Raw genomic sequence first — 114,965 nt, forward strand, 5'->3', positions numbered from 1 at the left:
AATTCGTAGAAACCCCGAATGACGGCAGCCGCCAATGCGCGCACACTTCGCCATACGTTGCAGAGCGCCACGGGTGCCGTGGTGTGCTTTGCGCCTTACTTCGCAGGAGCCGCTGTCATGAGTCTTGCCTCCGTCCTGGTCCTCAACGGACCGAATCTCAATCTGCTCGGCACGCGCGAGCCGGCCGTGTACGGCTCGGAAACGCTCGACGACGTCGCGAAACTGTGCCGCGACGCGGGCGAACGCCTCGGCCTCTCGATCGAGTTCTGCCAGTCGAACGCGGAGCACCAGCTGATCGACTGGCTGCATGCGGCGCGCACCAAGGTCGACGGCATCGTGATCAATCCGGCGGCTTACACGCACACCTCGGTCGCGATCGCCGACGCGCTCACCGCGATCGAGAAGCCGGTCGTCGAGGTGCACATTTCGAATGTGCATCGCCGCGAAGCGTTCCGGCATCACTCGTACGTGTCGGCCGTGGCGGACGCGATCATCGTCGGTTGCGGCACGCAGGGCTATGTCTTCGCGTTGGAGCGCATGGCGACCATTCTCAAGAATAGGGCGGCAAAATGAACGCACAAGCAAACACACAAGCGAACGCGCAGGCCGGCTCACAGGCCACCGCCCATTCGTATCTGGTCGGTCTGATCGGCTCGGGCATCGGCGGGTCGCTGACTCCCGCGATGCACGAAGAAGAGGGCAGCAAGCTCGGGCTGCACTATGTGTACCGCCGCATCGATCTGGAGGCTTTGAAGCTCGACGTCGCCGCGCTGCCGGACCTGCTGCAGGCCGCCGAACGCATGGGCTTCAACGGCCTGAACATCACGTACCCGTGCAAGCAGGCGGTCATTCCGTTGCTCGACGAACTGTCCGACGACGCGCGCGCGCTCGGCGCGGTCAACACCGTGCTGTTCAAGGACGGCAAGCGCATCGGCCACAACACCGACTGGTCCGGTTTCGCACGCGCGTTCCAGCGCGGCCTGCCGGATGTATCGCTGGAGCGCGTGGTGCAACTCGGCGCGGGCGGCGCGGGCGCGGCGGTCGCGCATGCGGCGCTGCAAATGGGCGCGAAATCGCTCACGCTGTTCGACGTGGACGCCGCGCGCGCCGCGTCGCTCGCCGACGAATTGCAAAAGCGTTTCCCGTCCAGCAAGGTCAGCGGCGGCAGCTCGCTTGCGGAGTCGCTCGCGGCCGCCAATGGCCTGATTCACGCGACCCCCACCGGCATGGCGAAACTGCCCGGTTTGCCGTTGCCGGCCGAATTGCTGCATCGCGATCTTTGGGTCGCCGACATCGTGTACTTTCCGATTCGCACCGCGCTTCTGCAGGCGGCCGAAGCGCTCGGTTGCCGCACGCTGAGCGGCGGCGGCATGGCGGTCTATCAGGCGGTCGACGCGATGCGCATCTTCACCGGCCTCGAGCCGGACGCCGAGCGCGTGTACACCCATTTCCAGTCGTTGTTGCAACGCCCATAGAAACTCGCCAACCGGTAACGTATGACCGGTACACAACCAGATCGAGGAGACTAGCCCGACATGCCGCAGCCGATTCAAACCAGTCCCGCCGACGTCCCCCTTCAACAGGACGCCACGGTGAGCACGACACGCCGCTCGAAAGCCCGTTATCAGATTCTCGCGCTGCTCGCCGTAGGGACGATGATCAATTATCTGGACCGCACGGTGCTCGGCATCGCGGCCCCGCAACTGACCAAGGAGCTCGGCATCAACGCCGCGCTGATGGGTCTGCTGTTCTCCGTCTTTTCATGGAGCTACGTGGCCGCGCAGATTCCGGGCGGCCTGTTTCTCGACCGCTTCGGCAGCAAGCTGACCTACTTCCTGTCGATGACGTTCTGGTCCCTGTGCACGCTCGCGCAAGGGCTGGTGCATGGCGTGGGCGGCCTGTTCGCGTTCCGCCTCGGGCTCGGCGTATCGGAAGCGCCTTGCTTTCCGACCAACAGCCGCGTGGTGGCCACGTGGTTCCCGCAGAGCGAACGCGCCATGGCGACCGGCACGTACACGGTCGGCGAATATATCGGCCTCGCGTTTTTCAGCCCGTTCCTGTTCATGCTGATGGGCGCGTTCGGCTGGCGCTCGCTGTTCTATGTGGTGGGCGGCGCGGGCATCGTGTTTGGCGTGATCTGGTGGATGTTCTATCGCGAGCCGCGCGATCATCCGTCCGCGAATCAGGAGGAGCTGGACTATATCGAAGCCGGCGGTGGTCTCACGCATCGCAAGCAAGCCGCCGACGCGACGCACGCACGGGCGAAGACCGGCTTCGAATGGCGCACCATCGGACGCCTGCTCAAGCATCGTCAACTGACCGGCATCTGCCTCGGCCAGTTCGCGGGCAATTCGACGCTGGTGTTCTTCCTCACCTGGTTTCCGACGTATCTCGCCACCGAGCGCCATATGGCGTGGCTGAAGATCGGCTTCTTCGCGATCATGCCGTTCATCGCGGCGTCGATCGGCGTCATGTTCGGCGGCTTCTTCTCCGACTGGCTGCTGCGCCGCGGCAAGTCGCCGAACGTGGCGCGCAAGCTGCCCATCATCGCCGGCCTGCTGCTCGCGTCGACCATCATTCTCGCGAACTATGTCGAAAGCAACGTGGTGGTGATCGCGATCCTGTCGGTGGCGTTCTTCGCGCAGGGAATGGCCGCGCTGGGCTGGACGCTGGTATCGGACATCGCGCCCGACGGCCTGCTCGGCGTGACCGGCGGCATCTTCAACTTCGCCGCGAACCTGGCCGGCATCGTGACGCCGCTGGTTGTGGGCTTCATCGTCGCGGCAACCGGCTCGTTCGTCGGCGCGCTGGTGTTCATCGGCGCGATCGCACTGATCGGCGCGCTGTCGTACATCTTCATCGTCGGCGATATCAAGCGGATCGTGCTGGTGGATTGAGCGGTCTTTAGCGGCCAAAAGAAAACGGGACGTGGCGCAAGCCACGTCCCGTTTTCCATTGCGCAGCCCGCATCGGCGCGGGCGCGCTTCAATCGTCCTTGCGCACGAAACGCAGCACCGCATCGACGATCATCGCGCGATGCCGCGCGCGCAGGCGCGGATGCGAAGGATCGCGGCCGAACGCCGTGCCGAACGTATGGCGATTGCCGACACGGTGAAAGCACAGCGAGCTGATCAGCAGGTGCAGGTCGATCGGGTCGATGTCGCTGCGGAACTGCCCCGCCGCGATACCGCGCGCCAGCAGATCTTCGATGGTGTGAATGACGGTGACATTGCGGCCTTTGAACGACTTGACCTGCTCGACGTACTTCGCGCCGTGAATGTTTTCGATCGTCACGAGGCGCACGAAGTCGCGCTGCCGGTCGTGATAGTCGAACGTGAATTCGACCAGCGCGCGCATGCCTTCGACCGGATCGAGTTCGCTGACGTGCAGATCCTGTTCGAGCGCGCGAATGTCGCCATACACCTTTTCCAGCACGGCCTGGTACAACCCTTCCTTGCTGCCGAAGTAGTAGTACAGCATGCGCTTGGTGGTGTTCGTGCGTTCCGCGATGGCGTCGACGCGTGCACCCGTCAGTCCCATCGCGGAGAACTCCTGCGTGGCGACGTCGAGGATGTTGCGCTTCGTCTGTTCGGGGTCGTACTTGCGCCGGGCGTCTCCACGCGGCGTGTCGGACGGGATGCCGTTGGTATCAGGCTCGGCGGCCTTGCTTCCCTTTTTCATTGTGTATTCGAGCGGCAGTGACGGCGCATTCTAGCATGGCGAAATTGGGCTCCGGCGCGGGTTTCGGGCCTCACTGGCGGCCGCTTGCGATGTCTCATACGACAGGGCGCGCACGGCGGCGGCGTGCGGCGAGTGCATCGCGCGTCTGCATCGCAGTGTAGGTCAGTTGCGCGGCCGCGAGACCGAGCGCACCGTAGGCGGGCGTAAGACCAAAGGCCGCGAACGCATCGGGCACCGGGCGCTCGCCGGAGATGGCGGCCGCCAGCAGTTCGCCGGACACCGTGGTCGGCGCCATGCCGTGTCCGCCGAAGCCCACCGCGTACCAGACGCCGTCGGCGCTGCGGCCGATTTGCGGCATCTTGTGCCGCGCGTAGCTCATCAGGCCGCCCCACGCATGCTCGATACGCACGCCATGCAACTGCGGATAGACCTTCACCGGATCGCGCCGCAACAGGCGGGCGATCGTGTCGGGGGCGCGGTCGCGCACTGAGATCCGGCCGCCCCACAGAATGCGCGAGTCGGGCAACGGCCTGTAATAGTCGAAAGCGAAGCGGGTGTCGTAGACGGCGGCGCGCGTGTCGAGCGCGTCTTGCAGGCGCGCGCCGAGCGGCTCGGTCGCCATCACATAGGTGGCGATGGGCAGCACCGCGCGCTCGACGCGCGCGTAGACGTTGCGCGCATAGCCGCCGCCCGCCATCACCACATGGCGCGCTTCGAGCGCGCCTTGCGGCGTGTGCACGACGAAGCCCGCGCCCGCGCGCTGCAAGCGCACGACCGGCGAGCGCTCGTGGATCGTCACGCCTGCCTGAGCCGCGGCGGCGGCGACGCCGAGCACGTATTTGAGCGGATGAAAGTGAAACGCGTTGCGCTCGAACAGGCCGCCGTGATAGCGGCGAGACTTCAGTTGCCCGGCGAGCTGCGCGGTAGATACGGGTTCCCAGTCGACGCCGAACGAATCGCGCATCAGGCGCCGCTGCGCGTCGAGCCGGGCGGGGTCGTCGAACCAGTTCGCGAGGATCACGCCGGCATCGGTCGCGTCGCAGTCGATGCGGTAGCGAGAGATGCGCTCGCGCATCAAATCGACGGCGTCGGTGGTCAGCGTATAGAGTTCGCGCGCGGAGTTCGCGCGCGCGAACCGGGCCGAGGGTTTTCAGCAGGTCGGCGCAATCGAGGCTATAGCCGCCGAACACGAAGCCGCCGTTGCGCCCCGACGCGCCGAAGCCCACCTGCTGCGCTTCGAGCACGACGACGTCGGCGACGCCGCGCTCGGCGAGTCCCCAGGCGCTCGACAATCCGGCAAGACCGCCGCCGATGATGCAGACATCGGCGCTGCGTCGGCCGGCGAGCGGCGCATAGGCTGACGAGCGGCTGACAGTGGCTTCGTAATAGCTTTGCATACGGCTAGGGTAGCGGCAATCACGCGCTCGCGTCCAGCCAGACGCCGCGTGATGGTCGCGTCGAAAGGGGAGAAGTCATGGGCCAAGCCAAAGCAGACGCAAAATGAAAAGGCTGACATCGGTTCCCGGCGAATGCCAGCCTTGCCCGACAACGCACCATCCGGCTCACGACACCGGCAGCAGCTTACCGCTGAACACCACCGGACCGCTCGGCGCGTCGTGATTGGGCGAGCCGCCCGGCGCTTCGATCGACACCGCCAGCGCCGCGTAATTCTCCGGCTTCTGCTGACCGGCGGACACCTTGCCGCTGGCGTTGTCCGGCAGCATGCCGAGCGACACCGGATGCCCGCTCGCCGGAACACCCCACAATTCCATCGCACGGCCTGGCGGCAGATTGACCAGGCCGAGCGGATGCAGCGTCATCGTCGAGTGGGTTTCGTCCCATGCGATCAGCATGACCGGATGCGCGTCCTTGTCGTTCAGCACCGCAACGTGCGACACGGCCGCTTCCGGTTGCTGCGCGACGCTCGGCGCAGAGACTGGCGTGGTCGCGGACGGCAACAGCGCACGCACGGCGACCGCCACGGCGATGGCAGCCAGGGCCGTGACGCCGATCGCCCAGCCGCGCCAGAACGCGAGGTTGTCGAGCAGGCCGCGCGATGGACGCGCCGGCGTGTCCAGCACGCTGCGCGGCCGCGCGGCGGTGCGTGCAGCACTCAGGCCAAGACGCCGCTCGATGGCATCCCACACGGCTGCCGGCGGCATGTGCGGTGCGGCGAGTTCGGCTATCGGCGCGAGGCGCCGCTGCCATTGGTCGATCGCGCGGCGGATGGCCGAGTCCTTGTCGGCGTACTGTTGGAAGCGCCGCCGCGCGCCGCCGCGCAACGTGCCCAGCACGTACTCGGCGGCCAGCCGATCGACGAGTTGAGGATAGCGAGTCAGATTCATCACTCGCCTCCCAGACAGGTCTTCAGCTTGGCCAGGCCGCGCCTGATCCACGACTTGACGGTGCCGAGCGGCACCGTCAGCATGTCGGCGATCTCGCTATGACTCTGATCGCGCAGGTAGGCCAGCGCCACCGCCTGCCGCTGCGCCGGCTCCAGCTGCTGCATGCAGCCGGCCAGCAAACGCGCCTGCAGGCTGACCGCGGTGAGTGCCTCGGGATCGGGGTCGGCGGTCGCCACGAGATCGTCCAACGCATCGCTCCATTCCGTTTCCTGCGTGTCGAGGCGCCGCAGATGATCGAGAGCACGGTTGCGCACGATCGCCGACATCCACGTCATCGGCGCGGACAGCGCGCGCCGATAGTCGCCGGCAAAGCGCCAGATATTGACGAAACTCTCCTGCAAGACTTCTTCGGCCCACTCCTGCCTGTTCAATATACGGAGCGCGAGGCCAAACAGTTTCGGGGCGGCGAGATCATATAGCTCACGCAGTGCCGCGGCATCTTCCCCGGCAATGCGTTCGAGCAGCTCGGCGAGGGTCTCCGGCGTCAGTTCTCGGGGATGAGCGGTCATGGCGGGAAGTAGGTTGCGCTTGCGGGCCTATGTTACTCACTTCTTCCCGACCTCATGGGTGGTTTTTCGTGGCCACCATCCGTTCGACGATTCGGCGCGTATGGCGCAGCAGAGGCGCGCATCACATGGGTGATCCGGCGCGATCGCGCATGCGTCGATGTCTGCGCTCTTGCGCGAACGCAAACTGTTCGGCGCGGCGCAGCCGAGCGGCACGGACACGCGGTGCTTGTGCGGTGAGGGAGGTGCCATTGCGCGAGCCGGAATCGGCAGCGGGCAATGGAGCCCACGCGTGGCGCGAAGCATCAAGCGGGGCGGGTGCGTTTGAGGTTGTTCGCAGCAGCGCTCATTCCCGTAGAGATCCTGACGCGTGCCGACTGATCGGCAAGCGCGGTGACCGGAATCGGTTTGGCCGCGCGCGCTTCAAGCGCTGCGTTGCGCAGATAGGCGCGAGCGCGGGCGTCGGAAGGCGAGTTTCAGCGGCCCCAGCGCAGCACCAGCGGATCGAGCCGTCGTGCGACCTTCAGCAAGCCTTCGCGCGTGGCCGGATGCATCGCGGGCAACGGATGACGCACCGCGTCCGAGCGAATCACGCCGCCTTCCTTCATCAGCGCTTTGCACGATGCGAGGCCGCCCTGGCGGTTCTCGTAGTTGATCAGCGGCAGCCATTGCTGATAATGCGCGGCGGCCGCTTCCGTATCGCCTGCCGCATACGCGTCGATGATCAGACGGATGCCGTCCGCGTAACCGCCGCCCGTCATCGAGCCGGTCGCGCCCGCGTCGAGATCGGCCATCAGCGTGATGGCTTCTTCGCCGTCCCACGGACCCACCACCGCGTCGCCGCCCAGTTCGATCAGCTCGCGCAGCTTGTTCGCCGCTTGCGGCACTTCGATCTTGAAGTACGACACGTTCTCGATCTCGCGCGCCATGCGGGCAAGCAACGGAGCGGACAGCGCGGTTCCGCTGACCGGCGCGTCCTGGATCATGACCGGAATCTGGATTGCGTCGGACACCGTACGATAGAACTCGTAGATGCCGCGCTCGCCGACGCGGATCGTCGCGCCATGATACGGCGGCATGATCATCACCATCGCGGCGCCCGCAGCCTGCGCGCTACGGCTGCGTTCGGCGCACTGGTACGAGCTGAAGTGCGTGGTCGTGACGATCACCGGCACACGGCCCGCCACGTGTTCGAGCACGACGTGCATCAGCGTGTTGCGCTCGTCGTCGGAAAGGGCGAACTGCTCGGAGAAGTTCGCCAGAATGCACAGGCCGTTCGAACCCGCATCGATCATGAAGTCGATGCAGCGTTTCTGGCTTTCCAGATCGAGCCGGCCGGCTTCGTCGAAGATGGTCGGCGCGACGGGGAACACGCCGCGCAACGCGGCAGGATGGGATGCCAGGGTCATGGTGATGTCGTTGTCCGTGAGGGAATCGCGAAGCTGTTTGAATGTCTCCACCGCCGACTATACGACGGCGCCCACCGTAGGTATATTGAATTGTTTCCATCTTGTGATCGCTTTTGCGACTCACCACCCACGCATCTGCGCGCGCCAATGAAAGACACCCTGAACGTGCTGCTGTCGAAACTCCGCATGAGGCAACTGCAATTGCTGATTGCGCTCGATGACCTGAAGTCGCTGCACAAAGCCGCCGGCACGATGTCGATGACGCAATCGGCGGCCAGCAAGGCGTTGCAGGAACTCGAATCGATGTTCGACGCGCCGCTGTTCGAGCGCTCGAAGACTGGCATGATCCCCAATCAGCTCGGCCACTGCGTGATCCGCTACGCACGCCTCGTCGCCACGGATCTGACCGCGCTGTGCCAGGACGTCGCCGAGATTCGCTCGGGACGCGGCGGGCGGCTCGCGATCGGCGCGATCATGGGCGCGATTCCCGAGTGCGTGGTGCCGGCGCTGAACCGCTTGCATGCGGGGCAACCGAATCTGTCGATCGAAGTGGTGGAAGACACCAGCGCGCGCATGCTCCCGCAGCTCGACGACGGCCGGCTCGATCTGGTGATCGGGCGCGCGGCGGTGGCGGCCGATCCGTCGAAGTATCAATATCGCCCGCTTGGCGACGAGCCGTTGTCGGTGGTGGTGGGCTACGGTCATCCGCCGTTGCCGAAGAAGCAAGTGCAACTGCGCGATCTGGCGGGTTACCGTTGGGTGATGTATCCGTCGCATATGCCGCTGCACGCGCTGCTCGAACGGGAGATGGATCTGGCTGGTCTCGAGATGCCGGACAACCCGATCTCGACGGCCTCCACGTTCGTCACGGTCGCGCTGCTGCAAAGCAGCCCCGAACTGGTTTCGCTGTTGCCGAGCGCGATCGCCGCGATGTTCGTGCGGCAGAAGATGCTGCGCATCGTGCCGGTCACACTGAAGTCGCCTTCGCAGACCTTCGGCGTGGTGACGCGCAAAGGCGGCGTGCTGTCGCCGCCGGCCGCGCAGTTCATCGAGTTGTTGCGAGTGCAGGTGGCGCAGCAACCGCCCGCGCAAGTGCAAAAACGCACGCCGCCGCAAAAGCGCAAAACCGCCTGAATCGGCGGTTTTATCGATCCCTGAAAGACCCCAAATATCTCACGGTAGTTCGCGTTTTGCCATGTGTCGTGAAGAGGTGTTGTAGGCGCGACACTGTCGGCAATGCGAACCCATAATGGCTTCGCGTTCCGCGCTACACTCCTTCGAAGTGAGTCAAGTCCGGAAATTTGGCAACGCTCGGGGAGAGCCGCCATGAATAGGCCACTGCTTCGGTTTCCGCTTCGCGCGACCAGCACAACACCTGTCCGGAGGTGGCTCAAATGGGGGCTGGCGGCGGCATTGCTGATCGCGCTGGCGCTGGCGGCGCGCTTCGTCCAGGTCGAAATCGAAACATCACGGCTGCAGGCGCGCTACCTGTCCGAGCTGACCCGCGACGTGGGCTTTTCCGTCGACAGCGGTCCCAGTCATTCGATCCGTTTTCCCCAAGCCGACAAAGGCCCTTACGACAGCCGCCTCGGCTACGCATTGCTGCCTTCAATCCAGCAGCGTTTGCTGCAACGCGGCTTTGAAATCAGCTCACAGGCGCGCGATTCCGAGCGGATGTTGTCATTAGCCGATAACGGACTTTTTCTGCCTTACGGGGAAAAAGACACCGCCGGCCTGCAACTTTTCGACGGTACCGGCGCGCCGCTATTCAGCGCGCAGTATCCGGGCCGCGTGTATGACAGCTTCGACGCGATTCCGCCGCTGGTCGTGAACTCGCTGCTGTTCATCGAAGACCGCTATCTGCTCGATCCGAGCCAGCCGAACCGCAACCCGGCGATCGACTGGGGCCGCTTCAGCCGCGCTCTCGCCGACCAGGGCGCGCGCATCTTCAATCATCATCAGGCGACGCCAGGCGGCAGCACGCTCGCCACGCAGATCGAAAAATTCCGCCACTCCGCCGGCGGCCGCACGGCGACGCCGCCGGAGAAATTGCGGCAGATCGCCTCCGCTTCGGTGCGCGCGTATCTGAACGGGCCGCAGACGTTGAGCGCGCGTGAGCAGATCGTCGTGCGCTATCTGAACTCGGTGCCGCTCGCCGCGCAACCGGGGATCGGCGAGATCAACGGGATCGGCGACGGTCTCGCCGCATGGTACGGCCGCGATTTCGGCGACATCAACCGCGTGCTGAGAGCGCCCACGACCGAGCAGAACCTGGACGAGCAGGGCAAGGCGTTCCGCGAAGTGCTGTCGCTGATGATCGCGCAACGCGCGCCGTCGTATTTCCTGCATCACGGCTATGCCGAACTCGAACGGCTGACCGACAGTTATCTGCGGTTGCTGGCGGCCGGCGGCGTCGTTTCGATTCCGCTACGCGACGCGGCGCTGGCCGCGCATGTCGAACTGCAACGCGCGCCCGTCAGAACGCCGAGTACCGATTCGTTCGTGTCGCGCAAGGCCGTCACGTCGATGCGCTCGCATCTGCTGGCCGCGCTCGGCATTCCAAGTTTCTATGAACTCGACCGACTCGATCTGCAGGCCAAGGGCACGCTCAACAACGCGGTGCAGCAGGCCGTCAGCGAAAGGCTCGCCGCCGCCGGGACGCGCGACGGCGCGAAAGCCGCGGGCCTCGTCGGTTTCGAAATGCTGCGCCCTTCGGACGATCCGTCGAGAATCGCATATAGCTTCACGCTGTTCGAACGGCGCGACGGCGCGAACCTCGTGCGTGTGCAAACGGACAGCGTCAACCAGCCGTTCGACATCAATTCCGGCGCGCGCCTGAATCTCGGTTCGACTGCGAAACTGCGTACCGTGGTCACGTATTTGCAGATCGTGTCCGTTCTGCACCAGCGTTATGCATCGCTGAGCATAGCGGAGCTGAAAGCCGTGAAGCCCGACCCGAACGATCACTTGACGCACTGGGCGATCGACTATCTCTCGCACACCTCGGACCGCTCGCTGCAAGCGATGCTCGACGCGGCGGTGGAACGCAAATACTCGGCGAGCCCCGGCGAGACGTTCTACACGGGCGGCGGCGCGCAGACCTTCAACAATTTCGAGTCCGACGACAACAGCCGCATCCTGACCGTTCATCGCGCATTCCAGCATTCGGTGAATCTGGTGTTCGTGCGGTTGATGCGCGACATCGTCTACTACGAGATGGTGCAAACGACCGGACCATCGGCGCAATGGCTGGGCGATCCGGCGGTCCGCAAAATGTATCTGACGCGCTTCGCCGATCAGGAAAGCCGCGTGTACATGAAACGCTTCTACACGAAGTATCACGGCAAGGCGCCCGATCAGGCCTTGGCGCTCCTGCTGCTCGGCGTGCGCAAGTCGCCGCCCAAAGTGGCAACCGTGTTGCGCAGCGTCGCGCCGGACGAGTCGAATGCGTGGTTCAACGAGAAGATGCGCGCGGCGTTGAAGAACACGCCGGCCGCGTCGATGCTCGACGATGAAGACCTCGCGAACCTGTACGCCAAATATGCAATCGACCGCTTCAACCTGAACGACCGCGGCTACATCGCGAGCGTGCATCCGCTCGAACTGTGGACGCTCAACTATCTGCGCGCGCATCCGGCCACCACGCTCGACCAGATTCAGAACGCGAGCCGCGACGTGCGTCTGTCGACGTATTCGTGGCTCTTCAAGACGCGCTATCACGCGACGCAGGATCGCCGCATCAAACGCATGGTCGAATTGCGCGCGTACGACGCGATCGGCAAATCGTGGCAGGCGCTCGGCTATCCGTTCGCGACGCTCACGCCTTCGTATGCGGCGGCGATCGGCGCATCGGGCGACCGGCCCGCCGCGCTTGCGCAACTGATCGGCGTGATTGCCAACGGCGGCAACAAGGTGCCGACCGAAAGCCTCACGCAACTCGACTTCGCGAAGGACACGCCGTACGAAACGCACTTCCAGCGTGCGACGATCGCGCCGCAGCAGCAGTTGTCGCCGGAAATCGCGGGCGTGGTGAGAACGCTGCTGCGCGATGTCGTGACGGGCGGCACGGCGAGGCGGCTCGCGCAAGGCATGACGTTCCCGGACGGCCAGACGCTCGCGGTGTATGGCAAGACGGGCACCGGCGACCAGCGCTTCAATGTGTTCGCCAAAGGCGCCCGGCTGATCGAGTCGCGCAAGGTGAATCGCAGCGCCACCTTCGTATTCGCGATGGGCGATCGTTTCTACGGCACATTGACCGCGTGGGTGCATGAACCGTATGCGGCGCGCTACGAGTTCACGAGCGCGCTGTCGGTGCAGTTGCTGAAGTCGTTGGCGCCGGCCTTGCAGCCGCTGCTGGATAGTCCGGCTTCGAAGGCGAAGAAGGCGTCGGTCACGAAGGTCTCCGCGCAGTGAGCGCTTGAGCGGCGAGGTGCAACAAAACAGCGCGGACAATAGCTGCCCCGGCCGCGCTCAATACGGCGAGTCCGCTGCCGCCGGCTTCAGAAACAGCTCATGCACCGGCGCGAAATGCGCATAGAGCGGCAGAATTGCGCCGCCCATCGCGCGCGCATCGGCGCCGATCGCGCCTTCCAGCAATTGCGGACGCACCATCCCCTCCCATTCGAAGCGATCGAGCACGCGCTCGGTGCGTCGAATGATTTCGCGCAGCAGTTGCCGGTCGAGTTCGCCGTCGATCACGATCGCTTCGAGATCGAGCAACGCGGCCGCGTTGGTCAGTGCGTTGGCGATCGCGGGACACGCGCTATCGAGCCATTGCTCCGTAAGCCGCCACAACTCCGGCGACAGCGCGCGATGATCGTGCGCGGCGGCGGCCGGCGCGCCCGCATCGCTGAAGAGCTTTTCGAGCACGAAGCCCGATGCCGCGTGCAGCAGTTGCCGCGCGGGTTTGCGCGCGCTGCCGTCGCGCAGCGGAATCGAGCCGACGGCGCCCGCGTTGTCGTGCGGTCCGCCATGCAAGCGGCCGTCGATCACGAGGCCTCCGCCGATGAACGTGCCGACGAACAGATACAGGAAGTTGTGAATGCCGCGGCCCTGGCCCATTACGAGTTCGGCGGCGCAGGCGGCCGTGGTGTCCTTGGCGAACTCCACGGGCAGACCCGTCATCGTCGCGATGCGGGTGCGCAAGTCGATCTCGTGCCACGCTTCGAGCGCGTCGGGCGGCGCGCCGAGAAAGTCGCGCCAGCCGCCGAGCCATAGCGGCGCCGCGACGCCCACGCCGACCACCTTGCCGGCCCTCGCGCCGAGCGTCTGATTCACGCGCGCCAGCTTGGTTTCGAGCGCGGGGAACAGCGTGTGCGGATCGGGATACGCATACTCGAACACATCGCGGCACACCACACGGCCGGAGAAGTCCATCGCCAGCACGTCGAGACTGCGGCGTCCCACCTTGATGCCGATGGTGTACGCGCCGTCCGCGTGCAACGCGATCGGCACCGACGGCTGGCCGATCCTGCCGCGCACGCGCGCCTGCTTTTCGAGCAGGCCGTCGTCGATCAGGCGGTCGACGATCATCGACACCGTCTGCATCGACAGACGCGTGAGGCGGCCCACGTCGGCCTTCGGCAGCGGCCCGTGCAAGCGGATCGCCTGCAGCACGATGCGCTCGTTGAATTGCCGCATGCCGACCTGATTCGAGCCGACCGTGCGTTTGAGAGGGGAGCGGGCGCCGGTGGTGTCCATGGTCGCGTGCCCGCTCAGCAGGAAGCCCGCGTCATGCAATCGCCTTGACGTCAGCTTCCTTCGCGCCGGTCATGATCGCGACCGCTTCCGACATGTGCACGTCGCTCCTGTTGACGAGCGCCGCGCGCCGTCCGAGCCGTTGAATATGAATGCGGTCGGCAATCTCGAACACGTGCGGCATGTTATGGCTGATGAGGATCACCGGCAGCCCGCGATCGCGCACGCGCCGGATCAGTTCGAGCACCATGTTGCCTTCCTTCACACCGAGCGCGGCGGTGGGTTCGTCGAGAATCACCACGTGCCGGGCGAAGGCCGCGCTGCGCGCCACCGCGACGCCCTGCCGCTGGCCGCCCGAGAGCGTTTCGACCGCCTGGCGCATCGAGCGGATGCCGATCTGCAGGTCCTTCATATGCGCGGTCGCTTCTTCGAGCATGCGGCGCTTGTCGATCATCTTGAAGAGCGAGCCGCGCCAGCCGGGCTTGAGCAGTTCGCGGGCGAGGAACAGATTTTCGGCGATGCTCATTGCCGGCGCGACCGCGAGTTCCTGGTACACGGTCTCGATGCCTTGCGCGCGCGCATCCAGCGGACTGCGGAACTTGACCGGCTTGCCGTCGAGCAGGATCTCGCCTTCGTCCGGCACGGTCGCGCCGGACAGCGCCTTGATCAACGACGATTTGCCCGCGCCGTTGTCGCCGATCACTGCCATGATTTCTCCGGGCAGTACTTCGAAATCGCAACCGTCGAGGGCGGTCACGTTGCCATAGCGTTTGATGAGTCCACGGGCCTGCAGAACAGGCATCGTGGCGGAAGCGGTATTGAGTGTCGACATGACGGGCTCCGGTGTCGGCCAGAGTTAGTGCTTCAGCACTTACTCTGGCCCCATGCAAGACTATTGCGGTCGGCCAGACTTAGTGCTTCAGCACTTACTCTGGCCCCATGCAAGACTATTGCGGTCGGCCAGAGTTAGTGCTTTGGCACTGACACTGGCCCCATGCAAGATAATTGCTGTGAATGCTCAACCGCGACGATGGGAGAGTTTGTCCGCGGCTACCGCGAGAATCACCAGCATGCCGGTGATCAATACCTGGTAGACCGAAGAAACGCCGATCAGCGTCAAGCCGTTGCGGAACACGCCGACGATCAACGCGCCGAGCAGCGTGCCGACAATCGAGCCGCGTCCGCCGAACAGGCTCGTGCCGCCGAGCACGACCGCGGTAATGCTGTCGAGATTCTCGGTTTGACCCGCCTGCGGATCGCCCACCCCGGTGCGCGACACCGACAGCAGCGCGGCAATGCCATAGATCGCGCCGGCCAGCGAGTACACGGTGAGCAGGATCTTCTGCGACGACAGGCCCATCAATCGCGCGGCCTCGGCGTTGTTGCCGAGCGCGTACAGATGCCGGCCGGGCACCGTGTCGCGCAGCACGAACCAGGTGGCCAGATACATCAGCAAGGTCAGGACCGTGCCGTAGGTGACATCTGCGGGCCCGAGCTTGAACGTGTTGCCGAAGAACATGATCGCGTCCGGCAGGTTCGACACGCTCTCCGCATTCGAGTAGATCTGCGTGAGCGCGAACGCGATATTCAGCGTGCCCAGTGTGACGATGAACGCGGGCAGTTTGATCCGCGTGATCAGCACGCCGTTGAGCGCGCCAAACAGCGTGCTGGCGGCGATCCCGCACAGAATCGCGAGGATCGGCGGCACGCCTAGCGTGACCGCGAACTTGGTCATGATGATCGAGCCGAACGCCATCACCATCCCGCACGACAGGTCGATGCCGCCGGTCAGCACGATCAGCGTCTGGCCGATCGCGATGACCGCGACCACCATGGTCTGCTGCAGGATCAGCGAGAGGTTCTGGAACGACAGGAAGCGGCTGCTCTGCGAGATGAAGAAGCCGCACGCCAGCACCAGCGCGATCAGCGGCCCGACCTCGGCGAGCGACGGCAAACGGTCGGTGAAGGAGCGTGCATGGCCGGCGGGCGCGGAAGGTGTCGACATGATGGAAGTCCTCGTTACATGAGCGTGGCGGCGAGGCCACGCGGCAAATCAGATGGCGGCCCGTTGCGGCGGGCCGCTAGCAGTGCGCGTTACTTGTTGCCCCAGCAGTTGTCGAGGCCGTACTTCGTGTCCTTGCTGTCGATGCCGGACATCGGCTTGTCGGTGATCAGCGTCACGCCCGTGTCCTGATACCCGGAGACCTTCTTGCCGGTCTTCGCGTATTCGACGCCGGCGCTGACGCCGAGCGAGGCCATCTTCAGCGGATACTGCTGTGAGGTCGCGGCGATCGCGCCGGCCTTCACGTTGCGCACACCTTCGCAGCCGCCGTCGATCGACACGATCATCACGCTCTTGTCCTTGCCAGCCGCCTTCAGCGCGCGGTACGCGCCCGCCGCGGCCGGTTCGTTGATCGTGTAGACCACGTTGATGTCGGGCGACTTCTGCAGGCAGTTTTCCATCGCCGTCTGGCCCTTCGCCTGATCGCCGCGGGTGTCCTGGCTGCAGACCACCGACGGGTCGCCTTCCTTCACGCCGAAGCCTTCGAGGAAGCCGTTGTGACGCAGCACGCCGACCGACACGCCGGGCGCGAGGTCGAGCGTGGCGATCTTCGCGGGCTTGCCGTTCAGCGCGGCCTTCGCGTATTTGCCGATCAGCACGCCGGCTTTGAAGTTGTCGGTGGCGAAGAGGGCGTCGGTGGCGTCCTGCGGGTCGGTCGGCGTATCGAGCGCGACGACCATCACGCCGGCGGCGCGGGCTTTCCTGATGCTCGGCACGATTGCCTTGGTGTCGCTCGGCGTGATCAGAATCGCTTTCGCGCCTGCCGTCATCATGTTTTCGATCGCGGTGACCTGACTCGCGTTGTCGCCGTCGAACTTGCCGGCGGCGGTGATCAGCTTCGCGCCGTCTTTTGACGCGGCCGCCTCGGCGCCCTGTTTCATCTTCACGAAGAACGGGTTGGTGTCGGTCTTGGTGATGAGGCCGACGACCGGCTGATCGGCCGCCTGGCTCGCGCTCGCGCACCACACCGCCGATGCCGCGACGCACATCGACACGATTTTCCTGGCGACAGGATGCCTGTGGGAATTCAGATTCATGGGGATGCTCCTCCGGTTGTTCGCAACGACGTGGTGGTGGACTGCATGGCGCTTGCGGCGCGAACGCTGCGCGCTCGCAAGCTGGTTTCCGAGTGCTCCCGAAGCGACGGCGGCTAGCACCGCGGTTTTTCGCAACGGGCCGGTTAAATCACTTTGGTTGATTTAGTACAGCAGGTGGGGCGACCTGCGTCAAGGCAGCGTTTTGGACGGAAGTTGATGCGCGCACCCTGTGAAAAGGCCGCGAGCCTTACGTGGCGAGACTTGGGCGGGGTGGTGCGATGCAAGATGGAAGAGCCGGGGTTGGGGAAAGTCCTGGCTCGTATGGAAGGCTTTTGAAGGCTGAGCGATGCGGTTTCAACTGCGAATGACGTGCGTCGAGAGGGTATTCAGCGAATCCTGAAGTGCGGGGCTCACGCAGGCGGTGGCGGCAAAAAAGCATCTCTACCGTGTACGGATGTCGAGCGCTGGGAACTCAGCGGATTGCCGCAGGTTCTTGTGGGCTGGAGGGCTGTAGAAATCAGCTGCGCCCGAACGCTTCGTTACGTGCACGCCGCTGCTACGGCCGCGCACGCGGCACGCCGGTCGAAGCCCGCACGACGAGTTGGGGCGGCGACGAAATCCGCATCGGCACGCTGGCCGCGCCGCGACCCGCGTGGCCATACGACGACTCGATCAGCTCGCGCAAAAGCGACACCGCGAGTCCCGCGGCTTCGACCGTCGGCACCGCCACCGTCGTCAAGGCGGGCCGCGAATCGCGCGCTAGCTGAATGTCGGTGATACCGATCACCGAGAGGTCGCGAGGCACGTTCAGACCGAGATCGGCGGCTGCGTGCATCGCGCCGAGCGCAGGCAGGTCGTTGGTCGCGAAGATCGCGGTGAGCTTCGGATCGGCTTCGAGGAGCGCGCGCGCCGCGACGTAGCCGCCGTGGATCGTATCGGCTGCGTGCCGGACGCGGTTCTTCGGCACGCCCGCCGCGCGCAGCGCATCGACGAAACCTTCGTAGCGCGCCGCGTGAATGCCCGAAGCCTTGCTGCCGACAATCGCGCCGATCCGCCGATGCCCGAGTTCCAGCAGATGCGCGCCGGCCAACTCGCCCGCGCGGCGAAAATCGACGGCGACGCACGGCAGTCCCGGCGGCTCGTGCGGCCGCTCCCACATGCACAGCACCACCGGTGTGCCGCGCGCTTCGGTCGTGTGAAGGTCGGCGAAGTCGAGGTTCGCGTTCGTCACGAGCACGCCCTCCGAAAGCGTCCCGGCGATCTGGTCGAGATACGCGCGGCCGGTCAGCGGGTCTTCGTTCGTATTGCAGATGATCACGAAGTGGCCGCTCGTGCGCGCCGCGCGTTCGACGGCAAGCGCGAACTCCGGATAGAACGGATTGGCGATGCTCGACACCATCAGCGCCAAGGTCGGCGCGCGGCCCTCGGCGAGCGCGCGCGCGGCAAGATGCGGGCGATAGCCGAGCGCCTCGACGGCATCGAGCACGCGCTGCCGGGTCGTCGCGCCGACGCGGCCGCGATTGCGCAGCACGTTGGATACCGTCGCGGGGGTGACGCCCGCGTGACGCGCGACTTCGCTGAGTGTGGGCATGATGTTTTCAGTATTTGGGAGGGCTGCCCGACATTTGCGTCGCCGTCCAAGGCGCGGCACCATCTGTCGCACAGACAAACGACATCGGAGACAGGCAGGGCCCAACGATCGCTCATGCGATCGCTTTTTTCGGCCTTGCTGATTAAGCGCTTAATCTCCGGCTTCGAGCTGATTAAATCACGGAGTCGATGCAATGGCGAGCATTTCGTTAAGGGGCGTGCAGAAAGCGTATGGCGATGGCGCGCCGGTGATCCGCGACGTCGATCTGGAGATCGCGGAGAACGAGTTCTGCGTGTTTCTCGGGCCGTCCGGTTGCGGCAAGTCCACCTTGCTGCGCATGATCGCCGGCCTCGAAGACGTAAGCGACGGCGACCTGTTGATCGGCGGCCGCCTCGTCAACGACGTGCCCGCCGCGCAGCGCGGCGTGGCGATGGTGTTCCAGAGCTACGCGCTGTTTCCGCATATGACCGTGTTCGAGAACATGGCCTTCGGCCTGAAGCTCGCTAAAACCCCCAAGGACGAAATCGACCGCAAGGTGCGTGAAGCCGCGCGCATCCTGCAACTGGAGGCGCTGCTGGAGCGCCGCCCGAAGGCGTTGTCGGGCGGGCAGCGGCAGCGCGTCGCGATTGGCCGGGCGATCGTGCGCGAGCCGGGCGTGTTCCTGTTCGACGAACCGCTGTCCAATCTCGACGCCACGTTGCGCGGGCAGACCCGTGTGGAGATCGCGCGGCTGCACAGGCGGTTCGCCAAAGCGAGCGTGGTCTATGTGACGCACGACCAGATCGAGGCGATGACGCTCGCCGACAAGATCGTGCTGCTGCATGCGGGCAAGGACACTGAACGCTACGGCAGCATCGCGCAGATCGGCGCGCCGCTGGAGTTGTACCACCGCCCGAGGAGCCGATTCGTCGCCGGGTTCATCGGCTCGCCGCGGATGAATTTTATGCCGGGGAAAGTGGCGTCGATCGATGCACAAGGCGTGCTCGTCACGCTCGATCACACCGCCGAAAACGTGCGCGTACCGGTGAGCGGCGAGGGTCTGCAAGCCGCGCAGCCGGTCACGCTCGGCGTGCGTCCCGAACACCTTGAGTTCGTCGACGCCTCGTCCGACCAGCCCGAGGACGGCGTGCTCGTGCGCACCGTGTCGCTCGTCGAACAGCTCGGCGAACACAGCTATGTTCACCTCGATCAGCCCGGCGGCGCCGTGCTGATCGCCAAAGCGCCGGGCGATACGCGCCTCGCGCCCGGGGATCGCGCGAGCCTGCGCGTGCCCCGTCCCGCTTGCCATCTGTTTACCGAAGACGGCTTTGCCGCCGCTTCGCTCGAATCCGTCGAACACTACGCGTAAAGAAGATCAGGAGACGTTGGGATGCGCCTTGGAGTCTGCTATTACCCGGAACATTGGCCTGAGTCGATGTGGGAAGACGACGCTCGCCGGATGAAAGCACTCGGCATCGAACAGGTGCGAATCGCCGAATTCGCGTGGAGCCGCATCGAGCCCGCGCCTGGCGAATACGACTGGGGCTGGCTCGATCGCGCGATCGATGTGCTGGGCGCAGCCGGCCTGAAGGTCGTCATGTGCACGCCGACCGCGACGCCGCCCAAGTGGCTGATCGACCGTCATCCGGACATCCTGCCGATCGGCGCGGATGGACGCCCGCGCGCGTTCGGCTCGCGGCGGCATTACGACTTCTCGTCGCCGTCGTATTTCGAGGCGTCGCAACGCATCTGCACGGCGGTCGCCGAGCGCTACGGCCGGCATCCGGCGGTCGCATACTGGCAGACCGATAACGAATTCGGCTGCCATCACACGGTGCTCAGCTATTCGCCGGCGGCAGTGGCGCGCTTTCGCGAGTGGCTGAAGGCGCGCTATCGCACCATCGACGCATTGAACGACGCGTGGGGCACGGTGTTCTGGAGCATGGAGTACCGCAGCTTCGACGAGATCGACGCGCCGGTGGCGACCGTGACCGAAGCGCATCCTTCGCACCGTCTCGACTACCGGCGTTTCGCGTCCGACGAAGTGGCGCGCTACAACCGCATGCAGGTCGAGATCATTCGCGCGCATTCGCCGGGGCGGCCGGTTGCGCACAACTTCATGCAGCTGTTCACCGAGTTCGATCACTACAAGGTCGCGGCCGACCTCGATGTCGCGAGCTGGGACAGCTATCCGCTCGGCGCGCTCGAAGAGCAATGGTTCGCGCCGGACGTGAAGGCGCGCTGGCTGCGCAGCGGCCATCCCGACTTTGCGTCGTTCAATCACGATGTCTACCGTGGCATGTCGAAGCTGCCGTTCTGGGTGATGGAGCAGCAGCCCGGTCCGGTGAACTGGGCAATGTGGAATCCGGCGCCGCTGCCCGGCATGGTGCGCCTCTGGAGCTGGGAGGCGTTCGCGCACGGCGCGGGCTGCGTGTCGTACTTCCGCTGGCGGCAGGCGCCGTTCGCGCAGGAGCAGATGCATGCGGGGCTGAACACGCCCGACAACCGGCTCGATGTCGGCGGCAATGAGGCGGCCCAGGTGGCCGACGAGATTCGCACGGTGCTCGCGTCGAATGGCGACGCGAACGCTGCGATCCGTTCGAAGGTCGCGCTCGTCTACGACTACGAGGCGAAGTGGCTGTTCGAGATTCATCCCCAAGGGGCGGACTTTCACTATCCGCGTTTCGCGTTCGAGTACTACTCGGCGCTGCGCGCGCTCGGACTCGATGTCGATGTCGTGCCGGTGGACGCGCCGCTGGACGGCTACAGTCTGGTCGTCGTGCCGCCGTTGCCGGTCGTACCGGACGATTTCGCGGTGCGCCTCGCGCGCTCGGGTGCGCAGGTCGTGCTCGGTCCGCGCACCGGTTCGAAGACCCGCGACGTGCGCATTCCGACCAATCTGCCGCCCGGTGCGTTGGCCTCGGTGCTGCCGGCGCGCATCTGGCGCGTCGAATCGATGCGGCCGAACGTGACCGAAGGCGTGCGTCTCGCGGACAGCCAGCAGGCGAGCGTTGCCGACGGCCTCGCGCGTCATTGGCGCGATTTCATTGACAGCGATGCGGCGGCCTCGCTCGACGTGCGCGCGCGTTTCGCGGACGGCCACCCCGCGTATGTGCGCAGCGGCGCGTTCCATTACTTCGCGAGCCTGTTCGACGACGCGCTCACGGTGCGGCTATTCGAGCGGATCGCACGAGAGGCCGGCGTCACGACCCTGCAGTTGAGCGACAGCGTGCGCATCAGCCGGCGCGGCGCGCTGACCTACGCGTTCAACTACGGCGACGACACCCATACGCTCACCGATGTCGCCGACGATGCATTCGTGATAGGTTCACGCGCACTCGCACCACAGGGCGTGGCCGTGTACCGGTCGCGCTGACGCGCAGGCTCGCAGAGGATTCCACGCAGTAACGACAACGACGCAAAATCAAGGCATAAAGGAGACGGGCAACATGCAACTGAAACCACGCAAGATTCTGTTGGCATTCGCACTGGCTGCGGCGGCTGTGGGGACCTCGGCCGTGAGCACGGCGTCGCAGGCCGGCACGCTCGCGATCAACATTGCGTACAAGGGGGCAAACCAGCGCGCGGTCTGGCAGTCGGTGGTCGATGAGTTCAAGAAGGCGCATCCCGGGGTCGACGTGAAGGTGTCGTTCGTGGACGAGGAAGCGTACAAGGTGCAGTTGCCCGGCTGGCTCTCCACCGTCGCGCCGGATGTGGTCAACTGGCACGACGGCGAACGCATGGCGTATTACGCGCAGCGCGGCCTGTTCGAAGACCTGAGCGGCGACTGGGCGAAGAACGGCTGGAACGACATGTATGCGTCCACCAAGGAAGCGTCGTCGTATAAGGGCAAACAGTATGCCGCGCCGACCGTGTACTACTCGTGGGGCATGTTCTATCGCAAGGATCTGTTCGAGAAGGCCGGCATCAAGGGCGAGCCAAAAACGTGGGATGAGTTTCTCGACGCCGCCAGGAAGCTGAAGACAGCCGGCATTACGCCGATCGCCGTCGCGGGGCGTGATGCGTGGACGCTCGCCGGCTGGTTCGACTATCTCGATCTGCGGCTGAACGGCAACGCGTTCCATCAGAAGCTGATGGCGGGCGAGATTCCGTACACCGACCCGCGCGTGAAGAAGGTCTACACGACGTGGAAGCAATTGCTCGATGCCGGTTATTTCATCGACAACTCGCTGTCGTACGATCTGGACGCGGTGCAGCCGTTCCTGTTCCAGGGCAAGGCCGCGATGATGCTGATGGGCACGTTCATCACCGCTGGCTTTCCGCCCAACGTGAAACCGCAAATGGGCTACTTCCAGTTCCCGGTGATCGACTCGAAGGTGCCGACCGCGGAAGACGGGCCAGTCGAATCGCTGCACATTCCGTCGAAGGCGAAGAACAAGGCGGATGCGCATGCGTTCCTCGCGTTCGTCGAAACGCCCGAGATCGGCGCGCAGCTCGCGGCCGGGCTCGGCTCGCTGTCGGCGAACAGCAAGTCGCCCGAACCGGAAGAGCCGATCTCGAAGATCGGCTTCCAGATTCTGGCGAACACGAAGGGCGGCATCGCGCAGTTCTACGATCGCGATATGACCAAGGAAATGGCTGACGAAGGGATGAAGGGGATGCAGCAGTTCGTCTCCGATCCCACCAAGCTCGACGACGTGCTCGCGCAACTCGAGCAGACCCGTAAGCGCATCTACAAGAAGTGAGCGGTGGCGGCCGGGAGGCCGCTAGCCGTCGGATTGGATCGGCAACTATCTTGTATGGGGCCAGCGTAAGGCGCTAGGAGAATGATCGTGTCGCATTCCGTCAGCCGTCAAACTGTCGGCGGTCCTGTAGAACCTGGCGGCCCTGGCCTGCCCGCATCGGGCGGCGCGCTGCGCGGCGGGCCGCCGGCCGCGCAGCGCCGGCGCCCTCCCACGCCGACCGCGCGGCGGCAGCGGCGCGCGGCGTTCCTGTTTCTCGCGCCGGCCTGTGTGATGGTCGCGATCTACGTCGTGTGGCCGATCCTGTCGACCATCCGGCTGAGCTTTTTCAACTGGGACGGCATGACCGAGCCGTCGTTCATCGGTCTCGCGAATTACATCGAGCTGTTTCACACGCCGACCTTCTACACGGCGCTCAGGAACAACCTGATCTGGCTGGTGCTGGTCCTGCTCGCTCCGCCGATGGGGCTCGCGGTCGCGCTGTATCTGAACCAGGCGGTGGCGGGTATCCGCATCGTCAAGTCGCTGTTCTTCGCGCCGTTCGTGCTGTCGGGCGTGGTGGTCGGCCTGATCTTCTCGTGGTTCTACGACCCCACCTTCGGCCTGCTCGCGCTGATTCTCGGCCACGGCGTGCCGGTGCTCGGCGACCCGCGCTACGCGACGCTCGGGATCGTGTTCGCGGCGCTCTGGCCGCAAACCGCGTACTGCATGATCCTGTACCTCACCGGGTTGACGGCGCTGAACGGCGAGCAGATCGAGGCCGCGCGCATGGAAGGCGCGCACGGCTGGTCGATGTTGTGGCATGTGATCCTGCCGCAACTGCGCCCGACCACGTTCATGGCGATCGTCGTCACCATCATCGGCGCATTGCGCAGTTTCGATCTGATCTCGGTGATGACCGGCGGCGGCCCGTTCGAAAGTTCGACCGTGCTCGCGTACTACATGTACGACCAGGCGATCAAGTATTACCGCATCGGCTATTCGGCGGCGGTGGCGGTCGTGCTGTTCGGCATCATGCTGGTGTACATCGTTTATCACTTGCGGCGCATGCTGCGCACCGAGCAATAGAGGAACCGATCATGTTTCCGATTCCGATCGACAAATGGAAGCCGGCCGCGCGCCGCACGTACAAACTGACCTTGCCCATCGCGCTGCTGATCTGGCTGCTGCCGATGATCGCGGTGCTCGTCACGTCGGTGCGCTCGACGGAGGAACTGAGCGAGGGCAATTACTGGGGATGGCCGAAGCACTTCGCGATGTTCGACAACTATCGCGAGGCGTTGACCACGTCGCCGATGCTGCATTACTTCTGGAATAGCGTGCTGATCACGGTGCCTGCCGTGGTGGCTTCGATCGCTCTGGCGGCGATGGCCGGATTCGCGCTGGCGATCTACCGGTTTCGCGGCAATTCGACGTTGTTCGCGACGTTCGTCGCGGGAAATTTCGTGCCGGTGCAGGTGTTGATGATTCCGGTGCGTGATCTGTCGTTGCAACTCGGGTTGTTCAACACGGTAAGCGCGCTGATTCTGTTTCATGTGTCGTTTCAGACGGGTTTTTGTGCGCTGTTCTTGCGCAACTTCATCAAGCAGTTGCCGTTCGAACTGGTCGAGGCAGCGCGGATCGAAGGCGCGAACGAGTGGACGGTGTTCTTCAGGATCGTGCTGCCGTTGATTCGTCCGGCGCTCGCGGCGTTGGCCATTCTCGTGTTTACGTTCGTGTGGAACGACTATTTCTGGGCGCTCTGTCTGACGCAAGGCGACGATGCCGCGCCGATCACGGTGGGCGTCGCCGCGTTGAAAGGGCAGTGGACGACCGCGTGGAATCTCGTTTCGGCGGGGTCGATTCTGGCCGCGCTGCCCTCGGTTGCGATGTTCTTTGCAATGCAGAAGCATTTTGTCGCGGGCTTGACGTTTGGGGCGACGAAGGGGTGAGAGTGTAGGCGTTACTGGGTGCTTTGTTGTCTGTTGCCAGTTGCCAGTTGCCAGTTGCCAGTTGCCAGTTACCAGTTACCAGTTACCAGTTGCCAGGAGAAGGGTTGCCCGCGAAAGCGGGCTTTTTTCGATGCTCCTTTCTTCTGACTCATCGAACCCGACGAGGCGGCCAATGGTCGGGTGGGCCCCGTTCGGGTCGACGAAACTGTATCTGTCGTATCGGCGACCCACGGCGAAAATAGGCATAACATTTGGAAAGCCATTACCCAGCCGAGGAACGCCATGAATCGCCGCTACGTCACTGCCGATGTCTTCACGGACACGAAATTCAGCGGCAATCCGGTCGCCATCGTGCTCGATGCGCAAGGCTTGTCGGGCGCCCAGATGCAGGGCATCGCGTGCGAGTTCGGATACAGCGAAACGACGTTCGTACTGCCGCCGCGCAATCCCGCTCACACTGCATGGGTGAGAATCTTCACGCCGAGCCGCGAAATACCTTTCGCCGGACATCCGAACATCGGCACGGCATTCGTGCTCGCAGAAAACGCGGCATTGCGGCAGCAACCGTTGCCGGACCTGCTCGTCTTCGAGGAGATCGCGGGCCTCGTTCCGGTGAGGCAATTGAAACAGGGCGGCACCTTGGTCGGCGCCGAGCTCGTCGCGCCGGAGCCGTTGACGCGATTGTCGCAAGTTTCCGCAGGGCGGGTCGCGGCGTGTCTGTCGCTCACAGCCGACGATGTGCTCGTCAACACGCATGCACCTCAGGTTGCGTCGGTCGGCCTGCCGTTTCTCGTGGTTGAACTCGCTTCACGCGACGCGTTGCGGCGGTGTATGCCGAATCTCGGCGCGTACAAAGGTGTGCTGCCTATCGACGGCGCGGTGTCCATCTACGCTTATACGCGCGAGGTCGGCCCGGCCAGGTCCGCAACGATCTGCGATCTCGACGCGCGTATGTTCACGCCGCGCATGACCGAAGACCCCGCCACCGGCAGCGCGACCGCCGCGACGGCCGCCCTCATTGCCGAGGTTCGCGGGCTGTCGGAATTGTCGTTGTGCGTCGCGCAAGGCGTGGATATGGGACGCCCGAGCATCCTGTCCGTGAAGGTCGATACGCGCGATGATCGGGCCGAGGTTCGGGTCGGCGGAAAATGCGTCAGCGTGATGGAAGGCACCTTCGAACTCGCAGGCGAGCACTGACTGCCGTTCCGGTTGACCCTTCGACTTCGCGATGTGGGTTCCAGTCAGTTGCTTACCGAACGCTCGTTGAACTGTTGCATCGCGTCGCGCAGCGCGGCGTGCGCGTTATCGAGCGGCAGTCTGTGCTTGCTGGCGAGCTGCACGGCAGGCGACATCCACGGATGAGCGAACGCGACGACGGTTGCGCCTGCTTCATACGCCTCTTCCGCCGACGATGCGATCGCCGTGAAGCACGCGTCGAGATCACCACTCTGAAACAGCGCCCAGACCCGCGCGAGATGGATGGCTTCGACGGATGCGTTGTTTTCGCGCGTGCTCGGTGAACAGCTTGCGCGTGGGTTCGATCGCGGATTCAGCGGCACACAGCACGGCAATGACTCCGCCCGCTTTCGCTGACGCGGCGGCCAACGCGGTGTCCGCTCTCACGATCGGCGCGGGCGACAGCGGATTGGTGACGCCGCCCGCCATGTCGAAGCTGGACAGGGCGCAACTGTCGACCCCGTGGTGCCATAGTGGGTTGCGCGTGCGAGGGAACGCCGCTATGCGCGCAAAAAGTCCGCAACCCAATCACGCGAATGTCTATCCCACGGCGCAAGCACCCTTGCTCAGGTATGCAGGAGTCCGTTGCATTGCCCACGCCGGTTGCGCAAGTTCTGTCCAGCACACTACGCTCGCCCAATCACTCGATTACTCCGCCGCCGCCGTGCAAACCCCTATCGGATAAGATACGGCCCGCCATGCAATTTTTTAGAACGGAAGGAGTGTTTTTTAATGATTCAACCGAGCAGCGTGTTCAAGGAGAACCTCGCCCAGATGCCCGCCATCGACGGTATCGCGCGTATCGATCTGGTGGATGACAAGGGCGCCGTGGTCGCGAGCATCGAGAACAAGCCGGGCAAGCAGGGCTCGCTCACGGTATACAACTATCTGCGCGAAACATTCGGCTCGCTGGACGCCAACGCCGCTGAACACGGTCTCGCGTTGTTCGCCGAACACACGGCCGACGCGCGCAACCGTCCCGGTGCGCATCCGAACGTCGACCTTCTGCTCGCGATCGCGGCGGGCGGTGACGCATTGCGTATCGACGTGATCCCCGCTGCTTGAGGTGAGGCGTTTCGCGTCGGGTTCGCAGCCGTAATTTGCTGACGTCGAGCGCGCCGTCGTCCTCGGCGGAATTTCCCGCTTGAGGGCGGAGGAAACGCCCCCTCGCGCAGCGAACCCGCGCCTTGACGCAAGCGGCTCGCAATCCCCGGCGGCGCGCCTATTCTTCAGTAGAAAGCCACGTTTTCCGCAACGCCTCGGATTGACTTGAAAATCGGCTTCTGTTCGAGAGATTGAAAATCGCGGGTCCGGCGCAAACTGAAATCGTCCAATCCCGCCAAGAGCCTGCGATGTCTTCCCGCCACGACAAAGATCACCAGTTCGAAACCGGCTCGCCGGAAATCGGCACGTCCGACTGGAACCGCCCGTCGGCGGCCGCCGACTCCATGCACGAGCTGCAGTGCGCGTCGGAAATGGTGTTGCAACTCGCGACGCAGACCCACGCAGCGGTCGCGCGCAGCGACATGGCTGGCGCGCAAGTGGCGCGCGCGTCGCTTGAAAAGCAGCTGACGCAGACCACGCGGATGATCGACGAGCTTCTGTTCGGCGGCTCCGGCCAACCTACGACGCACTGAGCGGCCGCCTGGCCCGACCGTATCAATCGCAATCTCGACCTTCCGAATACCGACATGAGTGCCTTGACGATAATTCTCTGCATCTGGGCCATGGTCGCCCTGTGCGCGATCCTTTTTATCCGTGGCGCCAGTCCACGGGTCGAGCGTCCGGCGAAAGCGCCGCACAGCCGTCCGTCGCGCTATTCGATCGCGGAGTAACGGCTTCACGCACCGGCCGGGTCGCTAGCAATTGGGCGCGCCCGACAATCACCTGATGCATGCCGCCATCGTGCGAGTCGGCGGGGTAACATGAAGTGCGCCAGCGCTCACGCTGGCTTGCATTGACGATGCCTTCACCGGAGGTTTTCGCATGGACACTCATTCGATTCTCGGCATGATGCATGCCGAAGAGGCTTTGCTGGTCTCCATCGTGCGGTCGTTGCCTGCCGACATCAAACGCACCATCGCCAACGATTTTCACGAGCAGGTCGAACTCGCCGAAACGTCGCATCTGAACCCGACGACCGATCGCGACGCGAGCGCCGCGTTCAAGGCTCATATGAGGCGGCTGTCGAACATGCTGGCTTCGTTGTCTTGACGGAATGACGACGTCACGACGCATCGAGCGGTGATCAGAGCAACCGTCAAAAGAAATCGCCGGAAGCGGCATTGAATCGCGATTCGCGCGCGAGGAAAGGGCGCGTGAACGGCGGAGAAGAACCCGAGAAGCAGGCCGCCCAACACTGCGCATGGCCCCCGTCCCCGCACAAGCTCGTCGTCATCCACTCCATCAAGCGCATACGCGCTTATTAGGGGCAGCTTAAGTCTGACTTAAGAAAGCATCCCTAGGCTTGCCAGCAGCTTTTAAGCAGCGCCTTACACAGTGCCCGCAGGCGCTGATTCAATGAACCCACCGGTACGTGCGTGACGTTGGCGCATGTGACGGTCGACCGCTTAGCTCTAGTCAATGCCTCTCTCCGTAGCTCGCGTCCTGCCCGGGCGCGTCGGCAAAATCATTTTTCTGGGTGCGATCAGTTCCGTGTGTGCGGCTTACCTCGTGAGCCATGAGCGTGCTGCGCGTACCGACGAACCCGACGTCTCCCTGGTGAGCAAAGATTCCGCCCGGCGCGCCGCCGCTTCGCCGGCCACCGCGTCCCCGGCTGCCGACGTTGCGAGTGCCGCGTCGGGCACACCGGCGGCGAAGCCTCCCGCGTTCACCGTGAAGAAGGCTTCGATCGGGCGCAGCTTCGCTGCGGCCGCGCAAAGCATGGGCGTCGATGCGGGCACGACGTCGATGCTGGCCCGCGCACGGCGCGGCGATCTCAGCTTCTCGCGCGATCTGCGGCCCGGTGATCGCGTGAGCGCGGTATTCGACGAAAGCAGCGACAGCCAAGCCGCGCGTGAACCGCTGGCCGTTCGCGTGGTTCGCGGCGCGACCGCCCACGACGTGTTCCTGTACAAGGATCTCCAGGGTAAGCCCTTCTACTATTCGAAAGACGGCGCGAGTACCAACCCTTCGTTCGAACGCTATCCGTTGGACTTTACGCGGGTGTCCTCGGACTTCTCGTTACGCCGTTTCGATCCGGTGCTGCATCGTTGGCAAAGTCATGACGGCGTCGATCTTGCCGCGCCGATCGGCACGCCCGTGCACGCGACCGCGCGTGGCGTGGTCCGCTTCATCGGGCGGCAGACCGGCTACGGCAAGGTGATCGTGATTCAGAACCCGCCGCCGTATTCGACGACCTTCGCCCATCTGTCGCGTTTCGCGAAAGGGCTGCGCCGCGGCAGCCGTGTGAGCCGCGATCAGGTGATCGGTTATGTCGGCGAAACCGGCTGGGCGACCGGCCCGCACTTGCACTACGAAGTTCATGTGCACCACGTGCCGAATGATCCGCTGACGGTCGAGCTGCCACAGAAGACGCCGCTGCAGGCCGCCGAAATGCAGCAGTTCAAGGCTCGCGTGGCGCAGTTGTCGGCACTGTTGTGAACCGGCGCGTGCCATCGCCAGGCGCGCTATTCGCGGGCGCCTGAGCGGTTGCAGAACGCTAACTGCTTGCGATGACACAGTCCGTCGTCGCTTGCATGCGGGTTGTTCGAACGGCCTCGTCGCCTTCTCAGTTTTGCGACACATAGGACCGCGCCCGGCACTGCTGTTTCGATCAATCAGGCAGCGGTATATCTCACCGAAGCGTTCGGCGAAGCTTTGCCGGTCAACCCGTCTACGGGTTTTCCAGTGCCCGCGAGATGACTGGCCGCCGCTCGCACGGAAGCGCTGCCACGGAGCACGGCGGCGTCTCAACTACGATTCATCGAGTGCCGTTGAGTGGGCTGTAAACCGCGCGTTGAACCGAACGCCTTTGTCTGACGAGGCTTTGAGGCCTCATGGCATAGCTGTTGCAATATGAGAATCACAAGACAAAAACACGTTGCAGCCGGCAACGGACCAGCATAAGTAGTGAACAAATACGGCGGCAGCACTGTCCTTGCGGATAGCGTTCGGGGAGGTCGGCGCGTTCGCGAGGTGCGGCGGGGTCAACATAAAACGGATGTCGATAAAACGGCGACACGGGCCCTCGGTACTCAAGGTATCGACCGCCCCTGATCATGACGACGTGAAGCGGCGACCTCGCCACTTTTTTCCGAATCCATAGACGGGCCTGAGCGCTGCTTCGCCGGGTGTCCGTATGGACGAACCGCGTGCCACACGACGCTTGCGCGCGGCCCATCGGACTGCGAAGATCGCATTAACGCGCCCGATGCACTGCTAACGTAGAGTGTTCCGGCGCTTCCCGCGAGGTTGCCCGCAACCGTGCGCAGCGCAAGGCCGGCGGCTCTCGATGCACCGTATCCCCGGGGAATCCCATGTTTGCATCAAGCGCGTTTGCCGGCCTGCCGCACCACGCGAGTCTTTGGCTCCAGGCGTACGCGCTCGTGCTGGTGATGATGGCGGTGGGTGCGACGCTGGAGCGCCGCTGGCCGGCCGCATTGCTGCAATCGCGCTCGGCGCAGCGTCTGAACATGGCCTATGGCGCTTTGTATCTGGCACTGGTGGAAGCGGTGAAGCCGCTGACGGCCGCGGCCAGCGTCGCCATCGTGAACGCGCTCGGCGGCGGCATGGTCGTGCTGGTGTCGCGCGGATGGGGCGCGCTGGCGTCGTTCGTGATCGTGCTGCTCACCATCGACCTGCTCGAATACGCGTTTCACCGTCTGCAGCACACCTGGCCCGTGCTGTGGAAGCTGCATTCGCTGCACCATAGCGCGGTCGACTTCAATGTCACGGTGACGCTGCGGCATCACTGGTTCGAAGTTCTGATCAAAGGCTGTCTGCTTTATCCGCTGGTGGGCGTGCTGTTCAAGGTCGAGCCGTGGATCGTCGGGCTGACATCCTTCGTGTTCATGTTCGGCAACTACTTCGCGCATCTGAATCTGCGCGTGGACCTGGGCCGCTACGTCACGTGGGTCAACAATCCGCAATATCACCGCTTGCATCATTCGATCCGCGCCGAACATCTGAACCACAACTTCACGCAACTGCTGCCGCTGTGGGATCACCTGTTCGGCACGCTGTGGGTGCCGGCGAAGCACGAGTGGCCGGCAACGGGACTCGACGGTGGCGCACAGCCGCACTCGCTGCTCGACGCCGTCAGCTGGCCGCTGGACCTGCATGCAGGACGCGCGGCGGCGCTCGGTCGCGAGCCCGCGGCGCTGCTGGACAAAGAGACGAAATAAACACCGCTGGCCGCGAGCAGGCACCGGTTGAAGCCGCCGCGCGGCAAGCCGCGCCGCTCTATGCGAGCCGCGCGCTGCGCACTGCCTTGCCGCCGAGCACGCACACAATCGACGCAGCCATCACGAGCACACACAGCGCAACGCGCAAGCCGAGCAGGCCCGCGCCGAGACCGATCAACGGCGGCCCGACCAGGAACCCGGCATAGCCCGCGGTAGCCGCCATCGACACACCGATCGCCGGCGTGACAGTCGAGCGGCCCGCTGCGCTGAAAATCACCGGGACGATATTCGAGAGGCCGACGCCGACCATCGCAAAACCCACGCACGCGGTGAGCACCGTCGGCACGCTGAGCACCAGCGCGAGCCCGGCCATCGCGATCAGACCGCCGAGCGCGACGACCCGGCTCGAGCCGAAGCGGCGCACGGACACATCGCCGACGATGCGGCACGCGGCCATCGAGAACGCGAATGCCGAATAGCCGATCGCGGCGACACTGGCCTCCTGGTTCAACGTCGAGCGCAAGTACACCGCGCTCCAATCGGCCACCGCGCCTTCCACCAGCATGCAGAGGAACGCCAGCAGCGCGAGTTTCATCACGGCGCCGCTGGGCCACGCGAAGCCGCTCGACGCAGCGGCCGCGCGCGGGCCGAGATCGCGCAAGGCCAGCAACGCGGCGCAGACGATCAGGACTGCGATGAACGCGGCCGGCGCCAGCAGGCCGCCGCTCACGCCGACGCCGCTTTTGAGCAGCATCGCCCCGGTGGCCGCGCCGAGCAGTCCCCCTGCGCTCCAGGCCGCATGGAACGACGACATGATCGGCGCGCGCCACTGCGATTCGATGGTGCTGGCGTGACCGTTCATCGACACGTCCAGTGCGCCGTTCGCCGCGCCGAGCGCGAGCAGCACGATGCAAAGCGTGACAAGGTTGGGCGCGAACGCGGGCAGCGGCAGCGTGATGACGAACGCCGCGCCGAGCAGCGCGGTCGCGCGGCCGCTGCCGAAGCGCGGCGCGAGTTGCCCCGCGAGCGGCATCGCGACGATCGCGCCCAACGCAAAGGCGAACAGCGCGAGGCCGAGCGAGGTGTCGTTGAGCGCCAGTCTTTCCTTGATGCGCGGCACTTCGACTGCCCACGCGCCGATCCCGAAGCCATTCGCGAGAAAGACGCCGAGGGTCGCGATACGCTCCTTCAGCGGCTTGATGTGAGAAGTGGCAAGCGTGGTCATGAGCGCGCCACCATCACGTTGTCGCAGACCGCTTCGAGACTCGCGAGCCGCGCGGCCGGCACATCGGTTTCGACGAACAGATAGTCGACCGCCGATGCGGGCGCAACCGCAAAAGGCGCGGCGGTCATCAGCTTTTCCGAAGTCAGCGCGATGGCGATCTGACCGCTTGCTTTCACCATCGCCCGTTTGAGTTCGGCATCTTCTGCGTCGAATGCGGCGACCCCTTCGTCAGGGTCGAACGCACAGGCGCCGAGGAAGCACAGGTCGGCGCGGATGTGCTGGATTTGCAGCAGAGCGGTCGCGCCGAGCGAGCCCGACGCGCCCCGCGCGATGCGCCCGCCGATCAGAATCACGTCAAAGCCCGGCCGATTCAGCAAGCGGGTGCATGCGTCGGGCGCATTCGTCACGACGGTCAGGTCCGCGTTGTCCGGCAGCGCGGCCGCGATGGCGGCGTTGGTCGAACCGGCGTCCAGCAGAATCACCTGCTTTGGACGGACGATCGAAGCCGCGGCGGCGGCGAGGCACGCCTTGCGATCCACGGCCTCGCTCATGCGGACCGCGGCGGGCTTGTCGGCGGGCGAGAGCAGCAGGGCGCCGCCGTACACGCGCTTGCAGTGCCCCTGTTCGGCCAGATCGCGCAGATGGCGGCGCACCGTGTGCTCCGAGGTCTGGAGTTCGGCGGCCAGCGCGGCGGCCAGCACGCGCCCGTGCGTGCGCAGCCGCTCCAGAATCACCTGCTCGCGCTGCTCGGGCAGCAGTCCGTTCATCGCGTCTTCTCGGGTTCGCTGCATTTGGGCCCACCATGCCGTTGGCTGTTAATCGATCATAAACGAGCAAAATGTATCGTAAATGTGCAGAGAGTGCAATATGCGTTACAACGGTGCGAAATCGCCTGACAATTGCAGTCCCGCATCGCTGCGGCGCGCGGGTGCTGGGTGTGATGGGCGCGAGACTCATCAGGTGGCCGCCCCGCGACACCTTCGTGCCTACTTTGCGTATATGACGACTAGACGCTATTCAGCCGCCGCGGGGTCCGCCCACAAATCACCCGGTCCACGACCCATACCACGACGAGCGTGGCGCCCATCAACGGAAACACGATGCCGAGCAGAACGAGGCCGGTTTTCCAGCCGCGCATCGGCGGCACGGCGCGTTCGCGCGACGGTGCGCCGAGCGAGCGCTGCGGCCGCCGTTTCCACCACATCACACAGCCGGTCACGGCCATCGCGGCGAGGCCGAGCGAAATCGCCGCGCAGAGAATCTGGTTGGCCACGCCGAAATAGCGGCCCATATGCAACGACGTTCCGTACGACACCGCTTTCGACACCGCGCCGTAGTCGGCATAACGGATGTCCTTCAGCACCGCACCGCTGTATCGGTCGATGTATAGCGTGCGCTCATCTTTCGGATTGCCAGGAAAGTACGACACCGTGTAGACGTCGGTCGCCGAGCTTGGCAGCGCGATGCTGTAGTCGTCCGTCAAGCCAAGCGATGCAGCGATCGCGACGATGCGCCCGAGCGGCAGCGGTTGCGGCGCGTCGGCGCCGGCAGAGTCCGCGTTGGAAGAGGGCACGTGCGAATTGCCGACCGCCCACGGTGTGCGCGGAAGCGGCAGATCGTCCATTACCATGCCGGGCATCGAGTCCACTTGCGCCGAAGGGGCGCTATGTTCAGCGAGCGCGTGCTCGGCGGCGTTCGCGGCATGCGTCTGGACTGTCGAGTCTCGCTCGTCGTGCTTGGCTGGCCGCGCCGAGTGCAACGGCAAGCCTCCCCAGGCGCCCGGCGGCGCGCCGAGATTCGCGGCGCTCGCGAGCGCTTTGAACTGCTTGCCCCACGAACCCGACCAGGGCAGGCCCGTCAACACGAACGCGAGTGCGCCGAGCGCCAGCCAGATGCCCATCACCGCGTGCAGGTTCTTCCACAGCGCGCGCCCCTTCAGCGCGAAGCGCGGCAGTAGCGCGGCGCGTGCACTGGTTTTCTCGTGCGGCCACCAGAGTGCGATGCCGGTGGCGATCATCACCAGGGTCCAGCAGGCGGCCAGCTCCATCAGCAGTTCGCCCGGCTTGCCGAGCAGCAGCTTGCGGTGAAGCATCCGGTCCAGCTGCATGAAGCGGCGCTCGACGCTGAGCGTGCCCAGCACGTCGCCGTTGTACGGGTTCAGATAGACGCTCTGCTTTTCGCCGTCCGCGAGACGGAAGATGAATTCGGCGCTGCGTCGCGGGTCGTTCGTGATCGTCGCGGTTACCGCTGCGGAGCCAGGCGGCATCGCCGCGCGTGCTCTCGCAAGCAGCGCGTTGTCGGGCAGCCGGGGCGTAGCCTGCGATTCGACGACCAGGCGGTGACGATAAATCAGCGGTTCGATTTGCGGCTGGAAGCAATACAGCGTGCCGGTAATCGCGAGCACAACCAGAAACGGCATCACGAACAGGCCGGCGTAAAGGTGTCATCGCCAGAGCGTCCGATAGCCCGGGTTCGTCGTGCCGGTGGCAGAGCCGATGCGTTCAGCGGTGGTAGTGGACATGGAATCCTCGTCGGGCGGAAATGGGTCGGTCGGTTTGCGGGTGCGTGAATCACTCATGTCATGTACTCAGATGCGCAGCTTCGCTTCCACATAAAACGTGCGGCCCGGATACGGGTGATAGACGAAGTAGCGCGCGTCGAACAGGTTGTCGACGCCGATGCCTACTTCGCTGAGCTTCGTCGGCCTGAAGGTGAATTTCGCGTCCGCCACCGTGTACGAACTGGTGCCGCCGAATACATCCGGGTGGGTGTCGGTATTGGTGAGGGTGTTGTACTGCCGCCCCGAATAGCGCGCGGCAAGCGTGAGCGCCGAGCGTTCGTCGAAGTGATAGGTCGCCGCGACATCCGCGCGCCACAGCGGAATCCGATAAAAGTACTTGCCAACCGTGGCCGGGTTCTGCGCGTTGGCGATGATCTTCGACTGCGTGTAAGCCACGCTCGCCAGAAGGTCCAGTCCGCGCACCAGCACGTCCTGTCCCGAGTAGCTCGTTTCGACGCCGCGCGAGCGGACCTTGCCGATATTCTGGAAGTTCGTCACGTTGGGAATCACGGTCGTGTCGGTCTGGCTGAAGATCGTGTTCTTCACGTCGTCCTGAAACAGCGAGAAGCGGAACACGCCGTTCCAGTGCGCCCATTCCGCGCTCAGTTCTTTCGACAGATCGTCCTCGGGTTTCAGGTTCGGATTGTTGTTGACGATCGACGAGCCGTTGATTTGCCCCTGGAACAATTCGCTGACGGTCGGAAAGCGGTACGCGCGGCCGATGGAAGCGCGCAAGGTCAGATCGTCGCTCACGTCGAACGACAGCGAGGCCTTCGGCGAGAAGTGACGCTGGTTCGCATCGCTGAACGCAATGGTCCGGCCGGGCAGCGACTGCGATCCGCCATAGGCTTGCCAGTCTTCATAGCGCACACCGTAGACGAGCTTCCAGCGCGGCAGAAAACGCCATGCGTCCTGCGCGTACAGCGCCTGAGTCTGCGTCTTGCCGACGAACGCGTTGGCAAACGAGGCCGCGTCGCCATCGCGCCAGTTCAGCGTGTTGTAGCTCTGGTTGTCGAGAAAGTAGTTGTCGTAGTGATAGCCGAAGCTCAGTGCGTGATTCGCGAGACCGGCTTGCGTGCTTGCAGGCGTGTAGGTGCTGCGCAGATCGAGCGTTTTCCAGCCGGTGCCGTCGCCGAAGATGACCGTGCCCGGACCATTGCCCGGCGCGCCCGAATTGGCCGTGCGCGCCACGCTGTTGCCGATGTCGTAGTACGAGGCAATCGCTTCGCCGTTCCAGCCGGTGGCGTTGCGCGTTTTCAGTGACACGCCGTACAGCCAGTTCTCGCTGTGGCCGAGACTCGGCGCGAACGCGGCAGCGGGAATCGTGTACCGGTAGCCGCCTATCGACACCGTGCCGCTGTATACGGCGTTGCCGTTCGCATCGCGCAGGAAGCTGGATGTCTGGCTGTCGTAAGTCTGGTGCCAGTAGCCGAGCGTGAAGCCCGCTTGCAGCGTCGGCGTGAAGTCGTACTGCATCTTCAGCTTGAACTGGTCCTGCACCGTGTGCTCGATGCCTTCGCCGTTCACACCGAGTACGGCGGTCGGCATATTGGTCTGATTGTTGTAGAAATACGCGCCGGTCACGGGCGTGTCGCCGGGTTTCGCGGGCGTGGCCGATTGCGCGAGCGTGGCGAATTGCAGCGGCTGGCTGGTGTTCTCCAGATGGTTCACGCCGAGCAGATAGGAGAACTTGCCGACCCGGTCGCCGATCGACGCGCTCATCTCGCTGCCGTTGAAATTTGGGTTCACGCCGTACAGGCTGAAGTGCTGAGTGAACGCCTTGACGTCCGCGTTGGCTTCGAATTGCTTCGGCATGCGCGTGCTGATGAGCACCGTCGCGCCGAGCGAGTTGCCGGGATACAGCGCGGAAAACGGCCCATAGATCACGTCGACCTGTTCGATCTCGTCGGGATACACCATCGACCAGCGCGGCGCAAACGTAAAGCTGTTGCCGAGCAGGTTGGAAAACAGCAGGCCGTCCGCGTAGACCAGACCGCGCGCGCTTTGCGCGTTGCTGGTGCCGCGCACGGCGATGAGCGAATTCAGATCGCCGATGAAGCGCTTGCGCACCGCGAGGTTCGGCATGTACTTCAGCACGTCTTCGGTGTTGACGACGTTCCAGTTGCCGAACTGCTCGCGGGTAACGGTTTCGACGGAGGCAGGCAGGTTCGGATCGACGGCGCGCGGCGAGGCGCTCGCGCTTGCGGTGACGCTCACCGCAGGCAATGTGGCGTCGGTGGCCGAGTTGTCGGCGTGGGCGGGCGACGAGACGAAGGCCGGCACGAACGCCGGAATCAGCGCGGGCCAATACGCTGGAAAAAGCGGCTGGGCGGGCCGTCGAAACGGGACGCCGCCGCGAGCCTCACGGCGGACGCAAGAGGGCAGCCTCCGCAGGGCGAAGTCGAACATGAACGTTTCCTTGATGCATTGAACAGGCGATCGCGCGCCCCCTCGACGGGTGCGACGAATGCGCGATCAGGACCGGCAGCGATCAGGAAACGACAGGTGGGGCTCTGGGGCGTCCCGACGGGAACGCGCCGAGTGGCGTGAAGCGGGTAGAAAGCGCGGGCGGCGCGCTGCCGGCGAGCGCGAGAGCGGCAGGCGGCTCGACGGCCGCGATCGTCGGCATCGCGACGTGATGTTGGAGCAGATGACAGTAGCCGCACGCGCCGAATGCCTCGTCGTGGCTCAGATGCAGCGGCTGCGCAGCGGTGTGCGCGACGAGGCCCGCCTCGCTCGCGCCGGACGGGTGCAGTGCCGAACAGAGCGCGGCGATGGGCTCGTGCGCGCGGCCCGACAGCAGCATCTGACTCGCGAGCGGCGCGAACACGACGAGCCACATGGCGAACAGGCCAAGCCATGCGGTCATGCGGTTGCGGGATCGTAGAGTCATGATGGTCGGGATAAAGGCGGGGGCGATTCTAACATTGCCGCGCGATCTTTTCTCCCGTGATGCCGCTTATAGCGGCGGATTAGACGGCTAAAAGCCGCTCATTTCTCCGCGTTGGAACCACCTTGAATCCCTTAAGCTGCGTGGTGAAATGCCGATCGCACCGACGGCGCCGACCCTACTCGCCAGCACTCATGACGCCCACGCAGACGCTCGCCTCTCCGATCGCCGACCTCAACCAGCGGGCCGTCGCGTTATGTTCGGCCGGACAGTTCGCCGAAGCATTGTCGATGGTGACGCCGTGGCTCGACGACACCACGCTGCCGAACGACGCACGGGCCGACTCGTTGAACATCGCCGGCGCGTGTTGTTTCGCGCTGCGCGACATGACCGATGCCGAAAGCCACTGGCGCCACTGTCTGCGCGTCAAGCCCGACTATGCCGACGTGTACGGCAGCCTCGGCTCGCTATTCCAGTCGCTCGGGCGACTGTCCGCCGCGAAGGCGATGTATCGGCAACTGGTCTCGCTGCGGCCCGATCACGCCGCCGCGCATCACCATCTCGGCAACGTGCTCTACGGACTCGGCTACAAGGAAGAAGCGGAAACGTCGTATCGCCTGGCGGTGACGCTGCGCCCCGACTATGTCGAAGCGCACTACAACCACGGCATCCTGCTGTGCGATCTGCGCCGCCCGGATGAAGCCGAAGCCGCTTATCGCCGGGCGCTGCCCGGACTGCAAAACTACCCCGAGGTGCACAACAACCTCGGCAACGTGCTGGTGGCGCTCGGCCGCATCAAGGAGGCCGACGCGGCGTACCGCCAGGCGCTGACCCTGCGTCCGCAGTATCCCGAGGCGCTGAACAACCTCGGTGGTGTGCTAAGGGCGGTTCAGCGGCTGCCGGAAGCCGAACTGACCTTCCGCCTCGCGCTGACCGTACGGCCCGATTATGCGGAGGCCCATCTGAACCTCGGCGCAGTGCTGGTGGACCTCGCGCGTCTGCCTGAGGCCGAAGCGGCTTACCGCCAAGCGATCGCGTGCCGCCCCGACTACGCCGAGGCGCACTACAACGTCGGCATCGCGCTGTTCAGGCAGGAGCGTTTCGACGAGGCCGAGCAGGCCTATCGTGAAGCGATTCGCTGCCAGCCCGGTATCGCGCATGCGCATAACAACCTCGGATGCGTGCTCCGCGTGCTCGACCGTTTCCCCGAAGCGCTCGATGCGTTTCAACGCGCGCTCGACGTATGTCCCGGGATGGCCGAGGCGCATTCCAATCTCGGCAGCGCGTTCGCGCAACTCAGACGCGTGCCCGAGGCGGAAAGCGCATACCGCCGGGCGCTCGCACTACGCGCCGATTACGGCGACGCGCGCTTCGGTCTGGCCGGGCTGCTGCTCGGCATGGGCCGCTTCGAGGAGGGCTGGGCGCTGTACGAGTGCCGCTACGAACAGCCCGCGTTCGTCCATCACAGGACCCGCGCGATGCTCGGCTGTCCGCAGTGGCTGGGCGGTTCGCTCGCCGGCAAGTCGCTGCTGGTCTGGCAGGAAGACGGCCTGGGCGACATGCTTCAGTTCAGCCGCTACTTCGCAATGCTGAAAGCTCAAGGGGCCGCGCATATCGCCTTCGCGTGCGCGCCGGCGCTGCATCGGCTGATGGCCCAGGTGGACGGCGTCGATGCCGTGCTCGATCACACCGCCGCGCAGGCGCGCGCTGCGGACTATGACTGCTGGACGAGTCTGTTGAGCGCACCGCTGTATCTGCACACCACCATCGATACGATTCCGCGCGCCGTGCAGATCACGCTCGAGCCGGCGCTCGTCGAGCAATGGCGGCCGGCGTTGGACGCGCTGCGGTCCGGCCGCAAGATCGGTCTGGTGTGGAAGGGCAACGCGAACCACCATAACGATGCGAACCGCTCGATGGCTTCGCTGGCGACGCTCGCGCCGCTCTGGAGCGTACCGGGTCTGGGTTTCGTGAGTCTGCAAAAAGGCCAGGGCGAAGACGACGCGCGCCATCCGCCCGCCGCTCAACCCTTGCTCGATCTCGGCACGAAGGTGACGGATTTCGCGGACAGCGCCGCGATCATCGCGCAACTCGATCTGGTGATTTGCGTGGATACGTCGATCGCGCATCTGGCCGCGTCGCTCGGCAAGCCATGCTGGGTGATGCTGCCGGAACGAGATGTGGACTGGCGCTGGATGCACGAGCGCGACGATTCGCCGTGGTATCCGACGCTGCGCCTGTTTCGCCGCGCGCCGGGCGAGGGCTGGGCGGCGTCGGTCGAGCGGGTGAGGCAGGCGTGCGTCGAGCGGTTCGGCGCGGCTACGTTTCGCTCAACTGCAGAGGGTAAAGCCCCCACGGAGACAGCTCGAAGCGCTCCTTGAGCGGCTTGGCCGACAACTGCGGGATAGTGTCCGCATCGAAGATCGCCCATAAGAGCCCCACGCCGCCGAGCAGCAGCGGCTTGCCGTCCATCTGCGTGGCGACGATGAAGCGATACGCGCGCACCGTGTCGAGTGTGGTCGTCACCGCATAGCCGTCGACCGCGTGAAGCAGGACTTGCGTGCTGCCCGCGCCGGGCGCGCCGACGTAGTCGAGCACGTCGGTGAGCAACGGGCCGCTGAACGTGTGCTGGCGCGAGTCGTATTCGATGGTGGGCTTGATCGTCACAGCCTTCATGCCGGCCAGCAACGACAGATCGACGCCATATGCCTGCGAGAATTTCACCTGATGCTTCGCGAGCAACGGGTAATGCCTCCGTCTGTGTCGTGGCTACGCTTTATATATGGCAAGGATTCCATATCTTCTTTGCACGTGCCGTGTCATCTGCCCGTCGCGATGCCTGCGCTTCTTCGCAGGGTGATGTCGAAGTCGCGTGATCGACCCGTTCGCGCTAGGCCGACACGATCGACATGGAAAATCCATCCCATCCTTTGATGCCGACCGTTTGCACGGCAGTCGAGTCGAGCTGCGGATTCGTCGCAAGCAGCCTGAAATATTCATGCAAGCCGACGACGTCGGGATCGGTGCTGTGCTGATCCGCGATGCGGCCTGCGCGAATCACGTTGTCGCCCACGATCAGCGTGCCGGGCCGGCTGAGTTGCAGCGACAGGCGCAGATAGTCCGGATAGTTCTTCTTGTCGGCGTCGAGAAAAATCATGTCGAAAGGTTCGACGCCATCGGTCACGAACTTCGCGAGTGTTTGCGCGGCAGCGCCCATCACGATCGAGACGATGCCCGACAAACCTGCCCGCTCGACATTGGCCCGCGCCACCGCCGCGTTGTCCGGATTCATTTCGAGCGAGATCAGGCGGCCGCCGGTCGGCAGCGCGCGCGCCAGCCAGATCGTGCTATAGCCGCCCAGCGTGCCGACTTCGAGAATGCGCCGCGCGCCGCGCAGCTTCGCCAGCAGGTGCAGCAGCTTGCCCTGGTTAGGGGCCACGTTGATCGGCGGTAGACCGGCCGCGGCACTCGCGTCCAGCACTGCATCGAGCACGGCATCGGGCGCCAGCAGCCGGCTCGTCAGAAATTCGTCCATCGCGTCCCATTGTTTCTGAGTCATCGTCTCACCCTGCTTGTCGAATTGGAGGTGCTTGTATGTTTGTAGCAGAAAAGCGCAATGGGTACTGTTTCGCAGCGCATGTTCGCGATGCAGTATTTGGCCGATAAGCAAATGCGATGGCATGGCACGCTGCTTTAAGCGTTCCCAGAACTCGTCCAATACCTACAATAGTGCTTGGCACACAGCTAGAACGGTGGCTCGAAATGACACACGGCGCGACATTCCCCACGACCTTGCGGCGCTTTGACGGCGCAACCGGCATCTTCTCTTCGCTGCGGGAAGCGCGGCGATGAGCGGCCCGACTCGCATCGCCACGATCGCTTTCATCGGCTTCGGCGAGGCCGGCGGGATACTCGGCGCGGCGCTTGCCGCGAAAGGCGTGCAGGTGTCGATGTTCGATCTGCGGCGCGATGTTCTTCGTGACAAGGCGCTGGCTGCGGGCGTGCGTGTCGCCGACACATTGCAAAGCGCGCTCCACGGCGCGCAAGTCGTCGTCTCGGCGGTGACCGCGCAAGCCGATCTAGAGGTGGCGCAAGAGGTCGCTCGCTGCATCGAAGCGGAGCAGGTGGTCCTCGATATCAACTCGGTCTCGCCGCACACCAAGCAGCACGCGCAGGCGTGCATCGAAGGCGCGGGCGCGCGCTACGTCGAGGCCGCCGTGATGGCGCCCGTGCCGCCGTATGGTCTCGCGGTGCCGATGCTGCTGGGCGGCGCTGACGCCGCTCGCCTCGCGCCCATGCTCAACGTGTTGGGTTTCGATGCGCGAGCGGTGTCGGCGAAGGTCGGCGTGGCCTCGGCCGCGAAGATGTGCCGCAGCGTGATGATCAAGGGCATCGAAGCGTTGACCGTGGAATGTCTGCGCGCCGCGCGGCACTACGATGCGGAGTCGATCGTGCTGGCCTCGCTCGCGCAGACGTTCGGCAAAATGCGCGACGACGCGGACGTGCCCGGCTATCTGGTCAGCCGCGTCGCCGAACATGGGCGCCGGCGCGCGGCGGAAATGCGCGAGGTTTCGCAGACGCTGCAGGAGGCCGGTATCACGCCGTTCATGAGCGAGGCGTGCGCGCGTTTGCAGGACAGCATCGTGGATGCGATGCAGACGGGCGGTATCGACTACGGCACACTGCCCACGCCGTTCGACTGGCGCGCTTTCTTCGACGAGTTGCCGGACTAGCCGCGCTGGGCGCCGTCGCGCGCGGCGCTCAGGCCGCGCCGAGGGTGACGGTGCGCGTCACGTCGACCACCGACAGCCGGATCGCGTCGATCAGCGCGCGCGCGGCCGGCGACGGCGTGCCCGCCGCGCGCACGGTCAGGCCGATGTCGCGCCGCGTGTTGTGCAGTTGCACGTCGAGCACCACCAACTGCCCGGAGCGAACCTCGTGATGCAATTGCTGCGCCGACAGCGCGGCCAGCATGTCGGTGCCCAGCAACAGCCCGCGTATCACCGCGAGGTCGGCGGTCTCGACGGTGGGCAGCGGCGGCTTGACTTTCCTCCGCTTGAATTGCGCTTCGAACAGCCCGCGCGCTGGCGAGTGGCCGCGCGGCAGAATCCACCGCGCGTCGCGCAAGCCCATGATGGTGAGGCCCCGCTCGCGGGTCAGCGGATGATCGCGGCGCACCAGCACCACCATGTCTTCCGACATGAGGCGCTCGTTCTTCAGGCCGCTCGACGCGTCGTTGTCGCGCAGCGCGCCGAGAATGAAATCGATGTCGCCCGCGCGCAGGCCCGCCACCAGCGTCTCGTAGGCGCTTTCGTCAGTGACCACGCGCACGCCCGGATTCTCCGAGCTCATGCGCGCAATCGCTTTGGGCAGGATCAGCGTGCGCCCGAGCGGCAATGCGCCGACCGTCACGAGACCCTGAATCTTGCCGTGCAACGCGGCGATATCGTCCGGCACGTGCCGCAGTTCGTTCAATGCGCGGCGCACGTGCAGCAGAAACGTTTCGCCTTCAGTGGTGAGCAGAATCCCGCGCGGGCTGCGGTGAAAGAGGCTCAGGCCCGAGCCGCTTTCCAGCACGCGAATCGCGGTACTCACCGCGGGCTGGCTGATGCCGAAGGTCTTCGCCGCGCTCGGCATATGCCGGTGCCGCGCGAGTGCCACGAACAGTTGCAGTCGCCGCGTGTTCAGCAGATAGGCGGGCAATGAGCCTTCCGCTGCCGGCCGGCGGCGCGCCTGGCGCGCGGCGCACCACTGCGCAACCTCTTCCAGTTCCGCGAAAATCCGCTCGCAACGATGCAGCACCGCGCGCCCGACCGGCGTCGGCAGCATGCCCGACGGGCCGCGGTCGAACAGCGGCTCGCCGAGCGCCGACTCCAGCTCCTGCACCGACCGCGTGACCGCCGATTGCGCGCGAAACAGCGCGGCCGCGGCGCGCGTCGCGCTGCCCATCTCGGCGACGAGGCGGAACGCGCGCAGTTGCGCGAGGTTGAGCAAGTCCTTGCTGTTGAGGGACGACGGCGCCTTGAGAGGCGCGGCGTGAATGGCGAGAGCTGGGCTGTCGCTCGTCATGCGGCACCCGCGATCAGATGCAGCGACGGCAGCGACAGGTTCAGGCTTTCCTTCGAGATATGCGTGTGTTCCTTCATCAACGCTTCCACGCGCGCGCCTTCGCCTTTTTTCAGCGCATCCGCAATCGCGTGATGCTGGCGATGCGCGTACATCAGCATCATGAACTGGCGCTCGCGCGCGGCTTCGTCGAAGGCGATCGTGAAGGGCGACACGAACGGGATCTTGTCGTTCAGACTCAACGCGGCCGAGACCGCCACGTTCTGCGCGGCGTCGACGATCAGCGCGTGAAAGCGGCCGTTCATCTGCGCATAGCGCACGTCGTCGCCGGGCTGCAGTTGCCGCTGGTTGAAGAGGTCGTCGCCTTCGCGCAGGCAATCGTCGAGCGCCGCCGCCAGCGCCGCGCCCACGCCGTGTTCGGCGACCGAGCGCGCCGCGAGTCCTTCGAGCACGCCGCGCACGTCGATCGCGTTGAGCACGTCACGCACGCTGAAGCGGCGCACCACGTAGCCACGCCCCCCGGAGCGGTCCAGCAAGCCTTCCGAGGACAGCACGCTGAGCGCATAACGCAGCGGCGTGCGCGACACGCCGAGCCGCTGCGCGAGTTGCGCTTCCACGAGACGCTGGCTGGGCGATAGCTCGCCGGCCAGGATCTTCTCGCGCAAGGTCTGAACAATGGCCTGCTGGGTCGTCTCGTTCATCGTCGTGTACTCGTCCGAAGGTCCGAAGTATAGCCATGCGCGCAGCGCCGCACCACGCCTGCAAACGCTGCTTGCGACTTCTTTTCAAGGCCATCTGTTCTGTTTATCGCCAGCTGACGGCAACGGGGCGAGGCCACAGCTCGCCAAGGCGGTTCGGGATACCGACGGAGTCATACGCCACGCGGCTTGCAGCGCTGCGTCGCACCCCGCGCAGCGGCGTTGGGCATGGCTTCGGCCCATTACCTTACGGCCGGCTGCGGTTTACCCGTACTTCCTGTTCGACGGCACAATTCCTATCTTTGTATCCCAAGATGGTCGCGCTGGCGAGGTTGCTGGTCACGAATACCTATCCGATTGGCGTGCGGCACCAAGTAACGGAAGACTACGAATATGGCAAGGATCATTGGCGGCATCGGCACCTCGCATGTGCCCACTATCGGCATGGCGTACGACAAGGGCAAGCAGAACAATCCCGCGTGGGCGCCCCTTTTCAAAGGCTACGAGCCGGTTGCGAAATGGCTCGCGGACCGCAAGCCCGACGTGATGGTGATGTTCTACAACGATCACGCCAACAGCTTCTTCTTCGACTGCTATCCGACCTTCGCATTGGGCGTGTCGGCCAGCCATGAATTCGCGGATGAAGGCGCGGGCAAGCGCCCGTTGCCGGACATCGCCGGCCATCCCGATCTGGCGATTCACATCGCCGAGCAGATGGTCGCCGACGAGTTCGATCTGACGATCTTCCAGGACCGGGCGCTCGATCACGGCTGCAATTCGCCGCTCTTGCTGATGTTGCCGCACGACGGCGGCTGGCCGATGTCGCTGGTGCCGCTGGAAGTCAACGTGCTGCAGTATCCGCTGCCCACCGCGAACCGTTGCTACCGGCTCGGCCAGGCGCTGCGCCGCTCGATCGAATCGTTCGAGCAGGATCTGGACGTGGTGGTGGTCGGCACGGGTGGCCTTTCGCACCAGGTGCACGGCGAGCGCAGCGGCTTTAACAACACCGAGTGGGACATGGAGTTCCTCGACCTGATCGTCAACGACCCGCAGCGTCTCGCGGCGATGAAGCATGTGGACTACGTGCGCCTGGGCGGCGCGGAAAGCGTCGAGACGATCATGTGGCTCGCGATGCGCGGCGCACTCGGTCCGAAGGTCCGCGAACTGCATCGCAACTACTATCTCGCGACTAGCACCGCGATGGCCGTGACGATCTATGAAGACGAGGTGGCGCAATGAATCCGCAACTGATCGGCGTCGAAGAACTGACCGGCACGTATCCGTTCGACATTCGCCAGAGCATGAAGGCGATGCGCCTGAACCGCTTCTTCTGGCAGATGCGCGAAGCGCCGGCGCGCCAGTTGTGGCTGGAAGACCGCAGCGCCGCGTATGACGCGGCCGGGCTCACGCCGCAAGAGCGCACGCTGGTCGACAACACCGACTGGATCGGCCTGATTCGCTATGGCGTGTGCTTCTTCGTGCTCGAAAAATTCGCTCGCGTGGTGAAGATCACGAACCTCGGCATGTACGCCAGCATGCGCGGCGAAACGCTCGAAGCGTTCCTGAAGACACGCAGGGTGCCTGACGCCGTGTAAGCGCGCTCGACCCTGCCGGGCCGCCCGGCGGGTTTTCACTTCGATACCAACAAGACCCCGGATTCGATCGAAATCCGGGGCGGACCCGTATTTTTCCCAGAGACACGCATGACGTTTGCACACCCTCTGGCGCCGTTCATCGACGCGCGCGTAGCGCCGCGTTGCCGACGGCTCGTCTTTGCTTCGTGTTCTCCCATTCGCGCTTTCGAAGAAACGCGGCTGCCACGCAGCGCGCCGCCTTTCGAGGCCGGCCCGCTGGCTGAAGCCTGAATCCGCGCGCTGTAAAGTCACGCGAGTTCGTGTGGCCGCTTGCCGCGTGCGCCCTGTCGTAGGTGAAGTGGGTTTCGAGGAGAGCAGACATGAGCGGCAATTTCGGCATGAGCGGAACGGAACTCCGCAAGGGTATGAGATCGAGGGATTCCGAGTCGCCCGGCTGCAAGGCGACCTTGCGCGCGGGGGTGATCGGCGGACTGGTCGGTGCGGTGGCGATCTGGATTTACGAGGCGCTGGTGTGGGTCGGCGCGCAGCATCTGATGCCGCTCGCCGGCATTCCGCGCAACGCGACCGGTCTCGTGTTCGGCAAGCACGTGCAGGAGTCGCTCGGCATCGGGGCGTACGTCGTGGGGACCGGCATTCACTTCGTGTTCGCGGCGGAGTGGGGTGTGCTGTTCGCGGCAATCTGGCCTTACTTCCGCCGGCGCGGTTATGAGGCGACGCTGATCGCGTTGTTCTACGCGGTGATCGCGTGGATCGTCATGCACGTGGCGATCATGATCGCGTCGGACAACCACCCGAACTACTACGACCCGGCAGTGATTATCGGCGGGTTCATGTCGCACATCTTTTTCACCGTGCCGCTGGCTTTGACCGTCAAACGGCTGTTGCAGCCCGAGCGGTATTAACGCAAAGGGTTCGGCGCACCGGGGGGTGTAGCGCAGAAAAAAGTATTTCAACGAGACATAAAACCTGGAGATCCTAAGAATGATTAAAAGTATCAGACGAGTCGATGCGGTGTTGTTCGGCGCAGCGATGGCTGCCGCCCTGCCTGCTTTCGCTCAAAGCAGCGTCACGCTGTACGGCATCGTCGATAACGGGCTGTCCTACACCAACAACCAGGCGTCGCTCGGCGCGACCAGCGGCGGCAAATCGGCGACCAAGATGACCCCCGGCGTGTGGGCGGGCAGCCGCTTCGGCCTGAAGGGTGCGGAGGACCTGGGCGGCGGCACGAAGGCGATCTTCCAGCTCGAATCCGGCTTCAATTCGGCCACCGGCGCGCAGCAATACACCAATGCGATGTTCGGCCGCCAGGCCTGGGTCGGCGTGACCAACGCGAGCTACGGTACGTTGACGGCGGGCCGCCAGTAGGCGTCGTATTACCAGATGCTTTCGCCCTATAGCCCGACGACCTGGCTCACCGGCTATTACGGCGCGCACCCTGGCGATATCGACGGCCTCGATACGATTTACCGCTCGAACAACACGCTGGAGTACACGTCGCCGAAACTCTTCGGTCTGACGGTCAGCGGCTCGTATTCGCTGGGCGGCGTGCCGGGCAGCTTCAATCGCGGCTCGACGTGGACGACCGGCGCGCAGTATGCGCTGGGTCCGGTCGGCTTCGCGGTCGGCTTCTCGCGGATCAACAACTCGACCCTCGGCGGCGGCGCGTGGGGCGCGGATTCGACCACCACGAACGGCGGCGCGCAGATCGGCGTGTCCGCGCTGACCAACGGCTATCAGACCGCACAGGCGCAACAGCGCTTCGCGGTGGGCGGCGGCTAAACGTTCAACAGCGCATGGGACGTGACGGCGACGTATTCGAACGTGCAGTACATTCCGGGCACGGGTTCGAAGTTCCACGACACGGCGATCTTCAATACGGGCGGCCTCGTGCTGCACTGGAAGCCGGTCACGGCGTGGGATCTCGGCGCGGGCTACAGCTACACTCGTGCGACACGCGCGAACGGTATCGACGACAACGCGCAGTACCACCAGTTCAACCTCTCCGAGTACTACTCGCTGTCCAAGCGCACGGGGTTGTACGCGCTGCAGGCTTATCAGAAGGCGAATGGCAAGACGCTCGGCACCAATGGCGCGGGGCAGATCATCGACGCCACGGCGACGCTCGGCGACGGCTACAACACGACGCCGTCTTCTTCGGGCAGCCAGTTCGCGGTGGGTGTGGGGATCATTCACCGCTTCTGATTCGAGGTTCTTGTAGAGAGTGAAGCCGGGTTCCTTGAGCCGGGCTTTTTTGTCGGTGTCATTCGCATGGGTATCTGCTTCATCGCGGAGAGCACGGCTCAATCGATTCAAACCTATTACATCGGAGGTAATTGGCGAGCCTCTTCGGCGCGCCTAGTCTTCGGTTGTCGCGCAGTTCATTTCGAGCCGCGTTCACCATCGAGGACACATCATGTCGACATTCCAGATTTACGCTATCGACTCCGCGCCGGATCAATCCAAAGCGGTATTGCGGCAACTTCAGCAGACCTTCGGCTTTATCCCCAATATCGCGGGAGCGATGGCGGAATCGCCCGTTCTGATCGACGCTTTCCTGCGTCTGTTCCAAAAGGTCCATGCAGGCACTTTCACGGAAGCACAAATCCAGACCCTGCTGTTGACGAACGCAGTGACCAACGCGTGTTCATGGGCGGTGGCGTTTCACACGGCGTTGGCGCTGAACGAAAGGCTTGCACCCGCCGATGTCGACGCGATTCGCGCGGGTAGGGCTCCCGCGCAGCGCCAGCATGCGGCGCTTTCGACGCTGACGAAAATGTCGATCGAAAAGCGTGGCCATCTCGACGAGCGCGACGTGAACGCGTTTCTCGAAGCCGGTTTCCGGCGCGACCAGGTGTTCGAAGTGCTTGCCGTAGCAGCTGCGTCGACGATTACGAACTACGTCGGCAATATCGCGCAGCCGCCCTTGGAGGCGCGGTTCCAGGCGCATGCCTAGCGTGCCTGAGGCTTTTCTTTCCAACCCAGGATGGGTCGGCGGCAGGGAGTATGCTGACTCACCGAGTTCGGTGATCGTGCAAAGTCCGCTGATCACCAGACTCTGTGTTCCTGCCGACATGCGGAAAAGAAAATGATGAAGCCTGCCAATCCAGTCAAGAGAACGCCGCCGAACGACCTCGGCGCGCTGTTGCGTCACTGGCGAGATATGCGCGGCGTCAGCCAGTTGGACCTGTCGTTCAATGCCGGCGTCTCACAGCGTCATATCAGTTTTATCGAAAGCGGACGCAGCGTGCCGAGCCGTCAAATGTTGATGGATCTCGCGCAGACGCTCGACATCCCTCTGCGCGAACGCAATACGCTGCTGCTGGCCGCGGGCTATGCGCCGATGTACGCCGACGCCGCGTGGAATGCTCAGGAAATGCAGAGCGTCACGAAAGCGCTCGCGCGAATGTTGCGCCAACATGAGCCGTTCCCGGCACTGGTCATGGACCGCTACTGGAACGTGTTGATGACGAATGAGTCTGCGCCGAGGTTTTTCAATTGCTTCATCGATATGGCGGCGCGCAAGGGGCCGCCCAACATGCTGCATCTGATCTTCGATCCGGAGGGGATGCGGCCGTTCGTTGCCGATTGGCAAAGCGTTGCGGATAGTCTGATTCAGCGCGTTTATCGCGAGTCGGTGGGCCGTGTGATCGACGATACGACGCGCGAGTTGTTTGCGGCGTTACGCGCGTATCCCGAGGTGCCTGCGGATGCGCATTCCGCCCATTTGTTCAGCGCCGATGCGGGCGCGGCTGCGGCCATGCCGGTCATTCCGATCGGCTTCGTCAAGGATGGTCACGTGCTGAACTATTTCTCGATGGTCGCGACCGTGGGTACGCCGCAAAGCGTCGCGGCGCAGGAGTTGCGGATCGAATGCATGTTCCCTGCGGATGATGAAACAGAAGCGCTGCATGTGGAGATGCTTGAGGCGCTTTCGCAGCAGGATTGAACTGGCGCGTTGAGCCGCATCTGGAGGGCTGATGCCGCGGCGGCACCAGGCGCCGCGTGTTGTCCATTTTGACCGGTCACCGCTTTTCGTTCAGCGAAGTGCTGACGCAAACGCGTATCGACGAAGCGAGGGCGCTGCTCGCACACACGCCGATGCCGATCAGCGAGATCAGCGAACGCCTTCACCGTCAGGAATACGGGCTCGCGTGCCGGCTCGGAAATCACCGAGGTCTATGCCGCGCTGCCGGCCGGTCTGGGCGAGCCGCCCAAACGCCTCGTCGGTTGGCAAAAGGTCGCGCTGCAACCGGGGCAGTCTCAGCAAGTCAGCGTATCGATTGCGCCGAAGCTGCTGTCGACATGGGATGCCACCGCGCATGCGTGGAAGCTTAACAATGGTGCCTATCAGTTGATCGCTGGGGCGTCCTCTCGCGACCCGAACGCATTGAGCGCATCGGTCACGATTGGAGGGCATTGACCGCACCGTTGCGGCCGCCGTGGGTCGCTCGAGCGGCGTGAGCGGCTCGGCGATCTGAGTGGTTCAAGCCGGGCGCGCTGGCCGCAGACGCCTGGAAGCGCGGTACGGATGTCGACTGCCGTACCCCTTGCTCAACTCACGCCGCATACTTCCAATCCGGTAATGCGTCACGCCGCGCATATCCGTAGAAAAAATTATGCCCACTCCAAAAGAATGTGCTAGAAAATAACAATTGCACGGGGCACAGCCAATAGCCGCACGGGGCCAGCGAGCAAACGATCTTGGGCTTTCAAAATTCTTAATCGGCCGCGAGGTGGATCATGAGAATAAAAACGCTGTTAGGGTGCGGGGTGACGACGGTTGCGTCGATGCTCACGCTGCAATGTGGCCTCGCATGGGCCGATGGCCCCGAAGCCGCGTATGGCGCGGACGAAGCGCCGGCCGGGTCGCTCAGTCCGGACGAGTATCAGGTCAATGCCGACGGCATGAAAGAAGACCCGAAGGCGAAGATGTCGGACGTGGCGCGCGCGTATCGCAATGGCTATATCAATCGCGGTAAGGAAGATCAGGCGGGTTACGACGCGATGATCGACTCGCACAACCACGGCCAAAGCCACCCCACGAATACGCAGGTTGCCCGGGTGGATGTGCCGCCGTTGCCCGCCGGCGTCCCTGAAGACGACAACTCGAAGTACACGACCATCCCGCCGCAACCTCGCCAGTACGCGCAACGACAGGCAGCGCAGCCGCGTCAGGTACCGCAGCCGCCGCCGCAGCAGGTTCAGCAGGTGCAGTACCGGCAGGCTTATCAGGAACCGCAGTACGCGCCGCCCATGCCGATGCAGTACCAGCCGATGCCCGAGTATGCGCAGGCGCAGCCGCAGCCGATGTATGCCGAGAGTCAGCCGGTCTATGTGCGGCAGGAATACGCGCCGCCGCCGCCCGTCCAGTATGTGCCGGTCTACGCCCAGCAGCAGTACGAAGAGATGCCTGTGGTGGAAACCGTGATGCAGCCCGTTGCGCCGCCTGTCGCCTATCAGATGTATCGGCCGCCGGTTTATTGGGGTGCGCCGCGCGTGTACGCATACCGGGCGCCGGTGGTGAGCTATCGCATGTGGCGGTAACGCGTTGCCTGCTTGCTGAACTCGAGACGCGGAGTCGGCAGGGAAGGCGCCGGCCACGAAACACCGAAGACAGTGTGCGGATTTGAATAAGACCCGGCGGCATCGCTCCTCGTGAAGCGATGCCGCCGGGTCATGAATCGAATCGGTGGCGGCGTGCTGGGGATCACGCGCCGCTGCTGTGCCTCGTGCGCACCGTCAGCCTGTTCGATACCGACCGGACTCCCCGAACCGACCTTGCGGCATTTCCAGCCCGCTGGATCTGCGAGCGCTGAGGCACGTGGCCGGTCAGTGTCACGACGCCGTGGCGCGCCTGCACATGAATAGCCGACGAATTCAGCCCCGTTGTGCGTGTGAACGCCCGGCGAACGTCTCGGACCACCTGGCTGTCCGATCTCGCCCGGGACGACGATGACGACGTCGTGACTTGCGGGCTTTGCGTGGGCGCATCGTTCTGCATGCCACCGGTGGTCTGCGCATCAGCGTAGGTCGCGCAAATCGCGATGGCCACGGCGGCCATCGCACCGATCATTCTTCTCGCGCCGTTTGTCTTCACTGTTCCTCCTTTGCCGGGTTTCCGGGCTTTGCCGTTCAAGCTGCGTGGTGCCAGCGGGGCGAGGCAGCGAAACACGATGCCGCCTCGAGAAGCGTATTCGATCGCCGCAGTGATTATATGTCGCGATGGCGGCCTCAACGGGAGCTTCGCGGCTTTGCCGTGTCGCCGTTGTTTGTCGTGGACGGAGATGGGCGTCGGCTTGTCCTTTGCCGCCTGAGTCGCCAGAGAGCGGATTCCATTTGCGCGGTTTCGCGGCCGATGCGCGCAAGCTCCTGGGTATCCCGGGTGTAGTAGTTGGCCAGTCTCAATTGCGCGTAGCGGAGCAGCGCGGCCTTCATCTGCGCACCGATGGGCGCGTCCACCAGATCGGCCCGCGCATATTGAGTGTCGATCGCGTTGGCTTCGTTTTCTTCGAGACTTTTGCGCTGGTCGTAGCGGTTGACCCGCCATCGAAAGACTGAAGCCGATGAGCAGAGCCAGCAAGGTCAACGTCGATGTCTGCACCACGCTGAAATCGTCCCGTTCATCTTCGGGCAATGGCGCGCGGTGCCGCAGAACAAATGCGCCGAAGGCCATGGCGGCGACAAAAAGCACGAGAAGCGAGATAAACAGAACGGCCGGTAGTCGACGATTGCTGCCATGCTTTGCCTCCATTGACAGAATTTCCTCAACCAGCGCGTCGGCGCGGGGCCGGCGCCGCGGATGCAAACCCATCCACCGCCCGGTCGCCGAACGCGCTTGCAAAACCACCGCCGTCACATGCTATTGCTCGGCCAGAACCTGCTCGATGACCTTCACGAACTGCTCGACCGGTTGCCCGCCGGTCACGAGATATCGACGGTTGAAGATGATAGCGGGCACCGACTGGATGCCCATCTCCTGATTGTTCTGTTCTTCCGCGCGCACCTCGTCGGCATATGCGCCGCTCATCAGCACGTCGCGCGCTTCGGCGGCGTTCAGTCCCACGGATTGCGCGGCTTCGATCAGCACGTCGTGATTGCTCGGGTCTTTGCCCTCGGAATGATAAGCGCGCAGCAGCGCAAGCTTGAGCGGCAACTGCGCCCCCTGGATGCCCGCCCAATGCAGCAGGCGGTGCGCATCGAACGTGTTGTAGACCCGCGTGCGCGGGCCGAAGTCAAAGCCGACGCTTGCGCCGCGCTCGCGGATCATGGCCTGCGTCTCGGCGATCTGCGCCGGCGTGCGGCCGTACTTCTTGCCGAGATAGTCAACAACGGCTTCGCCGTCCGGACCCATCTGCGGGTTCAGCTCGAACGGATGCACGGTGATCTGGGCATCGACGCTGCCGGCAACGCGCACCAGCGCGAGTTGCAGCGAAGAGAGGCCGATAGCGCACCACGGGCACGCGATATCGGAGACAAAATCGATGGTGAGCGCTTGTTTCATTGCTGTCCTTACGGGAATGGCACGTGCGCGACCCGCATGAGACGGGCGCAGCTGAGGCCGACAGCGTAGCCTGAATCGGCAACTCCTGCAGGATCGCATGTTTCTTGCTGCAGAGGTGCAAGCACCGCTGAATGGGACCGCAAGACCCGGAGTGTTTTGTTTGCGCCGCGCCCGTACACTGGTTCGATCCAATCACATTCCAGGAGCCGGCTGCGAGCGCAGCCGCCACGCAAGTATGAGTTCATCTATGGAGAAGACCGCCGTCGTCACGATGGCCGCGACGATCGCGCAACGGATCGACGCGCTTGACTGGCCGGGTATCGAACAGGATCTCGACCTGTATGGATGCGCCGCCGTGCCGCAACTCGTCGCGCAGTCCGAATGCGACGCGCTGACGGCGCTCTATGCACGCGACGATCTGTTTCGAAGCCGCGTCGTCATGGCGCGTCATGGTTTTGGGCGCGGCGAATACAAGTACTTCGACTACCCGCTGCCGGACATGATTGGCCAATTGCGCACGGCCATGTATCCGCATCTGGTGCCGGTCGCGAACCGGTGGAATGAAGCGATGGGCATCGACGTGCGTTATCCGCCGAAGCACGCGGATTTCATCGAGCGCTGCCATGACGCCGGACAGGTCCGTCCGACGCCGCTGATCCTGCAATACGGCGAGGGCGATTACAACTGCCTGCACCAGGATCTCTACGGCGAACACGTGTTTCCGCTTCAGGTCGCCATTTTGCTGTCGGAACCGGGGCGGGATTTTACGGGCGGCGAGTTCGTCATGACGGAGCAGCGGCCGCGGATGCAGTCACGCGCTGAGGTGGTGCCGCTCGCGAAGGGCGACGCGGTCGTGTTCACGGTGAACAGCCGGCCGGTAGAGGGAACGCGCGGCCCGTATCGCGTCAAGCTGCGGCACGGCGTGAGCCGCTTGCGCTCGGGACGGCGGTACACGGTGGGCGTCATCTTCCATGATGCGCTGTAAGTTGGCCGCAACGCCGTTACGCTAAACCTGCGTGACTGCGAAAATCGACGCGTCACGGCGCGAGCGATGGCGAGCCGTCATCGTCTGCGTTGCTCGATATGCGACGAGTGGCATGAACCGCACGGGCGGCATATCATTCGCCAGCCACTGCCGCCGGCTTTGGCGAATTCCGCAACCCGCGTCACAATCGGGCAACCGAGGGGAACCGAGGGGCAACCGAGCGCCGGCCGACATCATGGAAAACCTCCTCAAAAAACTCGACCTCACTTCGCTGCGCCTGTTCGTCGCCGTGTGCCAGGAGCGCAACATCGCACGGGCGGCCGAGCGCGAGTTCATCGCGTCGTCCGCCGTGAGCCGGCGCATCGCCGAGATCGAGGCGATGATCGGCTTGCCGGTGATCCAGCGCCAGTCGCGCGGCATCACCGTGACGCCGGTCGGCGAGACCGTGCTGCGCTACGCGCTGGCGATCATCGGCAACATCGAACAGATGAGCGCGGAGTTGTCGCGCTTTTCGTCGGGCGCGAAAGGGCGCGTGCGGGTGGTCGCGAATCTGTCGTCGATCGTGCAGTTTCTGCCGGAAGACGTGGCCGCGTTCGGGCGCGCGTTCCCCGAGGTGTCGATCGAACTGGAAGAGGAAAACAGCGCCGACGTGCTGCGTATCGTCGACGAGCACGGCGCGGACTTCGGCATCTGCAATCCGGTCGCCGGCAGCGAAGCGTTCGAGCAGGTGCCGTACCGGCAAGACCGGCTCGCAGTGCTGGTACCGGGCGGCCACCGGCGCGCCGGCGCGCCGCGCGTGGCGTTCGGCGAACTGCTGGAAGACCGCTTCGTCGGACTGCGCAGCGAGAGCGCGCTGACGCGGCTGCTCGCGCAGGAGGCGGGCAGCGCGGGTCGGCAACTCGACGTGCGGATGCGCGTCAGCAGTCTCGACGCGCTGTGCCGGATGGTGCACGCCGGGCTCGGCATCGCGATCGTCCCCGAGCAGGTCGGGTTGCTGTACGTGAACGCGCTCGACGTGCGGCTGCTGTCGTTGACCGATGCATGGGCCGTGCGCCGCCTCATCATGATCTTCAAGGCGCGTGGGCAGTTGAGCGCGAGCGCGGCGGCGCTGGTCGGGTTTCTCGGCAGTCAGCCGTAGCGCGCACGCGCGAGGCGGCGCATCGCGACTCATCGCAACCCCAGGCTCGCGAGCATTCGCCAACCGAGACGGCAGCGTTGCCGCACCGGCACTTCGGCATCGGCCTTGCGCGCCGTATAGTTAGCGCGAAGGAGGATGCATTGATGAGCGACACGATTCGTCTGGACGGCCGCGTGCTGTACCTGTCCCAGGACCCCGCGGTGATGGACGCGCAACTCGCCGGCAGGAATTTCACGCGCGCCACGGCCGGCGCGCTGCGCGATAACGTGTCCACCGACGAGATCACCCCCGTGACCGTAATGCTCACCTATGACGAACGCCTCGGCCAGTATCCGTATGTCGGCTTCAAGGCGGGCGAGCGCATGCCGATCGGCCGCAATGCGGTGAAGGACGGCGGCTTCCAGGTGACGGTGGCGGGCAAGCGCTACGGCAAGGGCTCGTCGCGTGAATCGAGTCCGCTGGCGGAACTGTCGGCGGGCATCCGGCTGATCGTCGCGGAGAGCTTCGAGCGCATCTATCAGCAGAACTGCGACAACATCGGCATTCTCACGACCACCGATTTCTCCGTGCTCGATCGTCTGATCACAGGCGAAGCGGTGCCGATCGACGAGTTTCTCAAAGGCCGCGACGCGCTCACCCAGCAGATCATTCGCAGCGGCGGGTTGCTGGCGTACAGCCGCTTCGCGGACTGGCCCGCGCCGCGTGTGCGCGACCATGCGGGCAATGGCGCGCAAGCCGCCGAGCCCAGGACGCTGGTCGAAAAAATCATCGAGCGCCACCTGCACCCGGGCATCGCGCACGCGGAGCGCGGCGACGGCGTGTTCATCGCCGCCGACTGGCGCTTCAGCCACGATTACTTCACCGGCATGTGCGCGCATCTGATGCATCGCGCGTTCGGCAAACCCGCGCCGTTGCACGCGCCGGATCACATCATCGCGTTTCAGGATCACCTGGTGCTGGCGCCGCAGAGCATTCCGCACGTGCGCGACGGCCTGTTGCCGGGCGTCGCGAATCTGATGGAAGGTCACACGTCGTTCTCGCGCGATTATCCGGTGCGCTCGCACGGCGCGCTTGAGTCCATGCCGGGTTCCGAAGGCATCTGTCACGCGCTGATGGCTGAGCAGTATGTCTTGCCGGGCGAGGTCGCGTGCGGCACCGATTCGCATACGCCGCATTCGGGCGCGCTCGGCTGCCTCGCGTTCGGCGCGGGCGCGACCGACATCGCCAATAGCTGGGTCACGGGCTACGTGCGTTGCAAGGTGCCGCAGACGCTGCGCATCGAGATCGACGGCCGCTTGCGCGACGGCGTGACCGCGAAGGACGTGGTGCTGCATCTGCTGCACATGGATGCAATCCGCGCGGGCGGCGCGATCGGCCTCGTATTCGAATACGGCGGCGCGGCGGTGCGCGCGATGTCGATCGACGAGCGCGCGACCTTGACCAACATGGTCGCGGAGCTGGGCGGCTTCACCGGCATCGTGGAGCCGGACGAGCGCACGGTGGCGTTTTTGAAGGAGCGGCGCGGCGTCGATTTCACGCTGGAAAGCTGGATGAAAAGCGACCCCGGCGCGGCCTATCACGATACGATCCGTATCGACGCTGGCGCGCTCGAACCGATGCTTGCGCGTCCGGGCGACCCCGGCAACGGCGTGCCGGCGCCGCAACTGGAAGAGGACGTGGCGATCAATATCGCATACGGCGGCTCGTGCACGGCGGGCAAGCGCGAGGACTTCGATTTCTATCACGAGGTGCTGCGCTGGGGCGTCGAGCAGGGGATGCGGGTGCCCGAGGGCACACGCCTTTACCTGCAATTCGGCACCATGGCGGTGCGAGCGTATTGCGAGGCGCAAGGTTATTTGCCGGTCTTCGAACGTGCGGGCGTGACGCTCGTGATGCCGGGCTGCGGGTCGTGCGCGAACTGCGGGCCCGGTCAGTCGGCCGATGCGAGCGACGTGACGATTAGCGCGATCAACCGTAATTTCCCGGGCCGCTCGGGGCCGGGGAATGTCTGGCTCGCGAGTCCGTATACGGTGGCGGCGAGCGCGCTTGCTGGAAAAATCACCACGTTCGAACAATTGAAGCGCGCACGCGGCTAGAATGCTGGCCAGACCCTGGGGCCGGCATCGTGGGGCGTGCGTCGCGCGAAAGTATTGAAGGCCGGCACCCGAGTGGGCTCGACGGGGTTCACTTTTGGCTAGCATTACCAGCAACTGGCTTGCGTGCGACGACGCGCAACTACGTTGCATGGGACCGGAGTAAGCGCTGAAGCGCTAACTCCGGTCGACAAGGAGACACACAACATGGCATCCCCAGATCACGCGGGCTCCGTGGCGCGCGGCAGCCGCGACGCTGCATACCCGGCCACGAAAGACAACACGACAGCCAACACCGCCTCACTCGACGCCGGCAGCATTTCGGCACGCCTCGACCGGCTGCCCGCTACCCGCTCCATCTGGAAGCTGGTGGTGCTGCTGAGCCTCGGCTTCTTCTTCGAACTCTACGATCTGCTGTATTCCGGCTACGTCGCGCCGGGCCTCGTCAAGAGCGGGCTGCTGAGCGCGACCACCCACGGCCTGTTCGGGTCGACCGGCGTCGCGAGCTTCATCGCCGCGTTGTTCAGCGGGCTCTTTATCGGCACGATCGCGTGCGGCTTCTTGGCGGATCGCTTCGGACGCCGCGCCGTGTTCACGTATTCGCTGCTGTGGTACACGGCCGCCAACGTCATTATGGCCTTTCAGCAATCAGCTACCGGGCTGAATTTCTGGCGCTTCGTTGCAGGAGTTGGCATCGGCGTGGAACTGGTGACGATCGGCACATACATCTCCGAACTGGTGCCCAAGGATTTTCGCGGACGCGCGTTTGCGTGCGAGCAGGCAGTCGGATTTACGGCAGTGCCGGTGGTGGCATTTTTGTCTTACCTGCTCGTGCCGCGTACATTCCTCGGCCTGGACGGCTGGCGCTGGGTCGTGTTGATCGGCGCGCACGGTGCAGTCTTTGTCTGGTGGATTCGTCGAGCATTGCCGGAAAGCCCGCGTTGGCTCGCACAGCAGGGACGTCTGGCAGAAGCGGATCGCGTGATGACCGAACTCGAAGCGAAAGTGCGCAGCGAATACGGCCGCGAGTTGCCGCCGCCCGCGCCGCCGGTGCCGGTTGCGCCGCGCGGCAGCTTCCGCGATATGTGGGTGCCGCCGTACCGCAGCCGCACGGTGATGATGACCCTCTTCAACATCTTCCAGACGGGGGGCTTCTACGGATTCGCAAACTGGGTACCGACACTGCTCATCAAGCAGGGCATCACGATTACGACGAGCCTGATGTACTCGAGTGTGATCGCCTTGGCTGCGCCAGTAGGTCCGGTTATTGGGCTTTTCATCGGCGACCGCTTCGAGCGCAAGACGGTGATTGTGGTGATGGCTGCCGTGAATATTGTCTGCGGGCTGTGGTTCAGCCAGGCATCGGGCGCGGTGCTGCTGGTGAGTCTCGGCGCATGCCTGACGCTGGCGGGCAATATCATTTCGTACAGCTATCACGCGTACCAGACCGAACTCTTTCCAACCAGCATTCGCGCGCGCGCGGTGGGTTTCGTTTATTCGTGGAGCCGGTTTTCGGCTATTTTCACAGCCTTTCTGATTGCTGCCGTGTTGAAGCAATTCGGCACGACCGGCGTGTTCGTGTTCATCGCAGGCGCGATGCTGATCGTCATGCTGGCAATCGGGTTGATGGGACCGCGTACGAAGGGTATTGAGCTGGAAAAAATATCCCAGTAACTTGGAGAGACGAGTCTGTGAGAAGGCTGCTTACAGCGGCCGTAATAATCGCTCCCAGTAATGGGCCAGCTTGAACTGGCATTGGCGGCGACGCCCGCTCGCACGTCCGTTTGTCGGGCGCTGTCGGATCTGAACCGGCGGCTCGGTTCAGCTACCGGGAAAACGGCTGCACGGGTCAGTCGATCTGCGTCGTCGCGGCGTCGGCGCCAAACCGCCGTCGAAACTTTGCCACTGTTTTCGTGAGCGCTTCTGGCAAAGGGCAAATAAGAGCGTAACTGCCTGCTCCCGACGGTGCAGGACGGCTCGCCGTCGCGAAGAAATTTTGGTTGAGACTGCTGAATACGAGCTGTCGAGGCGCACCGAGATTTACGGCACAGTAGATGTCAACAGGGTGACGGGTGCCGCAGACGTGGAATTGCCTGGACGCGGTAACCAAACGAGTGTTGCGATAGGGATGCGGAGTTTCTTCTGAACTGATAGTGTCGGTTAAACCGACAGATGGAAATGTCAGGTTCCCTTCGCCGCTTTGGCAAAGGCTTCTCCGAGCTTGTCGAAGTGCTTCAGCGCAGCCTGTGTGAGTTCGATCTGCTTGCGACGAGCGTCTTCCGTACCGGTGAGTTGCAACCAGCCCTTTTCTCGCATCGATGTGATTCGGGCATGTAATGTGGCAGGCGACCCCAGTTCGCTTTGCGCCATCATGTCCCGTACTGACAGACGGTTCTTGGTCTGTGTTGCGCGAGCTACAAACTCAAGTATCCGCTCTTCGAGCGGATCGAGCGCGGCAAGCGTAGGCAAGCCGCGCAATGCCTCGGTCAGTTGCAGGAATCGCAGGTAGATATCAGCAGGACGTGTCATTGCTTACGCACTGTTGAGGATAGGCTGTTGAAGACAGGCGCTCGCGGGATGACATGCAGGCGCGTTATGATTCGCTCGATAATAAACAATGGAAGGATAGTTTACCGCAATGTCTAGCTTACGATTGCATTTCTGGTCGATTATTGGCACCGTGATCGTGTTCTGTCTGTCGCTGTGGATCAACCAGGTGGTGTTCACGCACACCTCTTTCGTGCAAGGCATCAACTGGATATACCTTCCGTCTGGCGTGCGACTGCTGAGCACGCTGCTGCTCGGGTTCGACGGTTTCGTGGGTTTGCTGCTCGCTGGTTTGCTGACGGACTTTCTTTACTGGTTTCCCCATGACCCGGTGCGCGCCATCGCGGGCGCAATCCTCGGGTCACTGGCACCTTATGCCGTCTACCGGCTCGCACTAGAGTTCTACGACCTGCGCGCCACGCTGACCAATCTCACGCCCAAACGGCTGCTTGTCCTGGCGGGTGCGTATTCGGTCGCCAATCCGCTATTCCATCACTTGTGGTTTGCGCTGACCGGTACGACGGAGAAATGGTTCGAGAGCTTCTTCAGCATGTTCGTAGGCGACCTGACGGGCGCGCTGATCATGCTGTATTCGATGAAGGGAATTCTTGCCTTATTGCCGAAACAGCCGGGCAATTCTCGAAGCGGGTTCGCCGGTTACGGCGGCCCAATACGTCGACGCCATCGTGAGTTTCTGCCTGCGCCTGCAGACGTTCCCCTGAGCGCGGCGTGCCCCGCGATGATGTGTTGCCTGGCCTGCGCGTGACCCACTACCGGCAGCGCGCCGTGATTGCTTACCCTGTGGATCCCGAGGTGCTGTCAATCGTTGGGGTGTTCTACGGCGGACAGGCTTGGGAACCGTCTTTCGCAGACCCGACGGAACACGACCACTGATGAAGCGCCCGCACCGTGGTCGCCGGCGCGAGCGGTCGGCGCGTAATCAGCGAGTCAGTCGATGAGCGCCGCAGGAAATCGAGAAGCACGCTAGATGGATTAATCTCGTCAGCCTGACCAGCCACCTGTTCTGAACCGGACGGATGCAGCTCGATATTTTCAACGACAGCCGCGACCTGATGCTGCGCAACGATGTCCTATCAGCGTTGCAGCAGTTCGATGCCGCGGGCGCGCGGCGCGCGCTGCAGGCCCTTGCGAACGAATATCCGGACGACGGCACCCTGGTGTATTTCGGGTCGATCGTCAATGCGCTCGAGGCGCGATCGACGGTACCGTTTGAGCGTCACGAAGCCGCCCTGCAGGCTCGCCAGGCGCTATCTGACGAAGTCCAGCCCGCAGTCGCGCGTGGTATGCCCGAGGCAGACGGGGGCCACCTGGCTCGCCCCGCTCTGGGCAGAATTGGCCGCACGCGCCGCTGGGCTGCCTTTCCGTTCGGACTACGCGGATGCGCACGCTGCGCCGCTCTTCCTGCTTGCTGCACGCTGCGCCGAGGCGTCTGATGCAATATCGCGCATCGCGTCCTGGCGACGGATTCCAGCGCCGCTTTGCTGGATGACGGAGGCAAGCTACCGGCTCGATGGCCTGGACGCGGCCTAGCCGTTGCTGGCGGAGCTGGCGTGGTTTTCCGCAACGAGACACACGTCGCACACGGCATGAGTCAGACGGCCGCCATGCGACGCCACCTTCCAGTGCGTTCGACGGGACGTTGATACAACGCCTGGTGCCTACAAATGCGGTCGATAGGGCCATTTATGGCAGTGGTTCGGTCCATGGTTTTGGCGAGCCTATGATCAGCCCGTTCGCTCACTGTCCCGCAACTCCTGGCGCGGCAAAGACGCCGTCTGAGCGGTGAGTTGCGACGCACGCACGACGCGCATCGAGCCTCGAAAAACGCATGAACCGGTTATTTCCGTGGTAAATGAGCTGGCCGGTTACGTCCCGAGGGAAGCGGCTCAACGTTCTCCAACACCCCTATTAGCGCAGGAATACCCGCATGAAAGTAGCCGTGATACAGGCCGCGCCCGTTCCCTTCGAGAGGGCGGCGACAATCATAAAAGCATGCACCGCGATCGACGATGCCGCGAAACAGGGCGCACAGCTCGCGGTCTTTCCTGAAGCGTTCGTGTCCGGCTATCCGTATTGGTCGATGTTCGTGCAGGCGTACGATCTCAGAGGCTTGCGCGAGTCGTCGCGCCCCGTCATCGAACTGGGCCGGAAGCTGGTTGCGCAAGCAGTGAACATCGACGCGGGAGATCTGGCGCCGATTCAGGAGCGATGCCGCGACAAAGCCTGCTCCGTCGTGCTTGGCATGAACGAAGTAGCGGGTGGAACGCTGTACAACTCGCAGGCTTTTATCGACGCCTCGGGCGTCATCGCGGGTGTGAGACGCAAGCTGCTGCCTACGCTGCAGGAAAAAATGCTCTATGGGCAAGGCGACGGCAGCGACCTCAGCGTGTTCGAACTGGGCGGCCGGCGCGTCGGCGGATTGATCTGCTTCGAGAATATCAATCCGTTATTCCGTTACGCGCTGCAAGCCCAAGGGCAGGAAATCCACGTCGGCGCCTGGCCAGGAGGCGCCCATTGGTCGCTCGATGCGATGGACGCCGCAGCGCGCCAGTACGCGATCGAAGGTCAGTGCTTCGTCCTTTCGCCAACCGCCGTGCTCACTCAGGACATGCTCGATGTTTTGGGCGAATTCGGTGGAGCCGACTTAAAGCTGGGCGGCGGCGCGTCGTCGGTGGTCGCGCCGAATGGCAAGTACCTTTGCAGAGCCACGGCTGACACCGAACAGATTCTGTTTGCCGACCTCGATTTTCAGTTGCTCCGCGACATGAAGCGACTGGTGGACGGCGCCGGACATTATTCGCGACCCGACGTGTTGAGACTGCTGCTGGACAAAACACCCAAAACGTCGCTGCAGCCATTCACAAGCGCGAATTTCACAACGAACTGATCAGGACCTTTCCCGGGTCTTATCAACATGAACTCAATCCATTGCATCACAGGAGTATCGGCATGAAGCGGTCGCTTTCGCTTGATGATTCGACGCCGACGAACGTGGTCGACGGAGCGCAACCGGCAGACGTAACGCGCTATCGGCGCGTCGTGGCCGCGTCCGCGCTCGGCTGGGGACTCGACGGTTTCGATCACACGATGTTTGCGCTCGCGCTCGGCGCGATTCTGACGTCGCTCCATTTATCGATCGGGATCGGTGGCACGATCGCGACGGCGAGTCTCGTTGCCTCCGCCATCGGCGGCATGTTCGGCGGTGCGCTGGCCGACCGCTATGGCCGCGTGCGCGTGCTGGTGTGGGTGGTGGTGGGCTTCAGCGTTACGACTGCGTTGACCGCGACCGCACAGAACGCCACGCAGCTGGTGCTGTGGCGCACGCTCGAAGGGTTGTGCTTCGGTGCGGAGTGGCCGGTCGGCGTTGCGCTGTTGTCGGAATATGCGCGCGCCGAAAGCCGCGGCCGATTGATGGCGTTCATGCAGAGCGCCTATTCGGTCGGTTGGGCCGGATCGACTATCGCCAATTTTGTGGTGTTCTCGCTTGCGCCGGCCGAAACTGCATGGCGTTGGCTGTTCATTCTAGGATTGCTTCCAGCTCTCGCGATCTTCGTCATTCGTCGTGGCATAGAGGACCGCGTCGATCCGGCGCGCACCGGCAAACCGCTGAATCCATTTCAGGGTATTGCCCGGCTGTTTCATCGGGACCTGCGCGCGGCGACGCTATCGTCGACCGCGTTCCTCGTCGGCATCCAGGGCAACTACTACGCGATTATGTCGTTTCTGCCGCTATATCTGGCCACGGAACGCGGCCTGCACGTCGCGGGCACGACCACCTTCATGTTGATCCAGATTGTCGGCGGCTTCATCGGCTACATTGGCAGCGGCTTCTTTCACGACCGATTCGGACGCCGGCCGACCCAGACCACGGCGATCCTGTTCTCGATGTCGAGCGTGGCCGCATTTCTGTACACACCCGTGCAATCGCTGGCGATGGGTTATGTCCTGGTGTTCATGGTCGGCATGAGCATCTCGTCGGCTGCGGGCGGGCTCGGCTCGATTCTCTCCGAGCAGTTTCCGACCACAGCACGGGGGGCCGGGGTAGGCTTCACTTATAACGTCGGGCGCGGCGTAGCGGCTTTCGGTCCGATGCTGATCGGCTTCATGTCGAGCCGCTATGGTCTAGGCTGGTCGATGATGGTCGTCGGCATGTGCCTGTCGTCGCTTTCGACGATTGCACTATGGACGCTGTCCGAGACCCGGGGCAAGGATATCGTTCACGACACGGGCGCCCGGCAGTAAGCCGCTTTCAACAATCATGGTCCCGCGCTCCATTCATTCACCGCGGGACCGTGATTGTGAGGTGAATGTTCACGACCCCGGTTCATCGTCGTGACTTCTCACCCACGTTGAGTATTCCCCTGAAAACGCCGCGTGACATATTGGCGAAGCCACGCATGCCCCGGGTCGTTCTGATAACGCTCATGCCAGTAGAGCGAGATCTGGATGGGCGGCACCGCGAGCGGCACCTGCCGGATCACGAGTCCATGGCCGCCTAGCATCTGCGCGACTCTCTGCGGGATATTGGCAATCAGATCGGACTGTGCGACGACGAACGGCGCGGCCAGGTAACTGGATAGCGTCATGTTCACCCTGCGCCGCTTGCCAAACTGTTCCAGCCGCCGATCGAGCAGTTCTCCGGCATTGCGGGTGTGCGCCGCCAGATCGATATGCCCATAGTCCAGCCATGCGTCGAGATCCCATTCGCGGGTCAGGCACGGGTGGCCTTCGCGCACCACGCACACCACCGGGTCATCGAACAGCGGCCGCATTCTCAGCGTGTCGGCTGGCTCGGGATAGTAGCCCGCAACGAATTCCACGTGATTCGACTCCAGCATCGCGAGCCCGTGATGCGGCCGCGCGGCCAGCACGGTCAGCGCGATGTGCGGCGCGTCCTGCGCAAGCGTCGATGCCAGCGCGGGCAGCAGCGCGAACTGCACATAGTCGGTCGCATACAGCGTAAACGCGCGGCGCGACTCGGCCGGATCGAAGTCGAGCCGGTCGAGCGTGACGTCGAGCCATTGCTCGACGAGCGGCTGGAACTGCTGCCCGAGCGCGATCGCGCGATCGGTGAGGCGTGCGTTGTTGCCTTCGCGGATCAGCAGCGGATCGTTGAATACCCGCCTGAGCCGCGATAGCGCCGCGCTCATCGCCGATTGCGTGATACCGAGCCTTTCGGCCGCGCGCGAAACATTGGCGCAGCGCACCAGCGCATCGAGATGCAGCAGCAGGTTCAAATCCGGGATTTTTTCCATGTCCTACAAATTTGGTGGATACGGGTATTTATGGCGGCGCTTAGCCGTTGCCGGCAATCGCTTTAGCATGCCTTCACTGTCTCGCCGATATGGAAGCTTAGCGCAACTCAAAAGATCTTTTGCGCCGGGGCCACATTGTCGGGAGACGAGCATTGACTTCTCCAGCAAGGGCTTCAACCATGTATCGAATCGGCATTGATGTCGGCGGCACCTTCACCGACTTTGTGGTTACCGACGAACGCAGCGGCGAAACCGTCTTCCACAAGGTTCCGTCCACCCCGCATGACCCATCGGAAGCGATCGCGAGCGGCATCGAGGCGCTCCTCCAGATGCGCGGCATCGATCCGCGCGACGTGTCGCACATCGGTCACGGCACGACCGTCGCGACCAATTTGATCATCGAGCGCAAGGGCGCGGCGACCGGCCTCATCACGACCGCCGGGTTTCGCGACGTGCTGGAAATCGGTCGTCAGACCCGTCCGCATCTTTACGACTACAGCGTCGGCAAGGCGCCCGCGCTGATCGCCCGCGCCAACCGCCTCGAAGTGCCGGAGCGCATCGACGCGCAAGGCAACGTGCTCGTCGCGCTCGACGAAGCCGCGGTGCGCGACGCCGCGCGGCAACTACGCGACGCCGATGTTCAGGCCGTCACGATCTGCTTTCTGCATGCGTACCGAAATCCGGTGCACGAGCAGCGCTCGCGGGAGATCGTCGCCGAAGAATTCCCGCAAGCGTATATCAGCATCTCGAGCGACGTGCTGCCCGAATTTCGCGAGTACGAGCGCCTGTCGACGACCGCGCTCAACGCGACGGTCGGCCCGAAAATGGCGCTGTATCTCGAGCGTTTCCTGAACCGCGTACGTGAGCTGGGCGTCGCGCGCGCGCCGTCGACGATCCATTCGAACGGCGGTCTCATGTCGATCGATACGGTGCGCCAGTTCCCGGTGCGCACCTGCCTGTCCGGCCCGGCGGCGGGCGTGGTGGGTGCCGCGGCGGTCGGGCGCACGATCGGCTTTCGCAATCTGGTCACGTTCGACGTCGGCGGCACCAGCACCGACGTATCGCTGATTCACGACGGCATGCCGCTCTTCACATCGACGCGCGCGGTCGCCGGCTATCCGGTCAAGACGCCGATGGTCGACATCCATGTGATTGGCGCGGGCGGCGGCAGCATCGCGGCGATCGACGACGCCGGTTCGCTGAAGGTCGGCCCGCACAGCGCGGGCGCGGTCCCGGGTCCGGTCAGCTACATGCGCGGCGGCACCGAGCCGACCCTCACCGATGCCGAAGTCGCGCTGCAGCGTTTGAACCCGGTCGCGTTGCTCAACGGCCGCATGCCGGTCGATGCGGAGGGCGCGCGCCGCGTGATCCGCGACCGCATCGCCCAGCCGCTGTCGCTCACGACCGAAGATGCCGCCGAAGGAATCATCCGCATCGCCAACGCGAACATGGCGCGCGCGATCCGTTCGGTGTCGACCGAACGCGGCTACGATCTCGCCGAATTCGCACTCTACGCGTTCGGCGGCGCGGGCCCGCTGCACGCGCTGGAAGTCGCGCAGGAGTGCGGGATCGGCACGGTGATCGTGCCGCAGGAACCGGGCACGATGTGCGCGCGCGGCATCCTGCTGTCCGACATCTCGTTCGACTTCGTGCGCAGCCGGATCGCGCTGATCGACGCGCACACATGGCCATCGATCGTGGACGCGTTCGTCGGCTTGCACGCGCAAGCCGACGCATGGCTCGATCAGGAGGGCGTGAACGCGGCGCAACGCAGCTTCGTGCTGGCGATTGACGCGCGCTACGTCGGACAGAATTTCGAAGTGCAGGTGGCAATGGACACGGTGGGCGCCGCGGATCTGGCGGCGTTCGAAGCAGGCTTTCGCGCCGCGCACGTGCGCGAATACGGCTATGACGTGCCGGGTCGCGCGATCGAGGTGATCAATTGCCGCCTGAAGGCAGTCGGCGCGGTGCCGAAGGCGCCGCTGACGCCCGCCGGCGCGAGCGGCGCCGATGCGAGCGCGGCGCGCAGCGGCGAACGCGGCATCTATCACGGCAAGCGTCACGGCTGGCAGTCGACGCCGGTCTACGATCGCGCGCGGCTCGCGCCCGGCGCGACGCTGCAGGGGCCGGCCGTGATCGAGGAGATGAGCTCGACGACGGTCCTTGCTCCGACTCACGCGTTGCGTGTCGACGCCTACGGCAACCTGATCGTCCGGGTCGCCTGAACCACAAAGGTCAATCATGAATTCCACGCCTCTCACCGAAAGCCAGTTCGATGCGCAGCAGGAAGCGCTCGCCGATCCGATCGAAATGGAAGTGTTCGCCAACCGGCTACTGTCGATTAGCGAAGACATGAACAACACATTGGTTCGCTCGTCGTTCTCGACCAACATCAAGGAGCGTAAGGACTGCTCGGTCGCGCTGTTCGACGACCGTGCGCGGCTCGTCGTGCAGGGCACGCAGATTCCACTGCACCTCGGCTCGCTGAACGGCGCGGTCAATGCGGTGCTCGCACACTATCCGGCCGATCGCATTGCGCCCGGCGACGTGTTCATCTGCAACGATCCGTATCTGTCGAACGGCAGCCATCTGCCGGATATCAACGTCGTCACGCCGGTGTTCGCCGATGGCGAGCTCGTGTTTTTCGCCGCCAACGTCGGCCATCACGCGGACGTCGGCGGCACGGTGCCGGGCTCGATCGCGGGCGGCTCGCGCTCGATCTTCGAAGAAGGCATCCGCATTCCGGTCGTGCGTATCGTGCGCAACGGCGTGCTCGACGAAGAGATGCTGCGCGTGCTGTGCAACAACACGCGCGACCCCGAAGAGCGTTCGCTCGATCTGCGCGTGCAGATCGCAACCAACGCGCGCGGCGCGCAGGCGGTCGCGGGTTTGATCGCGCAGATGGGCATCGCCGCGGTGCGCCGCTCGGTCGACGACGTGATCGGCTATACGCGCCGGCGTCTGCTCAACCGGATTTCGGAACTGAAGCAGGGGGTCTATGCATTCGAGAGTTTTCTCGACGACGACGGCCTCGGCGGCGGCGAGCCGGTGCCGATTGCGGTCAGCGTCGAAGTGCGCGGCGGCACGCTGCGCTTCGACTTCACGGGCTCGGGCAAGGAGGCGCGTGGCGCGATGAACCTGCCGGTGAATGCGTTGCATGCGTGCGTCTACTACGCGGTCAAGGCGTTGCTCGATCCGGAATTGCCTGCCAATGCAGGCCTTTTCGAACCGATCAGCATTTACGCGCCACTCGGCACGATCACCAATCCGGCGCCGCCCGCGGCGGTGGGCGCGCGATCCATCACCGCGCAGAAGGTGGCCGGCGCGATCTTCGGCGCATTTCGCGGCGTGCTGCCGGACGAGCGAATCATGGCGTCGTCCAATGACTGCTGCCCCGCGATCGTGTTTTCCGGTCCGCTGCGCTCGCGTCCGGGCTCGTTCGTCTATCTGGAGACGCTCGGCGGCGGCAGCGGCGCGCGCTATGACGTCGACGGCATGGACGCGGTGCACGTCCACATGACGAATACCTCCAACCTGCCGGTCGAGGCTCTGGAAAACGAATATCCGCTGCGCGTCGACGAATATGCGCTGATCGCGGATTCGGGCGGCGCCGGCCGCACGCGCGGCGGCCTCGCGATCGCCAAACAGATCTCGGCGCTGGGCGAGGGCATCGTGTTCTCGGCGCGCTCGGACAGTCACGTGACGGGCGTGGCGGCGGGCGTCGCGGGCGGCCATGACGGCCGGCGCGCGCGCCTCGTGAAGGAAGCGAACGGGGCGAGCACCGAGCTGTCGTCTAAGACCGCGAACATCGCGCTGGCGAACGGCGAAAGCGTACGCCTCGAAACGTCCGGCGGCGGCGGCTATGGCGCGCCGCTCGAGCGCCCACGCGGGTCGATCGAACGCGACGTGCGCGACGACAAGATCTCGCTCGAAGCGGCGCGGCAAGCATACGCGTTCGCTCTCGCGCCGCAGGAGGCGCAGTGAGCACGCGTCAAAGCGCCCACACGCGCTTTGCCGTGATCGGCGGCGGGCTCGTGGGATCGGCCATCGCCTACGGGCTTGCGCGGCACAACGAGGAGGTCGCCGTGTTCGACGAGGGCGATCTCGCGTTCCGCGCATCGCGCGGCAACTTCGGGCTGGTGTGGGTGCAGAGCAAGGGGCTCGGCATGCCGGAGTACGCGCAGTGGACGCTGCGCTCCGCGTCGTTGTGGCCGGCGCTGGCGAACGAGCTGATCGAATGCACGGGTGTCGATCCGCAGCTCGCGCAGCCGGGCGGCCTGCACATCCTGTTGTCCGACGACGAGTTCGCGCGCCGCAAGGCGTTCCTTGAAAAGCTGCACGGGCAGCCGGGCTTCCCGACGTATCCGTATCGCCTGCTCGACCGGGCGGAGCTGAAGTCGATGTATCCCGGCATCGGGCCGGACGTGGTCGGCGCGAGCTACACGCAGTACGACGGACACGCGAATCCGCTGCGCCTGTTGCGCGCGCTGCATACCGCGTTTACGCAGAAGCGGGTCGTGTACCGGGCGAATCACGCGGTGGATCGCATAGAGCCGCTGGACAGCGGCTTCGCGATCCACGCGGCAGGCAGCCGCTTCACCTGCGAGCGCGTGGTGATCGCAGCCGGTCTCGCCAATGCGCAGCTCGCGCCGATGGTCGGCCTCGACGTGCCGGTGCGTCCGCAGCGTGGCGAGATCATCGTGCTTGAACGGATGAAGCCGTTCCTGCGCCATCCGATGCTGACGCTGCGTCAGACCGGCGAAGGCACGGTGATGATCGCCGAAGCGAAGGTAGAGGCGGGCTTCGACAAGAGCACCGACATGGGCGTACTGGGCGCGCTCGCGCGGCGTGCGGTGCGCTCGTTTCCCGCGCTGGCCGAGGCGCGCGCGGTGCGCATGTGGGGCGCGCTGCGGATTCTCTCGCCAGACGGTTTTCCGATCTATGCGCAGTCCGAACGGCATCCGGGCGCGTTCGCGGTGACCTGCCACAGCGGTGTGACGCTCGCCGGCGCGCATGCGCTCGACCTCGCGCCGCAGATCGCCTCGGGCGAACTCGACGCGAGCGTGCGCCCGTTCACGCCGCAGCGTTTCGCAGAAGGAGTGACTTATGTTCCGCATTAGCGCGCAAGCGCAGATTCCGCTGGAACGCCGGACCGTGTCGTTCATGTTCGAGAACACGATAGTCCGGGCGTTCGAAGGGCAGACCATAGCGCAGGCACTCGTTGCCGCCAACGCCGGGCGCTGCCGCACCACGCCCGTGAGCGGCAGTTCGCGCGCGCCGTATTGCCTGATGGGCGTGTGTTTCGATTGTCTCGTCACAGTGGACGGCAAGCAGAACCAGCAGGGCTGTCTCGTGCCGGTGCGCGAAGGCATGCGCGTAACGATCCAGCATGGCGAGCGGCTGTTGTCGCCGGAAGGTCGAGGAGAAGCCGGTGAGAACTGATTCGCATATCGAACGACACTACGACGCGTTGGTCGTCGGCGCCGGGCCGGCGGGCATGAGCGCGGCGTCGAACCTCGCGGAACGTGGGCTGCGCGTCGCGGTGATCGACGAGCAGACCGCGCCCGGCGGGCAGATCTACCGCGCGGTCGGCGCGAGCCCGCTGCCGGCGCGCGCAATACTCGGCGAAGACTATTGGCATGGCGAAACGCTATTGAGGCGCTTCGTCGGGAGCGGCGCGGCGTATCTCGCGCAGACGACCGTCTGGCAGATCGATCGCATAGGCGAGTCGTGGCGCGTCGCGGTGTCGACGGCGGGTAAGTCGCGCCTGCTGTTCGCCGCGCACGTCATACTGGCGACCGGCGCGCAGGAACGTCCGGTGCCCGTTCCCGGCTGGACCTTGCCGGGCGTCATGACGGTCGGCGCCGCGCAGGTGCTGCTCAAGACCACCGGCGCGGTGCCGCAGGGCGCGACGGTGCTGGCCGGCTGCGGGCCGCTCCTATGGCTGTACGCCGCGCAGGTGCTGCGCGCGGGCGGCCGCATCGATGCGCTGCTCGATACGACGCCGCGCAGCCAGCGGCGCGCGGCCATCAAACATGTCTTCGACTTCCTTCGCAGCGACTACCTGAAGAAGGGCGTATCGCTGCTGAGGGAAGTGAAGCGCCGCGTGAAGGTCATCGGCGATGTCGCGAGCTTCGCGGCGACGGGCGCCAATGCGCTCGACGGCGTGGACTACACGCTCGCGGACGGCACGCGCGGCCGCCTGCCGGTCGATACCTTGTTGATACATCAGGGCGTGGTGCCGAACGTGAATCTGTCGAACGCGCTTGGCTGCGCGCACGAATGGAACGACGCACAGGCGTGCTGGCAGCCTGTGCTCGATGCGTGGCTGCAGTCGTCGCAGCCAGGCGTGTTTATCGCGGGCGATGGCAGCGGCATCGGCGGCGCACGTGCGGCCGAAACGCAAGGCGAACTCGCGGCGCTGCAAATCGCGCATGTCGCCGGTGTGACGAACGCCGCGTCGCGAGACGATGCCGCCCGCGCCGTGCGTGCGCGTCTCGCCCGCGCGCTGCGCGGCCGAGCCTTCTTCGAAACGCTGTATCGGCCCGCCGACGCCATGCGCATCCCGCGCGGCGATGTGGTCGTGTGCCGCTGCGAGGAAGTGACGGCACAGCAGGTCGTCGAGGCGGCCAGGCTTGGTTGCAGCGGGCCGAACCAGCTCAAGGCGTTCCTGCGCTGCGGGATGGGCCCGTGCCAGGGCCGCATGTGCGGACTGACCGTCTGCGAACTGCTGGCGCAGGAAAGCGGGACATCGGTACGCGAAGTGGGCTACTACACGCTGCGTTTTCCGACCAAGCCGCTCACGCTCGCCGAAATCGCGGCGTTGCCCGCGACCGAGGAGGGAGAGAAGTCCATCGTCACTGCATAAGTTTCATCCGGGCGCCGCCGGTGCGACGCCTGATTTCATCAACCCGGTGGTCTCAAAGTAGAACGTTTCTGGAGGTGCAGATGCACGCAGCAGTGAGTTTGTGGCCGCTGGTCGGTGTGGCGGTCATCGTGATCGGATTTGCGTTGCGCATCAATCCGATGCTGGTGGTCGTGGGCGCAACGGTCGTGACCGGGGTGCTCGCGTCGATGCCCGTCACGCTGATCCTGACGCAGATCGGCAATGGCTTCGTCAAGACGCGCAATCTTCCGCTCATCATCATTCTGCCGCTGGCGGTGATCGGTCTGCTCGAGCGCTACGGGCTGCGTGAACAGGCACAGAACTGGATCTCGAAAGTGCGCGCCGCGACGGCAGGGCGTCTGCTCATCAGCTACCTGGCGGTGCGCGAGCTGTCGGCCGCGCTCGGACTCGTCAGCCTGGGCGGCCATGCGCAGATGGTGCGTCCGCTGATCGCGCCGATGGCCGAGGGCGCCGCGATCAACAGGCACGGCCCGCTCTCCGACGAACTCAGGAACCGCGTGCGCGCCTTCGCCGCCGCGACGGACAACGTCGGGCTGTTCTTCGGCGAGGACATGTTCGTCGCGTTCGGCGGAATCATGTTGATGCACACGTTGCTGGCCGACATGAAGATCGACGTTACGCCGGTCGCCATCGCGATGTGGGGCATTCCCACCGCGCTCGCCGCTTTCCTGATCCACGCCGTGCGCCTGTACCGTCTCGACGGCTATCTCGCACGCGCCGTCGACCCCGCCGCGCCACGCCGCGCGGCGGCGGTCACGGCGACGCCGTCCGAGTCGGAGGGACACTGAGATGATTCTGCGCACCGAATATTTCTACTGGCTCGCGGGTGTCATCCTCGCGATCACCGGCGTGCTGATCCTGCTCGACCGCACGCACTCGCGCCGCCTGCCGAGCGGGATGTTCTGGCTGATCTTCGCCACACTGTTTCTCTTCAGCGACCGGCTGCCGCCCGTCGCGGTGGGCACGGCGGTGGTGGCGGCGGCGCTCATCGCGGGATTCGGCGGCCTCGGGCGGGGCAAGTCTTCGCTGCTGCCCGACGCCCAGCGCAACGAGAGCGTGCAGTGCCTCGGCAACTGGCTGTTCTTGCCCGCGCTGATCGTGCCGGTCGGCACGCTGATCGGCTCCGTCGCGTTGCCGAAGCTCGCGCTCGGCGGACTGTTCGTCTTCGATCAGGCGAACCCGACACTTGTCGCGCTCGGCGTGAGCGTCATCATCGCGGTGCTGGTCGCGTGCCAGATCACGCGTGGCACGCCCATCGAAGCGCTGCGGCAGTCGCGTCATCTGACCGAGTCGTTGGGCTGGGCGCTGCTTCTGCCGCAGATGCTCGCGGTGCTCGGCCTGATGTTCGGACGCGCAGGGGTCGGAGAGGCGGCCGCCTACCTCACGCATACCTACATCAACACGGACGTCAAGCTGGTCGCAGTCATCGTCTACACCTTCGGCGCGGCGATGATGACCATGATCATGGGCGGTGCGTTCGCGGCCTTCCCCGTCGCGATGATGGCGGTCGGCCTGCCGGTACTCATCCACACCTACCACGGAAATCCCGCCGTGATCGCGGCGATCGGCATGTTCTCGGGCTACTGCGGCACGCTCGTCACGCCGATGGCGGCGCACTTCAACATCGTACCGGCCGCGCTGCTCGAACTGCCGGACCGCTACGGCGTGATTCGCGCCCAGGTGATGACCGCATTTCCACTGCTGCTGGCCAACGTCGTTCTGCTCTATCTGCTGATGTAGCGCGAGCCTCGCGCGCCACGCCTGGCGCATCACGGCGGGAGGCGCGCAGCGAGCTGGCAGCGCGCTGCATCCGGCTGCCCAAATCCCACGCATAAGACACCTTTTCGCGCGGACGGTCCACCGCCCGCGCCGGGGGACGTCGCGCGTTTTTTTAGTTCCACTTACATGGCAGTTCGGGATTTATTCATGAAGAAGCATCTCTGCGCGCAATCCGCGGCGCTCGCATTCCTGCTGGCGGGGACGACCCTCGCGCACGCGTAAGGCAGCGTCACGCTGTACGGCATCATCGACGAGGGTCTCAACTGCATCAGCAACAGCGGCGGCGGCAAGGTCTTCAGCACCACGAGCGGCGTGATCCAGGGGAGCCGGTGGGGCGTGCGCGGCGTCGAGGATCTGGGCGGCGGACTGAAGGCAACCTTCGTGCTCGAAAACGGTTTCGACGCGTCGACCGGCAAGCTGGGGCAGGGCGGCCTTGAATTCGGGCGACAGGCTTGGGTCGGCCTGAGCAGCGCGCGGCTCGGCACGGTGTCGCTGGGGCGTCAGTACGATCCGCGTGTCGACTTCGTCGGAACGATGGTCGCGGCGACGCGCTGGGCAGGCGCGTTCGGCACGCATCCGGCGGATATCGACAATCTGAACAACTCGTTTCGGATCGACAACTCGATCAAATACAGGAGCCCGTCGTTCGGCGTGCTTGTCTTCAGCGCGCTGTATTCGCTGGGCGGCGTCGCGGGCTCCGTGGGCCGCAACCAGATCTACAGCGTCGGCGGCGGCTACATCTACGGGCCGTTCGCGCTGGGCGCCGCGTATTTCAACGCCCACAACCCGAACGTGTCGTACGTCGGCGCGACAGGAACGGTGGCTGCGACGACCAACGGGGTGCCGGGTTCGAATCTGGGTACTGCGCCGTCGCTGTCCGGATTCGCATCCGCGTCCACGTATCAGTCGATCGCGGCGGGCGGCGCTTATCAGTTCGGGCCGGCGCGCGTCGGCATCACCTGGACGAACACGGCGTTCAAGGGTCTCGGCGACACGAGTTCGGGACCTAACCCGCTCGGCTTCACCGGCAGCACGCATTACAACAACGCCGAAATCAACGGCGAGTACCACCTGACGCCCTCGCTGTTGATCGGCGCCGCGTACGATTACATGAAGGGCAGCAGCATCAGCAGCACGAAGCGCGGACGGCTCGGCGGCGCGACGTATCAGCAGGTCTCGCTCGGCGCGGACTACTCGCTCAGCAAGCGCACCGACGTCTATGTGATGGGCATGTACCAGCATGCATCGGGAACGGACTCGACGGGTGGCGAAGCGCATGCCGCGATCTACTTGATCACACCATCGGATTCAAACCATCAGGGCGTCGTGCGAATTGGCATGCGGCATCGCTTCTGATGCCGCGAGATCGTGAGCCGGGCGGCCCCGGCTCACGCAAAGCGGTGTCGCTAATCTGCGGCTGATGTCAGCGAGTTGGCGAATGGACCGAATTCCGCCCGCTTCAGCCACGAGTCGACGAGTGCGTGTGCAGGGGTTCGGTCCCGTTCAACGAATTTCGTAGTCTGCTTTCTTCACGCTGCTTCCTGCTGGTCCAGCTTCGACGCAGCGCCAGTGCAAGCTGCGCGAGTATCAGCAGCAGGCAAACGCCGAGGAACGCTGCGCTGATCGGCTTGTGCACGAAGACGGCAAGGTCCCCATGCGACAGCAAAAGAGAGCGACGGAAATCTTCTTCGGCCATCGGACCCAGGACATAACCAAGAAGAATCGGCGCAATGGGAAAGTCGAGTGCCAGGAAGATTGCACCCGCTACGCCGAACACGAGTACTTCGCCCACTTCGAAAAGGCTATTGTTAGTGCTGTAGACCCCCACCGCAATAAAAAACAGCGCCGTTGGAAAGAGGTAACGATACGGTACGCGCAGCAGCTTGACCCAGACACCGATCAATGGAACGTTCAGCAGTATCAACAGCACGTTGCCGACCCAGAAGCTGGCGATCAATCCCCAGAAAAGATCCGCGTGCTCGGTAATAAGCTGCGGTCCAGGCTGAATGCCCTGGATCAGCAATGCGCCGAGCAGCAGCGCCATGACGGCATCGCCCGGAATCCCCAGACTCATGGTCGGAATGAAATCGACCTGGGTCTTCGAATGCGATGCCGCCTCCGGCGCGGCGACGCCTTCCAGCGCACCATGTCCGAAGCGCTCCGGCGTCTTCGATATTTTCTTTTCGAACGCGTACGCAATGAAGGTCGTAATGGTCGGCCCAGTGCCGGGCAGTGCGCCGAACAGGCTGCCGATGATCGTACCGCGCAGCATCGGAAAGAACGCGCGCTTCAGATCCTGGCGATCGGGCCGCATGTCGCGCAACCTTACCTTTGCGGCGCTTCCCACTACATCCATCCGGTTGACGCCGCGCAGGAACTCGCCGACTCCGAATAGTCCCATGGCGAGTGCGACGAGTTCCACTTTGTCGGAGAGCTCTGTCAACCCGAATGTGAAGCGTGCCACGCCCGTGTTCACATCGGTGCCCGCCACGCCGACCAATAGCCCGACCGCGGTCATGGCGACGCCCTTGAGCTTCGAGCCCTTGCTCATCGTCGCGCCGACCAGCAGGCCGAGCAGCATGATCGAAAAGATGTCAGTCGGGCCGAACTGAAATGCGAAGCGTACGAGTACGGGCGACGCGAACACCATCACCATGATGCCGAACGACGCAGCAAAGAACGACGCGATCATCGTTATGCCGAGCGCCGCTCCGCCACGGCCTTGCCGGGTCATCGGATAGCCGTCGAGGCAGGTGACGGCATGCGGCGGATGGCAGGGCAGGTTCAGCAGAATCGCTCCGATCGCACCGCCATACTGGGATCCGTAGAAGATGCCGGCCAGCATCAGGATCGCGGGAATGGGATGCAGCGCATAGGTGAGCGGCAGCAGCATCGAGATGGCCGACAGCGCCCCCATGCCGGGCAGCACACCGATCAGGTTGCCGACCAGCACGCCGAAAAAAGACCACATCAGGTTGTGCGGTTCGAGCGCAACCCCGAACCCCTGCCATAGATCCACCAACGATTGATAAAGCATGTCTCAACCCCAATGAACGAGCGGCAACTGGATCTTCAATCCCCACCAGAACACGATTACGCACACGACGCAGACCGCAATCGCCAGCCAGAAAGCGTCTTTCACCGTGTTGCGTTGGTCGCCCAGCGCCGATACGAAGACAATCGCGAAGGTCGCGGGCAACAGCCCAATGTAGGCGGCACAAACGATGAAGAGGCCGATGCCAAGCACGATGCAGATCCATCCGCGCCATTGCGGCGCGGCATCGCCGCTTGCGCGCGATGCCGCGCCCGCCGACTGGCCCGCGAACGCGATCGCGATGCCCGTCACGGCGAGAATGACGCCGATCGCGGTGGGGGTGAAGCCCGGTCCCATATCGGCAAGGTCGCCGACACCGTAGCTTGTACCGCGCACCGTCGCCGCCATGCCCAGCAGAAACATCAACGCGCCACCGAGATAGTCGCGAGTGCGTGGGTTGTGCAGACCTTGCATGTCTGTTTCCTCCTGCGGTTGCTGTTTAGGCCGAATGCGTGTTATTGCGGCTTGATCGCAGCCCATTTGACGACCTTGCCCGCCAGCGCCATCTGGTCCTTGATGAACTGCGCGAACTGGTCGGGCGTATTGCCAACCACGACGAGGCCGACGTTGGTCAGCGTGTCGTGAGCGGCCGGCGTCTGCAGTGCCTTGACAATGCCGGCGTTCAGCTTCGCGAGCACGTCCTTCGGCAGATTCGCGGGGGCGACGAAGCCGTACCACGACGACGCCTCGAACCCCGGAACACCGGACTCGGCCACGGTCGGCAGGTTCGGGAAGGCGGGCACGCGTTTGGCAGCCGCGACGCCGAGTGCGATCAACTGGCCGGATTTGATGTAAGGCATGGCAGCCGTGAAGGCATCGAATTCGACTTTCACGCGGCCGCCGAGCAGATCCGTGTACGAGTTCGCCGAACCCTTGTACGGCACATGGGTCATTGAAATGTCGGCCATGTGATCGAACAGTTCCATCGCCAGATGCTGCGATGAGCCGATGCCGCCCGATGCATAGCTGATCTTTCCAGGATTCGCTTTCGCCTTCGCGATCAACTCCTGCACGGTCTTGACCTGCAACGACGGATGCGCAACGAGCACGAGCGGCGCGTTCACGGCTAACGTGATCGGCGTGAAGCTCCTGACCGTGTCGTAGGGCAGATGCGTGTAGAGGCTCGCGTTGGCCGCGTGCGTGCCGGGAGACGCAATGCCGATCACGTAGCCATCGGCAGGTGCCTTTGCGACCAGATCGGCGCCGATGATCCCGTTGGCTCCCGGGTGATTCTCAACGATGACGGGCTGCCCCCATTGCGCGGTCAATTGCTTCGCGACGACGCGTGCAAGCAAATCCGTCGAGCCGCCCGGTACGTACGGCACGATGATGCGGATCGGTTTGTCGGGGAAGGTGTCCGCGTGCGCGACGGACGCCGCGCAGAGCGTGGAAAGTGCCAATGCAGTGAATGCAGCGAAAGCGCGGCGAAGGAATTGCATGTTTGTCTCCTGTTTTTATCTGATATTGGCCGGTCGATGTCGCGGCTCTTAAACGTACGCGGGACCGTCAATTACCGGATGAGCCGCAAGAAACGCTTCGTCCAATTCGATTCCCAGTCCCGGCGCGTCGCTAACCATCACGCAGCCGTTGGCGTCGAGTCGGTCGGGGCGATTCGTCAGGCTGTCGCGGAACGCGTTTTCGCGCGCCACGTCGGCTTCGAAGAAACCCCCGTTGTCGATCGCGCTCAGCATGTGGATACTAGCCGCCATGTTGAGCCCGCTTGCGGACGTGTGCGGATGGATTCGCAGCTTGTACGCCGATGCCATTGCGGCAATGCGGACCCCTTCCGTAATGCCGCCCGTCTTCGAGAGATCCGGTTGCAAGACACGAATCGCGCCATCTTCGATCACGCGATTGAACTCGAAGCGCGTAAAGTGGTTTTCGCCGGCGGCAAGCGGAACGTGTCCGAACTGGCTCGCTTCCCGATAGTTTCGGTGATCGTGCGGCGGGAACGGCTCTTCGAGCCACAGCACGCGATTCGCTTCGAGCGCGGGCATCGCGAGACGCACGTCGTCCATGCTGTAGCCCGTATTCGCGTCGACCATGATATCGATGTCGTCGCCGAATGCTTTGCGCACCGCTTCCAGTCGTTCGACATCGCGCCGAACGGTATCGCCGAAGCGCAGCTTGAGGGCACGATAGCCTTGCGCGACGAGTGCGCGTGCCTCCTCGACGAGTTCCTCGGCAGGCTGGAAGCCGAGCGAGATGCCGCCCGCGTACGCCCGGATCGGGCTGCGCGATCCGCCAAGCAGCTTGTAGACCGGCCAGCCGACGGACTTGCCACGAATGTCCCACAGGGCGAGGTCAATGCCGCTCATCGCCAGCGCAGCCGCTCCGGCCATGCCGTGACTCGCGAGCTGGCGGGAGTAGATGCGCGACCAGACGCCGACCACATCGGCGGCATCCATGCCGACGACGAGCTGGCTCAGCGTCGTGTTGATCAGGTGCGCGATGGCGCCCGGGCAACGCCCATGATGCGCCTCGCCCCAGCCCGTCACACCACCGGCCGTCTCGACCTTGACGATCACGCAGTCACGCTTCACCGCGCGGCCGATGCCGAGCGTCACGCCGTTTTTGACGGGCACTGACGTGGCATAAGCGTGGATCCGCTCGATGCGCAGGTTTGCGTCGAATTGGCTCATAAGGACACTCCGGAATCAGTTACCGCGCTGCCCGCATTGGAGCGTGCAGAATGCTCGCCCCAGACCTCGGGATTGACCATATGTTCGGGCCGCTCGCCCTTCAGCAACTGCACGACCTGGCGTGCCGCACCCAGACTCATGCGCGCCGAGCTCTCCTGCGTGAGCGCAGCGGCGTGCGGCGTGAGCACGACATTGTCGAGTTGGTGGAACGGATGGCCGGTCGGCAAAGGTTGCTCGGTGAACACGTCGAGCATTGCACCCTTGATCGCGCGCCGGCTTAGCGCGTCGACGAGCGCGGCATCGTCGATCACAGCACCGCGCGACGCGTTGACGAGCACCGCATGCGGCTTCATGAGTTCGAGGCGTTGGGCGTTGACGAGATGACGGGTCGCGTCGGTGAGCGGGCAGTTCAGCGAAATGAAATCGCTGCGCGCAAACAGGGTGTCGATATCCACGGGCTCGACGAAGGCCGGCAGTGCGTCGAGGCGCGGCTGCGAGCCGATCACGCGCATGCCGAAACCATGGTGGCAGGCGTGTGCGAGCGACGCACCGATCGTCCCCACGCCGACGATGCCGACTGTCTTGCCCGACAGCTCCGACGTGCTCGCGGACAGCGCGCGCGCCGCGGTCCAGCCGTCCCGGCGCAATCCGCTGTCCATCTCTGCAAAGCGGCGTGACAGGAGCAGGAATCCGCCGATACAGTATTCGACGACAGCCTGCGCGTTGGCGCCCGGCACGTTCGCGACGGGAATACCGTGCGAGGTCGCTGACGCGACGGGAATGAAATCGAGGCCGGTGCCGTTGCGCACTACGCCGCGTAGCCGGTTCGGCTGTTCGAACAGATCGGCGGGCAGTTGCGTGCGCACGACGAGCACGTCGGCGTCGCCTATCATTTGCCGCAACGTGTCGGCCGACTGGTCCGGCGCGACCACCACGTGCGCAACGCCTTCGAGCAGCGAGAGTCCCGCAGCATCGAGCGGCAGCGTGCACAGGACGACAGGCAGATTGGGCGCGGTCATGTTCATGCGACCTTGTAGCGTTCGAGCACTTCGCGATTGATTTCAATGCCGAGGCCGGCGCCCGTCGGCACCTTGACCATGCCTTCGCGATGCGTGAGGTCAGCCGAACTCAGTTCATCGCGGAACGGGTTGAACGTCTGTTCGTATTCGAGCATGGGTTGCGTCGGCACCAGGCACGGAGGTGTGAATGGCAGCGATGCGAGGAAGTGCATTGTGGCTGCGAGGCCGATTGCCGTGCCCCATGCGTGCGGTACGCATTGAACCGAATTCGCCTGCGCGAGCGCAGCGATCTTCTTGCATTCGGTGATGCCGCCCGCTGCGCAGACGTCGGGTTGCACGATGTCCATCGCGCGCCGTTCGAGGATTCGGCGGAAGCCGAATTTGGTGAATTCGTTTTCGCCGCCGGCGATGGCCATATCGAGACTTCGCGACACTTCGACATAGCCATCCAGGTCTTCGGGGGAAATGGGTTCTTCGAACCAATGCACGTCCAGCTTTTCCAACTCGCGGCCGATGTTGATCGCTTGCGGAACGTTGAAGCAATGGTTGGCGTCGACCATGAGCGCGATATCGGAGCCGACTGCATCGCGCACGGCTGCCACGCGCTCGATATCCTTTTTCAGCGAGCCGAGGCCGATCTTCATCTTGATCGCCTTGAAGCCTTGCGACTTGTAGCCGAGCGCCTCTTCGACCGCTTCTTCGTTGAGGCGGTCCATGTTCCTGAAGTACAGCCCGGTTGCGTACGCCTGCAACGAATTCCGGAAGCTGCCGCCGATCAGCTTGTGGATGGGCTGCCCGGTAGCCTTGCCGATGATGTCCCACAGCGCTATGTCGACGCCGCTGATAGACGAAATGGTCATGCCGCTCAGGCCGTAGTCCTTGACCTTGTTATACAGCTCCTCCCACAGCACTTCGACGTCGAACGGGTCGCGTCCGATCAGCGAGGGCCGCAGCAGAGATTCGACGATGGATCGGTTGACGGCCGCTGGCCCGTAGCAATCGCCCCAGCCGACGATGCCGTCGTCGGTGCGGATCTCGACGACCAGCGCGCCCTTGGTCTTATAGATCCATCCGCGGGACGATGTGAACGGCTCGTCGACATTGACGAGCAACTGATGGGCGATGACTTCTGTAATCTTCATGGTTGCGTGTTCGAACGTTACTGATTGACCGACGGGTAGGGTGCGCCATTCGACCACGGCGAGAACGGCGCAGGGATGAGAATCTTGTTTTCCTGATTGAGCACCAGCGGCTGGACTTTCGCGGCGTATGCCTTCCAGTCGGGATGCGCGAGGAGTCGTGAGCGGCGCGCGGCGCGGTCCTGCAGGTCTTCGTAGGCCCACAGATGGACCACCTGATTGAGCACGCCGAGTTCGCTGGTGAAATAGCCCACCAGATTGCCGAGAATCGGCCGCTGGATGGCAAGGCCTTCTTCCTGATACATCCGCACGTACTGCTGCGCTTTGCCGCAGTAGCAGGTATAGATGCGCTCTTCAATGATCATCAGTCGTCTCCGGGCCGTGACTTTGCTATAATCTATAGAACTATAGAGCTATAGTCCTGTATAGGACATACTATGGAGCCGGTGATGCGATGTCAATCGAGGGTAATCACCAGGCTCCCGGGAATCTGATGCGCCCAGTAAAGTGGGGCAATCCCCGCTGACGGTTGGGCGCATGAAAGAGACGGATATGGACAACATCAACGATCAAACGACCGTTCCGGCGCTGCGATTGCCGCAGCAAAATGGAGTGCCGAAATATCTGCTGCTGCGTAACTATCTGTCCGACGAGATCGCAAGCGGCCGGCTGGAGGCCGGCGCAAAGCTTCCTCCGGAAGATGCGCTTGCGGACATGATGGAGCTGAGTCTCGGCACCGTGCAACGCTCACTGCGCATGCTCGTCGACGAGGGCAAGCTGGTGCGCAAGCACGGTACAGGCACTTTCGTCGCGGATGGATCGACGATGATGCATGCGCCGTTTCAGCACTGCCGGTTCGTCGACGAAGCGACGGGACAGCTGTTGCCGATCTTTTCGAAGGTAGTGCGGCGGCGTGCGGTGAAGGAGCGCGGCCTCTGGTCTATGCGGTTGCTGGCTGCGAGGCCCGTGTGTATCGAGCGGCTGTTTTCGATTGCCAATGAATTCTCGATCTACACACACCTGTACTTCGACGCCGACGTGTTTCCCGAACTCGCAACCCTGGATACGGAAAAACTGAATGGCGCGAATTTCAAGGATCTGCTTGCTCGCGAGTTTCATCACCCACTCACGAAGTTCAGCGAGCAACTCACGGTACGGGTCTTCCCGGCATACGTGTGCAAGGCTTTGCGTCTGAAGGCGGAGACTTCGGGTGCCGTACTGGAAATCTTCGCATACGACCGACGTGGCGAGGTCGTGTATTTTCAGGACCTTTATATTCCGCCCAACAGCCGTCCGCTACAGATCAGCTGAGTCCGGCGTCGATTAGCGGCAACGAACGGGCCGCGGTGACCGGCGTTTCGTAAATATCTTGAACATCGCCTCGGGGTGGTATGAAGGCCTGCCGCTGACAGAGAAGGATGCTTGGCGTACGGCCGTCACATTGAACAAAGCGCTTCATCTCGTTCACCCCGTTACTATCTTCACTCCTCGATAATTGAGGATTTGGCCAGCCAGGCCCGGCATGATTCTCGCCCCCAGTCGCAGTCATGATCCGGGGGGTGTCACCGGGCCTGGTGGGTGGCTGGTGATCGCTAGCCGGGATATCTTGAGGCCGTCCGTAACGTGGATGCCGAGACTTGCCACCAATGTTGCAGGCCAAACCGTTCAACCCGCAAAGCCTCCGATGCAAGTAAACCAACAACATAGTTCAGTCGACGTATTCGTTGGCGTCGACGTCGGCAAAGGCCACCGGCGTACCTGCTGCGCAGGCGCGCCGCTTAATCGGCAATTACCTGAACTGGTATAACCAGAATCGGCCCCATTCCAGGTTGGCCGATCAGACACCGGATGAAGCACTTTGCCACGCTGCCAGCGATAAAATCGGCAGCTTGATTGCCTCAGCAATTCCACTTAAAAACCCGCAGATCCTGTCCGAACGAACGAGGCAACCTCTGACTACGAAAGTTCGGCATCGGATTAGGTTCGGTCATCTACGGGAATTGGCCCATGCTCGCACGCGGACTTCGAACATCCGCCCAAGTAAGCGACTCAACGGTGCGTGACATCGGGCCGCGGTGAGGCGCCGTCTGGTGCTGACACCGTTGCTTCGGGGAAGGGGTTCGTCGTCCCCGCTTTCATGGCGCGCACCGTTGCGCTCGCGTCCATCTTCCACCGACCTTCAGTCGACTTTCACGCCGATTCGCTCAATGCGGGTTCATTGACGATCTGCTTGATGACCGCCTCCATCAAGCCCGGAAAGCGGGCATCCAACTCAGCGCGCCGCAATGAATTCTGATGCACGGTGCCGGCAACGCGCGTGCGCACCAAGCCCGCTTCGCGCAGGATCCGGAAGTGATGGGAGACGCTCGACTTGGGGCGGCCACCGTCGAGGTCGCCGCAGGTGGCCTCGTCGACCGTTGAAAGTTGACGGACGATCTCGAGGCGCACCGGGTCGCTAAGAGCATGGAAGAGCCGCCCGAGCGTGAAGTCCTCGGCGGCGGGATGGGTATAGATGCGCATTGTGCAAATGATAGAGGTTTCTGCCATACTTCGTAGTTCGATGTTCGTCGAACTACCGTACAAGCCTTATTCACAGGAGTTTAGCCTGATGTCCGCATTATTTCAGCCCTACAAGCTTAAGGACGTTTCCCTACGCAACCGCATCGCAATTCCGCCGATGTGCCAGTACACCGCCGAAGACGGTCTGATCAACGACTGGCACCGCGTGCACCTGGCCGGTCTGGCACGTGGGGGCGCGGGGCTGGTGATCGTCGAAGCAACGGCTGTGTCGCCCGAGGGCCGGATTACACCGGGCTGCGCGGGCATCTGGACCGACGAGCAGGCGCAGGCTTTCGCGCCCGTGGTCGCATCGATCAAGGCAGCGGGCGCCGTGCCGGGCATTCAGATCGGTCATGCGGGCCGCAAAGCCAGCGCGAACCGACCGTGGGAAGGTGACGACCACATCGCCGACAGCGATCCCCGGGGCTGGGCGACCCTCGCCCCGTCGGCGATCGCCTTCGGCGGTGGCCTGCCGAAAGTACCTAAAGCGATGACGCTCGACGACATCGCACGCGTTCGCGAAGACTTCGCCGCCGCTGCCAAGCGCGCGCTCGATGCCGGCTTCGAATGGCTCGAGTTGCACTTCGCGCACGGCTACCTCGGCCAGAGCTTCTTTTCCACGCACTCCAATCAACGCGACGACGCGTACGGCGGCAGCCTCGAGAACCGCAGCCGCTTCCTGCTGGAAACGCTGGCTGCCGTACGCAAGGTATGGCCGGAGCATCTGCCGTTGACGGCGCGATTCGGCGTGATCGAGTACGACGGACGTGACGAGGAAACCCTCGCTGAGTCGATTGAACTCGCGAAGAACTTCAAGCACGAAGGGTTGGATATGCTCAGTGTCAGCGTGGGCTTTTCCACGCCGAAGGCGGCCATCCCGTGGGCGCCGGCGTTTCTTGCGCCGATCGCGGAGCGTGTGCGCCGCGAGGCTGGTATTGCCGTCTCATCGGCATGGGGCATCGATACGCCGGAACTGGCCAACCGCTCCGTCAAGAACGGGCAGTTGGACCTGGTGATGGTCGGGCGCGCGCATCTGGCCGATCCGCATTGGCCATACCACGCGGCGCGCAAGCTGGGTATCGAACGACCGTCGTGGACGCTGCCGGCACCGTACGCGCATTGGCTCGAACGTTACGCGGTTGCTTGAGCGCAGGTCGACGCCGATCACGGCGGTTTCTGCTGATCCGACCGGCGGCGCCACGCATCCAGTCGGGCTTTTCTCACGTAATCGTGAGATGAGTCGCGCTGTGGGCACATGCCTGCAGCGCCTCTCGATCCATTGCGGATACCGTGGATAAACCAAGCTGGACGGAGCGAATGCACTCCATGAAACAATCCCCGGCCGGGCGCTTAATGCCGCGAAATGAACCCGGAACCAACACGCTTGCCGGTTGGCGACGTCCTCGGGCCGGCCTTTTCGAGCAGGAACAGTGTTTCGGCGTCGGATCCACCGTCCAGCGGATCGAAATGACCGTTGCACTTCATCAAGAGACGTCCGGCCCACCGAGTGTCGAACGACCGAGCCGCCCTTCTTTCGTCTCGGCGGTACGTGGCTGGTTGCGCGGCCAGTGGCGCGTTTGCTGTTGATGCAATTTGGGCTGCCGCTGGCGGCAGTGCTGCTCATCGGTGTCTCTTAGTACAGCTTGCCGGCGCGGCGCAATCAGGCGGTAACCGCTAGAATTTGCGGTTTTAGCCCGGGATACGCCAATGTCTTTTGCCTCGCTTGGCCTGATCGATCCCTTGCTGCGTAATGTGCGGGACCTCAATTACCAGACACCTACGCCGGTGCAGGCCAAGGCGATTCCCACTGTGCTCAGCGGCAAGGACGTCATGGCTGGAGCACAAACCGGCACTGGCTCATCGGCGTAGGCGGCTTCATCAACATCCGCCAGAACGCGCGCAAGATGGTCTTTGGCGGCACGTTCACGGCGGGCAACCTGCAGGTGTCCTGCGAAGGCGGCGCGCTGCAGATCCTGAAGGAAGGCGCGCATCGCAAGTTCGTGTCGAAGTTGCGGCAGGTGTCGTACAGCGGGCCTTTCGCGCAGGAGCGCAAGCAGACGACGCTCTTCGTCACCGAGCGCGCGGTGTTCCGCGCCATCGACGGCGCGCTCGAACTGATCGAAATCGCACCGGGCATCGATCTCGAGCGCGACGTGCTCGCACACATGGCGTTCCGCCCCGTCATCTCGCCCCATCTCAAGCTGATGGACGAGCGCCTGTTCCGTCCCGAGCCGATGGGCTTCGATGCCGCGATGGCGTCGCAAGGCTGGCCGCGCCATCCGCGTCTTGCCGAGTTTGCGGAGGGTCAGCGGTGAAGCGCGAGTTGCAAGCTCTTCGAATCGATGGATCGACGCGGATCTTCGGCATCGTCGGCAGTCCGGTGACGCAGGTGAAGACGCCGCAACTGATGAACGCGCTCGTCGACGCCCCCGAGTGCGTCCGCATCCGGGCGAGGGCGTGACAATCGCCCAGCAATACGGGAACGTATGCCGACGTTTTGTTGAGTTGCGTCGCGGACTGAAGCTGCTATTCAGCGTCATGATCGCGATTGACGGCAGCAAGTTAAAGGCGGCGAACAGCCGACATAGAAAATACACTGCTGGCTAGTTTGACAAGCGTCAGCAGCAGATCAAGGAAAGCGCTCAACGACATCCCGTCGAGATCGAAACCGCTGACCGCCAGTCCGACCGCTTTCGACGTGAAGACCGTGCGGATTCACGAGAAGATTGCGATCCTGCCAGCAGATGCGTGAACTCGAATCTCTCCTATCACGACGCGCGCCGCCGTCGATGCGATCGTCTCCACTTGCGACGATGGAAAATACCATTCGGCTGCCGAAGAAGCGCTGAATGCTACAACACATCGAGCCCTTGCATCGTAGCGCCGCACGGATCAGTGCATCGGCGAGATCCGTCGATGCTCTACATCTCATTCCGGGGATCGAGCGCATCCCGCAGGCCATCTCCGACGAAGTTGAAGCTCGTCACCGCCAGCGTGATCGCAAGACCGGGCACGATCGCGAGCCACGGTGCGCTCGTCAAATAGGTCTGCGCGCTGTCCAGCATGTTTCCCCAACTCGGCGTGGGCGGCTGGATGCCGAAGCCGAGGAAAGAGATGTAGCTCTCCGCCAGAATCGCGTAAGCGACGTTCAGCGTCGCCGCCACGACGATCGGCGCGGCCGCGTTGGGCAACAGCTCACGGAACATGATGCGCGAGTGAGATGATCCCATCGAAAGCGCCGCCAGCGCGAAGTCGCGGGTCTTCAGCGACCGTATCTGCGCCTCGACGACGCGCGCGACTTCCATCCAAGACGTGATCGCGATGAGAAAGACTATCGACGGTACTGACGGAGAGATGATTGCGGAGATCGCGAGAAGCAGAAAGATCGAAGGAAAGCACAGCACGCCGTCGACCAGCCGCATCAGCACATTGCCGATCACGCCGCCGAAGTATCCTGCAATCATGCCGACGCACACGCCGATCACCATGCTGATCAACATGGCGACGAAACCGATCGACATCGAAATGCGGCCGGCCATCAGGAGCCGCGCGAACACGTCGCGGCCGAGCGGATCGGTGCCGAGAATATGCGCGCCGGAGAACGGCGGCATCAGCCGATGGCGGATGTCGATATACGTGTCGGTGAACGCGAGCAGCGACGGACCGGCGACGCAGGCGAGCACCATCAGCACGATGCAAAGCGCGCCGAGAATCGCCAGCTTGTGCCGACAGAAGCGGCGCAGCGCCGGGCTCATCCCGACACCTTTGGCGTAGTTGATGATCGACGGTTTGGTGGCCACGGTGGGTGTCTCACTCATCGACGCTCGCCCGCGATTCGGGGATCCGCGAAACCGTAGAGCAGATCGGCGAGCAGATTGCCGAGCAGCACGAGAACGGCGCTGAACATCAGGATGCCCATCACGGTCGGATAGTCGCGATAGCTGATCGAATCGAAAAACAGTCGGCCGATGCCCGGCCAGGTGAACACCGTTTCCGTCACCAGCGCACCGGACAGCAGGGTAGGCACATGCAGACCCGTGATCGTGATCATCGGCAACAGCGCGTTACGCAACGCGTGACGCATCACGATCTGATATTCCGGCACGCCTTTGGCGCGCGCGGTGCGGATGTAATCCTGGTTGATGACTTCGAGCATCGACGATCGCATGTAGCGGCTCCACACAGCCGTCGTCACCAACGCCAGCACGACGCACGGTCCGATCAAATGATGCACGTAGTCGAAAAACGAGCCGTCGCCTTCGGTCATGCGGTTGCCGGCCGGCAGCCAGTTCAGATGCACGGCGAACACATAGATGACCACGATCCCGAACCAGAACGTCGGAATGGACAGCGCGATCATCGCGCCGACGGTCGCGAGCGAATCGAACAGCGAATAGCGCCGCACCGCGCCGAGAATGCCGATGCACCCGCCGAAGAACATCGCGAGCAGCGTCGAGCAGAACATTAGTTCGAGCGTCGCGCCGATGTGGGACGCGATGATCGACGTGACGGCGTGCTGATCGCGATACGACAGACCCCAGTCGCCCTTAAGCATGCGCACCAGCCACTCCAGATACTGGATGGGCAACGGACGATCGAGGCCGAGCTGCGCCGACAGGCGATCGAGATCGGCCTGACTCATATCGCCGGAGGCCGCGAACTGCGAGAGCGGGCCACCCGGCGCAAGATGCAGGATGACGAACCCGATCACCGAGACGATCAGCAGCAGAATCGCCGAATGGATGGCGCGGCGGGCAAGAAAAGGCAGCATGAGTCCGGTCCCCCGACTGATCGATCGCTATACTTTCTTCTTCCAGGACCATTCGTTCATGTTCCAGCAGTTCTGGCGCTGGTTCACGTTGGGTCGATAGCCGAGCAGGTTGTCTTTCATGCCTTCGATGAACGAGTACTGGAAGAGCGGCAGTATCGGCAATTCCTCGCGCACGATGATCTGCAGCTGACGATAGATGTCCTTGCGCCTGGCCGGATCGAAGGTCGCTTCGCCGTCGGCCATCAGCTTGTCAGCGGCCGGGTTCGACCACTGCATGTAGTTGCCGCCGCTGCCGCCCTTCAACGGGATCGCGCTCGAACTGAAGCGGTTGGCCGGATCCGCATCCGCGCCGGTTCTGAACGACGTGCCGACCAGCAACGACTGAAACTGAGAGCGCGAATAGAACTCGCCCCAGATGATGGCGGCCGGCATGTTCTTGATCTTCATCGACACGCCGATGTCCTGCCAGTCCTGCATGATCAGCTGCTGACATTGCTCGCGCAGTACGTTGCCGGTGGTGGTTGACATCTCGAAGGTGAGCGGCACGCCGTTCTTGCTGCGCATACCGTTAGAACCCTTCGTCCAACCAGCCGCATCGAGCATCTTGTTGGCCGCAGCGGTGTTTTTGCTCTGCTTCGGCAGCCCGTTGAAATAGGCCCACGACTCCATCGGAATGAATGATTCCGTCGGCTTCATGACGCCGTAGTAGATCGCGTCGATGATCGCCTGCTTGTCGAGCGCCGCGTACAGCGCCTGACGCACGGCCTTATCCGCGAACGCCTTGTTGTCGAGGTTCGGCATCACGACTTCCAGATTGCCGTTGGTCGAGAGCGCCACCTTGCGGCCCGGCAGGCGCGAGGCTTCCTGATAGTAGTTGGCCGGAATGCCTGGCACGGGCACGAAGTCCACCTGGCCGGTGCGGAACTGCGTGTAGAGCGCGGTCAGATCCGGGATGTACTTCAGCACGACCTTCTCGAGGAACGGGCCTTTGCCGTGATAGCGCTCGTTGGCCACCAAGGTGATGTTGTCGCCGGGCGTACGCGTGCCCCACTTGAATGGACCGGTGCCGACCGGCGCGCTGTTGAACGGCGCGGTGTTCGGATCCGATGCTTTGCCGAGGATGTGCTTCGGCACCACCTGCGTATTGGCGAGCAGCGCGAAATACGGCGAATAGGCGCGCTCCATGTGCCAGGTGATCTCGAACGGACCTTTGACGACGATGTCCTTGACGAGGTTGTGGCCGATGCGCGCGCGCGAGCGGAAGCCCGGCGCGTTGATCAGTTCGATCGAATATTTGACGTCGTCGGCGGTGAACTTCGTGCCGTCGTGCCAGAGCACGTCGTTGCGCAGCTTGACGGTCCACGACTTGCCACCGTCGGCGATGCCGCCGTTGGCTTCGCTCGGAATCTCGATGGCGAGATCGGGACGCAGCGAGCCGTCCGGTTCGGCCGACCAGAGCGTGCTGAACACGTTGGTCCAGATCACCTCGTCGCACTCGACGCCCGGCATCAGCGGATTGAAGGCGGTCGGTTCCTGCGACATGCCGACGACCACCACCCCCGAACGCTTGCCCGGCGCGGGCGCATTTGCGTCGGCGCCGAAGGCCGGCAGCGAGCAGGCGGACAGGCCCATCAGAGCGCCGACGCTTTGACCGAGGAATTTGCGTCGATCGAGCGAGACCGCATCCGTTTCGATCGTTGCTTGGGTGTTTGACACTCTTTTCATCACGTCTCTCTGGTTGGACACGGCATCGATGCTGCAGCATTGGGCGACTGGGCCAGTTTCAATAAATTAAAAATTAGTGTCAAGAGGTGCGACGACATGGAAAACCCTGAATTGCCCACAAGCCGCCGTGAGATAAGATCGACGGGGTATCTGGTCTTGCCGCGATGTTTGCGCGTCGAGCCCGCAACCAACGCTGCAACGCTTAAAATTCAATAAAGTGAATTCAGGCTTCAACAAATGACGACAGCAAGACTCGGCGAGTCCGACACCGATGGCGACGATGAACGCGCGGAGTCGATCGAGATCGGTCGACGGCTCAAGCACCTGCGCACGGTGCGCGGCCTCACGATCACCGAACTTGCCGGCAGCTCGGGTGTGTCCGCCGGCCGGATCAGCCAGATCGAACGAGGGCAGTCCAATCCGTCGATCAACACGCTGCAAAAGCTGCGCGCGGTGCTGGGCGTGACGCTCTGGGCGTTTCTCGAAGACGACGGCGCGGCCGCCACGCGCGAATCGCCCTACGTGCGCCGGCGCGAGAACCGGCCGCGCATCATTTCCGGCACCAACCAGTTCACCAAGGAGCTGCTGTCGCCGACCGACAACGACGAGCTTCGCTTCATGATCCTCACGCTGCCGCCCAACGCCGAAAGCGACGATGTGCTGACCGGTCCCGGCGACAAGGGTGGGTACGTGCTGTCCGGCAAGGTGTCGCTGACGATTGGCAACGAAACGCTTGAAATCAGGGAAGGCGACAGCTTCCAGTTCAGGAGCACGATCGCGCATCACATCAGCAATCCCTGGCAGGACGAGGCGAAGGTGCTCTGGATCATCAACATTCGTGATTCACACGTTTAGCCCGCGCCGAGCGACTCGACGTGCGCTGCGAGCTTCCATGATTTCTCAAACCAGGAGAGGTTTTCCGATGACTCAAACGATCAAGCGCCACGACGTGACGGGACGACTCAGCAAGGTACTGGTCGCCAACGGGTTCGCGTTTCTGTCGGGCCTGACCACGCGCAATCGCGACGGCGACGTGAAGGCGCAAACCGCCGACATCCTCGCTCAGATCGACGACTATCTGGCGGCGGTCGGCACGGACAAGACGCGCATCGCCGTCGCCAATATCTGGCTGAAGGACATTACGCAGTTTGCCGAGATGAACGAGGCGTGGGAAGCCTGGGTTGATCGCGCGCAGCCGCCGGCTCGCGCGACGGTCGAATCGCGGCTCGCGCACGACAGCATCCTCGTCGAAATCCAGGTTCAGGCGGTGGTCTGAGTCCCTTCGTTTGACATTCGGTTTTCCGTTTCTTCCGCTCAACGAGTCATGGCGAACAACATGAATTCATCCAGCGCTACGCCACACGATCCTTCGTGGTGGTTCGAAGAGGCACTGCGCAACGAACGCGCGCAGCCCGACGCGCCGCCGCTGTCCGGACCGCTCACGGTCGATGTCGCGATCGTCGGCGGCGGGTTCACGGGACTGTGGACGGCGCTCGCGCTGCGCGAGCGCGCGCCGCATCTGTCGGTCGCACTGATCGAGGCGTCGCTGTGCGGTTCGGGCGCGAGCGGCAAGAACGGCGGCAAGGTTCACGGCTACTGGGCGTCGCTCGCCGGGATGGCCGCCAACATCGGACCGGACGGCGCGTTGGCCGTCGCCCGCGCGGGCACGCGCGCGCAGGATGCGATCCGCGCGTTCGCTACGGCGCCCGGACGCGACGTCTGGTGGCGCGAGAGCGGCAACGTGCGCGTGTCCGCCGCGCCCGCGCAGGACGCCAAGCTCAGGACCTACGTCGACACGGCGCGCCATCTCGCCGTGCCGGACAGCGTCCTGCCGCTGAGTCCCGAGCAGGTCGCAGAACATTGCCGATCGCCCGTGTTTCGCGGCGGCCTGTATTTTCCCGAAGGCGCCAACGTGCAGCCCGCGCGGCTTGCGCGCGAACTGCGGCGCGCGGCGATCGCCGCTGGCGTGCAGGTGTTCGAGAACACGCCGATGACGCGGATCGACGCCGGGACGCCCAACCGCGTCGTGTGTCCGAATGGCGAGATCGTCGCGAAGGAAGTCGTGCTGGCGACCAACATCGAGCTGGCGAAGCGCAAGGAAGTCGCGCCGCTGATGACGGTGTTCTCGTCGTACGCGCTGATGACGCAGCCCGCACCGGACAAGCTCAGCGAGATGGGTTGGAACAGAGACGAAGGCATCGCGGATCTGCGCATGTTCGTGCATTACTTCCGCAAGACGATCGACGGACGCGTGCTGATGGGCTCCGGCTCCGGACCAATCAGCTTCGGCGGCAACACCGCCAATCCGCTTCTGACCACCGACGTCGCGTCGGCTGGCCGCGCCGAGCGCGGCTTGCGCCGGCTGCTGCCCGCTTTCGCCGATGTCGCGATCGATCGCGTATGGGGCGGTGGTATCGACGTCTCGTTCGATCGACTGCCGTTCTTCCGCACGGTACCGGGCACGCGGGTTCACTACGGCTGCGGTTATTCCGGGCACGGCGTCAATCCGACCTACATCGGCGGGCAATGTCTGGCGTCGCTCGTGCTCGATGCGAAAGACGACTGGAGCAATCTGCCGCTGTGCACGCGCGAGCCGCAGTCGCTGCCGCCCGAACCGTTTCGCTACGTCGGCGGACGCTTCGTCCGCTGGGGCATTCTGGGTTGCGAGGAAGCCGAGGAATTTGGCCGGAGCGCGGGATTCATTCCGCGCGTCGCCGCGGCGATTCCGAAGACGTTCGGATTGCGGATCGGCACAAGGTGATCCATCACAGGAAAAAACGCTCATGACTGTACCGGTTTTGTCGGTTACGGATCTGTCGACTTCATTTCGCGTAGGCGGCGTCTGGCGCTCCGTCGTGCAGGGCATTTCATTCGACATCGCGCCGGGCGAAACGCTCGCGATCGTCGGCGAATCGGGATCCGGGAAGAGCGTGACGGCGCTCTCGATCATGCAGCTGACCAGCCGCGCGACGAGCCGAATCCAGGGCAGCGTCAAGCTCAACGGCCGGGAATTGCTTGGGCTGCCGACCATGCGCAAGATTCGCGGCAGCGAGATCGGCATGATTTTTCAGGAGCCGATGACGTCGCTGAATCCGGTCCTGCCGATTGGCTTTCAGATCGCCGAATCGCTGATGCTGCATCGCGGTCTGTCGAAGAGCGCAGCCCATGCGGAGTCGATCCGTCTGCTCGAAAAAGTGCGCATACCCGCCGCCGGATCGCGCGTGCGCGACTATCCGCATGCGTTCTCGGGCGGCATGCGTCAGCGCGTCATGATCGCGCTGGCGCTGGCATGCAAGCCCAAACTGCTGATCGCCGATGAACCGACGACCGCGCTCGACGTGACGATCCAGGCGCAGGTGCTAGATCTGATCAAGAGCCTGCAGGAAGAAGAGGGCATGTCGGTGCTGTTCATCACTCACGACATGGGCGTGGTCGCCGAGATCGCGGATCGGGTGGTCGTGATGTTCGACGGCCGGCAAGTGGAGTTGAACACCACCAAGACGATTTTCCGCGAGCCGGCCGAACCATACACACGCGCGCTGCTGTCGGCGGTGCCTCGGCTGGGATCGATGGCGGGACGCAAAGTGCCGTTGCGTTTTCCGGTGGTGAATCGCGAGACGGGTCGCTCGGACGTGCCGGCCGAATCGCCCGACACGGTGCGCGCCGGCACGCAGCCGGTGCTCAAGGTGAGCGGCCTCACGACCCGTTTCGATATTCGCTCAGGGCTATTGGGCAAGGTCAAGGGACGCGTGCACGCGGTCGAGAACATCTCGTTCGCCGTGCAGCCGGGCGAGACGCTGGCGTTGGTCGGCGAATCGGGATGCGGAAAATCGACGACCGGCCGCTCGCTGATCTGCCTGAACGAGCCGCTCGCGGGTTCGGTGGAACTCGAAGGCATCGATTTGCTAAAGCTCAAGGGCGAGCGCAGACGCGCGCAACGGCGCGGGATCCAGATGATCTTCCAGGATCCGTTCGCGTCACTCAATCCGCGCGTCACGGTCGGCGCGATAATCGCGGAACCGCTGGTGGCGAACGGCTTGGCGAGCAAGCAGGAAGCGCACGCACAGGCGATCCAGCTGCTGCGCCAGGTCGGACTGTCGCCCGATATGGCGGTCCGATATCCTCACGAGTTCTCCGGCGGTCAGCGGCAACGAATCTGCATCGCGCGCGCGCTCGCATTGGAGCCGAAGCTAATCATCGCGGACGAAGCGGTGTCCGCGCTGGACGTCTCGGTGAAAGCGCAGGTGGTCAACCTGATGCTCGATCTGCAGGCACGCATGGGACTCGCGTATCTGTTCATCTCGCACGACATGGCCGTGGTCGAGCGCATCAGTCATCGCGTCGCCGTGATGTACCTCGGCGAGATCGTCGAGATCGGACCGCGCGAGGCGGTGTTCGGCAATCCGCAGCATCCGTACACGAAGCGCCTGTTGGCCGCGGTGCCGATCGCCGATCCAAGGCAGCGTAGCAGGCGACGTCAGCTCGCTGCGGACGAAATCAGAAGTCCCGTGCGCCCGGCCGATTACTCGCCGGCGTTGAGACAGTATCGAGAAGCGTCCGCAGGCCACGTGGTAATGATGGAATGACAGCCGTAGCGGAACGGCGCGCAGCGGCGCCCGGAGGTCGGACCGGTGCTGCGCTCGAGTGCCGCTTCGTCGCTTCCTGGTGACGCGCGATCCGCCTTTATCCGATCGCGGCGCGGAGCGTCTCCTGTTGCGCCTGCTGGCCGCGATCGAACTTTACCGGCGTGATCGTCACTTAGCCCTCGGCAGCAGCGTGCTTTCACATTTGCGTCGGTCGTGTTGGGTCTGGATCGGCCAAAGATGACAGCAAGTCGTCGATGCGTCTCTGCACTGTCGCGCCGGTGCCACCACGCCTCGTCGCCAAGAGCGGAGACCGTCGACAGAATACGTCCGCATCGGGTCGCCCTTAGCCACTCTATTTCGGCGGCTTTCGGCCATGTACAGCCGTTGGCGCGCGTTTTCGTACGGACACCTGAACGTCGGTTACGCCCGGGTACGGGACATTTAGATACCGACTCGATCTGGCAAGGTGCAGGCCGAAGGGATGCTTCCGGCGGGCGTCCCTGCGCGCTGCATCAGTGACCGCCACTGGGTAAGGTCCAAAATCGATGGCCGCGGAGAGCGCGGTTCGAGTCGTTCGCAGCTGGAAGTAATTCTTGTTGGTGCTTATCCACAAGCACGGTAGGGAACGCCGTGTTGGAGGCTTCTGCCCCGAAGCTTCTTCCGTGCTTCTCTCTCCGACGCGGAGACGGTTCCTTGCTGTGTGTTGGCGACGTGCCGTCGAACCAGGGCGCGCGCCCTCAGGCAAGCGTCCTGATCGAATTGCTGATACCGCGTGCGCAATCGATCACCGCGGGTGCCAACCGTGCCTCTGCTTCCGCCGGCGTCCACCGACTCGTCGGCGCCACGACGTGAACCGCACCGACCGGTCGACGCTCCCCGTCGAGCACGGGCGCAGCGATCGTCATATCGCCGATGAACAGTTCCTCGCGGTTCGACGTATAGCCATTACGCCGTCCAAGCGCGAGCCGCGCCTCGATCTCGTCGAGATCCGTAACGGTGTACTGCGTATGCGCGACGCGATCGCTGGCCAACAGCAGCGTGCGTGACTCGCTTTCCGGGAGCGCCGCGAGATACGACCGTCCCGACGCCGTACAGTACATCGGAATGCGGCTGCCGATTGGCATATGAATCGGCACGAACTTCATACACACGAATCGCGCCACGTAGACCATGTCGACGCCATCCGGCTCGGTCAGATTGGTCGTCTCGCCGGTGACATTGGTGAGTTCGGACAGAAACGGGTTGGCGACGTCGATGAGCGTGTCGGCGGCCAGGTAGTTGAACCCGATTTGCATCACGCGCGGCGCCAGTTGATATCGCCTCGTACGCGGATGCTTTCTCACATAGCCGAGCTTCTCCAGCGTGTAGATCATGCGCTGCGCGGAGCTTTTGGTGATAGCCGTCGCCTCGGCGACTTCGGGCAGCGTCATCGACCTTCGCTGTGCGGTGAACGCGCGTAGCACCGCGATTCCCTTCTCCAGCGACTGATTGAACAGTGCGTCCGGCGTTTCTTCCGGCTCCGGGAGCGCTTCCGTCTCTGCGCTGAGCTTCTTGCGGGTCATGGAATCACCTAATTGCTTTCGCCTAACACCGACTCTAACATATCGAATATCGATACAACGGTTTCTTCTTTCGATATCTATGGTTCGAATATTTTGTTCTAACTGATGGGTATCGATATTTCGTTCGCCCGTCGTCAACTCGTGGAGAGACTCATGTTCCAGTTCGCCAAACGCTTCGCCAGTGTCTTTGCAACAGGCTTGCTGCTCGCCGGTGCGCCGGCCTTGTCGGCAGCCGCCCCCACCTACGGGATTGGAGCGACGGCCACCGGTGTGCCGTTCACCTTTCTCGATGTGAAGAGCAATTCGATTCAGGGCCTTCTGGTGGATGCGATTACCGCGACGGGCAAGGCTGCAGGCTTCGACGTGAAGATCGAGCAGACCACGTTCTCCTCTCTCATTCCGTCATTGACCACGAAGAAGATCGACATCATCTCGGCGGCCATGCTGAAGACGCCAGCGCGCGAGCAGGTCGTCGATTTCTCCGACACTGTGTACTCCTATGGCGAAGGCCTGATCGTGCGCGCCGACGATAAAGGCCAGTACACGTCAATGGACGACCTCAAGGGCGAAGTCGTCGGTGCACAGGTCGGCACCGCGTTCGTCGACGCGTTGAACAAGAAAGGCATCTTTAAGGAGGTCCGAACCTACGATTCAGTCGCCGACATCATGCGCGACGTCGCGCTCGGCCGCATCAAGGCGGGCTTCGGTGATCATCCGATCATTGCGTATCAGCTTCAGCATAATCCGAATCCGCAGTTGCGCCTCGTCAGCGGATATCAACCGTCGGTGAAAGGCCAATTGTGTTTCGTCGTGCGCAAGGGCGACACGGCCACGCTGGAGCAGTTGAATGCCGGCATCAAAAAGATCAAGGCCGACGGCACGCTGACGCAGATCGTCAAGAAGTGGCAGGTGGAATGACGCCGTCTTCAGAATAGGGACTGCCCGCCATGTTCTTCCAGAACGCCGTCGAATTCTTGCCGATCCTGCTGAAAGGCGCGCTCGTCACGATCGAGATCACCTTCTGCTCGTTCATTCTCAGCACGGCGCTCGGCCTGGTGCTCGCGCTGATGCGCGTGTCCGGCAACCGCATCGTGTCGAACGCCGCTGCCACTTTTATCAACGTGATTCGCGGACTGCCCATCATCGTTCAGCTGTTTTACATCTACTTCGTGCTGCCCGATCTCGGCGTCCAGTTGTCGGCGTTCCAGGCCGGCTTCATCGGACTAGGCATCGCATACTCGGTGTATCAGGCGGAGAACTTCCGCGCGGGCATCCAGGCGATCGATCACGGGCAGATCGAAGCAGCACAGTCCATCGGCATGCGCGGCGCGATGATCATGCGGCGCGTGGTCTTGCCGCAAGCGTTCAGGATCGCACTGCCGCCATACGGCAATACGCTCGTGATGATGCTCAAGGACTCGTCGCTCGCCTCGACGATCACGGTCGCGGAAATGACGCGTGCCGGGCAGCTCATCGCGTCATCGACGTTTCAGAACATGACGGTATTCACGCTGGTCGCGCTGCTTTATCTTGCCCTCAGCCTGCCGCTCGTCTATGGATTGCGGCGGCTCGAACGCCGCCTCGGACAGAAGGGAAAACGATGATCAAGGTCGACTCGATTCACAAGCGCTTTCACGATCAGCACGTGCTGAAGGGCGTCAGTCTGAACGTCGAACGCGGCCAGGTCGTGTGTCTGATCGGTCCATCGGGCTCAGGCAAATCCACACTTCTGCGCTGCATCAACGGACTGGAGCGGCATGACGCCGGCGTGATCACCGTCGAGGGCTGCGCCGTCGACGCGAAATCGAGACAGATCCACGAACTGCGTTCGCAGGTCGGCATGGTGTTCCAGCGCTTCAATCTGTTTCCACATCGAACCGCGCTGGAAAACGTGTTTGAAGGTCCGGTGTTCGTCAAGAAGGAAGCGCGTGCACGGGCACGCGAGCGGGCGCGGCATCTGCTCGACAAGGTCGGTCTCGCGCACCGGATGGACGCTTACCCGGCCCAAATGTCGGGCGGACAGCAGCAGCGTGTGGCGATTGCCCGCGCACTGGCCATGGAACCAAAAGCGATCCTCTTCGACGAGCCTACCTCGGCACTTGACCCGGAACTGGTCGGCGAAGTGCTGGGCGTCATGCGCCAGCTTGCCGACGACGGCATGACCATGATCGTCGTGACACATGAGATGAGCTTCGCGCGCGAAGTGGCCGACCGTGTGTGTTTTCTTCATGACGGCACGATCCATGAGGAAGGGTCCGCCGCCGATCTGTTCGAACGTCCGCGCAATCCTCGCACCCGCGAGTTTCTCGGCAAGATGCCTGCGCTTACCGAAGCCCCCCGGATTTGAATACCATCATGAGCCTGGTTGAAGTTGCAAAGCCGTTGCCTCCCTCTCTCTGGGCGGCGACGGCGGAACCCGCCGTCGCTACGCCGCCGCTCGATGGTTCCGTCACGGTGGACGTTGCGATCGTCGGCGCCGGTTACACGGGTTTGTCGACGGCCTTGCATCTGGCGGAACAGGGCGTACGGGTCTGCGTGATCGACGCCAACGAGCCCGGTTGGGGTGCGTCCGGCCGTAATGGCGGTCAGGTGATTCCTGGTCTGAAATATGATCCCGATGAACTCATTCGACGCTACGGCCCAATCGATGGCGATGCGCTGGTGCAAATGGCGGGCGGTGCCGCGGATGCGGTTTTCGACCTGATCGAGCGCCACGGGATTCGGTGCAATGCGATGCGCGCCGGCTGGATTCAGCCTACCCATTCGAGCAAGCTGCTCGGCACGCTTCACGCCCGGGCTCGGCAGTGGGAAGCGCGCGGCGCGCCGCTTGAACTGCTCGACCGTACGCAGATATCGAGGCGGCTAGGCACGGACGCATTCGTTGGCGGCTGGGTCGACCTGCGTGCGGGCAGCGTGCATCCATTGAGCTACGCGCGCGGCCTCGCGCGCGCGGCGCAATCGGCAGGCGCGGCGATCCACAGCGGAACCCGTGCCGCGAGCGCCGAGCACGGCCCGAAAGGATGGCGAATTCGCACGGCGCATGGTCCGGTCATCGATTCGAAACAAATCCTGCTGGCAACCAACGGTTATACCGATGGCCTTTGGCCGCGCCTCGCCCAATCAGTGATCGCCGCGAATAGCTTCATCGTCGCAACCAGGCCGCTGCGCGAAGAGGTTGGCGCAACGATCCTTCCCGGTGGCGAAGTGGCTTCCGATTCACGGCGCCTGCTGCTCTATTTTCGCAAGGATGCGCATGGGCGTCTGCTGATGGGCGGGCGTGGACCCTTTCGCGAGCCACGCAGCGCCGCGGATTGGGTGCATCTCGAGCGTGCCGCCCAGTTGATGTTTCCACAACTGAAGGACATCGAGTACGAATACCGATGGGCTGGTCGCATCGCCATCACACGCAATTTTTTGCCACACGTGCATGTGCCGGCAGAAGGCCTGACTATCGCTCTTGGTTACAACGGACGCGGCATCGCGATGGCGACGACGTTAGGAAAGCATCTGGCCGCTTTGATCGGCGGGACGACACGCGGCTTACCGCTTCCACCCACGTCGATCGAGCCGATTCCGTTTCACGCGTTGCAGCGGTTCTATATCAGTGCGGGAGTGGCGTGGTACAGACTGCTCGACGCGCTGTCATGAGCGCGCTCCGACTGATCGGCGCGCCGACGCGCGTCGTTTGCTGACAATCGAACTGCTGAGAACTGGCGGGCGATGCCGGCGCCTGCCGTGCTTGCTGAGCAGAGACGACGGTGCATGCTAGAGCCCCATGTCGATTGTTGCCGTGGCGGCGATGATGCGCTCTGCGCTTGCCAGGCCCAGCTTATTGCCGTCGACGTGCCGGAGGGGCCTGCAACGCTTGGAGACCGGTGCGTTTCAACAAAGCGTGATGCCAGGGCAGGTCACTCTGTTGTTCCAGCGCCGAACCCGCGATGCCGTTTATCCCGCAGCGCCGAAGTGAGTCGACTTCGATCAGAGACCTTGCGCGGAAGCGCCCGTTCGCTTCATGGTACAACCGGACCGCTTGCGAACTACCGCAACGAATGAAGGCCCAATGAGCAGCTGCGCTTGGGAACGACCGCTTCTTCTATGGGGACTTGTTTGTCAAGCCATTTTGATCACGTGAAGGGCTTGGACTTCATGGCGGCACCTGTATGTTCTGCTGAGCGGGTGAAGCGTTAGCACGACATGGCCGATCCCATCGTGATCCGAGGTCGGGGTGTAACGAGCGTTCGAGCCAGTGCCCGAACGAACTTCTATCCGTGCAGGGCGCGAACACCCTGCACCTCATGCAGCATGCGAGCAAGGCACACTGGCAAACCCCAGTTATGGGCGCGCCCCATCTGTTACCACGGTCACGGGGTTGCCGTGACCCGCGGTCGTTGCGGGCGCGTCGACCTTTGATCATGATGATGCGTTGCATACCAAGCCGTGCATGAGCACCGTTCTGCTCAGAACTTCAGGCAGCCGCCGGCTTAAGCGAGGCCCCGGCCGGGATCTCACCGTGCTCGAGGTAGCGCCACAGTGCGATGGCTAGGCGCCGCGCCAACGCCACGATGCCGACCCGCCGCATGCGCTTGCCGCTGCCCGCAAAGCGCTGGTTAAACCACCGGGTCAAGAGGCTCTCTGGCTGCAGGGTCAGCCAGCGCCAGGCCAGTTCGACCAGCATCGATGCGTGTCACAGAAATCGCCCGCATTGAAATCCGCGACGTGCTTGCCAGATCGGGGACGAGGCGCGAAGAAGTCAGTTTGCGAGGCTCGATCACGAAGGGTTGCCGTCCTCGATGTATCTACCTGTCGCATGAGCGCAGCATTGATGCGTTCGACCGCTATATCGAATGGCGCTACCAACGCGGTGCGGGCGCTGCCTTGGACCGCAGGGAGTATCGCGGCCTCATGCCCCACACCCGACTAATCCTCACGCAGAAGGGCGGCGCATTCGAGTTGAGCGTTAAGCGGCGGGTCAACTTTGATGGTGAGACCGTCGAATACCTCGCGGCCGACAGCCTTCAAAGTTATGTTACCGGCCTGTACCGTGCCGCTGGTCTCGGTGCGGGGCACAGCAGCCACAGCGGGCGCAGGACGTTCGCAAGCCGTCTGGTAGCTCAGGACCACTCGCTGGACACGGTGCAGTTGCTGCTCGGTCATTCACACCCAGACCATGTGGCCCCGTATCTTGAAGTCACCGAGAGCGATATGAAAGCGGCACTTGCCGCGATCCACGATGGCCTGTAGGCAATAGTGACATGCAGCGGCCAACGTAATAACATTGTGTTGACGTGATACGCACAACGGCATAACATTGTACTTACGGTGAATTTATGAAAACGACGATTCGCAGGATGGGTAATTCGCAGGGCGTGCTGATTCCGAAGCCCGTCCTCGCTCAGTTGGGCTTGGAGAACGAAGTGGAAATGGAAGTCGAAAACGACGCGATTGTGCTCCGTCGCCCTCGTCATAAAGCCCGCGAGGGTTGGGCTGAGGCGAGCAAGGCACTCACTGAGGCCGGTGATGACGGTTTGGTGATGGGCGAGTTTGGCAACGCCGACGATGCGGAGCTTGCATGGTAGTGCGCGGGGAAGTCTGGCTCGTCGCGCTCGATCCGACATTGGGTAGCGAGATTCAGAAGACGCGGCCCTGTGTAGTCATATCCCCGCCTGAAATGCACGACCATCTGCGAACGGTCATCGTTGCGCCGATGACGTCCAAGGGACGCCCAGCACCCTTCCGCATATCAGTGACTTTCAAGCGGAAACAGGGGGTGATTTTGCTGGACCAGATTCGCGCGGTAGACAAGGTGCGGCTGGTAAAGAAAGAAGGCGCGCTTGCCGATAAAACGATGTTGGACACCCTGCGTACCTTGCAGGAAGTGTTCGCGGAATAGGAAAACAAAAAATGGCAACGATTCTGATAAAACCGGTCAGCACGACGACTCGCGGCAAGAACGCGGCGGAGCTGACTGGTATCGAGGCAAGCGGGAGTGTCACGATTGCTGGGGCGGTAACGTCGGGAGGCGGTGCAATAAACGTGGAATGGGATGTCGATGGAAACTGCATCAATCACCATGACCGGTTCAATCTTGACACGGACGCGGACTCGACCGCTTCGAGCGCAAGACGGTGATCGTGGCGATGGCCGGCGTGAACATCGTCTGCGGGCTGTGGTTCAGCCAGGCGTCGGGCGCGGTGTTGCTGGTGAGTCTCGGCGTATGTCTGACGCTGGCGGGCAATATCATTTCGTACAGCTATCACGCGTACCAGACCGAACTCTTTCCGACCGGCATTCGTGCGCGCGCGGTGGGTTTCGTTTATTCGTGGAGCCGGTTTTCGGCTATTTTTACGGCCTTTCTGATTGCTGCCGTGTTGAAGCAATTCGGCACGACCGGCGTATTCGTGTTTATCGCGGGCGCGATGCTGATCGTGATGCTGGCGATTGGCTTGATGGGGCCGCGCACCAAAGGCCTGGAGCTGGAGAAGATTTCGAAGTAGGCGTGCTGGCAGCCGTGGTTGATCGATTGGCATCAGCCCCGATGCTAGCGCCGCGTCAGAACAACTGCCTCTGCCCCGACATCAGCGTCGTGAAGTCATCGCGCAGCAGCGGCAGGATCGCATCGGCGACGGGCTGCAATTGCCGCGTCAGATAGTGTTCGTAGTCGATCGCCGAGCGCAGCGTCTCCAGCGGCTCGGGACCGGCGACCGTCATCACGTAGCTGATCCAGCCGCCGTTCTGGTATTGCAGCGGGCGTCCCTGGGCCCGGTTGAACTCGTCCGCGACGCGCGCCGCGCGCACGTGGGGCGGCACGTTGCGCTCATAATCGCCGAGTGGCCGGCGCAGGCGCTTGCGATATACGAGCTGATCGTCGAGCTTGCCTTCGAGCGTGTCGCGCACATAGTCGCGCACGTAGTCCTGATACGGCTGCTGCCTGAAAATGCGCCCATATAGCGCCTGCTGGAACTGCTGCGCGAGCGGTGTCCAGTCCGTGCGCACCGTTTCGAGTCCTTTGTAGACGATCTCCTCGCCGCCGTCCGGCAACACGGTGAGTCCCGCGTAGCGTTTCTTGCTGCCTTCCTCGGCGCCGCGAATCGTCGGCATGAAAAAGCGCCGGTAGTGCCGCTCGAATTGCAATTCGAGCGCGCTGTCGAGCCCGAAGCGTGTTTGCAGGTTTTGCTGCCACCACGCGTTGATACGCTCGACCAGCGCGCGGCCGATGCGCGCGGCTTCTTCTTCGCTGTGCGCATGTTTCAGCCACACGAAGGTGGAGTCGGTGTCGCCGTAGATGACTTCGTAACCGTCTGCCTGAATCAGCTCGCGCGTGGTGTGCATGATTTCGTGGCCGCGCATCGTGATCGACGATGCGAGACGCGGGTCGAAAAAGCGGCAACCGGTGGAACCGAGCACGCCGTAAAAGGCGTTCATGATGATTTTCAGCGCTTGCGAAAGCGGCTTGTCGTGTTCGCGTTTGGCCGCCTCGCGGCCTTGCCATACCTGCGCGACGATCGACGGCAGACAATGGCGCGTGCGTGAGAAGCGGGCGCCGAGAAAGCCCGGCACCGACTGGTCGTCGGCGGGGTTCAGCATGCCTTCTACGAGACCCACGGGGTCGATCAGAAACGTGCGGATGATCGACGGATACAGGCTCTTGTAGTCGAGCACGAGCACCGAATCGTACAGTCCGGGGCGCGAATCCATCACGAAGCCGCCGGGGCTCGCGGCGCCGGCGACATCGCCGAGATTGGGCGCGACGAAGCCCTGCCGATGCATGCGCGGCATATACAGGTGCGTGAACGCCGCGACCGATCCGCCGCTGCGATCCGCGGGCAAGCCGGTCACGGTGGCGCGCTCCAGCAGGAACGGCAGCAGCTCCGTCTTCGCGAAGATGCGCGTGACCAGCTCGCAATCCATCAGGTTGTACTGCGCGAGCGCGGGCTTGTCCTCGTCGAAGCGGCGCTGGATTTCATCCATGCGCTGATACGGATTGTCGATCGACTTGCCAACGCCGAGCACCGAGCGCGCCACGTGTTCGAGACTGAACGACGGGAAACTCCAGGTCGCGGAGCGCAGCGCCTCGATGCCGTCGATGATCAAACGCCCGGCGGCGCCCGCAAAGAAGTGATTGCGCGTGAGACCGTGCTCGCGCCACTCCATCACCGCACCGCCGCGCCCGAGCCGCAGCGGCACGCGATATTGCTCGGCATGCTGCTGCAGCACGCGCAGATCGAACTGCACCAGATTCCAGCCGATGATCGCGTCGGGGTCGTGCCGCTCCATCCACAGGTTCAGTTTTTCGAGCAACTGTGCACGGGTCTCGCAGTATTCGAGGTCGAAGTCGAGTGCGCTCGCGTCGCCGTTCGGCGGGCCGAGCATGTACACCTGGCGCTGTCCGCAGCCTTCGAGTGCAATCGAATAAAGTTCGGCGTGCGCGCTGGTTTCGAGGTCGAGCGAGACCAGCTTCAACGGCGGGCGATAGCCGGTGGCGGGCTTCAACTCGCCGTTCAACAGCGGCCCGCTGTGCTGCGGCTCGCCGCCGAACCACACCGGCGCGGTGATGAAGCGCTCCATCATGTAGCGCTCAGGGGGGAAGATGTCGGCTTCGTAGACGTCGACGCCGCCTTGCTTCAGACGTTTTTCGAAGCCCGTCAGTTGCCGGTATTGCGGGCAGTAAAGCCCCATCACCGGCCGATGCTGGAAGTCTCGCAGATCGAGCGGGCGCAGATCGAGCGGCGCCTCGCGGCGCAGGATCGTTTCGGCACGCTCGCGGTGTTCGGCGGGAATGAACGCCACCGAGGGCTGAGGGCGCAGGCGGAGATGGCGGGGCCCGCTGTCGGTTGCCAGCCAGAAATCGATTTCCGTGCCGGCGGGCGTGTCCCGCCAATGTCGGGTCAAAATGAAACCCTGCTCAAGCTCAGTCAAACTTGCACCCTTGATTTGCACCCTTTGCTTCCACTTTTAGACGACCATCATCGTTCGCGCGATTTTACCGCCGTGCGGTGGCGAGCGGTGGCGATGAGGAAAGCGCCACCCGTCTGGAGTGCAGTCGCGCCGCGCAATCGGTATGATCGCTCTGCAATGATTCCTTCGGCGCTAAGCATGCGCCGTTCAAGTCCATCAACAACGGAGTGAACCCTATGACCTTGGGCAAACTGGTTGTCGTCGTCGCGGTAGCAGCAGCGGCCAGCGCGAGCGCTCAGGCGCAAGTCGCCGGCACGCAACCGCTGAGCGTCACGGTCGAGCAGTCGAATGCGCTGCTAAGCGGCTGGAGTGTGAAGAAGAGCATTCTCAACAAGGCGGTGTACAACGACCAGAACGAGAAGATCGGCACGGTGGTCGATCTCGTGGTCGCGCCGGACGGTTCGCTGTCCGCGGCGATCGTATCCGCAGGTGGCTTCCTCGGCGTGGCGTCGCATGACGTGGCGGTGCCGATCGCCGCGCTCGATATTCGCGGCGGCAATTTCTATCTGGCCGGCGCGACCAAGGCGGCGTTGAAGGCGACGCCGCAGTTCCAGTACAGCAAGGTGCAGGCGTCGCCGAAGCCGAAGAAGACAGCGCAGTAATGCGGCGAGCCGGTTCGTGCACCGGCTTGTTTGCAGGCATCGGCTCTCTTCATTGGGCTGCGGATCAATGAGCGGCGCTGGCGGCGTGAAACGGTTGGTAGCCAGGAACCGTTTCGCGCTGACGGCGCCCCAGCCCCGACCGGCGTTTCACTTCACTTCACTTCACTGTAGTCAGGCCTCCAGCGCGAGCGTCGCGAAGGTGCCCAGCCAGTGCTCCCCCATGTAATCCCCGGCTACATGGGGCAACGCGCTTTGCAGATGCCGCTCGGCCGCATCGAACAACACCTTGCGGCGAATATCGCCGACCGGCAGCGCACGCGCGAGCGAACGCTGACACCATGCGCGGCTCAGATTCAGGCCGTCCAGATGCGCGATCTTGCCGTCGCTGCGGTCGGTCACGATGACCGGCTCGAACAACGTCGCCGGCTTCTTCGCGCCGACATCAGGCAGAAAGCGTCCGAACCAGTCGACGAACTGGGCCGGCGGCAACACGCGCCGCATCAATTCCGCCTCCATCAGCGAAGGCGACAGGAACTCGTCGCCGGCGGGCTCCCACGCCTGACACGCGACGTCGTTCAGAAACCAGCGCTCGGCGGTACTGACGAGCAGCGCTTCGAGCGAGTCGCGCGAAGTCTGCCGCGCGAAATCCAGCGTGAGCGCGAGCGCAAAGGCCATGTTGAAATGCGTGCCCACGCGTAGCGGGTAGGTCGCTTTCGGCAAAAATTCCTCGAAGCGTTCGACGAAGAATGTGGTGAGCGGTGCAAAAGCTTTTGACCAGCGCACCGCTTCGGAGCGCTTTAACGACGTCATTTGCGCGCTGAGTGCCAGCAGCCAGGCCCAGCCATACGGCCGCTCGAAACCACGGTTGTGCGGCAGGTCGAGATACGCGCGTTCGCCGGCCACGTTGGCGTCGGTGAAATGCTCGTCGACCACCGCGACGATGCGCGCCGCTTCGGGCAGGTCGGGAAAACGCTCCAGCAGATGCAGGATCAGCCAGTAGCCGTGCACGCACGAATGCCAGTCGTAGCTGCCGTAGAAGATCGGATGCAGCGCGCGCGGGCCTTGCACGTCCTGCGGCCCGGCGAGCGAGTGCGTCAGCTTGTTCGGATACTCGCGCGTGAGATGAGCGAGCGCGAGATTGGCGAATCGGGAGGCGATTTCGCGAGTGAGTTGAGCGGTCATCGGCGGCTCCTCGGAAGCGGGGATACGGACAAGATGACAGTATGGTGCGGACGATCGCCAATAGTAAAGCGGCCGGTCGTCGTGCGGTGATCGCGCGGTGGGGGTTTTGGGGCTTCGGCGGCGCTGCCGGCATGACGTTGAGGTTTGCGGCTGCGGGCGCGCTCAAAGTGCCGCGCAAGCAGTCGCCGCGATGGCGAAACATGCTGGATAGCTCAAACCGCATGGGAATACCGCTGCGCCTCATCACGGCATCATGTCAGCGCAGCGGCGCCCGGCGAACTGCGCTCACGCAATACCAAGCTGCTGCGCGGTTGTGTCGATCGCGGCTTTGGCCTTCGACACGATCTCGTCGATCTCCCGCTTGCTGATCACGAGCGGCGGCGACAACAGCATCCTGTCGCCGCTGGCGCGCATGATCAGGTTGCCGTTGAAGCACAAGTCACGGCAGATCGTACCGACCTCGCCGCCGTTGGCGAAACGCTTGCGCGCTTTCGGGTCTTCGGCCAGTTGCAGCCCGGCCACCAGACCCGCACCGGAAACCTCGCCGACGATCGGATGATCGGCAAAGGTGTCGCGCAGTTTCTTCTGGAAGTACGGCCCGATATCGTTCTTCACATGCTCGACGATCTTCTCGTCGCGCAGCAGCTTGAGATTGGCGAGCGCGACGGCCGCCGCCACCGGATGGCCGGAGTAGGTGAGCCCGTGGTTGAAGTCGCCATTGCCGATGATCGCCTGGGCGACGCGCTCATGCAGGGCCACCGCGCCCATCGGCACATAGCCGCTCGTCAGGCCCTTCGCGAGCGTGAGCAGATCCGGCTCGAAACCGAAATGCTGATGCGCGAACCATTCGCCGGTGCGGCCGAAGCCGCCGATCACTTCATCGGCGACGAGCAGGATGTCGTACTTGCGGCAGATGCGCTGGATCTCCGGCCAGTACTTCGAAGCCGGGAAAATCACGCCGCCCGCTCCCTGGAAAGGCTCACCGATGAAGGCCGCTACATTGTCCGCGCCGATTTCGAGAATCTTCGCTTCGAGTTGCTGCGCGCGAGCCAGTGCGAATTCTTCCGGTGTCTGATTGCAGGGGGCCTCGCCGAAGAAATACGGCTGGTCGATATGCACGATGTTCTCGACCTTCGACGGCATCTGTTCGTGCATATAACTCATGCCGCCCAGCGTGCCGCCCGCGATCGTCGAACCGTGATATCCGTTCGCGCGCGAGATGACGACCTTCTTCGCGTGCTTGCGTTGAGTCGCCCAGTATTGGTGGACGATGCGCAGCACCGTGTCGTTGCCTTCCGAGCCGCTATTGCAGTAGAAGAAGTGCTTGAACGGTTCAGGCGTCAGCTGCGCGAGCAGCGCCGACAGTTCGATGACCGGCGGGTGCGTGGTCTTGAAGAAGGTGTTGTAGTAGGGGAGTTCCTGCATTTGCCGGTACGCGGCGTCGGCGAGTTCCTTGCGGCCATAGCCGAGGTTCACGCACCACAGCCCCGCCATGCCGTCGATGATCCTGTTGCCTTCCGAGTCCCACAGATACACGCCCTGTGCTTTGACGATCACGCGGCTGCCGCTGCGATTGAGCGAGCCCATATCCGAAAACGGATGGATGTGATGCGCGGCGTCGAGGGTGCGATATTCGGCGGTGCTACGCGCGGCCTTTGCGCTCGCGGCGGGGTGCGCCGATTGCACCGGTTGGACGCATGCGGCTTCTTCTGTTCTGTAGTTCATACTGCCTCCTGTTTTTGCGTTCGCATTCGCGAATCAGGCCTTGAAACAGGGCCTTTTCTTCAATCCCGCCTCAGACATGCAGCAGCAAATGCCGGCGTTCCCACGAACTGATCACGCGGAAAAACGCCTCGTATTCGGTTTCTTTCAGAGCAAGGTAGGCTTTGACGAACTTGTCGCCTAGGACTTCGGCAATCGGCTCGCATGAGGCCATCAGCGTCATGCCTTCTTCCAGATTGCGCGGCAACTGGTACGGCAACGCGTAGCCGTCACTGAGCAGCGGCTCGGTGGCGTCGAGTTGTTGCGTCATGCCGAGGTAGCCCGCGGCCAGCGTCGCGGCGATCGCCAGATACGGATTGCAGTCCACGCCCGGAATGCGGTTTTCGATGCGGCGCGCGGCAGGGCCCGAATGCGGAATGCGGAAGCCCACCGTGCGGTTGTCGTAACCCCACGCCACGTTGATCGGCGCGGCCATGAAACGCGACAGGCGGCGATACGAGTTGATGTACGGCGCGAAGATCGGCATCAGCGCCGGCGTGTACTTCTGCAAGCCGGCGATGTAGCTCGTGAACAGCGAAGTCGGCTTGCCGTCGGCGCTGGTGAACACGTTGCGGCCGGTTTCTTCATCCACGAGGCTTTGGTGCATGTGCATCGCCGAGCCCGGTTCGCCTTCCATCGGCTTGGCCATGAACGTCGCGTACATCTTGTGGCGCAGCGCCGCTTCGCGCACCGTGCGTTTGAACAGGAACACGCTGTCGGCGAGCTTCAACGGATCGCCGTGCATGAAGTTGATTTCCATCTGCGCGGCGCCCACTTCGTGAATCAGCGTGTCGACTTCCAGTTCCTGCACCTCGCAGTACTCGTAGATGTCCTCGAAGAGCGGATCGAATTCGTTGACGGCTTCGATCGAATACGCCTGGCGGCCGGTTTCGGGGCGACCCGTGCGGCCGATGGGCGGTTGCAGTGGCAGGTCGGGGTCGCGGTTCATGTCGACCAGGTAGAACTCCAGCTCGGGCGCGATAACCGGCTTCCAGCCTTTGGCCTTGTAGAGTTCGAGCACGCGGCGCAACACGCGGCGCGGCGAGATCGCCACCGGCGTGCCGTCGAAGTGGACGCAATCGTGAATCACCTGAGCAGTCGGATCGACGGCCCACGGAATCATCCGAATGGTGCTGGCGTCGGGCACGCACACCATGTCCGGATCGGTCACGCCGGTGAGCGAGCCGTCCGCCGGATAGTCGCCGGTGACGGTCTGGATCATCACCGCCTGCGGCAGGCGCATGGACTCGCCGGACTCGAACTTGCTGCGCGGAATGATCTTGCCGCGCGAGATCCCGGCCATATCCGGAATGATCGCTTCGATTTCGGTGACGTGGTGCTTCTTCAGAAATTCGTCGATGTCATGCATGATTTGTTCTCTCTGTTTTGGTGCGCGCAAAGGCTCAGGCATGCGTCGCGGACAACGCCGCTCCATAGCCGGCCTTCGTGCGCATCCGCTCGCGGCAGGCATCGCCGAACGCGCGAAAGATCGCGGTGGAGAGCGCGTCGTCCGCATGCTTCCACTCCGGGTGCCACTGCACACCCAGTGCGAAGGCGCGCGCGTCGTTCACGCTCACCGCTTCGATTAGCCCGTCCGGCGCAACGGCTTCGGCCGTGAGGCCAACGCCGAGCCGCTCGATGCCCTGGCCGTGCAAGGAATTCACGCGCGCTTCGTTCGGTCCGCCCGCAGGTGCTGCAATGAGCCGCTGCAACAAGCCCCCTGCGGTGAGCCTGATCGAATGCGATGGTGCGTATTGCACGTCCAGGTCGTCTTCCTCGTTCTCACGATGGTCGTTCAGACCCGCCACCGCGTGGACGCTTTGATGCAAGGTCCCGCCGAAAGCCACGTTCATTTCCTGCAAGCCCCGACATACCGCCAGCACCGGCACACCGGCGGCAAGCGCCGCGCGCATGAGCGGCAGCGTCGTGGCGTCGCGTGCGGCGTCGTGCAGCGTGCCCGGCGCGCCAGGATTGCCGCCGTAGTGGTGCGGTTCAACGTTCGAATAGCTGCCGGTGAACAGCAGGCCGTCGAGCGTCGCCAACACGTCGTCGATGGACTGACGCTCGCCGAGCGCGGGCAGCAGCATGGCCAGCGCGTGCGAGCCGTCCACGATCGCGGTGATGTATTTCTCACCGACCCCGTGCGACGCGTGGGCTCCGAGCATCGTTCTGTCGGCGCTGATGCCGACCAAAGGTTTGTTTCGCATAACGAATAGACGTGTGCATGCCTCGCGGGACGCGACATGGAAAGTGTTAAGCACGGCGCGCCATGAATGCGTAGCCGCGCAAGAAACGCGGGGACGCCGGAGTCGTGCAGGCGGCCGTCGTCAATGGAGGACGCGCCGCGCGTGCTAAGGGAACGGGCTATTCGATTTCATCCGCGGCATTGCGCCACGCATCTGCGGTGCACGAAACACACGAGGCGCACGAGGTGCACAGGCGGCACAGCACCGCGCAGCCGCGAACGCGCGGCTAAGAAGCGGGTGCTGAGGCCAACGCCAACGCCTGACCAAGCGAACGAATCGAACGGCGAAAAGGTGGGAGGCGCTACGGCAGCAGCGAAGCGACTTCGTCTGTGCGCACCGCGATGAACGCGCGCGCGGAAGTGGCGTTGTGACGTCGAACTGAACGGCGGGACAGGATCGGGAAGACGGACAGGAAGCGGCGGAACGCAAGGCTGCCGCTGCTGCCGTCGGCGATGGCGCTGTCAGCGCGAAGACCACTCGCGCGACTGCGATTCCATCTCACCAAAGGGCCTCGGACTCTCACGATTACACTCGACTGGCGACGTAGAAAACATTGAACGGCTAATTCGAAATCCGCACGGGGCGTTTAACGAAACAGGCCGCCGGGATGATCGTCATGAACTGCGCGAACTGATTTCGCTGCCCCACGAAACATTCAGCGACGCCCGCGCGACGACTGCCTGATAGCCAGCATATACGAGCCAATAAGGCAGTCAATCCCTTTCGGAAAAGATTGATCGGGACTTTCCCGATAGTGTCTGGAAACGAGCGCTCATTTCGAATGAGCATCCGTGTGTCTATATTTAGGAATGCTTTACTGGATTTATCTGACGACGCAATCGGTGATGCGCGTGGAATACTCAAAACGCTTGTTGTGCCGCCCGGTCCACCATCGTCGCGTGAATCAATGCGGCGACTTCGCCAGTCTCGCGCGCACGGTGTATTCGCCTTCGCCGCCTTTATCCTCGATCAGATGCGCCATCGCGGTATTGAAGTCGGGCGGCAAGGGTTCCACCGGATAGCCGCGTTTCTCCCAAGCGTCGAGTCCACCCTTGAGCGCGCGGACATGGTGAATATTCTTGCGATGCAACTGGTTGACGATGCGCTTGGCGGTCGCTTCGTTGGGACACACGCAATAGACGACGATCGGCCGCTTCAGCAACTCGGGATGGATCGGGTCGGGTGAGTCGAGATCCAGCGGCCGGGCGTCGGCGATCCGGTGCGATTCCTTCGCGCGCACGCAGGGTGGACGCGCATCGAGGATCAGCGGCGGATTGTTGGACTTCATCATGGCGTCGAGCTGATCCGGCTCGATGCGCATATGCGCGAGCCAGCGGCGAAACTGCAAGCGGCGCACCCAACGATACAGCAGCGCCGCCGCGAAGATCGCCGCGAACGCATCGAAAATCGTGCAGCCGTTTTGTCGCACGAGGAGCACCAGTTGCACGATCTGGTCGTGCAAGGCGGCGCCGCCGATCACCCACACGCTGGCCCACAACGTGGCGCCGACCAGATCCCACCATAGAAACACGCCGACGCTGATCGCCGTCGTGCCGAGCAAAGGCGCGGAGATCAGGCCGAGGCCGGGCAAAAACTTGGCGACGGTGAGAATCGGCGCGCCGTAGCGTTCATAGGTATTGCGTGCGACGCGCACGGTGGTGTCCAGCGACAGCGAGAAGCGCACCAGATAGTTCAAAAGGCGCCGGCCGTATGCGCGTCCGGTGAAGAACCATAGCGAGTCGGCGATCAGCGTCGCGCCGACCGCGGCGAATACGACGTTGAGATACGAGGTCTGTCCCATGGCGGCCATGGCTCCGCCGAGGATCAACATCGGCGCGGCCGGGATCGGCACGCCGAGCTGAGTGACGAGCACGCTCATGAAAACGGCCCATACGCCCAGCGAGGGTGGAATAGCAACCGGAAAATGCCACACGACCGCGCTCCTGAGATGCAGTAGAAGTCAATGAAATCGGAAATGAAATCGCCCGCGTTTGACAGGCGTGTGGCGAACGCGCCGTCCGTTCCGCTTCCGGACGACAGCGGCGGCAGGTCGGCGGAAACAGTGCACGCCTCGCCACGGAAAGCGGATTTAAGCACAAGTGGCGAAAGGACGCAGCGCCAAGGGCCACACGGACGGGATTTATGCAGAATTGTGGGGCGATGGGCTAGCGAGGGCCACGGCCCGGCCCGGCGTTCGCCTGTGGGCGGCGCCGGACGGGGGACCAGACCGGCGAACCGCGCAGACAAACGGCGGCGATGCACCATGTCAGATCAGGCGTC

Annotated in this window: 101 protein-coding genes and 8 pseudogenes (1 of these 109 only partly in view); 64 read left to right on the plus strand and 45 right to left on the minus strand. The window is 63.7% G+C overall.

Features of this window, described 5'->3' with window-relative positions:
• Positions 1-117 precede the first annotated feature (117 nt).
• Genes aroQ through PQR02_RS03240 form a run of 3 tightly spaced genes read left to right on the plus strand, consistent with a single transcriptional unit; the run spans position 118 to position 2,897 of the window.
• Positions 118-573 carry a type II 3-dehydroquinate dehydratase gene (gene aroQ, locus PQR02_RS03230; protein ID WP_408225372.1) on the plus strand — a complete coding sequence of 152 codons (456 nt, stop codon included), beginning with the start codon at positions 118-120 and terminating at the stop codon, positions 571-573.
• The gene (locus tag PQR02_RS03235) at positions 570-1,475 is read left to right on the plus strand and encodes a shikimate dehydrogenase (protein WP_408225375.1); all 906 of its coding nucleotides are present in this window, start codon (positions 570-572) and stop codon (positions 1,473-1,475) included. Before aroQ ends, PQR02_RS03235 begins: the two co-directional genes overlap by 4 nt.
• A 60-nt stretch (positions 1,476-1,535) precedes the next feature.
• Positions 1,536-2,897 carry an MFS transporter gene (locus tag PQR02_RS03240; RefSeq protein WP_408225378.1) on the plus strand — a complete coding sequence of 454 codons (1,362 nt, stop codon included), beginning with the start codon at positions 1,536-1,538 and terminating at the stop codon, positions 2,895-2,897.
• Between the two features lie 88 nt (positions 2,898-2,985).
• Here PQR02_RS03240 and PQR02_RS03245 read toward each other — a convergent pair whose 3' ends face one another.
• The 5 genes and pseudogenes from PQR02_RS03245 to PQR02_RS03265 all read right to left on the minus strand — a co-directional run bounded on the left by PQR02_RS03245 (position 2,986) and on the right by PQR02_RS03265 (position 8,001).
• A complete protein-coding gene (locus PQR02_RS03245) occupies positions 2,986-3,681 on the minus strand; it encodes a TetR/AcrR family transcriptional regulator (RefSeq protein WP_408225381.1) in 696 nt (231 codons plus the stop codon).
• Between the two features lie 94 nt (positions 3,682-3,775).
• Positions 3,776-5,078, minus strand: a pseudogene (locus tag PQR02_RS03250) (NAD(P)/FAD-dependent oxidoreductase).
• Positions 5,079-5,243: 165 nt separating this feature from the next.
• Positions 5,244-6,026, minus strand: a complete 783-nt coding sequence (locus PQR02_RS03255) for an anti-sigma factor (protein WP_408225384.1) — start codon at positions 6,024-6,026, stop codon at positions 5,244-5,246.
• On the minus strand, positions 6,026-6,595 hold the full coding sequence (locus tag PQR02_RS03260) for an RNA polymerase sigma factor (RefSeq protein ID WP_408225387.1): 570 nt from the start codon (positions 6,593-6,595) through the stop codon (positions 6,026-6,028). Before PQR02_RS03260 ends, PQR02_RS03255 begins: the two co-directional genes overlap by 1 nt.
• A gap of 473 nt (positions 6,596-7,068) precedes the next feature.
• On the minus strand, positions 7,069-8,001 hold the full coding sequence (locus tag PQR02_RS03265) for a dihydrodipicolinate synthase family protein (protein ID WP_408225390.1): 933 nt from the start codon (positions 7,999-8,001) through the stop codon (positions 7,069-7,071).
• Between the two features lie 147 nt (positions 8,002-8,148).
• Between PQR02_RS03265 and PQR02_RS03270 the strand changes: the two genes are divergently transcribed.
• Positions 8,149-9,135: a LysR family transcriptional regulator gene (locus PQR02_RS03270; protein ID WP_408225393.1), complete on the plus strand. Its 987-nt coding sequence runs from the start codon at positions 8,149-8,151 to the stop codon at positions 9,133-9,135.
• Between the two features lie 192 nt (positions 9,136-9,327).
• Positions 9,328-12,414 (plus strand): transglycosylase domain-containing protein, encoded by a 3,087-nt coding sequence (locus PQR02_RS03275; protein ID WP_408225396.1) that lies wholly within the window; start codon positions 9,328-9,330, stop codon positions 12,412-12,414.
• A 57-nt stretch (positions 12,415-12,471) separates the two neighbouring features.
• On the opposite strand, the gene PQR02_RS03280 is transcribed toward PQR02_RS03275, so the two are convergent.
• The 5 genes from PQR02_RS03280 to PQR02_RS03300 form a co-directional block, all read right to left on the minus strand.
• Positions 12,472-13,701 (minus strand): ROK family transcriptional regulator, encoded by a 1,230-nt coding sequence (locus PQR02_RS03280; protein ID WP_408225399.1) that lies wholly within the window; start codon positions 13,699-13,701, stop codon positions 12,472-12,474.
• Positions 13,702-13,732: 31 nt separating this feature from the next.
• Positions 13,733-14,530: an ATP-binding cassette domain-containing protein gene (locus PQR02_RS03285; protein ID WP_408225402.1), complete on the minus strand. Its 798-nt coding sequence runs from the start codon at positions 14,528-14,530 to the stop codon at positions 13,733-13,735.
• A 186-nt stretch (positions 14,531-14,716) separates the two neighbouring features.
• The gene (locus PQR02_RS03290; protein ID WP_408225405.1) at positions 14,717-15,703 is read right to left on the minus strand and encodes an ABC transporter permease; all 987 of its coding nucleotides are present in this window, start codon (positions 15,701-15,703) and stop codon (positions 14,717-14,719) included.
• A gap of 89 nt (positions 15,704-15,792) precedes the next feature.
• Entirely contained in the window at positions 15,793-16,797 is a 1,005-nt protein-coding gene (locus tag PQR02_RS03295) for a sugar ABC transporter substrate-binding protein (protein ID WP_408225408.1), read from the minus strand.
• A gap of 556 nt (positions 16,798-17,353) precedes the next feature.
• Positions 17,354-18,388, minus strand: coding sequence for a LacI family DNA-binding transcriptional regulator (locus PQR02_RS03300; RefSeq protein ID WP_408225411.1), 1,035 nt, complete (start codon positions 18,386-18,388; stop codon positions 17,354-17,356).
• A gap of 193 nt (positions 18,389-18,581) precedes the next feature.
• On the opposite strand from PQR02_RS03300, the gene PQR02_RS03305 reads away from it, so the two are divergent.
• The 6 genes from PQR02_RS03305 to PQR02_RS03330 all read left to right on the plus strand — a co-directional run bounded on the left by PQR02_RS03305 (position 18,582) and on the right by PQR02_RS03330 (position 26,198).
• Positions 18,582-19,736 carry an ABC transporter ATP-binding protein gene (locus PQR02_RS03305; protein WP_408225414.1) on the plus strand — a complete coding sequence of 385 codons (1,155 nt, stop codon included), beginning with the start codon at positions 18,582-18,584 and terminating at the stop codon, positions 19,734-19,736.
• A gap of 21 nt (positions 19,737-19,757) precedes the next feature.
• Positions 19,758-21,743: a beta-galactosidase gene (locus tag PQR02_RS03310; protein ID WP_408225417.1), complete on the plus strand. Its 1,986-nt coding sequence runs from the start codon at positions 19,758-19,760 to the stop codon at positions 21,741-21,743.
• 73 nt (positions 21,744-21,816) lie between these two features.
• The gene (locus PQR02_RS03315) at positions 21,817-23,073 is read left to right on the plus strand and encodes an ABC transporter substrate-binding protein (RefSeq protein ID WP_408225420.1); all 1,257 of its coding nucleotides are present in this window, start codon (positions 21,817-21,819) and stop codon (positions 23,071-23,073) included.
• Between the two features lie 81 nt (positions 23,074-23,154).
• A complete protein-coding gene (locus PQR02_RS03320; RefSeq protein ID WP_408225423.1) occupies positions 23,155-24,138 on the plus strand; it encodes a carbohydrate ABC transporter permease in 984 nt (327 codons plus the stop codon).
• An 11-nt stretch (positions 24,139-24,149) separates the two neighbouring features.
• Complete coding sequence (locus PQR02_RS03325; protein ID WP_408225426.1) at positions 24,150-25,001, plus strand: carbohydrate ABC transporter permease; 852 nt, start codon at positions 24,150-24,152, stop codon at positions 24,999-25,001.
• 282 nt (positions 25,002-25,283) lie between these two features.
• Positions 25,284-26,198 carry a PhzF family phenazine biosynthesis protein gene (locus tag PQR02_RS03330; protein ID WP_408225429.1) on the plus strand — a complete coding sequence of 305 codons (915 nt, stop codon included), beginning with the start codon at positions 25,284-25,286 and terminating at the stop codon, positions 26,196-26,198.
• A 44-nt stretch (positions 26,199-26,242) separates the two neighbouring features.
• Here the strand turns inward: PQR02_RS03330 and PQR02_RS03335 are convergent, their stop codons facing one another.
• Entirely contained in the window at positions 26,243-26,560 is a 318-nt protein-coding gene (locus tag PQR02_RS03335; protein ID WP_408225432.1) for a hypothetical protein, read from the minus strand.
• A 409-nt stretch (positions 26,561-26,969) separates the two neighbouring features.
• Here PQR02_RS03335 and PQR02_RS03340 point away from each other — a divergent pair, with 409 nt between their 5' ends.
• From PQR02_RS03340 to PQR02_RS03360, 5 genes are all read left to right on the plus strand, one after another.
• Positions 26,970-27,302, plus strand: coding sequence for a DUF2322 family protein (locus PQR02_RS03340; RefSeq protein WP_408225435.1), 333 nt, complete (start codon positions 26,970-26,972; stop codon positions 27,300-27,302).
• A gap of 287 nt (positions 27,303-27,589) precedes the next feature.
• Positions 27,590-27,874: a hypothetical protein gene (locus tag PQR02_RS03345; protein WP_408225438.1), complete on the plus strand. Its 285-nt coding sequence runs from the start codon at positions 27,590-27,592 to the stop codon at positions 27,872-27,874.
• 349 nt (positions 27,875-28,223) lie between these two features.
• On the plus strand, positions 28,224-28,451 hold the full coding sequence (locus tag PQR02_RS03350) for a hypothetical protein (protein WP_408225441.1): 228 nt from the start codon (positions 28,224-28,226) through the stop codon (positions 28,449-28,451).
• Positions 28,452-28,958: 507 nt separating this feature from the next.
• Complete coding sequence (locus PQR02_RS03355) at positions 28,959-29,840, plus strand: M23 family metallopeptidase (protein ID WP_408225444.1); 882 nt, start codon at positions 28,959-28,961, stop codon at positions 29,838-29,840.
• Between the two features lie 875 nt (positions 29,841-30,715).
• Positions 30,716-31,582 (plus strand): sterol desaturase family protein, encoded by an 867-nt coding sequence (locus PQR02_RS03360; protein WP_408225447.1) that lies wholly within the window; start codon positions 30,716-30,718, stop codon positions 31,580-31,582.
• A gap of 58 nt (positions 31,583-31,640) precedes the next feature.
• Here PQR02_RS03360 and PQR02_RS03365 read toward each other — a convergent pair whose 3' ends face one another.
• From PQR02_RS03365 to PQR02_RS03385, 5 genes and pseudogenes are all read right to left on the minus strand, one after another.
• Entirely contained in the window at positions 31,641-32,807 is a 1,167-nt protein-coding gene (locus PQR02_RS03365; protein WP_408225450.1) for an MFS transporter, read from the minus strand.
• Complete coding sequence (locus PQR02_RS03370) at positions 32,804-33,598, minus strand: DeoR/GlpR family DNA-binding transcription regulator (RefSeq protein ID WP_408225453.1); 795 nt, start codon at positions 33,596-33,598, stop codon at positions 32,804-32,806. The genes PQR02_RS03365 and PQR02_RS03370 overlap by 4 nt, the downstream gene beginning before the upstream one ends.
• Before the next feature lie 215 nt (positions 33,599-33,813).
• A pseudogene (locus tag PQR02_RS03375) lies at positions 33,814-35,328 on the minus strand (PepSY-associated TM helix domain-containing protein).
• 66 nt (positions 35,329-35,394) lie between these two features.
• Entirely contained in the window at positions 35,395-37,776 is a 2,382-nt protein-coding gene (locus PQR02_RS03380) for a TonB-dependent receptor (protein WP_408225456.1), read from the minus strand.
• Between the two features lie 82 nt (positions 37,777-37,858).
• Entirely contained in the window at positions 37,859-38,260 is a 402-nt protein-coding gene (locus PQR02_RS03385) for a DUF2946 domain-containing protein (RefSeq protein ID WP_408225459.1), read from the minus strand.
• Positions 38,261-38,451: 191 nt separating this feature from the next.
• Between PQR02_RS03385 and PQR02_RS03390 the strand changes: the two genes are divergently transcribed.
• On the plus strand, positions 38,452-40,638 hold the full coding sequence (locus tag PQR02_RS03390) for a tetratricopeptide repeat-containing glycosyltransferase family protein (protein ID WP_408225462.1): 2,187 nt from the start codon (positions 38,452-38,454) through the stop codon (positions 40,636-40,638).
• Here PQR02_RS03390 and PQR02_RS03395 read toward each other — a convergent pair.
• Both PQR02_RS03395 and PQR02_RS03400 read right to left on the minus strand, forming a co-directional pair.
• Positions 40,577-40,981, minus strand: a complete 405-nt coding sequence (locus PQR02_RS03395; protein WP_408225465.1) for a molybdopterin-dependent oxidoreductase — start codon at positions 40,979-40,981, stop codon at positions 40,577-40,579. The genes PQR02_RS03390 and PQR02_RS03395 overlap by 62 nt on opposite strands.
• 166 nt (positions 40,982-41,147) lie before the next feature.
• Positions 41,148-41,816 (minus strand): O-methyltransferase, encoded by a 669-nt coding sequence (locus tag PQR02_RS03400; RefSeq protein ID WP_408225468.1) that lies wholly within the window; start codon positions 41,814-41,816, stop codon positions 41,148-41,150.
• Between the two features lie 289 nt (positions 41,817-42,105).
• Here PQR02_RS03400 and PQR02_RS03405 point away from each other — a divergent pair, with 289 nt between their 5' ends.
• Complete coding sequence (locus PQR02_RS03405; RefSeq protein ID WP_408225471.1) at positions 42,106-42,990, plus strand: NAD(P)-dependent oxidoreductase; 885 nt, start codon at positions 42,106-42,108, stop codon at positions 42,988-42,990.
• A gap of 28 nt (positions 42,991-43,018) precedes the next feature.
• Here PQR02_RS03405 and PQR02_RS03410 read toward each other — a convergent pair whose 3' ends face one another.
• Positions 43,019-44,326: a LysR family transcriptional regulator gene (locus PQR02_RS03410; protein WP_408225474.1), complete on the minus strand. Its 1,308-nt coding sequence runs from the start codon at positions 44,324-44,326 to the stop codon at positions 43,019-43,021.
• Positions 44,323-45,024 (minus strand): GntR family transcriptional regulator, encoded by a 702-nt coding sequence (locus tag PQR02_RS03415; RefSeq protein WP_408225477.1) that lies wholly within the window; start codon positions 45,022-45,024, stop codon positions 44,323-44,325. Before PQR02_RS03415 ends, PQR02_RS03410 begins: the two co-directional genes overlap by 4 nt.
• Positions 45,025-45,414: 390 nt before the next feature.
• On the opposite strand from PQR02_RS03415, the gene PQR02_RS03420 reads away from it, so the two are divergent.
• The 8 genes and pseudogenes from PQR02_RS03420 (at position 45,415) to PQR02_RS03455 (ending at position 52,160) form a co-directional block, all read left to right on the plus strand.
• Positions 45,415-46,260, plus strand: a complete 846-nt coding sequence (locus PQR02_RS03420) for a gallate dioxygenase (RefSeq protein WP_408225480.1) — start codon at positions 45,415-45,417, stop codon at positions 46,258-46,260.
• Positions 46,257-46,616 (plus strand): protocatechuate 3,4-dioxygenase, encoded by a 360-nt coding sequence (locus tag PQR02_RS03425; protein WP_408225483.1) that lies wholly within the window; start codon positions 46,257-46,259, stop codon positions 46,614-46,616. The genes PQR02_RS03420 and PQR02_RS03425 overlap by 4 nt, the downstream gene beginning before the upstream one ends.
• Before the next feature lie 359 nt (positions 46,617-46,975).
• Positions 46,976-47,518: a hypothetical protein gene (locus PQR02_RS03430; protein ID WP_408225486.1), complete on the plus strand. Its 543-nt coding sequence runs from the start codon at positions 46,976-46,978 to the stop codon at positions 47,516-47,518.
• Positions 47,519-47,597: 79 nt separating this feature from the next.
• Positions 47,598-48,818, plus strand: a pseudogene (locus tag PQR02_RS03435) (porin).
• A gap of 211 nt (positions 48,819-49,029) precedes the next feature.
• A complete protein-coding gene (locus tag PQR02_RS03440; RefSeq protein WP_408225489.1) occupies positions 49,030-49,569 on the plus strand; it encodes a carboxymuconolactone decarboxylase family protein in 540 nt (179 codons plus the stop codon).
• Between the two features lie 135 nt (positions 49,570-49,704).
• Positions 49,705-50,562, plus strand: a complete 858-nt coding sequence (locus tag PQR02_RS03445) for a helix-turn-helix domain-containing protein (RefSeq protein ID WP_408225804.1) — start codon at positions 49,705-49,707, stop codon at positions 50,560-50,562.
• Positions 50,563-50,781: 219 nt separating this feature from the next.
• A complete protein-coding gene (locus PQR02_RS03450; protein ID WP_408225807.1) occupies positions 50,782-51,036 on the plus strand; it encodes a fibronectin type III-like domain-contianing protein in 255 nt (84 codons plus the stop codon).
• A 320-nt stretch (positions 51,037-51,356) separates the two neighbouring features.
• Complete coding sequence (locus PQR02_RS03455) at positions 51,357-52,160, plus strand: hypothetical protein (RefSeq protein WP_408225491.1); 804 nt, start codon at positions 51,357-51,359, stop codon at positions 52,158-52,160.
• A gap of 163 nt (positions 52,161-52,323) precedes the next feature.
• Here PQR02_RS03455 and PQR02_RS03460 read toward each other — a convergent pair whose 3' ends face one another.
• Positions 52,324-53,367, minus strand: coding sequence for a BON domain-containing protein (locus PQR02_RS03460; RefSeq protein WP_408225494.1), 1,044 nt, complete (start codon positions 53,365-53,367; stop codon positions 52,324-52,326).
• A gap of 108 nt (positions 53,368-53,475) precedes the next feature.
• Positions 53,476-54,117 (minus strand): DsbA family oxidoreductase, encoded by a 642-nt coding sequence (locus tag PQR02_RS03465; protein ID WP_408225497.1) that lies wholly within the window; start codon positions 54,115-54,117, stop codon positions 53,476-53,478.
• 271 nt (positions 54,118-54,388) lie between these two features.
• On the opposite strand from PQR02_RS03465, the gene PQR02_RS03470 reads away from it, so the two are divergent.
• From PQR02_RS03470 to PQR02_RS03490, 5 genes and pseudogenes are all read left to right on the plus strand, one after another.
• Positions 54,389-55,102, plus strand: coding sequence for a 2OG-Fe(II) oxygenase (locus PQR02_RS03470; protein WP_408225810.1), 714 nt, complete (start codon positions 54,389-54,391; stop codon positions 55,100-55,102).
• A 235-nt stretch (positions 55,103-55,337) separates the two neighbouring features.
• Entirely contained in the window at positions 55,338-56,240 is a 903-nt protein-coding gene (locus PQR02_RS03475) for a LysR family transcriptional regulator (protein ID WP_408225500.1), read from the plus strand.
• Positions 56,241-56,383: 143 nt separating this feature from the next.
• A complete protein-coding gene (locus PQR02_RS03480) occupies positions 56,384-58,336 on the plus strand; it encodes an aconitase family protein (protein ID WP_408225503.1) in 1,953 nt (650 codons plus the stop codon).
• Between the two features lie 204 nt (positions 58,337-58,540).
• Positions 58,541-60,007, plus strand: a complete 1,467-nt coding sequence (locus PQR02_RS03485; RefSeq protein ID WP_408225506.1) for an MFS transporter — start codon at positions 58,541-58,543, stop codon at positions 60,005-60,007.
• Positions 60,008-60,329: 322 nt separating this feature from the next.
• Positions 60,330-60,479, plus strand: a pseudogene (locus PQR02_RS03490) (porin); the annotation flags it as partial.
• Between the two features lie 35 nt (positions 60,480-60,514).
• Here the strand turns inward: PQR02_RS03490 and PQR02_RS03495 are convergent.
• Positions 60,515-60,862, minus strand: coding sequence for a winged helix-turn-helix domain-containing protein (locus PQR02_RS03495; protein ID WP_408225509.1), 348 nt, complete (start codon positions 60,860-60,862; stop codon positions 60,515-60,517).
• 109 nt (positions 60,863-60,971) lie between these two features.
• Between PQR02_RS03495 and PQR02_RS03500 the strand changes: the two genes are divergently transcribed.
• The 4 genes from PQR02_RS03500 (at position 60,972) to PQR02_RS03515 (ending at position 65,143) form a co-directional block, all read left to right on the plus strand.
• A complete protein-coding gene (locus tag PQR02_RS03500) occupies positions 60,972-61,646 on the plus strand; it encodes a hypothetical protein (protein WP_408225512.1) in 675 nt (224 codons plus the stop codon).
• 271 nt (positions 61,647-61,917) lie between these two features.
• Entirely contained in the window at positions 61,918-62,334 is a 417-nt protein-coding gene (locus PQR02_RS03505; protein ID WP_408225515.1) for a hypothetical protein, read from the plus strand.
• 494 nt (positions 62,335-62,828) lie between these two features.
• Positions 62,829-63,788, plus strand: coding sequence for a carbon-nitrogen hydrolase family protein (locus tag PQR02_RS03510; protein ID WP_408225518.1), 960 nt, complete (start codon positions 62,829-62,831; stop codon positions 63,786-63,788).
• Between the two features lie 62 nt (positions 63,789-63,850).
• Positions 63,851-65,143, plus strand: a complete 1,293-nt coding sequence (locus PQR02_RS03515; protein WP_408225521.1) for an MFS transporter — start codon at positions 63,851-63,853, stop codon at positions 65,141-65,143.
• A gap of 98 nt (positions 65,144-65,241) precedes the next feature.
• Here the strand turns inward: PQR02_RS03515 and PQR02_RS03520 are convergent, their stop codons facing one another.
• Positions 65,242-66,156, minus strand: a complete 915-nt coding sequence (locus PQR02_RS03520) for a LysR family transcriptional regulator (RefSeq protein WP_408225524.1) — start codon at positions 66,154-66,156, stop codon at positions 65,242-65,244.
• 179 nt (positions 66,157-66,335) lie between these two features.
• Between PQR02_RS03520 and PQR02_RS03525 the strand changes: the two genes are divergently transcribed.
• From PQR02_RS03525 to PQR02_RS03560, 8 genes are all read left to right on the plus strand, one after another.
• Complete coding sequence (locus PQR02_RS03525) at positions 66,336-68,381, plus strand: hydantoinase/oxoprolinase family protein (protein ID WP_408225527.1); 2,046 nt, start codon at positions 66,336-66,338, stop codon at positions 68,379-68,381.
• A 16-nt stretch (positions 68,382-68,397) separates the two neighbouring features.
• Positions 68,398-70,140 carry a hydantoinase B/oxoprolinase family protein gene (locus PQR02_RS03530; RefSeq protein WP_408225530.1) on the plus strand — a complete coding sequence of 581 codons (1,743 nt, stop codon included), beginning with the start codon at positions 68,398-68,400 and terminating at the stop codon, positions 70,138-70,140.
• On the plus strand, positions 70,137-71,276 hold the full coding sequence (locus PQR02_RS03535) for an NAD(P)/FAD-dependent oxidoreductase (protein ID WP_408225533.1): 1,140 nt from the start codon (positions 70,137-70,139) through the stop codon (positions 71,274-71,276). Before PQR02_RS03530 ends, PQR02_RS03535 begins: the two co-directional genes overlap by 4 nt.
• Positions 71,263-71,598 (plus strand): (2Fe-2S)-binding protein, encoded by a 336-nt coding sequence (locus PQR02_RS03540; RefSeq protein ID WP_408225536.1) that lies wholly within the window; start codon positions 71,263-71,265, stop codon positions 71,596-71,598. The genes PQR02_RS03535 and PQR02_RS03540 overlap by 14 nt, the downstream gene beginning before the upstream one ends.
• A 7-nt stretch (positions 71,599-71,605) precedes the next feature.
• A complete protein-coding gene (locus PQR02_RS03545) occupies positions 71,606-73,024 on the plus strand; it encodes an FAD-dependent oxidoreductase (RefSeq protein ID WP_408225813.1) in 1,419 nt (472 codons plus the stop codon).
• 80 nt (positions 73,025-73,104) lie between these two features.
• Positions 73,105-73,851 carry a DUF969 domain-containing protein gene (locus tag PQR02_RS03550; RefSeq protein ID WP_408225539.1) on the plus strand — a complete coding sequence of 249 codons (747 nt, stop codon included), beginning with the start codon at positions 73,105-73,107 and terminating at the stop codon, positions 73,849-73,851.
• Between the two features lies 1 nt (position 73,852).
• Positions 73,853-74,803 carry a DUF979 domain-containing protein gene (locus PQR02_RS03555; RefSeq protein ID WP_408225542.1) on the plus strand — a complete coding sequence of 317 codons (951 nt, stop codon included), beginning with the start codon at positions 73,853-73,855 and terminating at the stop codon, positions 74,801-74,803.
• A 273-nt stretch (positions 74,804-75,076) separates the two neighbouring features.
• On the plus strand, positions 75,077-76,198 hold the full coding sequence (locus PQR02_RS03560) for a porin (protein WP_408225816.1): 1,122 nt from the start codon (positions 75,077-75,079) through the stop codon (positions 76,196-76,198).
• Positions 76,199-76,301: 103 nt separating this feature from the next.
• Here the strand turns inward: PQR02_RS03560 and PQR02_RS03565 are convergent, their stop codons facing one another.
• The 7 genes from PQR02_RS03565 to PQR02_RS03595 are packed head-to-tail and all read right to left on the minus strand — an operon-like array spanning position 76,302 to position 83,101.
• The gene (locus PQR02_RS03565) at positions 76,302-77,879 is read right to left on the minus strand and encodes a tripartite tricarboxylate transporter permease (RefSeq protein WP_408225545.1); all 1,578 of its coding nucleotides are present in this window, start codon (positions 77,877-77,879) and stop codon (positions 76,302-76,304) included.
• A 3-nt stretch (positions 77,880-77,882) separates the two neighbouring features.
• Positions 77,883-78,350, minus strand: a complete 468-nt coding sequence (locus PQR02_RS03570; RefSeq protein ID WP_408225548.1) for a tripartite tricarboxylate transporter TctB family protein — start codon at positions 78,348-78,350, stop codon at positions 77,883-77,885.
• A 41-nt stretch (positions 78,351-78,391) separates the two neighbouring features.
• Complete coding sequence (locus PQR02_RS03575; RefSeq protein ID WP_408225551.1) at positions 78,392-79,375, minus strand: Bug family tripartite tricarboxylate transporter substrate binding protein; 984 nt, start codon at positions 79,373-79,375, stop codon at positions 78,392-78,394.
• Between the two features lie 48 nt (positions 79,376-79,423).
• The gene (locus tag PQR02_RS03580) at positions 79,424-80,578 is read right to left on the minus strand and encodes a mandelate racemase/muconate lactonizing enzyme family protein (RefSeq protein ID WP_408225554.1); all 1,155 of its coding nucleotides are present in this window, start codon (positions 80,576-80,578) and stop codon (positions 79,424-79,426) included.
• Positions 80,575-81,603, minus strand: a complete 1,029-nt coding sequence (locus PQR02_RS03585) for a hydroxyacid dehydrogenase (RefSeq protein WP_408225557.1) — start codon at positions 81,601-81,603, stop codon at positions 80,575-80,577. Before PQR02_RS03585 ends, PQR02_RS03580 begins: the two co-directional genes overlap by 4 nt.
• A complete protein-coding gene (locus tag PQR02_RS03590; RefSeq protein ID WP_408225560.1) occupies positions 81,600-82,739 on the minus strand; it encodes a mandelate racemase/muconate lactonizing enzyme family protein in 1,140 nt (379 codons plus the stop codon). The genes PQR02_RS03585 and PQR02_RS03590 overlap by 4 nt, the downstream gene beginning before the upstream one ends.
• 17 nt (positions 82,740-82,756) lie before the next feature.
• A complete protein-coding gene (locus tag PQR02_RS03595) occupies positions 82,757-83,101 on the minus strand; it encodes an NIPSNAP family protein (protein ID WP_408225563.1) in 345 nt (114 codons plus the stop codon).
• 187 nt (positions 83,102-83,288) lie between these two features.
• Here PQR02_RS03595 and PQR02_RS03600 point away from each other — a divergent pair, with 187 nt between their 5' ends.
• Both PQR02_RS03600 and PQR02_RS03605 read left to right on the plus strand, forming a co-directional pair.
• Complete coding sequence (locus tag PQR02_RS03600) at positions 83,289-84,047, plus strand: GntR family transcriptional regulator (protein WP_408225566.1); 759 nt, start codon at positions 83,289-83,291, stop codon at positions 84,045-84,047.
• Positions 84,048-84,460: 413 nt separating this feature from the next.
• Positions 84,461-84,799, plus strand: coding sequence for an integrase core domain-containing protein (locus PQR02_RS03605; RefSeq protein ID WP_408225569.1), 339 nt, complete (start codon positions 84,461-84,463; stop codon positions 84,797-84,799).
• 127 nt (positions 84,800-84,926) lie between these two features.
• Here the strand turns inward: PQR02_RS03605 and PQR02_RS03610 are convergent, their stop codons facing one another.
• On the minus strand, positions 84,927-85,256 hold the full coding sequence (locus PQR02_RS03610) for an ArsR/SmtB family transcription factor (protein ID WP_408225571.1): 330 nt from the start codon (positions 85,254-85,256) through the stop codon (positions 84,927-84,929).
• Positions 85,257-85,344: 88 nt separating this feature from the next.
• Between PQR02_RS03610 and PQR02_RS03615 the strand changes: the two genes are divergently transcribed.
• The 5 genes and pseudogenes from PQR02_RS03615 to PQR02_RS03635 form a co-directional block, all read left to right on the plus strand.
• The gene (locus PQR02_RS03615; protein ID WP_408225574.1) at positions 85,345-86,442 is read left to right on the plus strand and encodes an NADH:flavin oxidoreductase/NADH oxidase; all 1,098 of its coding nucleotides are present in this window, start codon (positions 85,345-85,347) and stop codon (positions 86,440-86,442) included.
• A 560-nt stretch (positions 86,443-87,002) separates the two neighbouring features.
• Positions 87,003-87,161: pseudogene (locus PQR02_RS03620) on the plus strand (DEAD/DEAH box helicase); the annotation flags it as partial.
• Between the two features lie 38 nt (positions 87,162-87,199).
• Positions 87,200-87,610, plus strand: a complete 411-nt coding sequence (locus PQR02_RS03625; protein WP_408225577.1) for a hypothetical protein — start codon at positions 87,200-87,202, stop codon at positions 87,608-87,610.
• Positions 87,607-87,756 carry a hypothetical protein gene (locus PQR02_RS03630; RefSeq protein ID WP_408225580.1) on the plus strand — a complete coding sequence of 50 codons (150 nt, stop codon included), beginning with the start codon at positions 87,607-87,609 and terminating at the stop codon, positions 87,754-87,756. Before PQR02_RS03625 ends, PQR02_RS03630 begins: the two co-directional genes overlap by 4 nt.
• A pseudogene (locus PQR02_RS03635) lies at positions 87,752-88,060 on the plus strand (IS5/IS1182 family transposase); the annotation flags it as partial. The gene PQR02_RS03630 and the pseudogene PQR02_RS03635, both read left to right, overlap by 5 nt.
• A gap of 156 nt (positions 88,061-88,216) precedes the next feature.
• On the opposite strand, the gene PQR02_RS03640 reads toward PQR02_RS03635, so the two are convergent.
• Genes PQR02_RS03640 through PQR02_RS03650 form a run of 3 tightly spaced genes read right to left on the minus strand, consistent with a single transcriptional unit; the run spans position 88,217 to position 91,791 of the window.
• The gene (locus PQR02_RS03640) at positions 88,217-89,113 is read right to left on the minus strand and encodes an ABC transporter permease (protein WP_408225583.1); all 897 of its coding nucleotides are present in this window, start codon (positions 89,111-89,113) and stop codon (positions 88,217-88,219) included.
• Complete coding sequence (locus tag PQR02_RS03645; protein ID WP_408225586.1) at positions 89,110-90,066, minus strand: ABC transporter permease; 957 nt, start codon at positions 90,064-90,066, stop codon at positions 89,110-89,112. Before PQR02_RS03645 ends, PQR02_RS03640 begins: the two co-directional genes overlap by 4 nt.
• 27 nt (positions 90,067-90,093) lie before the next feature.
• Positions 90,094-91,791: a peptide ABC transporter substrate-binding protein gene (locus PQR02_RS03650; RefSeq protein ID WP_408225589.1), complete on the minus strand. Its 1,698-nt coding sequence runs from the start codon at positions 91,789-91,791 to the stop codon at positions 90,094-90,096.
• Positions 91,792-92,028: 237 nt separating this feature from the next.
• Here PQR02_RS03650 and PQR02_RS03655 point away from each other — a divergent pair, with 237 nt between their 5' ends.
• The 4 genes from PQR02_RS03655 to PQR02_RS03670 all read left to right on the plus strand — a co-directional run bounded on the left by PQR02_RS03655 (position 92,029) and on the right by PQR02_RS03670 (position 96,377).
• A complete protein-coding gene (locus PQR02_RS03655) occupies positions 92,029-92,646 on the plus strand; it encodes a helix-turn-helix domain-containing protein (RefSeq protein WP_408225592.1) in 618 nt (205 codons plus the stop codon).
• A gap of 67 nt (positions 92,647-92,713) precedes the next feature.
• Positions 92,714-93,067: a RidA family protein gene (locus PQR02_RS03660; RefSeq protein ID WP_408225595.1), complete on the plus strand. Its 354-nt coding sequence runs from the start codon at positions 92,714-92,716 to the stop codon at positions 93,065-93,067.
• Positions 93,068-93,127: 60 nt separating this feature from the next.
• Positions 93,128-94,552 (plus strand): NAD(P)/FAD-dependent oxidoreductase, encoded by a 1,425-nt coding sequence (locus tag PQR02_RS03665; RefSeq protein WP_408225598.1) that lies wholly within the window; start codon positions 93,128-93,130, stop codon positions 94,550-94,552.
• 22 nt (positions 94,553-94,574) lie between these two features.
• Positions 94,575-96,377 (plus strand): ABC transporter ATP-binding protein, encoded by a 1,803-nt coding sequence (locus PQR02_RS03670; RefSeq protein WP_408225601.1) that lies wholly within the window; start codon positions 94,575-94,577, stop codon positions 96,375-96,377.
• Positions 96,378-97,114: 737 nt separating this feature from the next.
• On the opposite strand, the gene PQR02_RS03675 is transcribed toward PQR02_RS03670, so the two are convergent.
• Positions 97,115-97,939, minus strand: a complete 825-nt coding sequence (locus PQR02_RS03675) for an IclR family transcriptional regulator (protein ID WP_408225819.1) — start codon at positions 97,937-97,939, stop codon at positions 97,115-97,117.
• 153 nt (positions 97,940-98,092) lie between these two features.
• Here PQR02_RS03675 and PQR02_RS03680 point away from each other — a divergent pair, with 153 nt between their 5' ends.
• From PQR02_RS03680 to PQR02_RS03695, 4 genes are read left to right on the plus strand one after another with little or no spacing between them, the layout of a single operon-like run.
• Positions 98,093-98,857, plus strand: a complete 765-nt coding sequence (locus tag PQR02_RS03680) for a substrate-binding periplasmic protein (protein ID WP_408225604.1) — start codon at positions 98,093-98,095, stop codon at positions 98,855-98,857.
• A gap of 29 nt (positions 98,858-98,886) precedes the next feature.
• The gene (locus PQR02_RS03685; RefSeq protein WP_408225607.1) at positions 98,887-99,543 is read left to right on the plus strand and encodes an amino acid ABC transporter permease; all 657 of its coding nucleotides are present in this window, start codon (positions 98,887-98,889) and stop codon (positions 99,541-99,543) included.
• Entirely contained in the window at positions 99,540-100,286 is a 747-nt protein-coding gene (locus PQR02_RS03690) for an amino acid ABC transporter ATP-binding protein (RefSeq protein ID WP_408225610.1), read from the plus strand. The genes PQR02_RS03685 and PQR02_RS03690 overlap by 4 nt, the downstream gene beginning before the upstream one ends.
• Before the next feature lie 8 nt (positions 100,287-100,294).
• Positions 100,295-101,587 (plus strand): NAD(P)/FAD-dependent oxidoreductase, encoded by a 1,293-nt coding sequence (locus PQR02_RS03695; RefSeq protein WP_408225613.1) that lies wholly within the window; start codon positions 100,295-100,297, stop codon positions 101,585-101,587.
• An 817-nt stretch (positions 101,588-102,404) separates the two neighbouring features.
• Here the strand turns inward: PQR02_RS03695 and PQR02_RS03700 are convergent.
• A pseudogene (locus tag PQR02_RS03700) lies at positions 102,405-102,617 on the minus strand (IS110 family RNA-guided transposase); the annotation flags it as partial.
• Between PQR02_RS03700 and PQR02_RS03705 the strand changes: the two are divergent.
• The 5 genes and pseudogenes from PQR02_RS03705 to PQR02_RS03725 all read left to right on the plus strand — a co-directional run.
• Positions 102,617-103,180 (plus strand): tyrosine-type recombinase/integrase, encoded by a 564-nt coding sequence (locus tag PQR02_RS03705; RefSeq protein WP_408225616.1) that lies wholly within the window; start codon positions 102,617-102,619, stop codon positions 103,178-103,180. The pseudogene PQR02_RS03700 and the gene PQR02_RS03705 overlap by 1 nt on opposite strands.
• Before the next feature lie 86 nt (positions 103,181-103,266).
• Complete coding sequence (locus PQR02_RS03710; RefSeq protein ID WP_408225619.1) at positions 103,267-103,515, plus strand: AbrB/MazE/SpoVT family DNA-binding domain-containing protein; 249 nt, start codon at positions 103,267-103,269, stop codon at positions 103,513-103,515.
• Entirely contained in the window at positions 103,509-103,829 is a 321-nt protein-coding gene (locus PQR02_RS03715) for a type II toxin-antitoxin system PemK/MazF family toxin (protein WP_408225622.1), read from the plus strand. Before PQR02_RS03710 ends, PQR02_RS03715 begins: the two co-directional genes overlap by 7 nt.
• An 11-nt stretch (positions 103,830-103,840) precedes the next feature.
• Complete coding sequence (locus PQR02_RS03720) at positions 103,841-104,068, plus strand: hypothetical protein (protein ID WP_408225625.1); 228 nt, start codon at positions 103,841-103,843, stop codon at positions 104,066-104,068.
• Positions 104,044-104,433: pseudogene (locus tag PQR02_RS03725) on the plus strand (MFS transporter); the annotation flags it as partial. The gene PQR02_RS03720 and the pseudogene PQR02_RS03725, both read left to right, overlap by 25 nt.
• A 55-nt stretch (positions 104,434-104,488) precedes the next feature.
• Here PQR02_RS03725 and PQR02_RS03730 read toward each other — a convergent pair.
• Positions 104,489-106,855: a DNA polymerase II gene (locus PQR02_RS03730; RefSeq protein WP_408225628.1), complete on the minus strand. Its 2,367-nt coding sequence runs from the start codon at positions 106,853-106,855 to the stop codon at positions 104,489-104,491.
• A 215-nt stretch (positions 106,856-107,070) separates the two neighbouring features.
• Here PQR02_RS03730 and PQR02_RS03735 point away from each other — a divergent pair, with 215 nt between their 5' ends.
• Positions 107,071-107,496: a PRC-barrel domain-containing protein gene (locus tag PQR02_RS03735; protein WP_408225631.1), complete on the plus strand. Its 426-nt coding sequence runs from the start codon at positions 107,071-107,073 to the stop codon at positions 107,494-107,496.
• A 171-nt stretch (positions 107,497-107,667) separates the two neighbouring features.
• On the opposite strand, the gene PQR02_RS03740 is transcribed toward PQR02_RS03735, so the two are convergent.
• The 7 genes from PQR02_RS03740 to PQR02_RS03770 all read right to left on the minus strand — a co-directional run.
• On the minus strand, positions 107,668-108,678 hold the full coding sequence (locus tag PQR02_RS03740; protein ID WP_408225634.1) for a DUF2891 domain-containing protein: 1,011 nt from the start codon (positions 108,676-108,678) through the stop codon (positions 107,668-107,670).
• Positions 108,679-108,963: 285 nt separating this feature from the next.
• A complete protein-coding gene (locus PQR02_RS03745) occupies positions 108,964-110,403 on the minus strand; it encodes an aspartate aminotransferase family protein (RefSeq protein WP_408225637.1) in 1,440 nt (479 codons plus the stop codon).
• Positions 110,404-110,473: 70 nt separating this feature from the next.
• Positions 110,474-111,808 carry a glutamine synthetase family protein gene (locus tag PQR02_RS03750; RefSeq protein WP_408225640.1) on the minus strand — a complete coding sequence of 445 codons (1,335 nt, stop codon included), beginning with the start codon at positions 111,806-111,808 and terminating at the stop codon, positions 110,474-110,476.
• 34 nt (positions 111,809-111,842) lie between these two features.
• Positions 111,843-112,646 (minus strand): gamma-glutamyl-gamma-aminobutyrate hydrolase family protein, encoded by an 804-nt coding sequence (locus tag PQR02_RS03755; protein WP_408225643.1) that lies wholly within the window; start codon positions 112,644-112,646, stop codon positions 111,843-111,845.
• A gap of 340 nt (positions 112,647-112,986) precedes the next feature.
• Positions 112,987-113,208 carry a hypothetical protein gene (locus tag PQR02_RS03760; RefSeq protein ID WP_408225646.1) on the minus strand — a complete coding sequence of 74 codons (222 nt, stop codon included), beginning with the start codon at positions 113,206-113,208 and terminating at the stop codon, positions 112,987-112,989.
• A gap of 381 nt (positions 113,209-113,589) precedes the next feature.
• Positions 113,590-114,618 (minus strand): VTT domain-containing protein, encoded by a 1,029-nt coding sequence (locus tag PQR02_RS03765; protein WP_408225649.1) that lies wholly within the window; start codon positions 114,616-114,618, stop codon positions 113,590-113,592.
• A 338-nt stretch (positions 114,619-114,956) separates the two neighbouring features.
• A protein-coding gene (locus tag PQR02_RS03770) for a cupin domain-containing protein (protein ID WP_408225652.1) crosses the window boundary here: on the minus strand, positions 114,957-114,965 show its 3' portion. 408 nt of this gene lie beyond the right edge of the window; only the last 9 of its 417 coding nucleotides appear in the window; its start codon lies off the right edge, out of view — the gene reads right to left on this strand; its stop codon occupies positions 114,957-114,959.

Source organism: Paraburkholderia sediminicola (assembly GCF_046026895.1).
Taxonomy (GTDB): Bacteria; Pseudomonadota; Gammaproteobacteria; order Burkholderiales; family Burkholderiaceae; genus Paraburkholderia; species Paraburkholderia sediminicola_C.

Coding starts and splice junctions, on each gene's coding strand:
- PQR02_RS03680 (WP_408225604.1), top strand. CDS start 98,093: ATGTTCCAGTTCGCCAAACGCTTCGCCAGTGTCTTTGCAACAGGCTTG.
- PQR02_RS03705 (WP_408225616.1), top strand. CDS start 102,617: ATGCGTGTCACAGAAATCGCCCGCATTGAAATCCGCGACGTGCTTGCC.
- PQR02_RS03380 (WP_408225456.1), bottom strand. CDS start 37,776: ATGTTCGACTTCGCCCTGCGGAGGCTGCCCTCTTGCGTCCGCCGTGAG.
- PQR02_RS03665 (WP_408225598.1), top strand. CDS start 93,128: ATGAATTCATCCAGCGCTACGCCACACGATCCTTCGTGGTGGTTCGAA.
- PQR02_RS03715 (WP_408225622.1), top strand. CDS start 103,509: ATGGTAGTGCGCGGGGAAGTCTGGCTCGTCGCGCTCGATCCGACATTG.
- PQR02_RS03495 (WP_408225509.1), bottom strand. CDS start 60,862: ATGACACGTCCTGCTGATATCTACCTGCGATTCCTGCAACTGACCGAG.
- PQR02_RS03290 (WP_408225405.1), bottom strand. CDS start 15,703: ATGTCGACACCTTCCGCGCCCGCCGGCCATGCACGCTCCTTCACCGAC.
- PQR02_RS03440 (WP_408225489.1), top strand. CDS start 49,030: ATGTCGACATTCCAGATTTACGCTATCGACTCCGCGCCGGATCAATCC.
- PQR02_RS03385 (WP_408225459.1), bottom strand. CDS start 38,260: ATGACTCTACGATCCCGCAACCGCATGACCGCATGGCTTGGCCTGTTC.
- PQR02_RS03670 (WP_408225601.1), top strand. CDS start 94,575: ATGACTGTACCGGTTTTGTCGGTTACGGATCTGTCGACTTCATTTCGC.
- PQR02_RS03740 (WP_408225634.1), bottom strand. CDS start 108,678: ATGACCGCTCAACTCACTCGCGAAATCGCCTCCCGATTCGCCAATCTC.
- PQR02_RS03530 (WP_408225530.1), top strand. CDS start 68,398: ATGAATTCCACGCCTCTCACCGAAAGCCAGTTCGATGCGCAGCAGGAA.
- PQR02_RS03425 (WP_408225483.1), top strand. CDS start 46,257: ATGAATCCGCAACTGATCGGCGTCGAAGAACTGACCGGCACGTATCCG.
- PQR02_RS03270 (WP_408225393.1), top strand. CDS start 8,149: ATGAAAGACACCCTGAACGTGCTGCTGTCGAAACTCCGCATGAGGCAA.
- PQR02_RS03300 (WP_408225411.1), bottom strand. CDS start 18,388: ATGCCCACACTCAGCGAAGTCGCGCGTCACGCGGGCGTCACCCCCGCG.
- PQR02_RS03640 (WP_408225583.1), bottom strand. CDS start 89,113: ATGAGTGAGACACCCACCGTGGCCACCAAACCGTCGATCATCAACTAC.
- PQR02_RS03310 (WP_408225417.1), top strand. CDS start 19,758: ATGCGCCTTGGAGTCTGCTATTACCCGGAACATTGGCCTGAGTCGATG.
- PQR02_RS03280 (WP_408225399.1), bottom strand. CDS start 13,701: ATGGACACCACCGGCGCCCGCTCCCCTCTCAAACGCACGGTCGGCTCG.
- PQR02_RS03485 (WP_408225506.1), top strand. CDS start 58,541: ATGGCATCCCCAGATCACGCGGGCTCCGTGGCGCGCGGCAGCCGCGAC.
- PQR02_RS03315 (WP_408225420.1), top strand. CDS start 21,817: ATGCAACTGAAACCACGCAAGATTCTGTTGGCATTCGCACTGGCTGCG.
- PQR02_RS03595 (WP_408225563.1), bottom strand. CDS start 83,101: ATGATCATTGAAGAGCGCATCTATACCTGCTACTGCGGCAAAGCGCAG.
- PQR02_RS03575 (WP_408225551.1), bottom strand. CDS start 79,375: ATGCAATTCCTTCGCCGCGCTTTCGCTGCATTCACTGCATTGGCACTT.
- PQR02_RS03755 (WP_408225643.1), bottom strand. CDS start 112,646: ATGCGAAACAAACCTTTGGTCGGCATCAGCGCCGACAGAACGATGCTC.
- PQR02_RS03610 (WP_408225571.1), bottom strand. CDS start 85,256: ATGCGCATCTATACCCATCCCGCCGCCGAGGACTTCACGCTCGGGCGG.
- PQR02_RS03720 (WP_408225625.1), top strand. CDS start 103,841: ATGGCAACGATTCTGATAAAACCGGTCAGCACGACGACTCGCGGCAAG.
- PQR02_RS03565 (WP_408225545.1), bottom strand. CDS start 77,879: ATGCTTTATCAATCGTTGGTGGATCTATGGCAGGGGTTCGGGGTTGCG.
- PQR02_RS03645 (WP_408225586.1), bottom strand. CDS start 90,066: ATGCTGCCTTTTCTTGCCCGCCGCGCCATCCATTCGGCGATTCTGCTG.
- PQR02_RS03320 (WP_408225423.1), top strand. CDS start 23,155: ATGATCGTGTCGCATTCCGTCAGCCGTCAAACTGTCGGCGGTCCTGTA.
- PQR02_RS03685 (WP_408225607.1), top strand. CDS start 98,887: ATGTTCTTCCAGAACGCCGTCGAATTCTTGCCGATCCTGCTGAAAGGC.
- PQR02_RS03735 (WP_408225631.1), top strand. CDS start 107,071: ATGACCTTGGGCAAACTGGTTGTCGTCGTCGCGGTAGCAGCAGCGGCC.
- PQR02_RS03520 (WP_408225524.1), bottom strand. CDS start 66,156: ATGGAAAAAATCCCGGATTTGAACCTGCTGCTGCATCTCGATGCGCTG.
- PQR02_RS03510 (WP_408225518.1), top strand. CDS start 62,829: ATGAAAGTAGCCGTGATACAGGCCGCGCCCGTTCCCTTCGAGAGGGCG.
- PQR02_RS03240 (WP_408225378.1), top strand. CDS start 1,536: ATGCCGCAGCCGATTCAAACCAGTCCCGCCGACGTCCCCCTTCAACAG.
- PQR02_RS03285 (WP_408225402.1), bottom strand. CDS start 14,530: ATGTCGACACTCAATACCGCTTCCGCCACGATGCCTGTTCTGCAGGCC.
- PQR02_RS03245 (WP_408225381.1), bottom strand. CDS start 3,681: ATGAAAAAGGGAAGCAAGGCCGCCGAGCCTGATACCAACGGCATCCCG.
- PQR02_RS03475 (WP_408225500.1), top strand. CDS start 55,338: ATGGAAAACCTCCTCAAAAAACTCGACCTCACTTCGCTGCGCCTGTTC.
- PQR02_RS03745 (WP_408225637.1), bottom strand. CDS start 110,403: ATGAACTACAGAACAGAAGAAGCCGCATGCGTCCAACCGGTGCAATCG.
- PQR02_RS03415 (WP_408225477.1), bottom strand. CDS start 45,024: ATGAACGAGACGACCCAGCAGGCCATTGTTCAGACCTTGCGCGAGAAG.
- PQR02_RS03505 (WP_408225515.1), top strand. CDS start 61,918: ATGCAGCTCGATATTTTCAACGACAGCCGCGACCTGATGCTGCGCAAC.
- PQR02_RS03405 (WP_408225471.1), top strand. CDS start 42,106: ATGAGCGGCCCGACTCGCATCGCCACGATCGCTTTCATCGGCTTCGGC.
- PQR02_RS03265 (WP_408225390.1), bottom strand. CDS start 8,001: ATGACCCTGGCATCCCATCCTGCCGCGTTGCGCGGCGTGTTCCCCGTC.
- PQR02_RS03350 (WP_408225441.1), top strand. CDS start 28,224: ATGGACACTCATTCGATTCTCGGCATGATGCATGCCGAAGAGGCTTTG.
- PQR02_RS03255 (WP_408225384.1), bottom strand. CDS start 6,026: ATGAATCTGACTCGCTATCCTCAACTCGTCGATCGGCTGGCCGCCGAG.
- PQR02_RS03275 (WP_408225396.1), top strand. CDS start 9,328: ATGAATAGGCCACTGCTTCGGTTTCCGCTTCGCGCGACCAGCACAACA.
- PQR02_RS03445 (WP_408225804.1), top strand. CDS start 49,705: ATGAAGCCTGCCAATCCAGTCAAGAGAACGCCGCCGAACGACCTCGGC.
- PQR02_RS03325 (WP_408225426.1), top strand. CDS start 24,150: ATGTTTCCGATTCCGATCGACAAATGGAAGCCGGCCGCGCGCCGCACG.
- PQR02_RS03370 (WP_408225453.1), bottom strand. CDS start 33,598: ATGCAGCGAACCCGAGAAGACGCGATGAACGGACTGCTGCCCGAGCAG.
- PQR02_RS03465 (WP_408225497.1), bottom strand. CDS start 54,117: ATGAAACAAGCGCTCACCATCGATTTTGTCTCCGATATCGCGTGCCCG.
- PQR02_RS03470 (WP_408225810.1), top strand. CDS start 54,389: ATGGCCGCGACGATCGCGCAACGGATCGACGCGCTTGACTGGCCGGGT.
- PQR02_RS03540 (WP_408225536.1), top strand. CDS start 71,263: ATGTTCCGCATTAGCGCGCAAGCGCAGATTCCGCTGGAACGCCGGACC.
- PQR02_RS03570 (WP_408225548.1), bottom strand. CDS start 78,350: ATGCAAGGTCTGCACAACCCACGCACTCGCGACTATCTCGGTGGCGCG.
- PQR02_RS03750 (WP_408225640.1), bottom strand. CDS start 111,808: ATGCATGACATCGACGAATTTCTGAAGAAGCACCACGTCACCGAAATC.
- aroQ (WP_408225372.1), top strand. CDS start 118: ATGAGTCTTGCCTCCGTCCTGGTCCTCAACGGACCGAATCTCAATCTG.
- PQR02_RS03690 (WP_408225610.1), top strand. CDS start 99,540: ATGATCAAGGTCGACTCGATTCACAAGCGCTTTCACGATCAGCACGTG.
- PQR02_RS03430 (WP_408225486.1), top strand. CDS start 46,976: ATGAGCGGCAATTTCGGCATGAGCGGAACGGAACTCCGCAAGGGTATG.
- PQR02_RS03455 (WP_408225491.1), top strand. CDS start 51,357: ATGAGAATAAAAACGCTGTTAGGGTGCGGGGTGACGACGGTTGCGTCG.
- PQR02_RS03345 (WP_408225438.1), top strand. CDS start 27,590: ATGTCTTCCCGCCACGACAAAGATCACCAGTTCGAAACCGGCTCGCCG.
- PQR02_RS03295 (WP_408225408.1), bottom strand. CDS start 16,797: ATGAATCTGAATTCCCACAGGCATCCTGTCGCCAGGAAAATCGTGTCG.
- PQR02_RS03625 (WP_408225577.1), top strand. CDS start 87,200: ATGGTCTTTGGCGGCACGTTCACGGCGGGCAACCTGCAGGTGTCCTGC.
- PQR02_RS03260 (WP_408225387.1), bottom strand. CDS start 6,595: ATGACCGCTCATCCCCGAGAACTGACGCCGGAGACCCTCGCCGAGCTG.
- PQR02_RS03360 (WP_408225447.1), top strand. CDS start 30,716: ATGTTTGCATCAAGCGCGTTTGCCGGCCTGCCGCACCACGCGAGTCTT.
- PQR02_RS03555 (WP_408225542.1), top strand. CDS start 73,853: ATGATTCTGCGCACCGAATATTTCTACTGGCTCGCGGGTGTCATCCTC.
- PQR02_RS03340 (WP_408225435.1), top strand. CDS start 26,970: ATGATTCAACCGAGCAGCGTGTTCAAGGAGAACCTCGCCCAGATGCCC.
- PQR02_RS03615 (WP_408225574.1), top strand. CDS start 85,345: ATGTCCGCATTATTTCAGCCCTACAAGCTTAAGGACGTTTCCCTACGC.
- PQR02_RS03390 (WP_408225462.1), top strand. CDS start 38,452: ATGACGCCCACGCAGACGCTCGCCTCTCCGATCGCCGACCTCAACCAG.
- PQR02_RS03515 (WP_408225521.1), top strand. CDS start 63,851: ATGAAGCGGTCGCTTTCGCTTGATGATTCGACGCCGACGAACGTGGTC.
- PQR02_RS03660 (WP_408225595.1), top strand. CDS start 92,714: ATGACTCAAACGATCAAGCGCCACGACGTGACGGGACGACTCAGCAAG.
- PQR02_RS03330 (WP_408225429.1), top strand. CDS start 25,284: ATGAATCGCCGCTACGTCACTGCCGATGTCTTCACGGACACGAAATTC.
- PQR02_RS03365 (WP_408225450.1), bottom strand. CDS start 32,807: ATGACCACGCTTGCCACTTCTCACATCAAGCCGCTGAAGGAGCGTATC.
- PQR02_RS03655 (WP_408225592.1), top strand. CDS start 92,029: ATGACGACAGCAAGACTCGGCGAGTCCGACACCGATGGCGACGATGAA.
- PQR02_RS03650 (WP_408225589.1), bottom strand. CDS start 91,791: ATGAAAAGAGTGTCAAACACCCAAGCAACGATCGAAACGGATGCGGTC.
- PQR02_RS03600 (WP_408225566.1), top strand. CDS start 83,289: ATGGACAACATCAACGATCAAACGACCGTTCCGGCGCTGCGATTGCCG.
- PQR02_RS03305 (WP_408225414.1), top strand. CDS start 18,582: ATGGCGAGCATTTCGTTAAGGGGCGTGCAGAAAGCGTATGGCGATGGC.
- PQR02_RS03590 (WP_408225560.1), bottom strand. CDS start 82,739: ATGAAGATTACAGAAGTCATCGCCCATCAGTTGCTCGTCAATGTCGAC.
- PQR02_RS03400 (WP_408225468.1), bottom strand. CDS start 41,816: ATGACTCAGAAACAATGGGACGCGATGGACGAATTTCTGACGAGCCGG.
- PQR02_RS03550 (WP_408225539.1), top strand. CDS start 73,105: ATGCACGCAGCAGTGAGTTTGTGGCCGCTGGTCGGTGTGGCGGTCATC.
- PQR02_RS03460 (WP_408225494.1), bottom strand. CDS start 53,367: ATGGAGGCAAAGCATGGCAGCAATCGTCGACTACCGGCCGTTCTGTTT.
- PQR02_RS03525 (WP_408225527.1), top strand. CDS start 66,336: ATGTATCGAATCGGCATTGATGTCGGCGGCACCTTCACCGACTTTGTG.
- PQR02_RS03480 (WP_408225503.1), top strand. CDS start 56,384: ATGAGCGACACGATTCGTCTGGACGGCCGCGTGCTGTACCTGTCCCAG.
- PQR02_RS03695 (WP_408225613.1), top strand. CDS start 100,295: ATGAGCCTGGTTGAAGTTGCAAAGCCGTTGCCTCCCTCTCTCTGGGCG.
- PQR02_RS03500 (WP_408225512.1), top strand. CDS start 60,972: ATGTCTAGCTTACGATTGCATTTCTGGTCGATTATTGGCACCGTGATC.
- PQR02_RS03585 (WP_408225557.1), bottom strand. CDS start 81,603: ATGAACATGACCGCGCCCAATCTGCCTGTCGTCCTGTGCACGCTGCCG.
- PQR02_RS03580 (WP_408225554.1), bottom strand. CDS start 80,578: ATGAGCCAATTCGACGCAAACCTGCGCATCGAGCGGATCCACGCTTAT.
- PQR02_RS03235 (WP_408225375.1), top strand. CDS start 570: ATGAACGCACAAGCAAACACACAAGCGAACGCGCAGGCCGGCTCACAG.
- PQR02_RS03710 (WP_408225619.1), top strand. CDS start 103,267: ATGAAAACGACGATTCGCAGGATGGGTAATTCGCAGGGCGTGCTGATT.
- PQR02_RS03420 (WP_408225480.1), top strand. CDS start 45,415: ATGGCAAGGATCATTGGCGGCATCGGCACCTCGCATGTGCCCACTATC.
- PQR02_RS03410 (WP_408225474.1), bottom strand. CDS start 44,326: ATGACGAGCGACAGCCCAGCTCTCGCCATTCACGCCGCGCCTCTCAAG.
- PQR02_RS03675 (WP_408225819.1), bottom strand. CDS start 97,939: ATGACCCGCAAGAAGCTCAGCGCAGAGACGGAAGCGCTCCCGGAGCCG.